Annotated in this window: 114 protein-coding genes, 4 tRNA genes, 2 pseudogenes and 1 riboswitch (1 of these 121 running past the window's edge); of the genes and pseudogenes, 70 read left to right on the forward strand and 50 right to left on the reverse strand. The window is 71.8% G+C overall.

Annotated elements, in window-relative coordinates; all coding sequences use genetic code 11:
- Positions 1-375 precede the first annotated feature (375 nt).
- Positions 376-1,656, forward strand: a complete 1,281-nt coding sequence (locus IFT88_RS05825; RefSeq protein WP_192119496.1) for an Nramp family divalent metal transporter — start codon at positions 376-378, stop codon at positions 1,654-1,656.
- 69 nt (positions 1,657-1,725) lie between these two features.
- Here IFT88_RS05825 and IFT88_RS05830 read toward each other — a convergent pair whose 3' ends face one another.
- A complete protein-coding gene (locus IFT88_RS05830; RefSeq protein ID WP_043596080.1) occupies positions 1,726-2,835 on the reverse strand; it encodes an alpha/beta fold hydrolase in 1,110 nt (369 codons plus the stop codon).
- 137 nt (positions 2,836-2,972) lie between these two features.
- Between IFT88_RS05830 and IFT88_RS05835 the strand changes: the two genes are divergently transcribed.
- A complete protein-coding gene (locus tag IFT88_RS05835) occupies positions 2,973-3,683 on the forward strand; it encodes an SRPBCC domain-containing protein (RefSeq protein WP_199859000.1) in 711 nt (236 codons plus the stop codon).
- 60 nt (positions 3,684-3,743) lie between these two features.
- On the opposite strand, the gene IFT88_RS05840 is transcribed toward IFT88_RS05835, so the two are convergent.
- Positions 3,744-4,280 (reverse strand): DUF1990 family protein, encoded by a 537-nt coding sequence (locus IFT88_RS05840; protein WP_192119499.1) that lies wholly within the window; start codon positions 4,278-4,280, stop codon positions 3,744-3,746.
- 48 nt (positions 4,281-4,328) lie between these two features.
- Between IFT88_RS05840 and IFT88_RS05845 the strand changes: the two genes are divergently transcribed.
- Positions 4,329-4,946 (forward strand): alpha/beta hydrolase, encoded by a 618-nt coding sequence (locus tag IFT88_RS05845; protein WP_199859001.1) that lies wholly within the window; start codon positions 4,329-4,331, stop codon positions 4,944-4,946.
- A 12-nt stretch (positions 4,947-4,958) separates the two neighbouring features.
- Here IFT88_RS05845 and IFT88_RS05850 read toward each other — a convergent pair whose 3' ends face one another.
- The 14 genes from IFT88_RS05850 to IFT88_RS05915 form a co-directional block, all read right to left on the reverse strand.
- Positions 4,959-6,260, reverse strand: a complete 1,302-nt coding sequence (locus tag IFT88_RS05850; RefSeq protein ID WP_192119501.1) for a hypothetical protein — start codon at positions 6,258-6,260, stop codon at positions 4,959-4,961.
- Complete coding sequence (locus IFT88_RS05855) at positions 6,257-6,988, reverse strand: ABC transporter ATP-binding protein (protein ID WP_192119503.1); 732 nt, start codon at positions 6,986-6,988, stop codon at positions 6,257-6,259. The genes IFT88_RS05850 and IFT88_RS05855 overlap by 4 nt, the downstream gene beginning before the upstream one ends.
- 83 nt (positions 6,989-7,071) lie before the next feature.
- Entirely contained in the window at positions 7,072-8,358 is a 1,287-nt protein-coding gene (locus IFT88_RS05860) for a M18 family aminopeptidase (RefSeq protein ID WP_192119505.1), read from the reverse strand.
- A 105-nt stretch (positions 8,359-8,463) separates the two neighbouring features.
- The gene (locus tag IFT88_RS05865; RefSeq protein WP_192119507.1) at positions 8,464-8,796 is read right to left on the reverse strand and encodes a hypothetical protein; all 333 of its coding nucleotides are present in this window, start codon (positions 8,794-8,796) and stop codon (positions 8,464-8,466) included.
- Positions 8,797-8,873: 77 nt separating this feature from the next.
- Positions 8,874-9,554, reverse strand: a complete 681-nt coding sequence (locus tag IFT88_RS05870) for a hypothetical protein (RefSeq protein ID WP_192119509.1) — start codon at positions 9,552-9,554, stop codon at positions 8,874-8,876.
- A 35-nt stretch (positions 9,555-9,589) separates the two neighbouring features.
- Positions 9,590-10,537: a DNA-3-methyladenine glycosylase 2 gene (locus tag IFT88_RS17605; protein ID WP_192119511.1), complete on the reverse strand. Its 948-nt coding sequence runs from the start codon at positions 10,535-10,537 to the stop codon at positions 9,590-9,592.
- Complete coding sequence (locus IFT88_RS05880) at positions 10,534-11,205, reverse strand: DNA-3-methyladenine glycosylase I (protein WP_342212112.1); 672 nt, start codon at positions 11,203-11,205, stop codon at positions 10,534-10,536. The genes IFT88_RS17605 and IFT88_RS05880 overlap by 4 nt, the downstream gene beginning before the upstream one ends.
- A 23-nt stretch (positions 11,206-11,228) precedes the next feature.
- Complete coding sequence (locus tag IFT88_RS05885) at positions 11,229-11,855, reverse strand: methylated-DNA--[protein]-cysteine S-methyltransferase (protein ID WP_192119513.1); 627 nt, start codon at positions 11,853-11,855, stop codon at positions 11,229-11,231.
- The gene (locus tag IFT88_RS05890; RefSeq protein ID WP_192119515.1) at positions 11,852-12,472 is read right to left on the reverse strand and encodes a sigma-70 family RNA polymerase sigma factor; all 621 of its coding nucleotides are present in this window, start codon (positions 12,470-12,472) and stop codon (positions 11,852-11,854) included. Before IFT88_RS05890 ends, IFT88_RS05885 begins: the two co-directional genes overlap by 4 nt.
- A gap of 1 nt (position 12,473) precedes the next feature.
- Positions 12,474-12,992, reverse strand: a complete 519-nt coding sequence (locus tag IFT88_RS05895; RefSeq protein ID WP_043596091.1) for a methylated-DNA--[protein]-cysteine S-methyltransferase — start codon at positions 12,990-12,992, stop codon at positions 12,474-12,476.
- 319 nt (positions 12,993-13,311) lie between these two features.
- Entirely contained in the window at positions 13,312-13,590 is a 279-nt protein-coding gene (locus tag IFT88_RS05900) for an acylphosphatase (RefSeq protein WP_043596093.1), read from the reverse strand.
- A 191-nt stretch (positions 13,591-13,781) separates the two neighbouring features.
- Positions 13,782-14,768 carry an aldo/keto reductase gene (locus IFT88_RS05905; protein ID WP_043593039.1) on the reverse strand — a complete coding sequence of 329 codons (987 nt, stop codon included), beginning with the start codon at positions 14,766-14,768 and terminating at the stop codon, positions 13,782-13,784.
- A 141-nt stretch (positions 14,769-14,909) separates the two neighbouring features.
- On the reverse strand, positions 14,910-16,925 hold the full coding sequence (locus IFT88_RS05910; protein WP_192119516.1) for a hypothetical protein: 2,016 nt from the start codon (positions 16,923-16,925) through the stop codon (positions 14,910-14,912).
- A gap of 194 nt (positions 16,926-17,119) precedes the next feature.
- Positions 17,120-17,257: a hypothetical protein gene (locus IFT88_RS05915; RefSeq protein WP_171007362.1), complete on the reverse strand. Its 138-nt coding sequence runs from the start codon at positions 17,255-17,257 to the stop codon at positions 17,120-17,122.
- A 223-nt stretch (positions 17,258-17,480) separates the two neighbouring features.
- Between IFT88_RS05915 and IFT88_RS05920 the strand changes: the two genes are divergently transcribed.
- Complete coding sequence (locus IFT88_RS05920; protein ID WP_192119518.1) at positions 17,481-18,896, forward strand: MFS transporter; 1,416 nt, start codon at positions 17,481-17,483, stop codon at positions 18,894-18,896.
- Positions 18,893-19,486, forward strand: a complete 594-nt coding sequence (locus tag IFT88_RS17610) for a thermonuclease family protein (RefSeq protein WP_043593034.1) — start codon at positions 18,893-18,895, stop codon at positions 19,484-19,486. The genes IFT88_RS05920 and IFT88_RS17610 overlap by 4 nt, the downstream gene beginning before the upstream one ends.
- On the opposite strand, the gene IFT88_RS05930 is transcribed toward IFT88_RS17610, so the two are convergent.
- A complete protein-coding gene (locus tag IFT88_RS05930) occupies positions 19,411-21,588 on the reverse strand; it encodes an MMPL family transporter (RefSeq protein ID WP_192119520.1) in 2,178 nt (725 codons plus the stop codon). The two genes, IFT88_RS17610 and IFT88_RS05930, sit on opposite strands and share 76 nt — an antisense overlap.
- An 88-nt stretch (positions 21,589-21,676) precedes the next feature.
- Between IFT88_RS05930 and IFT88_RS05935 the strand changes: the two genes are divergently transcribed.
- The 6 genes and pseudogenes from IFT88_RS05935 (at position 21,677) to ribH (ending at position 26,792) form a co-directional block, all read left to right on the forward strand.
- Entirely contained in the window at positions 21,677-22,192 is a 516-nt protein-coding gene (locus tag IFT88_RS05935; protein ID WP_192119523.1) for a MarR family winged helix-turn-helix transcriptional regulator, read from the forward strand.
- 85 nt (positions 22,193-22,277) lie between these two features.
- A complete protein-coding gene (locus tag IFT88_RS05940) occupies positions 22,278-23,702 on the forward strand; it encodes an L-serine ammonia-lyase (protein WP_192119524.1) in 1,425 nt (474 codons plus the stop codon).
- Positions 23,703-23,770: 68 nt separating this feature from the next.
- A complete protein-coding gene (locus IFT88_RS05945) occupies positions 23,771-24,463 on the forward strand; it encodes a pentapeptide repeat-containing protein (protein WP_192119526.1) in 693 nt (230 codons plus the stop codon).
- An 89-nt stretch (positions 24,464-24,552) separates the two neighbouring features.
- Positions 24,553-24,690: riboswitch (FMN riboswitch) on the forward strand.
- Between the two features lie 181 nt (positions 24,691-24,871).
- Positions 24,872-25,561: a riboflavin synthase gene (locus IFT88_RS05950; protein ID WP_192119528.1), complete on the forward strand. Its 690-nt coding sequence runs from the start codon at positions 24,872-24,874 to the stop codon at positions 25,559-25,561.
- 50 nt (positions 25,562-25,611) lie between these two features.
- Positions 25,612-26,283, forward strand: a pseudogene (ribB, locus tag IFT88_RS05955) (3,4-dihydroxy-2-butanone-4-phosphate synthase); the annotation flags it as partial.
- Positions 26,284-26,291: 8 nt separating this feature from the next.
- On the forward strand, positions 26,292-26,792 hold the full coding sequence (gene ribH / locus IFT88_RS05960) for a 6,7-dimethyl-8-ribityllumazine synthase (protein ID WP_192119530.1): 501 nt from the start codon (positions 26,292-26,294) through the stop codon (positions 26,790-26,792).
- 202 nt (positions 26,793-26,994) lie between these two features.
- Here ribH and IFT88_RS05965 read toward each other — a convergent pair whose 3' ends face one another.
- The 3 genes from IFT88_RS05965 to ald form a co-directional block, all read right to left on the reverse strand.
- Positions 26,995-27,792, reverse strand: coding sequence for a dienelactone hydrolase family protein (locus IFT88_RS05965; protein WP_043593025.1), 798 nt, complete (start codon positions 27,790-27,792; stop codon positions 26,995-26,997).
- 78 nt (positions 27,793-27,870) lie between these two features.
- On the reverse strand, positions 27,871-28,434 hold the full coding sequence (locus IFT88_RS05970) for a TetR family transcriptional regulator (RefSeq protein ID WP_192119532.1): 564 nt from the start codon (positions 28,432-28,434) through the stop codon (positions 27,871-27,873).
- Positions 28,435-28,551: 117 nt separating this feature from the next.
- On the reverse strand, positions 28,552-29,661 hold the full coding sequence (gene ald, locus IFT88_RS05975) for an alanine dehydrogenase (protein ID WP_043593022.1): 1,110 nt from the start codon (positions 29,659-29,661) through the stop codon (positions 28,552-28,554).
- A 169-nt stretch (positions 29,662-29,830) separates the two neighbouring features.
- On the opposite strand from ald, the gene IFT88_RS05980 reads away from it, so the two are divergent.
- A complete protein-coding gene (locus IFT88_RS05980; RefSeq protein ID WP_043593020.1) occupies positions 29,831-30,301 on the forward strand; it encodes an Lrp/AsnC family transcriptional regulator in 471 nt (156 codons plus the stop codon).
- A 46-nt stretch (positions 30,302-30,347) separates the two neighbouring features.
- On the opposite strand, the gene IFT88_RS05985 is transcribed toward IFT88_RS05980, so the two are convergent.
- On the reverse strand, positions 30,348-30,791 hold the full coding sequence (locus tag IFT88_RS05985; protein WP_192119534.1) for a GNAT family N-acetyltransferase: 444 nt from the start codon (positions 30,789-30,791) through the stop codon (positions 30,348-30,350).
- Positions 30,792-30,843: 52 nt separating this feature from the next.
- Positions 30,844-31,629 carry an NAD-dependent epimerase/dehydratase family protein gene (locus IFT88_RS05990; RefSeq protein ID WP_056225374.1) on the reverse strand — a complete coding sequence of 262 codons (786 nt, stop codon included), beginning with the start codon at positions 31,627-31,629 and terminating at the stop codon, positions 30,844-30,846.
- A 279-nt stretch (positions 31,630-31,908) separates the two neighbouring features.
- Here IFT88_RS05990 and IFT88_RS05995 point away from each other — a divergent pair, with 279 nt between their 5' ends.
- Together IFT88_RS05995 and IFT88_RS06000 are read left to right on the forward strand one after the other, a co-directional pair.
- Positions 31,909-32,358 carry a DoxX family protein gene (locus IFT88_RS05995; protein WP_192119536.1) on the forward strand — a complete coding sequence of 150 codons (450 nt, stop codon included), beginning with the start codon at positions 31,909-31,911 and terminating at the stop codon, positions 32,356-32,358.
- Positions 32,359-32,478: 120 nt separating this feature from the next.
- Complete coding sequence (locus tag IFT88_RS06000; RefSeq protein ID WP_192119538.1) at positions 32,479-33,411, forward strand: carbohydrate kinase family protein; 933 nt, start codon at positions 32,479-32,481, stop codon at positions 33,409-33,411.
- Between the two features lie 70 nt (positions 33,412-33,481).
- On the opposite strand, the gene IFT88_RS06005 is transcribed toward IFT88_RS06000, so the two are convergent.
- The 5 genes from IFT88_RS06005 to upp form a co-directional block, all read right to left on the reverse strand.
- The gene (locus IFT88_RS06005; RefSeq protein ID WP_192119540.1) at positions 33,482-34,858 is read right to left on the reverse strand and encodes a serine hydrolase; all 1,377 of its coding nucleotides are present in this window, start codon (positions 34,856-34,858) and stop codon (positions 33,482-33,484) included.
- Between the two features lie 80 nt (positions 34,859-34,938).
- Positions 34,939-36,312, reverse strand: coding sequence for a cryptochrome/photolyase family protein (locus IFT88_RS06010; protein ID WP_192119542.1), 1,374 nt, complete (start codon positions 36,310-36,312; stop codon positions 34,939-34,941).
- On the reverse strand, positions 36,309-36,761 hold the full coding sequence (locus IFT88_RS06015; RefSeq protein ID WP_192119543.1) for a MarR family winged helix-turn-helix transcriptional regulator: 453 nt from the start codon (positions 36,759-36,761) through the stop codon (positions 36,309-36,311). Before IFT88_RS06015 ends, IFT88_RS06010 begins: the two co-directional genes overlap by 4 nt.
- A gap of 333 nt (positions 36,762-37,094) precedes the next feature.
- Positions 37,095-37,862: a winged helix-turn-helix domain-containing protein gene (locus IFT88_RS06020; RefSeq protein WP_192119545.1), complete on the reverse strand. Its 768-nt coding sequence runs from the start codon at positions 37,860-37,862 to the stop codon at positions 37,095-37,097.
- A gap of 499 nt (positions 37,863-38,361) precedes the next feature.
- A complete protein-coding gene (gene upp / locus IFT88_RS06025) occupies positions 38,362-38,994 on the reverse strand; it encodes a uracil phosphoribosyltransferase (RefSeq protein ID WP_043593011.1) in 633 nt (210 codons plus the stop codon).
- 93 nt (positions 38,995-39,087) lie between these two features.
- On the opposite strand from upp, the gene IFT88_RS06030 reads away from it, so the two are divergent.
- The gene (locus IFT88_RS06030) at positions 39,088-39,519 is read left to right on the forward strand and encodes a nucleoside deaminase (RefSeq protein WP_043593089.1); all 432 of its coding nucleotides are present in this window, start codon (positions 39,088-39,090) and stop codon (positions 39,517-39,519) included.
- Positions 39,520-39,559: 40 nt separating this feature from the next.
- Here IFT88_RS06030 and IFT88_RS06035 read toward each other — a convergent pair whose 3' ends face one another.
- Entirely contained in the window at positions 39,560-40,522 is a 963-nt protein-coding gene (locus IFT88_RS06035; RefSeq protein WP_043593009.1) for a cation diffusion facilitator family transporter, read from the reverse strand.
- 47 nt (positions 40,523-40,569) lie between these two features.
- Here IFT88_RS06035 and proC point away from each other — a divergent pair, with 47 nt between their 5' ends.
- A complete protein-coding gene (proC, locus tag IFT88_RS06040) occupies positions 40,570-41,421 on the forward strand; it encodes a pyrroline-5-carboxylate reductase (protein WP_043593007.1) in 852 nt (283 codons plus the stop codon).
- Positions 41,422-41,427: 6 nt separating this feature from the next.
- On the opposite strand, the gene IFT88_RS06045 is transcribed toward proC, so the two are convergent.
- Both IFT88_RS06045 and IFT88_RS06050 read right to left on the reverse strand, forming a co-directional pair.
- The gene (locus IFT88_RS06045; RefSeq protein ID WP_043593005.1) at positions 41,428-42,099 is read right to left on the reverse strand and encodes a potassium channel family protein; all 672 of its coding nucleotides are present in this window, start codon (positions 42,097-42,099) and stop codon (positions 41,428-41,430) included.
- On the reverse strand, positions 42,092-43,549 hold the full coding sequence (locus IFT88_RS06050; protein WP_192119547.1) for a TrkH family potassium uptake protein: 1,458 nt from the start codon (positions 43,547-43,549) through the stop codon (positions 42,092-42,094). Before IFT88_RS06050 ends, IFT88_RS06045 begins: the two co-directional genes overlap by 8 nt.
- Positions 43,550-43,576: 27 nt before the next feature.
- Here IFT88_RS06050 and IFT88_RS06055 point away from each other — a divergent pair, with 27 nt between their 5' ends.
- From IFT88_RS06055 to IFT88_RS06080, 6 genes are all read left to right on the forward strand, one after another.
- A complete protein-coding gene (locus tag IFT88_RS06055) occupies positions 43,577-44,113 on the forward strand; it encodes an ArsR/SmtB family transcription factor (protein WP_192119549.1) in 537 nt (178 codons plus the stop codon).
- A gap of 114 nt (positions 44,114-44,227) precedes the next feature.
- The gene (locus IFT88_RS06060; protein WP_043593002.1) at positions 44,228-44,422 is read left to right on the forward strand and encodes a helix-turn-helix domain-containing protein; all 195 of its coding nucleotides are present in this window, start codon (positions 44,228-44,230) and stop codon (positions 44,420-44,422) included.
- Between the two features lie 107 nt (positions 44,423-44,529).
- Entirely contained in the window at positions 44,530-44,628 is a 99-nt protein-coding gene (locus IFT88_RS06065) for a 30S ribosomal protein bS22 (RefSeq protein WP_003792170.1), read from the forward strand.
- A 90-nt stretch (positions 44,629-44,718) separates the two neighbouring features.
- A complete protein-coding gene (locus tag IFT88_RS06070) occupies positions 44,719-44,985 on the forward strand; it encodes a glutaredoxin family protein (RefSeq protein ID WP_192119551.1) in 267 nt (88 codons plus the stop codon).
- An 88-nt stretch (positions 44,986-45,073) separates the two neighbouring features.
- Entirely contained in the window at positions 45,074-45,841 is a 768-nt protein-coding gene (locus tag IFT88_RS06075; protein ID WP_192119553.1) for a hypothetical protein, read from the forward strand.
- A gap of 77 nt (positions 45,842-45,918) precedes the next feature.
- Positions 45,919-46,266: a hypothetical protein gene (locus tag IFT88_RS06080; protein WP_192119555.1), complete on the forward strand. Its 348-nt coding sequence runs from the start codon at positions 45,919-45,921 to the stop codon at positions 46,264-46,266.
- A gap of 65 nt (positions 46,267-46,331) precedes the next feature.
- Here IFT88_RS06080 and aspS read toward each other — a convergent pair whose 3' ends face one another.
- The gene (gene aspS / locus IFT88_RS06085) at positions 46,332-47,666 is read right to left on the reverse strand and encodes an aspartate--tRNA(Asn) ligase (protein WP_342212081.1); all 1,335 of its coding nucleotides are present in this window, start codon (positions 47,664-47,666) and stop codon (positions 46,332-46,334) included.
- A gap of 120 nt (positions 47,667-47,786) precedes the next feature.
- Between aspS and IFT88_RS06090 the strand changes: the two genes are divergently transcribed.
- The 5 genes from IFT88_RS06090 to ccsB are packed head-to-tail and all read left to right on the forward strand — an operon-like array spanning position 47,787 to position 52,654.
- A complete protein-coding gene (locus IFT88_RS06090; protein WP_043592993.1) occupies positions 47,787-48,434 on the forward strand; it encodes a histidine phosphatase family protein in 648 nt (215 codons plus the stop codon).
- Positions 48,431-49,054 (forward strand): TlpA family protein disulfide reductase, encoded by a 624-nt coding sequence (locus IFT88_RS06095; protein ID WP_231567023.1) that lies wholly within the window; start codon positions 48,431-48,433, stop codon positions 49,052-49,054. The genes IFT88_RS06090 and IFT88_RS06095 overlap by 4 nt, the downstream gene beginning before the upstream one ends.
- On the forward strand, positions 49,055-49,819 hold the full coding sequence (locus tag IFT88_RS06100; protein ID WP_043592991.1) for a cytochrome c biogenesis CcdA family protein: 765 nt from the start codon (positions 49,055-49,057) through the stop codon (positions 49,817-49,819).
- Positions 49,803-51,641 (forward strand): cytochrome c biogenesis protein ResB, encoded by a 1,839-nt coding sequence (gene resB, locus IFT88_RS06105; protein ID WP_192119560.1) that lies wholly within the window; start codon positions 49,803-49,805, stop codon positions 51,639-51,641. Before IFT88_RS06100 ends, resB begins: the two co-directional genes overlap by 17 nt.
- Positions 51,641-52,654, forward strand: coding sequence for a c-type cytochrome biogenesis protein CcsB (gene ccsB, locus IFT88_RS06110; protein WP_043592990.1), 1,014 nt, complete (start codon positions 51,641-51,643; stop codon positions 52,652-52,654). The genes resB and ccsB overlap by 1 nt, the downstream gene beginning before the upstream one ends.
- Positions 52,655-52,699: 45 nt before the next feature.
- Here ccsB and IFT88_RS06115 read toward each other — a convergent pair whose 3' ends face one another.
- Positions 52,700-53,716 carry an o-succinylbenzoate synthase gene (locus IFT88_RS06115; RefSeq protein ID WP_192119562.1) on the reverse strand — a complete coding sequence of 339 codons (1,017 nt, stop codon included), beginning with the start codon at positions 53,714-53,716 and terminating at the stop codon, positions 52,700-52,702.
- A gap of 42 nt (positions 53,717-53,758) precedes the next feature.
- On the opposite strand from IFT88_RS06115, the gene IFT88_RS06120 reads away from it, so the two are divergent.
- The 4 genes from IFT88_RS06120 to IFT88_RS06135 all read left to right on the forward strand — a co-directional run bounded on the left by IFT88_RS06120 (position 53,759) and on the right by IFT88_RS06135 (position 57,413).
- Positions 53,759-54,193 carry a hypothetical protein gene (locus IFT88_RS06120; protein ID WP_192119563.1) on the forward strand — a complete coding sequence of 145 codons (435 nt, stop codon included), beginning with the start codon at positions 53,759-53,761 and terminating at the stop codon, positions 54,191-54,193.
- A 53-nt stretch (positions 54,194-54,246) separates the two neighbouring features.
- The gene (locus IFT88_RS06125; protein WP_043592984.1) at positions 54,247-55,155 is read left to right on the forward strand and encodes a 1,4-dihydroxy-2-naphthoyl-CoA synthase; all 909 of its coding nucleotides are present in this window, start codon (positions 54,247-54,249) and stop codon (positions 55,153-55,155) included.
- Between the two features lie 82 nt (positions 55,156-55,237).
- Positions 55,238-56,428 carry an AMP-binding protein gene (locus tag IFT88_RS06130; protein ID WP_192119565.1) on the forward strand — a complete coding sequence of 397 codons (1,191 nt, stop codon included), beginning with the start codon at positions 55,238-55,240 and terminating at the stop codon, positions 56,426-56,428.
- Positions 56,429-56,456: 28 nt separating this feature from the next.
- Positions 56,457-57,413: a 1,4-dihydroxy-2-naphthoate polyprenyltransferase gene (locus IFT88_RS06135; protein WP_137847617.1), complete on the forward strand. Its 957-nt coding sequence runs from the start codon at positions 56,457-56,459 to the stop codon at positions 57,411-57,413.
- Between the two features lie 46 nt (positions 57,414-57,459).
- On the opposite strand, the gene IFT88_RS06140 is transcribed toward IFT88_RS06135, so the two are convergent.
- Positions 57,460-57,753 (reverse strand): DUF4229 domain-containing protein, encoded by a 294-nt coding sequence (locus IFT88_RS06140; RefSeq protein WP_192119567.1) that lies wholly within the window; start codon positions 57,751-57,753, stop codon positions 57,460-57,462.
- A 175-nt stretch (positions 57,754-57,928) separates the two neighbouring features.
- Between IFT88_RS06140 and IFT88_RS06145 the strand changes: the two genes are divergently transcribed.
- Genes IFT88_RS06145 through IFT88_RS06155 form a run of 3 tightly spaced genes read left to right on the forward strand, consistent with a single transcriptional unit; the run spans position 57,929 to position 60,942 of the window.
- Positions 57,929-58,288, forward strand: coding sequence for a PLD nuclease N-terminal domain-containing protein (locus IFT88_RS06145; RefSeq protein WP_043592976.1), 360 nt, complete (start codon positions 57,929-57,931; stop codon positions 58,286-58,288).
- Positions 58,289-60,037 (forward strand): 2-succinyl-5-enolpyruvyl-6-hydroxy-3-cyclohexene-1-carboxylic-acid synthase, encoded by a 1,749-nt coding sequence (gene menD / locus IFT88_RS06150; RefSeq protein ID WP_192119569.1) that lies wholly within the window; start codon positions 58,289-58,291, stop codon positions 60,035-60,037. It abuts the gene before it with no gap.
- A 53-nt stretch (positions 60,038-60,090) separates the two neighbouring features.
- Positions 60,091-60,942, forward strand: coding sequence for a PPK2 family polyphosphate kinase (locus IFT88_RS06155; RefSeq protein ID WP_192119571.1), 852 nt, complete (start codon positions 60,091-60,093; stop codon positions 60,940-60,942).
- A gap of 29 nt (positions 60,943-60,971) precedes the next feature.
- Here the strand turns inward: IFT88_RS06155 and IFT88_RS06160 are convergent, their stop codons facing one another.
- The gene (locus IFT88_RS06160) at positions 60,972-62,381 is read right to left on the reverse strand and encodes an MFS transporter (RefSeq protein ID WP_192119573.1); all 1,410 of its coding nucleotides are present in this window, start codon (positions 62,379-62,381) and stop codon (positions 60,972-60,974) included.
- On the reverse strand, positions 62,378-63,610 hold the full coding sequence (locus tag IFT88_RS06165) for an isochorismate synthase (RefSeq protein WP_137847613.1): 1,233 nt from the start codon (positions 63,608-63,610) through the stop codon (positions 62,378-62,380). The genes IFT88_RS06160 and IFT88_RS06165 overlap by 4 nt, the downstream gene beginning before the upstream one ends.
- Positions 63,611-63,662: 52 nt before the next feature.
- Between IFT88_RS06165 and ubiE the strand changes: the two genes are divergently transcribed.
- The 5 genes from ubiE to cls all read left to right on the forward strand — a co-directional run bounded on the left by ubiE (position 63,663) and on the right by cls (position 69,107).
- Positions 63,663-64,403: a bifunctional demethylmenaquinone methyltransferase/2-methoxy-6-polyprenyl-1,4-benzoquinol methylase UbiE gene (gene ubiE, locus IFT88_RS06170; RefSeq protein ID WP_231567022.1), complete on the forward strand. Its 741-nt coding sequence runs from the start codon at positions 63,663-63,665 to the stop codon at positions 64,401-64,403.
- On the forward strand, positions 64,400-65,539 hold the full coding sequence (locus tag IFT88_RS06175; RefSeq protein WP_192119574.1) for a polyprenyl synthetase family protein: 1,140 nt from the start codon (positions 64,400-64,402) through the stop codon (positions 65,537-65,539). Before ubiE ends, IFT88_RS06175 begins: the two co-directional genes overlap by 4 nt.
- 91 nt (positions 65,540-65,630) lie before the next feature.
- Complete coding sequence (locus IFT88_RS06180) at positions 65,631-67,013, forward strand: FAD-dependent oxidoreductase (protein WP_192119576.1); 1,383 nt, start codon at positions 65,631-65,633, stop codon at positions 67,011-67,013.
- Between the two features lie 105 nt (positions 67,014-67,118).
- The gene (locus IFT88_RS06185) at positions 67,119-67,607 is read left to right on the forward strand and encodes a YajQ family cyclic di-GMP-binding protein (protein ID WP_043592964.1); all 489 of its coding nucleotides are present in this window, start codon (positions 67,119-67,121) and stop codon (positions 67,605-67,607) included.
- A gap of 33 nt (positions 67,608-67,640) precedes the next feature.
- The gene (cls, locus tag IFT88_RS06190; RefSeq protein WP_043592963.1) at positions 67,641-69,107 is read left to right on the forward strand and encodes a cardiolipin synthase; all 1,467 of its coding nucleotides are present in this window, start codon (positions 67,641-67,643) and stop codon (positions 69,105-69,107) included.
- A 333-nt stretch (positions 69,108-69,440) separates the two neighbouring features.
- Here cls and IFT88_RS06195 read toward each other — a convergent pair whose 3' ends face one another.
- Complete coding sequence (locus tag IFT88_RS06195) at positions 69,441-69,758, reverse strand: endonuclease domain-containing protein (protein WP_157489629.1); 318 nt, start codon at positions 69,756-69,758, stop codon at positions 69,441-69,443.
- A gap of 905 nt (positions 69,759-70,663) precedes the next feature.
- Here IFT88_RS06195 and IFT88_RS06200 point away from each other — a divergent pair.
- From IFT88_RS06200 to IFT88_RS17615, 3 genes are all read left to right on the forward strand, one after another.
- Positions 70,664-70,745 (forward strand) — tRNA-Tyr (locus IFT88_RS06200).
- A 76-nt stretch (positions 70,746-70,821) separates the two neighbouring features.
- Positions 70,822-71,634 (forward strand): inositol monophosphatase family protein, encoded by an 813-nt coding sequence (locus IFT88_RS06205; protein WP_043592959.1) that lies wholly within the window; start codon positions 70,822-70,824, stop codon positions 71,632-71,634.
- A gap of 272 nt (positions 71,635-71,906) precedes the next feature.
- A complete protein-coding gene (locus IFT88_RS17615; protein WP_192119578.1) occupies positions 71,907-73,067 on the forward strand; it encodes a peptidoglycan DD-metalloendopeptidase family protein in 1,161 nt (386 codons plus the stop codon).
- 79 nt (positions 73,068-73,146) lie between these two features.
- Here the strand turns inward: IFT88_RS17615 and IFT88_RS06215 are convergent, their stop codons facing one another.
- Positions 73,147-74,871: a glycoside hydrolase family 13 protein gene (locus IFT88_RS06215; RefSeq protein WP_192119580.1), complete on the reverse strand. Its 1,725-nt coding sequence runs from the start codon at positions 74,869-74,871 to the stop codon at positions 73,147-73,149.
- Positions 74,872-75,096: 225 nt separating this feature from the next.
- On the opposite strand from IFT88_RS06215, the gene IFT88_RS06220 reads away from it, so the two are divergent.
- Positions 75,097-75,945, forward strand: a complete 849-nt coding sequence (locus tag IFT88_RS06220) for an aldo/keto reductase (protein WP_342212082.1) — start codon at positions 75,097-75,099, stop codon at positions 75,943-75,945.
- Here IFT88_RS06220 and IFT88_RS06225 read toward each other — a convergent pair.
- On the reverse strand, positions 75,913-76,515 hold the full coding sequence (locus IFT88_RS06225; protein ID WP_192119582.1) for a 2'-5' RNA ligase family protein: 603 nt from the start codon (positions 76,513-76,515) through the stop codon (positions 75,913-75,915). The two genes, IFT88_RS06220 and IFT88_RS06225, sit on opposite strands and share 33 nt — an antisense overlap.
- Before the next feature lie 126 nt (positions 76,516-76,641).
- Between IFT88_RS06225 and IFT88_RS06230 the strand changes: the two genes are divergently transcribed.
- The 5 genes from IFT88_RS06230 (at position 76,642) to IFT88_RS06250 (ending at position 80,016) form a co-directional block, all read left to right on the forward strand.
- A tRNA-Thr gene (locus IFT88_RS06230) sits at positions 76,642-76,713 on the forward strand.
- 52 nt (positions 76,714-76,765) lie between these two features.
- Positions 76,766-76,839: transfer RNA gene (locus tag IFT88_RS06235), tRNA-Met, on the forward strand.
- 129 nt (positions 76,840-76,968) lie between these two features.
- On the forward strand, positions 76,969-78,087 hold the full coding sequence (locus IFT88_RS06240; RefSeq protein ID WP_056225444.1) for a type III polyketide synthase: 1,119 nt from the start codon (positions 76,969-76,971) through the stop codon (positions 78,085-78,087).
- Entirely contained in the window at positions 78,084-78,866 is a 783-nt protein-coding gene (locus IFT88_RS06245; RefSeq protein WP_342212084.1) for a class I SAM-dependent methyltransferase, read from the forward strand. Before IFT88_RS06240 ends, IFT88_RS06245 begins: the two co-directional genes overlap by 4 nt.
- Entirely contained in the window at positions 78,853-80,016 is a 1,164-nt protein-coding gene (locus tag IFT88_RS06250; RefSeq protein WP_192119584.1) for an FAD-dependent oxidoreductase, read from the forward strand. The genes IFT88_RS06245 and IFT88_RS06250 overlap by 14 nt, the downstream gene beginning before the upstream one ends.
- A 78-nt stretch (positions 80,017-80,094) precedes the next feature.
- On the opposite strand, the gene IFT88_RS06255 is transcribed toward IFT88_RS06250, so the two are convergent.
- The gene (locus IFT88_RS06255; RefSeq protein ID WP_192119586.1) at positions 80,095-80,997 is read right to left on the reverse strand and encodes a UbiA family prenyltransferase; all 903 of its coding nucleotides are present in this window, start codon (positions 80,995-80,997) and stop codon (positions 80,095-80,097) included.
- 297 nt (positions 80,998-81,294) lie between these two features.
- A pseudogene (locus tag IFT88_RS17070) lies at positions 81,295-81,513 on the reverse strand (DUF3072 domain-containing protein); the annotation flags it as partial.
- Positions 81,514-81,728: 215 nt separating this feature from the next.
- Between IFT88_RS17070 and IFT88_RS06265 the strand changes: the two are divergent.
- Genes IFT88_RS06265 through IFT88_RS06275 form a run of 3 tightly spaced genes read left to right on the forward strand, consistent with a single transcriptional unit; the run spans position 81,729 to position 83,703 of the window.
- Positions 81,729-82,187 carry an FAS1-like dehydratase domain-containing protein gene (locus tag IFT88_RS06265; protein ID WP_192119587.1) on the forward strand — a complete coding sequence of 153 codons (459 nt, stop codon included), beginning with the start codon at positions 81,729-81,731 and terminating at the stop codon, positions 82,185-82,187.
- Complete coding sequence (locus IFT88_RS06270; RefSeq protein ID WP_055971310.1) at positions 82,184-82,615, forward strand: MaoC/PaaZ C-terminal domain-containing protein; 432 nt, start codon at positions 82,184-82,186, stop codon at positions 82,613-82,615. Before IFT88_RS06265 ends, IFT88_RS06270 begins: the two co-directional genes overlap by 4 nt.
- Complete coding sequence (locus tag IFT88_RS06275; RefSeq protein WP_342212085.1) at positions 82,612-83,703, forward strand: UDP-N-acetylmuramate dehydrogenase; 1,092 nt, start codon at positions 82,612-82,614, stop codon at positions 83,701-83,703. The genes IFT88_RS06270 and IFT88_RS06275 overlap by 4 nt, the downstream gene beginning before the upstream one ends.
- A 22-nt stretch (positions 83,704-83,725) precedes the next feature.
- On the opposite strand, the gene IFT88_RS06280 is transcribed toward IFT88_RS06275, so the two are convergent.
- The 5 genes from IFT88_RS06280 to IFT88_RS06300 all read right to left on the reverse strand — a co-directional run bounded on the left by IFT88_RS06280 (position 83,726) and on the right by IFT88_RS06300 (position 88,754).
- Entirely contained in the window at positions 83,726-84,352 is a 627-nt protein-coding gene (locus IFT88_RS06280; RefSeq protein WP_342212113.1) for a response regulator transcription factor, read from the reverse strand.
- Positions 84,353-84,432: 80 nt separating this feature from the next.
- Positions 84,433-85,650: a sensor histidine kinase gene (locus tag IFT88_RS06285; protein ID WP_192119591.1), complete on the reverse strand. Its 1,218-nt coding sequence runs from the start codon at positions 85,648-85,650 to the stop codon at positions 84,433-84,435.
- Between the two features lie 74 nt (positions 85,651-85,724).
- Positions 85,725-86,534 carry an ABC transporter permease gene (locus IFT88_RS06290; protein ID WP_043592951.1) on the reverse strand — a complete coding sequence of 270 codons (810 nt, stop codon included), beginning with the start codon at positions 86,532-86,534 and terminating at the stop codon, positions 85,725-85,727.
- Positions 86,531-87,451, reverse strand: coding sequence for an ABC transporter ATP-binding protein (locus tag IFT88_RS06295; RefSeq protein ID WP_192119593.1), 921 nt, complete (start codon positions 87,449-87,451; stop codon positions 86,531-86,533). Before IFT88_RS06295 ends, IFT88_RS06290 begins: the two co-directional genes overlap by 4 nt.
- Positions 87,452-87,551: 100 nt before the next feature.
- Positions 87,552-88,754: a pyridoxal phosphate-dependent aminotransferase gene (locus tag IFT88_RS06300; protein ID WP_056225453.1), complete on the reverse strand. Its 1,203-nt coding sequence runs from the start codon at positions 88,752-88,754 to the stop codon at positions 87,552-87,554.
- A gap of 231 nt (positions 88,755-88,985) precedes the next feature.
- Between IFT88_RS06300 and IFT88_RS06305 the strand changes: the two genes are divergently transcribed.
- From IFT88_RS06305 to IFT88_RS06330, 6 genes are all read left to right on the forward strand, one after another.
- Positions 88,986-89,058 (forward strand) — tRNA-Trp (locus IFT88_RS06305).
- A gap of 84 nt (positions 89,059-89,142) precedes the next feature.
- The gene (secE, locus tag IFT88_RS06310; RefSeq protein WP_043592949.1) at positions 89,143-89,424 is read left to right on the forward strand and encodes a preprotein translocase subunit SecE; all 282 of its coding nucleotides are present in this window, start codon (positions 89,143-89,145) and stop codon (positions 89,422-89,424) included.
- Between the two features lie 95 nt (positions 89,425-89,519).
- Complete coding sequence (gene nusG / locus IFT88_RS06315; RefSeq protein ID WP_192119595.1) at positions 89,520-90,614, forward strand: transcription termination/antitermination protein NusG; 1,095 nt, start codon at positions 89,520-89,522, stop codon at positions 90,612-90,614.
- A gap of 109 nt (positions 90,615-90,723) precedes the next feature.
- Positions 90,724-91,155 (forward strand): 50S ribosomal protein L11, encoded by a 432-nt coding sequence (rplK, locus tag IFT88_RS06320; RefSeq protein ID WP_043592945.1) that lies wholly within the window; start codon positions 90,724-90,726, stop codon positions 91,153-91,155.
- A gap of 100 nt (positions 91,156-91,255) precedes the next feature.
- Positions 91,256-91,945, forward strand: a complete 690-nt coding sequence (gene rplA, locus IFT88_RS06325) for a 50S ribosomal protein L1 (protein WP_043592944.1) — start codon at positions 91,256-91,258, stop codon at positions 91,943-91,945.
- 124 nt (positions 91,946-92,069) lie between these two features.
- Positions 92,070-92,606 (forward strand): GNAT family N-acetyltransferase, encoded by a 537-nt coding sequence (locus IFT88_RS06330; RefSeq protein ID WP_192119597.1) that lies wholly within the window; start codon positions 92,070-92,072, stop codon positions 92,604-92,606.
- A 42-nt stretch (positions 92,607-92,648) separates the two neighbouring features.
- Here IFT88_RS06330 and IFT88_RS06335 read toward each other — a convergent pair whose 3' ends face one another.
- Positions 92,649-93,635: an NADP-dependent oxidoreductase gene (locus tag IFT88_RS06335; protein WP_446718823.1), complete on the reverse strand. Its 987-nt coding sequence runs from the start codon at positions 93,633-93,635 to the stop codon at positions 92,649-92,651.
- A gap of 129 nt (positions 93,636-93,764) precedes the next feature.
- Between IFT88_RS06335 and IFT88_RS06340 the strand changes: the two genes are divergently transcribed.
- Positions 93,765-94,406 carry a Pr6Pr family membrane protein gene (locus IFT88_RS06340; RefSeq protein WP_157485352.1) on the forward strand — a complete coding sequence of 214 codons (642 nt, stop codon included), beginning with the start codon at positions 93,765-93,767 and terminating at the stop codon, positions 94,404-94,406.
- Here IFT88_RS06340 and IFT88_RS06345 read toward each other — a convergent pair.
- Both IFT88_RS06345 and IFT88_RS06350 read right to left on the reverse strand, forming a co-directional pair.
- Positions 94,388-95,122 carry a YqaJ viral recombinase family protein gene (locus IFT88_RS06345; RefSeq protein ID WP_249408866.1) on the reverse strand — a complete coding sequence of 245 codons (735 nt, stop codon included), beginning with the start codon at positions 95,120-95,122 and terminating at the stop codon, positions 94,388-94,390. The genes IFT88_RS06340 and IFT88_RS06345 overlap by 19 nt on opposite strands.
- An 89-nt stretch (positions 95,123-95,211) precedes the next feature.
- Positions 95,212-96,402 carry an ROK family transcriptional regulator gene (locus IFT88_RS06350; RefSeq protein ID WP_043592938.1) on the reverse strand — a complete coding sequence of 397 codons (1,191 nt, stop codon included), beginning with the start codon at positions 96,400-96,402 and terminating at the stop codon, positions 95,212-95,214.
- Between the two features lie 217 nt (positions 96,403-96,619).
- On the opposite strand from IFT88_RS06350, the gene IFT88_RS06355 reads away from it, so the two are divergent.
- The 12 genes from IFT88_RS06355 (at position 96,620) to rplL (ending at position 108,831) form a co-directional block, all read left to right on the forward strand.
- Positions 96,620-97,363, forward strand: coding sequence for a sugar phosphate isomerase/epimerase family protein (locus tag IFT88_RS06355; protein ID WP_156155436.1), 744 nt, complete (start codon positions 96,620-96,622; stop codon positions 97,361-97,363).
- On the forward strand, positions 97,360-98,508 hold the full coding sequence (locus IFT88_RS06360) for a Gfo/Idh/MocA family protein (protein WP_043592936.1): 1,149 nt from the start codon (positions 97,360-97,362) through the stop codon (positions 98,506-98,508). Before IFT88_RS06355 ends, IFT88_RS06360 begins: the two co-directional genes overlap by 4 nt.
- 180 nt (positions 98,509-98,688) lie before the next feature.
- Positions 98,689-100,014 (forward strand): ABC transporter substrate-binding protein, encoded by a 1,326-nt coding sequence (locus tag IFT88_RS06365; protein WP_043592934.1) that lies wholly within the window; start codon positions 98,689-98,691, stop codon positions 100,012-100,014.
- 79 nt (positions 100,015-100,093) lie between these two features.
- The gene (locus IFT88_RS06370; RefSeq protein ID WP_082452235.1) at positions 100,094-101,089 is read left to right on the forward strand and encodes a carbohydrate ABC transporter permease; all 996 of its coding nucleotides are present in this window, start codon (positions 100,094-100,096) and stop codon (positions 101,087-101,089) included.
- A complete protein-coding gene (locus tag IFT88_RS06375; RefSeq protein ID WP_043592933.1) occupies positions 101,082-101,921 on the forward strand; it encodes a carbohydrate ABC transporter permease in 840 nt (279 codons plus the stop codon). Before IFT88_RS06370 ends, IFT88_RS06375 begins: the two co-directional genes overlap by 8 nt.
- The gene (locus IFT88_RS06380) at positions 101,918-103,090 is read left to right on the forward strand and encodes a Gfo/Idh/MocA family protein (RefSeq protein WP_342212086.1); all 1,173 of its coding nucleotides are present in this window, start codon (positions 101,918-101,920) and stop codon (positions 103,088-103,090) included. Before IFT88_RS06375 ends, IFT88_RS06380 begins: the two co-directional genes overlap by 4 nt.
- 77 nt (positions 103,091-103,167) lie before the next feature.
- The gene (locus IFT88_RS06385; RefSeq protein ID WP_043592931.1) at positions 103,168-104,181 is read left to right on the forward strand and encodes a sugar phosphate isomerase/epimerase family protein; all 1,014 of its coding nucleotides are present in this window, start codon (positions 103,168-103,170) and stop codon (positions 104,179-104,181) included.
- Positions 104,182-104,196: 15 nt separating this feature from the next.
- Positions 104,197-105,162: a TolB family protein gene (locus IFT88_RS06390; protein WP_043592929.1), complete on the forward strand. Its 966-nt coding sequence runs from the start codon at positions 104,197-104,199 to the stop codon at positions 105,160-105,162.
- 123 nt (positions 105,163-105,285) lie between these two features.
- Entirely contained in the window at positions 105,286-106,032 is a 747-nt protein-coding gene (locus tag IFT88_RS06395; RefSeq protein ID WP_192119599.1) for a response regulator, read from the forward strand.
- Complete coding sequence (locus tag IFT88_RS06400) at positions 106,029-107,636, forward strand: sensor histidine kinase (protein WP_342212087.1); 1,608 nt, start codon at positions 106,029-106,031, stop codon at positions 107,634-107,636. The genes IFT88_RS06395 and IFT88_RS06400 overlap by 4 nt, the downstream gene beginning before the upstream one ends.
- A gap of 246 nt (positions 107,637-107,882) precedes the next feature.
- Positions 107,883-108,398 carry a 50S ribosomal protein L10 gene (gene rplJ, locus IFT88_RS06405; RefSeq protein WP_043592926.1) on the forward strand — a complete coding sequence of 172 codons (516 nt, stop codon included), beginning with the start codon at positions 107,883-107,885 and terminating at the stop codon, positions 108,396-108,398.
- Positions 108,399-108,447: 49 nt separating this feature from the next.
- Positions 108,448-108,831, forward strand: a complete 384-nt coding sequence (rplL, locus tag IFT88_RS06410; protein ID WP_043592924.1) for a 50S ribosomal protein L7/L12 — start codon at positions 108,448-108,450, stop codon at positions 108,829-108,831.
- A gap of 129 nt (positions 108,832-108,960) precedes the next feature.
- On the opposite strand, the gene IFT88_RS06415 is transcribed toward rplL, so the two are convergent.
- Together IFT88_RS06415 and IFT88_RS17620 are read right to left on the reverse strand one after the other, a co-directional pair.
- Positions 108,961-110,403: an APC family permease gene (locus tag IFT88_RS06415; RefSeq protein WP_043592922.1), complete on the reverse strand. Its 1,443-nt coding sequence runs from the start codon at positions 110,401-110,403 to the stop codon at positions 108,961-108,963.
- Between the two features lie 78 nt (positions 110,404-110,481).
- Positions 110,482-111,572, reverse strand: partial view of a LuxR C-terminal-related transcriptional regulator gene (locus IFT88_RS17620; RefSeq protein ID WP_043592920.1) — the 3' portion only. It continues 505 nt past the right edge of the window; the window shows 1,091 of its 1,596 coding nt (coding positions 506-1,596); the start codon falls outside the window, past its right edge; its stop codon occupies positions 110,482-110,484.

Raw genomic sequence — 111,572 nt, forward strand, 5'->3', positions numbered from 1 at the left:
GCTCCAACGCCGTCCTCGAAGGCACCACCGTCCACATCAGCCCCGACGCCGCGTCGCTGCTGAACCAGACCTTCGGGACCGACGCCGTCCAGGACGAGATGCTCGTCGGCGTCGCGAAGATCACCGCCGCCACGGAGTAACAACGGCCGGCCGGCCGGCCGGCCGTCGCCGGCCCGGCTGACTTCAGCCGACCCCTGGACGGTGCGCCTCGGGGCTGATCCTGCACGGACCGGATCGAGCTCGAACCCCGTTCCGTGCGATGAACCACGATCCTTCGTGGTTCATCGCACGGAACGGGGTTCTTTGCGTAGCCGCATTGTTGAGGGCACGCAATACCAAGGTTTCGGTAGGCCGAAACCTTGCTAGGGTCGAGGCATGAGCTCGACCGACGCCCGCCGTGCCGACGCCGACCCGCCCCGTGACGGCCGCCCCCCGCGGGTCGTGCACGCCCGACCGCGCGGCACCCTGCTCGGCCCGGCGTTCGTCGCCGCGATCGCGTACGTCGACCCCGGCAACGTCGCCGCCAACCTGACGGCCGGGGCGGCGTACCAGTACACGCTGCTCTGGGTGCTCGTGCTGGCCAACGCCATCGCGGTGCTCGTCCAGTACCTGTCGGCGAAGCTCGGCATCGTCACGGGGCGCTCGTTGCCCGAGGTGATGGGCACGCGCCTCCGTCGTCGGCCCCTCCGGCTGGTTTACTGGGGTCAGGCCGAGCTGGTGGCGGCCGCGACCGACGTCGCCGAGATCATCGGTGGAGCCCTCGCGCTCCAGCTGCTCTTCGGGGTGCCGCTGGTCGTCGGGGGCTTGATCACCGGCCTCGTCTCGCTCGGCCTGCTGCTGCTCACGAGGTACCGCAGCGGGCGGGTCTTCCAGACCGTCGTCATCGCCCTGTTGGCCGTTCTCACGCTCGGCTTCTGCGCTGGTCTGCTCTTCGCCCCGCCGTCGGCCGGCGGCATGCTCGCCGGTCTCGTGCCCCGCTTCGAGGACAGCACGGCCGTGCTGCTCGCCGCGTCGATGCTCGGCGCGACGGTCATGCCGCACGCGGTCTACCTGCACTCCGCGCTCACTCGCGACCACCACGGCGTCGTGGCCGAGGGGGCCGACCGTGCCCGTGTGCTGAAAGCCACCCGGTGGGACGTCGTGCTGGCGTTGTTCGTCGCCGGCGGCGTCAACATCGCCATGCTCGTGCTCGCGGCCTCGACCCTGTCGGGTCAGGACGGCACCGACACGATCCCCGGGGCCCAGCGGGCCATCGCGGCGGCACTCGGGCCCGTGATCGGCGTCCTGTTCGCCGTAGGCCTCCTCGCGTCCGGTCTCGCGTCGACGTCGATCGGGGCGATGGCGGGCGCCGAGATCATGAAGGGCCTGCTGCACGTGCAGGTGCCGCTCATGGTGCGCCGGGTCGTCACGTTGATCCCGGCCCTCGTGCTGCTCGCGACGGGCATCAGCCCGACGTGGTTGCTCGTGCTCAGCCAGGTCGTGCTGAGCTTCGGCATCGCGTTCGCCCTCGTGCCCCTCGTCGTCGCGACGAGCGACCGGTCGCTCATGGGCACGGGCGTCAACGCCGTCGGGACGCGGATCGCCGGCTGGGTGGCCGTGGTCGTCGTCGTGGCCCTCAACCTCGTGCTGATCGGGCTGACCGTCTCGGGGGTGTGAGGGGCGGCGGCGAGGTGACCCGCGCCTCCTGCGTTCCCGACCCGCCCCGACCCGAGACGAGCTGCACCGTCAGCGGTCGGCGCCGCCGGTCGTGGGTTCGATGTGCGGGCCGTCGTCGGGGTCGGCGCCGGCCGCGGCCTTCTCGGCCTGGCGACGGTCGAACGCCGCCTGCATCGACTCGGCGTGGTCCGTCTTGGCCTTCGCGAGGGCCTCGTCGTCACCGCGCATGGTCGCCGCGGTCGAACGCAGGCGCGCCCCCACGGCCTTCACGAAGTCGGCCGGGCTGGGGCTGAAGTCGTCGCTCTCGTCGCCGTCCCCCGCGTCGACGTAGTGGTGCAGCTCGACGCCCTCGTCGTGTCGGATCGGCTGTTGGGCGTGCTCGACGCAGAGCTTGGCGACCTCTTCGGCGTGGGCGTGCATGACGGAGTGGGCGGCCCCGGGCATCTCCCACAGGCGGGACGAGGGGAGCAGTTCGCCGACGCGGCGCACCCACTCGCGCGGGGCGACGGCGTCGTGCTCACCCCGGATGACCAGGGTGTCGGCGGCGATCTGCGGCAGGTGCTGCTCGATCGGGTAGGTCATCATCTTCGGCAGGATGCGCGAGAACCAGCGCACCCCGCAGAGCACGTACGCGCTCAGGGCCAGGAACTTCACCCGGCCGGGCTCGTGCCAGGCGGCCCGGGCGAACCGCACCGCCTGCTCGAGCACGTGACGATGGGCCGGGTCGATCACCGGCCCGATCAGCACGACGGTCGACAGGTCGGGTCGGCGCGCGGCGAGGTCGACGACGATCTGCGTGCCCATCGAGTGCCCGACGACGACCGGGTCGTGGAGTCCCAGTTCGTCGATGGCGGTGCCGACGAGGTCGGCGTACTCGCGGATGCTCAGGGCGTGACCCGGGTGCGGCACCCCGGCGAAGCCCGGCAGGTCGAGAGCGTGCACGGGGCCGAACTCGTTGAGGTTCGGCGCGAGGCGCTCGAAGTAGTCGGACGAGACGCCGATGCCCGGCACGAGGACGAACGGACGGTCGCCGGTGTCGCCGATCGTGTTCACCCGCACGTAGAGGTCGCCCCGCTCGACGCGACGCACGGTGACGGTCGTGTCGACGTCCCCCGCTCGCGAGGCGTCGCGGGCGGCCGCACGGCGTGGCGAACCGGCGTGGCGACGTCGAGGGGTCATCGGATCAGTGTGGCACGGTGGGCTCGGAGCCCGGGACGCTGGCGCAGGCGGGGTCCCCGGTGGCAGGCTGACCCCGCCGGGTCCCACCCGCGGCCCACCGCCTCCGACCCACCCGCCTCGACGAGAGAAGAGTCATCGTGCCCGCTGCCGACATCGTCCGGACCGTCACCCTCGCCGCGCCTCCCGCCGTGGTCTTCGACGCCGTCACCACGGGCACCGGCGGGTGGCTCTGGCCCGGCGAGGTCGAACCCCGGGTGGGAGGCGCGGCCGGGCCGGGCGGGGTGGTCACGGCCTGGCGACCGGGTCGCCACTACGCCAACCGCATGGAGGGCGAGGGCGGCTGGTTCAACGAGCTCGACTTCGTCCTCGAGGCAGGCGACGACACCGAGGAGGCGACCCGGCTGACCTACCGGCACTCGAGCGTCTTCGACGAGGGGCAGGTGCCCGGCGTCGAGGAGCACACCGACTTCTACCTGCACACCCTCGCCGAGTACGTCGCGTGGTTCACGGGCCGGGAGGCCACGTTCACGAGCGTCGACGCCCCGGAGTCGTCGCGGGCGGCGGGATCGGCCGCCCGGGTGCTGCAGGCCCTCGACCTGGCCGACGACGTCGAGGTCGGTGACGCCGTCGTGGTCGACCTGCCCGGCGTCGGTCCGGTCGCCGCGGGACTCTCGTACCGCACGGCGTCGTTCGTGGGGCTGCGGACCGCGAGCGCGCTCGTCCGCGTCTTCGGGCGGGAGGCCTGGGGGGCCGGGGTGAGCGTCAGCGTCCACGACTTCGCCGACGGGGCCGACGCCGCCGCGACCGGGTCGGCCTGGCACAGGTGGCTCGACGACCTGTTCGCGTGAGCCGTGCCTCCTCGTCCCCACGGAGGGGTGACCGGGCCGTCCGGTGAGGGCGCGGTGCCGTCAGGCAGAGGCCACGACGACGTCGAGGGCACGGAGGTTGCGCCGCAGGATCAGCGAGAGGGCGAGTGCGGACGCCGGCCCGGCGGCCCGCATCCACCACGCGGCGGGGAGCCAGACGACGCGGATGTCGAGGGTGACGCGGTCGTCGTCGTGGTGGTGCACGCGGTAGCTCTCCCAGCCGCGCTGGGGGTGGCCGACCAGGGCGGCGTGTCCGAAGCCGATCTCGGTGGCGGACCGGACGACGGCGAACACCCGGCAGGCGACCGGTGGGTGCACGGGGCCGAGGGTCACGCCCCAGACGCTCGTCGCATCGACGGCCACGCGGACGGGCACCTCGAGGGGCACGAAGCCCGAGCCGCGGTGCACCTGCCAGTGCAGCACGGCGTCCCCTGCGGCCTCGAAGGCGGCCCGGCCGTGGCCGATCACCCGACTACGCGTCGTCACGTGGAATCCGGTCGGCGGGGGACCGTCGAGGGTGGGCTCGCCCTCGAAGGCGTAGCCGTCGCCGAACCGGGCGCGGGACGGGTGTGACGTCATGGGTCGACCCTGCCACGTCATGACGCTCGGCCGGGGCATGATCGGACCGTGACCGACGCGATCGCCCCGACGCCGACCCCGCCCACGGCCTACCTGATCCTGCACGGCTGGCAGAACCACCGCCCCGAGGGCCACTGGCAGCGGTGGCTCGCCGGCGAGCTCGAGGCCCGGGGGCACGTCGTGCGCTACCCGCAGCTGCCCGGCGCCGACGAACCCACGCCCGCCGCCTGGGACGCTGCGGTGCGACACGAGCTCGACGGCCTCCCCGGGGACCTGCCGCTGACGGTGCTGTGCCACAGCCTCTCGTGCCTGCTCTGGCTGAGGCTGCAGGCCGGCGACGCGCCTCCGCGGGCCGACCGGGTGGCGCTGGTCGCGCCTCCGTCGCCTGAGCTGATCGCCGGCCAGCCGATCCACGCGTTCGTGGCCGGCGATCTGTTCGACGGACGTCGGCTCTCGCCCGGCGGGTCCGCCGAGGCGGTCGTCGTCGCCGGGGACGACGACGAGTGGCTGCCGCTCGGCCCGGTCGACACCTGGGAGGCGCGGGTCGACGCCCCGGTCGTCGTCGTGCCCCGAGGCGGTCACCTCACCCCCGACTCGGGCTACGGAGAGTGGTCGGCCGTGCTGGCCTGGGCGCTCGGGGTGCCCGCAGCGGAGGCGTTCGGCTGATCCGCCGTGCGGTCACGAACGCCGACCGAGCGAACTGCCGATCAGCAGCGCGACGAGGGCGAGCCCGGAACAGCACAGCATGACCGGGTTCAGGGTCACGGCCGCCCATGTGCCGAGGTCGCCCTGGGCGGTGGACAAGAGCGGAGAGGCCGAGACCGTGACCACGGTGACGGCACCCAGGGTCCCCAAGGCCCAGAGGAGGACGGCCTCGGATGAGGCGATCGCCCGGAGGGTCGCCGGGGTGGCTCCGGCGGCCAGCAGTGCGCGTCCCGAGTCTCGGCGGATCGGGGCCGACAGGCTGAAGAGGAGTGCGCCCGCGACCGCTGCGAGGACGGCGGGTGCCGCGGCCAGACCGGTCACGGCCGGCCAGTTGATCGTCGCGTCCGACGAGGCGAGCGATCCGAACGCGCGAAGGGCCTCGTCGCCCGCCAGGAAGACGGCGGTGAGCCCGCCGGGGACGGCGACGCCGACCATCGGCACCGAGAGGCCTGCCCCGTCTCGGCGGACACCGTCCGCGACGGCCCGGAGGGCGAGCCGGAGGACGTTCCATCGAGTGCCGATCAGGGCCCGATCGAGCCCGGCGGTGACGAGGCGGCAGGCCGCGGGACCGATCGTCGACGCGGCGGCGGAGCCGAGGACGACGAGGAGGAGTGACCAGGGCACCAGCCCGGCCACGTCGTCGTCCCTGGTCGGAGTGGACGGCATCAGGGCCAGGAGCACCACGACGGCCGCGGCGGGGATCGCGCAACCGAGCACGCGGCCGAGCCTCGCCCGTCGCGGACGCGGCGGGAAGCGTCTCGTCGCGCCGACCAGCGCCGGAGTCAGCGACAGGGCGACGACGACCGGTGTGCCGACGGTGACCAGCGGACCCGTGGTGAGGGCGAGGGAACCCCAGGGGGTGGTCAACGGGTCGAGGGCCGTGGCGGTGACGATCACGATCGCGAGACCCCCGGTGGTGGCCGCGACGGTCACGACGGCCGTCTCGAGTGCGATGAGGGTGCGCCCCTGCCACGGCAGGACGCCCAAGGGCACCCAGGCGAGACGGGTCGGGTCGAACTGTGACTGGGTCAGCCGTGACACGGCGGCGAGGCACGTCGTGCCGGCGACGACGGCCATGAACGCCGCGGGAGTGGTCCACGAGCGGACGATGCCTCCGAGGGGGGCGGGCGCACCGCCGGCCGACTCGACACCGGTCAGGGCGAGGCCGGTGACGACGGTGGTGACCAGGACGACGGTGGCGAAGGCGAACCAGGTGCCCCGGTCGGTCACGAGCGTGCGCAGGGATGCCCGGACGAGACGAGCGAGGCCGATCATCTCTCGTTCTGAGCGTCGTGCACGGCTCGCATCCGCCGGCGGATGTCCGACGCCGTCGTCGGGCCCGGATGCGTGACGACCTGCCCCTCGGTGATCGCCGCGACGGCGTCGACGCCCGCGGCGAGCTCGAGATCGTGGGTGACCAGCACCGTGCCGCACCCCGCGGCCGCGAGAGCGCGGATGCCGTCGACGACGTCGGCGCGGCTCTCGGCGTCGAGGCTCGAGGTCGGTTCGTCCAACGTCGCGAACGGTGCTCGCTGGGCCAGCACCCGGGCGAAGGCGACTCTCTGCCGCTCGCCGCCGGACAGCTCGTCGGGTCGCCGGTCGGCCAGTCGGGTCAGGCCGAGGTTGGCGAGGGTCGATCGGGCGGTGGATCGCGACCTCGGGATGCGGCGGAGGTCGAGGGCGACCTGCACGTTGTCCAAGGCCGACAGCGACGGAACGAGGCCGCCGTCCTGCAGGACGATGCCGAACAGCTCACGCCGACGGCGAGCGAGCCGGGACGGGGACAGGGAGGTGAGTTCGAGGTCGTCGACGAAGACCCGGCCCGAGGAAGGGCGCTGGAGGCCCGTCAGGCACCGGAGCAGAGAGCTCTTGCCGCTGCCGGATGCTCCCACGAGTGCCGTCGTGGACGACCTGGCGATCTCGAGTGCAGGGGCGACCACCACCGGTCGGCGCCCGTACCGGATCTCGACGTCCGCCAGCCGCAGTCGATTCGCCTCGTGCATCGCACCAAACTACCGTGACATGTCAGACCGTCATGTCACGGCGAACCGCCTAGGGCGGGGCAGGGCGGTCGTCGGCGCCGGGCCTACGCGTCCGGCGCGAGGAAGGCCGCGGCGGCGCGCGACAGGTAGGCCGGGTCGTCGGCGCCGCACAACTCGCGGGCCGAGTGCATGCCGAGCAACGGGATGCCGACGTCGATCGTCCGGATGCCGAGTCGCGTCGCGGTGATCGGTCCGATGGTCGAGCCGCAGGGCACCGAGTTGTTCGAGACGAACTCCTGGAACGGCACACCCGCCTGCTCGCACGCCCGCGACCACTCGGCCGCCCCGAGCCCGTCGGTGGCGTAGCGCTGGTTCGCGTTGATCTTGAGCAGCGGCCCGCGGTTGACGACCGGCTGGTTGACCGGGTCGTGCCGCTCGGGGTAGTTCGGGTGCACCGCGTGCCCGGCGTCCGCGCTCAGGCACCACGACCCGGCGAGTGCCCGGCGGTGATCGGTCGTCGTCGCCCCGAGACCGGCCGAGACCCGGGCCAGGACGTCCTCGAGCAGCGGCCCGGCCGCACCCGACGGGGTGGCCGAACCGACCTCTTCGTGGTCGAACGCCGCGAACACGGCGACGTGGTCGAGTTCGACGCCCGAGGTCGCCGTCTCGATCAGTGCGACGAGACCGGCGTGGGTCGACGACAGGTTGTCCATGCGCCCGGCGGCGAAGAGCTCGCCCGACATCCCCAGGACCGCAGGAGGCGCGGTGTCGGCCACGACCACGTCGTAACCGGTCACGTCGGCTCCGGTCAGCCCGGCCAACGCGGCGAGGTGGCCGAGGACGTCGGCCTCGTCGAGCGGCCCCGCCCCGACCACGGGGTTCAGGTGGCGCTGGGGGTCGAGCTTGAGGCCGTCGGCGTTGACGCCTCGGTCGAGGTGGACGGCGAGCTGCGGGAAGCGCAGCAGCGGCCCGGTGCGCACCAGGTGCGTCTCGCCGCTGCGGGTGACCAGTCGGCCGGCGAACTCGAGGTCGCGGTCGAGCCACGAGTTGAACAGCGGACCGCCGTAGACCTCGACGCCGGCCTGCAGCCAGCCGCGGGTGCCGGTCGTCGGCTTGGGCTTCAGCTTGAAGCCGGGGGAGTCGGTGTGCGCTCCGACGACGCGGAAGGGCGTCGTGGCCGTCGCGGTGGCCGGCTCGATCCAGGCGATGACCGCGCCGTCGCGCACGACGTAGCGACGGCCCGGGCCCGAGGGCCACTCGGCGGTCTCGTCGAGGGCGGTGAACCCGGCGTCGTCGAGCCGGCGGGCGGCCTCGGCCGCGGCGTGGAAGGACGAGGGCGAGGCCTGGATGAAGCGGGCGAAGTCGTCGAGGTGGGGGCGCGTGTCAGTCATCCCCACCAGCATGCACCACCCCGTCGCCGCCGAGACCCCAGGATGTCGTTGAGACCCCCGCTCGCGCACGCGGGTCTCGGCGACTTCCTGGGGTCTCCCACCGTGTCAGCGGCCGCCGCTGCCGCCGCGGTTCGCGCCGATGTCGCCGCGGTGGGCGTTCGCCTCGGGGTCGGCCGAGTGCGGGTCCTCGTCGTCGACGGTCAGGGCGGCGTCCTGCTCGCCCGAGACGCCCCCGGGGCTGACGGCCACGTAGCCGTCCTCGCCCGAGTGGCTGCCGCCGAGCGGCTGCGTGACGTCGCCGTCCGGCGTCGCCTCGCCCGATGTGGCGGGCGCGCCCTGCGTGTCGGTCGGGCCCGTGCCGTGGGCGGCCCGGTGCGTCTCGATCGCGGCGGCCTCGACCGCCGCCTGGTCGTCGGGTCGGTCGTCGTCGGTGTTCATGCTGGCCGCTCTCGTCGTGGAGGAAATGTCGGGGAGTGGAACGGTAGACGCCCCCGATCCACGGTGTTCGGCGCCCGTCAATCGGGCACGGGAAGGGAGGTCGCGTGGAGGGCGAACCAGACGCCGGCGACGAGCAGGCCCACGGCGACGAGCGGGAGTCCGACGGTGCGGTTGCGGACGCCGTAGACGATCCAGCCGACGGTCGCCGCCGTGCTCACGAGGGCGAGGGCGGCAGCGACGACGGCCAGTGCCGGGGACGGAGAATCGCGCTGCCACGCGGACAGTCCTGCCGCAACGGCCGGGACGGGCGCACTGATCCACATGGGCAGGAGCGCCGCGTCCCCCAGCCCCTTCAGTGACGGCCCCGTGTCGACGTCCCGATAGCGGTACTCGTCGTAGAACCCGTCGACATGTGTGCCACCGAGGTGCGGTGGCATGATGGCCGCGAGATCGCGGGGCAGGTCGGTACCCGGTTCGAGTCGCAGATAGGTGCGGAGACGGTCGAGGGTCGTGATGCCGGTCAGCACGCGCCAGAACACCCGGCGTTCGTGGGCGGTCGTGTAGCCGTCGATCACGATGCCCCACCGGGCCGCCTGGTCGACATGGCCTTCCGCCCGGGCGAAGTCCGTCAGGGCCATCCGGACGACCAGATCCCGGGGCGCCTGCTCGGCCAGCGCTCGCAACAGGACCCGCGCCTCCTCGATCTCGTCCGCGGCGCGATGCGCGGTGACGATGTCGAGGGTGCCGTCGATGTCCACCGGACGAGTATCGACGATGGCGGCGGCCGGGCGCGTCACGGCGCGGTCGGCAGCACCGCGGCCCAGAGGTGGAACAGGGCGTAGGCGCGCCAGGGCGACCACGGTGCGCCGGCGACCTCGGCCTCCTTCGTCGTCAGGCCGCCCATCACGCGCCGCAGCACGAGGTCGCCCGCGGGCCAGGCGTCGCGGTCGCCGAGGGCTCGTACGGCCAGGTAGTCGACGGTCCACGGGCCGATGCCGGGCACGGCGAGCAGGCGTCGGCGGGCGTCGGCGTGGTCGACGTCGGGGGCGATGACGAGCCCGTCGGCGACGACCTCGGCCAGGGCGTGGATCGTCCTCGCCCGACTGTTCGTCACGCCGACCGCGGCCCGCAGCTCGTCGACGTCGGCGGCCGCCAGACGGTCGGCGCGGGGGAACCGCGTGAGGCCCGTCCCCGCGACCGGCTCGCCGTAGGCCGCCACGAGTCGCCCGGTGAAGGTGCGCGCCGCGGCGAGTGAGACCTGCTGCCCCAGCACAGTCATCACGGCCGTCTCGAACCCGTCGGGGTTGCCCGTCACGCGGATGCCCGGACGCGCCGCGACGAGCGGCCCGAGCACCCGGTCGTCGGCGAAGCCCCGCTCGACGTCGTCGAGGTCGGTGTCGAGGTCGAGCCACGTCCGCACGACGCGTCGTGCCTCGTCGATCGTCGCCTCCGTCGGCAGCACGCCGTCGGGCCCGGTCATCGCCACGTCGACCCGGGTCGACGCGAACGACAGGTCCAGCCGGTAGGAGGCGCGCGCGGCCCCCGAGCCCAGCTCGACCAGTCGCGCGTGCGTGGCCGCGGCGACGTCGGTGGCTTCGGCTCCCGGCACGCTGTGCGCGGCCAGCAACCCCACGGCGTGGGCGTGGTCCCAGGCGCCGACGGGTTCGACGACGAAGCGCGCGGCCGACCCGTCGCGTGCTGCCCCCTCGGGTGCCGCCGTCTCGGGCGGGACCTCCGTCACGATCGGGCCGCCCGGCCGCCGCCGGCCTCCACGGGCCGACCGTCGTCGCCCCACACCCCCGACGACCCGCGGCGGTGGCTGTCGACGAGGTGCGTGTCGACGATGCCCGCGGCCTCCATCAGCGCGTGCATTGTGGTCGGCCCCACGAAGGTGAAGCCCTTCGCCTTGAGCGCCTTCGAGAGGGCGAGCGACTCGCGCGACGTCGTCGGCACCTCGGCCATCGTGCGCGGCCGGGGCGTCTCGGCCGGCCGGAACGACCAGACGAAGTCGACCAGGCCGCCGTCGGCCCTCAGGTCGAGCGTCGCCCGCGCGTTGCGGATCGTCGCGTCCACCTTGAGCCGGTTGCGGACGATCCCCGCGTCGGCCATCAGCCGTGCCCGGTCCTCGTCGCCGAAGCGGGCGACGACCTCGGGGTCGAAGTCGGAGAACGCGCGCCGGAACGCGGGCCGCTTGCGCAGGATCGTCGCCCACGACAGCCCGGACTGGAACGCCTCGAGGCTCAGCCGTTCGAACAAGCCGCGCTCGTCGCGGACGGGCAGGCCCCACTCGGTGTCGTAGTAGTCGCGCAGCAGCGGGTCGGTCGACGCCCAGACCGGCCGCGCCAGCCCGTCGTCACCGACCACGACGCCCGCGCTCGCGACGCCTGTGTCGGCCGGGCTCGGCGGCACCGCTCCCGGGGTCACCCCGTCGCTCACGCGCGTGCCTCGAGGTCGATCAGGATCTGCTTGGCCGCCATGCCCCCACGGTAGTTGCCGGCGGTCCCGTCGCTCCGCACCACCCGGTGGCAGGGCACGACGACCGGCAGCGGGTTCGTGGCGCAGGCCGTGCCGACGGCCCGCACCGCCCGGGGGCTGCCCGAGGCGAGGGCGACCGCCGCGTAGCTCGCCGTCGCGCCGTAGCCGATGTCGGGCAGGTGCTCGAGCACCGTCCGCTGGAAGCCCTTCGACAGACGCCGGTCGAGCGGCAGGTCGAACGCGCGGCGCTCGCCGCGGAAGTACTCGTCGAGCTCGCGCGCGACGGCGTCGAGCCGCGACGGCGCCTCGACGATGCGCGGGCTCACGGTCGCGGCCAGGCGGTCGAGCACCGTGTCGTGCCCCTCGATCTCGAAGGCCACCCGCAGCACGCCCACGTCGGTCGCGCAGACGAGCAGCCGCCCGACGGGGGAGTCGAGGGTGCGGTACGCCACGTCGACCGCCCCGGCGTCGAGGGCGGCCTCGGCGAAGCGGGCGTGCAGGGCGGCGAGACGGTCGTCGGCCGGGTCGAGACCGGTCAACAGGAGGCGCGGGTCGGTCGACGCGTCGGCGGGGGAGGTGGTCATCGGGTGCCCTTCGGCTCGGGGGAGGCGGGCGGTGCGGGGGCGGGCGGGACGGAGGCGGCCGGTGTGGAGGCGGGCGGTGCGGGGGCGGGCGGGACGGAGGCGCGGCGGGCGCTCCGCCCCGAGGTGCCGGTCCGTCGGGGCGTCGCCGGTTCGGCCAGCAGCCGGCGCAGCGCCGCGATCCCGTCGGCGGACGCGCGCCGGGCCGCGTCCGCGCTGATGCCGGTCACCTCGGCGACCTCGCGATGCGAGAGCCCGACGAGGTGGTGGTAGACCACGGCACGCCGCTGGCCCGGCGGCAGGGTGCGCAACGCCCCGTCGAGCTCGTCCGCGCGCGCGACGTTCTCGTCGTGAGGAGGCGCGGGCGGCGGTTCGGGCACCGTCTCGACCGGGCGGGGGCGACGCTCCCGTGCCCGCAGCACGTCGATCGCCTTGCGATGCGCGATGGTCACCAGCCACGCCTCGAGGTTCGTCGACGCGGGGAGCGACGGATAGGCGACGAGGGCCGCCACGAACGTCTCGCTCCAGGCGTCGTCGGTGTCGTGCTCGTCGAGCACGGCCCGGCAGACGCGCCAGACCGTGCGACCGTGCCGGGCGACCACGCGCTCGAAGGGTTCCACGTCAGAACAGCCGACCGGAGTCGGGGCCCGACGGCTGGTCGGCCTCGAGCCCGAGCAGGAATCGTTTGCGGTCGAGCCCGCCGGCGTAGCCGACGAGGGCTCCGCCCGAGCCGACCACTCGGTGGCACGGCACGACGATGCTCAGCGGGTTGAGCCCGTTGGCGGCCCCGACCGCCCGGGCCAGGCCGACGCCGCCGAGCGCGATCGCGAGCTGCCCGTAGCTGCGCGTCTCGCCGAAGGGGATGTCGCGCAGGAGGGCCCACACCCGCACCTGGAAGTCGTTGCCGCGTGGTGCCAGCGGCAGGTCGAAGGAGCGGCGCTCGCCGGCGAAGTACCCACCGAGCTGGCGCTCGACCTCGACGAAGTCGCTCAGCCCGACGCCGTCCTGCGAGACCGGGCCGAAGCCGGTCGGATCGGGCAGGTGGCGGTGCTCGTCGAAGTAGAGGCCGACGAGGCCCGTCTCGGCCCCGACGACGGTCAGCGTGCCGACGGGGGTGTCGACGGTGGTGTGGACGCTCACGGTGCCTCCTGGCTCTCGGCGATGGTACTCACCCCGTAGACGCGGCAGCGTCACCGGATGTGAGGTCACCGGTCGAACCGATCGGGGTCACGGCGCCGTGGGACCGTCCGGGCTGGCGGGGCCGCCCGGACCGACCGAACCGGTCCGGGTGATCGGGACGGGGCGACGAGCAGGTACCCTTGAATGCCCGGTCCGGGCACTCCACACTGTCGGGTGTGTGTGAGCGTCCGGGCCGGGTTCTTCGTCCCCGCTCGCCCGGACCGCTCGTGACCGACGGTCGAGCTCATGACGCGTGCTCGAGCTCGTGACCGCCCCGCAGCTAGTGGCGCGTGCTGAACTCGCTCTCACCCACGGGGGCGAGCTCGCTCACGTCGACCCGGTCGACCCGGGCGCCCCGGGGCCCCTCGTCGAGCCACTCGAGCAGCAGCGCCACCCGGTCGGGCCGTCCCTCGACCTCGACCTCGACCGTCCCGTCGGGCAGGTTGCGGACGAAGCCGCCGACCTCGAGTCGGTCCGCCTCGCCCTCGGTCGAGAAACGGAAACCCACGCCCTGCACCGAGCCGTGCACGAGGGCCCGGCGTCTGATCACGTCGTCCATCGCTCGACCGTACCCGCGCCTCCTCGGCCTGGCCCTCGTTTCTCGCCCGGGGCAAGCCCGAACGTCCCACCCCGCCACGAAATGAAAATCCCGCCACGAGAAAACGTGGCGGGATGTTCATTTCGTGGCGGGGTGGCGGAGCCACGGCTCACGCCGGGCGACGGCCGAGCCGACGGTGTGGTGCCGGTGGCCTACTCGTCGACCGTCGACATGTCGGCGTAGCGGGCACCCTTCGGCGCGGCCACGTCGTCGAGCTGGTGCATCTGCTCGGCGTCGAGCACGACGTCGTCGGCCGCGACGTTCTCGTCGAGGTAGGCGCGGCGCTTCGTGCCCGGGATCGGCACGATGCCCTCGCCCTTGGCGAGCAGCCAGGCGAGCGCGACCTGACCGGGTGTGGCTCCGACGGCCCGGGCGACCTCGTCGACCTGCTGCACGATGCGGATGTTGGCCTGCAGGTTGTCGCCCGAGAAGCGGGGTGCGAAGCGGCGGAAGTCGTCCTCGGCGAGCTCGTCGACCGAGCGGATGGTGCCCGTGAGGAACCCACGACCGAGCGGCGAGTAGGGCACGAAGCCGATGCCGAGTTCGCGGACGGTCGGCAGGATCTCGGCCTCGGGCTCGCGACTCCACAGCGACCACTCGGTCTGCAGGGCGGTGATCGGGTGCGTCGCGTGGGCGCGGCGGATCGTCTCGGGTGCGGCCTCGGACAGCCCGAGGAACCTCACCTTGCCGGCCGTGACGAGTTCGCCCATGGCGCCCACGGTCTCCTCGATGGGCACCCGGGGGTCGACGCGGTGCTGGTAGTAGAGGTCGATGTGGTCGATGCCGAGGCGCTGCAGCGATCCGTCGACCGACCGGCGGACGTACTCGGGACGACCGTCGACCGTGCGTTCGGCGCGGGCCTCGGGGTCGGTGACGTTGCCGAACTTCGTCGCGACCACGGCCTGGTCGCGGCGGCCCTTGAGAGCGCGGCCGAGCAACTGCTCGTTCGTGTGGGGGCCGTACATGTCGGCGGTGTCGAGCAGGGTGACGCCGACGTCGAGCGCCCGGTGGATGACACGCACCGACTCGTCGTCGTCGGTGCTGTTGCCGGTGTAGAAGGCGGACATGCCCATGAGGCCGAGGCCGAGGCGGCCGACGTCGAGTCCGCCGTCGACCTGGCCGAGTGTGGTGTTCTTCATGGTCCCGAGCCAACTCCCTCGCCCCCGGCGACGGCACAGGCCCGGTGCGCGGCCCGGCGGAACCGCAGGAGGCGCGGTGCCCGTCGACCGGACACCGCGCCTCCTCGGTCTGCCGGGTTCAGGACCCGGCGCTCACGGCCGTCAGCGGCGCTCCACCCGGCGCCGGACGACGGCCGAGCCGGTGACGAGGGCGAGGCCCAGGGCCAGTGCGGCGGCGCCGAGGCCGAGGGGCAGACCGGGTTCGCTGCCCGTGTAGGCGAGAGGCCGGCCCGAGCCGCCGGTGCCCGATCCGCCGGTGCCGGACCCACCGGCCGCGGGCACGACGGGTGCCGGCGACACGGTGGGGTCGGGGCTCGGCGCGGGGTCGGGCACCGGAGTCACCACGGGAGGCGCGGCGAGGGTGATGGTCGGGACGGTCCCGTCGGCGAACGGTGCCGCGAAGGTGCCGACGACCTCGCCGTCCAGGACCACCGCGTAGTCCGTCCCGGGGACGAGCGCCTCGGCGCGGTAGAGGCCGGCCGCATCGGTGGTCGGGCTCGCCGCGGGCTCGGGCTCGGCGGCGTCGGCCTCGACCACCTGCAACGGGAGGCCCGCGGCCGGCGTGCCGTCGGAGTTCACGACGGTGCCCTCGACGGTGACCGTGTCGGGCGCGGCGATCTGCACCGGCGGGATGGTCCCGCTCGTCGCGGGTGCGGTGATCGTGACGGCCGAGTCGACGTCCTCGTTCAGGATCACCTCGTACTGCTCACCAGGGGTCAGGCCGCCGGCCGTGAACGAGCCGCCCGCGCCGGTCTCGACGCTCGCCACCGGCGTGGTCTCGCCGACCGGCACGATGTCGACGGTCGACCCGGTCGCGGGCGCCGACCCGTCGGGGTTCACGATGCTCGTCGTGACCTCGACGGTCGGGTCGAGCGTGATCGAGGCACCGGAGGCCGTGGTGACCGGACCCCGGGCGATGCCCGTGACCTCGTCGACCACGTTGTACTCGGCCGCCGGGTCGAGACCTTCGAAGGTGATCGAGCCGTCGGCGCCGGTCGTCCCGGACGCGACCGGGTCGATCTGGCCGGGCACGACGATGCTCACCGGACGGTCGGCCACGGGCGTGCCGTCGGCCTGCACGACCGTGACCGTGAGGGGTGCGGTGTCGGCCGGGGCCACGGCGCCCGTGAAAGCGAAGTCGAGTCCTGGCGAGTCGTCTCCGGCCACGGTGACGGGGCGGGCGGGCAGGTCGGTGGCACCGTCGGGCGTCGTGACGTCGACCTCGTAGGGCGTGCCCGAGACGAGACCGGGGACCGACCAGGTGCCGTCGGGGCCGACCGTCGTGGTGGTCCCGACGACCTCGCCGGTCGCCGGGTCGACCACCGTCACGACCGCTCCGGGGTAGGCCGTGCCGTCGTTCGTCACGGCGCCGCTCGCCGTGAACGTCTTGGTCACGAACCAGGTCTGGTAGACGGGGAATCCGGAACGCTGTTGGTACGTGAAGGTCAGCGTCGAGAGCGGCACGGTCGGGCTGAACCAGGCGGCGGCACCCTCGGTGTCGGCCGCGGTCGCGTTGCCGGTCAGGACGCCCGTGGTGGCGTTCCACGAGGGCACGTCACGCAACGCCGCGGCGTCGCACGACGGCGACGGTGCACCGGCGGTGCGGCAGTAGTTGTAGGTGCTCCGGAACCCGAGGGCGCTCGCGGGCACGGCTGCACCGGCGGCGTCGGTGGCCGACACGGTCACCTGGTCGGCGTCGACGTCGCCCAGCACGAACGACCAGTCGCTCGCGGGGGTGGCCCGGTCGAAGGTGTAGGTCGTGACCGAGGCGGCGGCCGTGGTCGGCGAGTCCTCGGCGGGACGGAGGTTGAGGTACGGGCGACCGCGGCTCGAGTCGTATTCGGCGCCGACCGGTGTGCCCGTCCCCTGCCAGGTGCTCGACCCGCTGGGGATCGTCGCCTGGCGGGAGGTCGACGTGAACGTCGCCTGCGGGAAGTCCCCGGGCAGCGTCATCGTGCCGGTGTAGGCACGGGCCGTCCCGTCCACGGTGAAGTCGGCCCAGCCGACCGTCCCCGGCCCGGCGGCGGAGGCGCTCGTCGCGCCTCCGAGTGCCAGGGCACCGGCCATGACGACCGTCACCGTCGCCGCCGCCCACGTCCTGATCCGTCTGTCGACCATGCTCGTCCCTCCGAGCCCACGCCTGATCGCGGGCCCCGAGGTCGAGGTTATTTCAGTTGTTGATCTCGTGTCACACCCGGATCGGCCCGAGGCGTCGTCGTGGGTGTCGCCGCGGGCCGGGAACGGCGAAGGGGCGCCGCCTCGCGACCGGTCACCCGGTACGGAGGTCGGCGCCCCCTCGGGGACGTCGTGCGTCAGCGCTTCTTGGCGTTGGAGACGATGTCCTCCGAGTGGCTACCCGTCGCTCCCTTGGCCTTCTTGTCGGCGCGCTTCTCCTTCAAGGAGCGCACGGCGACCTTCGCGGTGGTCTTCTTCGCTGATTTCTCTGCCATGGTGGTGCCTCCGTCGCGGACCGCGATGATCCGATCCGCCCGAGGCTACGGTGCCCGGGCCCCGGTGTCTGTAGCGGCGACCATGTTCACGGCTCCTACACTGCCCAGTGGCCCGATCCGCCTCGGCCAGGTGCCCGGGCCCGCCCCGCACCCACCCGACCCCGACCACCGCCCGACCCCGCACCCACCCGACCCCGACGACACGCAGAGACGACAGGCCCCGATGACCCCCGTCCCCACCTCGACCTCGACCTCGACCCCGGCCGTCCCGACGCGCAGCGAGCGTCTCGACGAGCTGCCGTTCACCTCGAAGCACCGTCGTCTGCTCGCCGGCTCGGGCATCGGCTGGGCCCTGGACGCGCTCGACGTCGGCCTGCTCTCGTTCGTCATCGCCCAGCTCATGACCGTCTGGAGCGACCAGGCCGGCCAACTGGCCTGGGTCGCCTCGGCCGGGTTCGCCGGCATGGCGATCGGCGCGGCCGTCGGTGGCTCGCTGGCCGACCGCCTGGGTCGCAAGACCGTCTTCGCCCTGACCCTGCTGCTGTACGGGCTCGCCACCGGCCTCTCGGCCCTGTCGTGGTCGGTCGGCGTGCTGCTCGTCCTGCGCTTCGTCGTCGGCCTCGGCCTGGGCTCCGAGCTGCCGGTCGCGTCGACCCTCGTCAGCGAGTTCTCGCCCCGGCGCATCCGCGGTCGCGTGGTCGTGCTGCTCGAGGCGTTCTGGGCCGTGGGCTCGATCGCGGCCGCCCTCGTCGGCTACCTCGTGATCCCGACGAGCGACGACGGCTGGCGCTGGGCGCTGCTGATCGGCGCGGCCCCCGCGCTCTACGCGGTGTTCGTGCGCCTGAAGATGCCGGAGTCGGTGCGTTTCCTCGAGTCGAGGGGGCGTCACGACGAGGCCGAGCGCACCGTCCGCGGCTTCGAGGAGGCCGCCGGCGTCCCCGCCCCGACCGTCTCCGCCCCGACCGTCTCCGCCCCGACCGTCCCCGCCCCGACCGTCGCCGCCGAGGAGGCGCGGGTCGTCGAGAAGCCTGCCCGCGCCTCCGTCGGTCGGTTGTTCGGTGCCGGCATGGCGCGCCGCACGGTCGCGATCTGGGTGGTCTGGTTCATGACGAACTTCTCGTACTACGGCGCCTTCGTCTGGCTGCCGTCGCTGCTCGTCGCGGCCGGTTTCCCGCTCGTGCGCTCGTTCGAGTACGTGCTGATCATCACGCTGGCCCAGCTGCCGGGCTACGCGGCCTCGGCCTGGCTGATCGAGAAGTGGGGGCGCCGGGGGACGCTCGCGACCTTCCTGCTCGGGTCGGCCGTCGCGGCCGTGTTCTTCGGCTTCGGCGCCGTCAGCGGCAGCGTCGCGCAGATCCTCGTCGCGGGCATGGCGCTGTCGTTCTTCAACCTCGGCGCGTGGGGAGCGCTCTACGCCGTGACGCCCGAGCTCTACCCGACCCCGCTGCGGGGCACGGGAGCGGGGTGGGCCGCCGGCGTCGGACGCATCGCCTCGATCGCCGCCCCGCTGTCGGTGCCGCCGCTGATCGCCCTCGGCGGCCCACCCACCCTCTTCGTCGTCTTCGGCGCGGTCTTCGTCGTGGGGGCCGTCGCCGCCACGATGCTGCCCGAGCTCCGCGGCACCCGGCTCGCCGAGTGAGCGCGCGTCGCCGGTCGCGGCGTCGCCTCACACCGCGTCGCCTGCTCGGCCTCGTCGTGGTGCTGGTGGCGGGGGCCGTCCTCGTGGCGTTCCCGCGCCTCCTCGGCGACGGGTCGGCGGGCGTCGACCCGGGAGGCACGGGTGCGGTTCCCGTGCCCACGAGCGTCCCGGCCGCGGCGGCCGAGGCCGTCGTCGAGCGCGTCGTCGACGGCGACACGGTGATCGTCACCGTCGCGGGGGAGCGCGAGCGCATCCGCCTGATCGGCGTCGACACCCCCGAGACCGTGAAACCCGACGCGCCGATCGACTGCTTCGGCCCCGAGGCCAGCGCTTTCACGACGGCCACCCTGCCCGAGGGAGCGACGGTCTGGCTCGAGGACGACGCCTCGCAGGGTGACTCCGACCGCTACGACCGGTTGCTGCGCTACGTCTGGTCGCCGGACGGCACGATGCTCAACGAGCGACTGGTCGCCGAGGGCTACGGGCGCGAGGACACCTACGACGACGCGTACCGCTACCGTGACCGGTTCGTCGCCGCCGAGGCGTCGGCCGAGGCCTCGCGGGTCGGGCTCTGGGCGGCCTGCGGCTGACGTGACGCGCGCCGGCTCGGCCACCAGAAGGCGTCACCGGTGAGGAAGACGAGCGCGGGCACGAGCACGGTGCGCACCACCAGGGTGTCGAGCAGCACGCCCAGGCAGACGATCACGCCGACCTGGGTCAGGGCGACGACCGGCAGCACGCCCAGCACGGCGAACACGGCGGCCAGCAGGATGCCCGCGCTCGTGATGACGGCACCGGTCGAGGCCAGGGCCCGCACCATGCCCTCGCGGGTGCCGTGCACGAGGCCCTCCTCGCGGGCCCGGGTGGTGAGGAAGATGTTGTAGTCCACCCCGAGCGCGACGAGGAACAGGAACGCGTAGAGCGTCACGGCCGTGTCGAGCGCGGGGAACCCCAGCACGTTCTGGAACAACCAGGTCGAGGCCCCCAGGCTCGCGAAGAACGTGGCCAGCACCGAGGCGATCAGCAGCACGGGGGCCACGAGCGAGCGCAGCAGCAGGGCCAGGACGGCGAACACGATCGCCAGGATGATCGGTGCGATCAGGTCGATGTCGGCCTGCGCCGCGACCTTCGTGTCGTAGGCGGTGGCGTCGCTGCCGCCGACGAGCGCGTCGGCGAGGCGGCCGCCGGCGTCGGCGTACCCGGACCGCAGGCGCTCGACGGTGTCGAAGGCGGCGTCGCTCTCGGGCTCGGCGGTGAGCTGCAGGTCGACGCGGGTCAGTCCGCCCTCGGTCTCGCCGGTCGTCGCCGCGTCGACGCCGTCCGTGCCGGACGCGAGCGCGGTGGCCTCGTCGGCGACCGTCGACGGGACGACCACGGTGGTGCGGCTGGTCAGCCCCGCCGAGAACGACTCGTCGATCACCCGTTGCGCGGTGACCGAATCGGGGTCGCCGAGCAGCTGGTCGGTCTGCGAGAGGCCGACGGCGTAGCCGCTCAGCCCGAGGCAGAGGACGCCGATGCCCGCGACGGACGCGACGGCCACGACGGCCGGACGGCGTCGGACGCCGCGCCCGAGACGGTCCCAGAAGCCGCGTCGCGGTGCCGCGTGGTGCGCCGCGCCTCCTGCGGTCCGGTCGTCCGTGCGGGTCGCGACGGTCGCGGCGGACGAGGAGGCGCGGGGCACGAAGGGCCAGAACAGTCCGCGACCGCAGACCACCAGTGCCGCGGGCAGCGCCACGAGGGCGAAGACGATCGCCACGACGACGCCGACCGCGCAGGCGAGACCGAGGGCCCGGTTGCCCGTGAGCGACGCGAGCAGCAGGGTCAGGAGGCTCAGCGCGACCGTGCCACCGCTCGCCGCGATGGCGGGGCCGGCGCTCGTCACGGCCGTGCGCATGGCGCGGTGACGGTCGGGCTGGCGGAGGAGCTCTTCGCGGTAGCGCGCGACGAGCAGCAGGGCGTAGTTGGTGCCCGCGCCGAAGACGAGGACCGAGAGGATGCCCGAGATCGAGGCGTCGAGCGGGATGCCCAGCGGTTCGGCGACGGCGGCCGCGACCCGGCCGGCCAGGGCGTCGGCGGCACCGACGACGGCCAGCGGCACGATCCAGAGCACCGGGCTGCGATAGGTGACGATCAGCAGGACGGCCACGACGATCACCGTGACCAGCAGGAGCCGGACGTCCGCCCCGGCGAAGGCGTTCGCGATGTCGTCCTGGAACCCGATCGGACCGGTGAGCAGGGCGTCCAGTCCGGCGGGCAGGTCGGTCGAGGCCGCGTCACGCAGGCTCGTGGCCGTGCCCGCGACGTCGGCGTCCGCCGTCGCGGCGTCGAGCGGGACGGCGACGATCGCCGCGGTGCCGTCGTCGCTGATCTGCGGCCTGACGGCCTGCGGGGTCGTCGAGAGCTCGGCGAGGGACGCGGCCCGGGCGTCGACCGCGGCGAGGTCGCCGGCGTCGAGTCGGTCGCCCCCGTGGCTGAAGACCAGGATGCCCACCGTCGTCTCGGCGCTCGGGAACGACGCGAGGATCTCGGTCACCTCGGCCGACTGGCTCGTGTCGGGCACGCCCGACGGTGGGGCGGTGTCGCCCTCGCTCGTCGGCAGGACGGCGAAGAGCAGGGCGACGGCGACGGCCGTCGCGGCGAGCACGGCCCAGGCGGTGCGGTGGCCGCTGACGATGCGGGCGAGGGTGCGCATGATGATCCTTCAGTAGCTGAATGTCTTAGTTGCTAAGAGTATTGCAGATCACAGGAGCATCGACCAGACTCGTCACGCAGGAGGTTCCATGCCCACCCCGACAGACCCGGCCCCCACGGCGCCGTCGACCCGTCCGCCGCGCTCGCCGCAGGCCGACGAGATCGTCACCCACATGCAACGGTTGACCACCGAGTCGCAGAAGGTCGCCCAGGCCTTCGCCACTCGGCACGGACTCGGCCACATCGACCTCGAGGCGCTGCTGCACGTCATGCAGGCCGAGCGCGACGGCGACCCCGTGACCGCCGGCGGGCTCGGCGAGCTGCTGGGCGTCACCTCGGGGGCGGCCACGGGGGTCATCGACCGCCTCGAGAAGGTCGGGCACGTGCAGCGGAGCCGGGACGACGCCGACCGACGCCGGGTGCTCGTCCGCTACTCCGATCGCGCCCGCGAGGTCGCGGGGGCGTTCTTCGGGCCGCTCGGCTCGATGAGCGACCGGGTCATGGCCGACTTCGACGAGGCCGAGCTCGAGACCGTCCGGCGGTTCCTCGAGGGCATGTCGGGCGCGATGGCCGAGCGGGCCCGCGAGGTGGGGCGTCCCGACTGAGGCGACCCGTGCCTCCTCGGTGCCCGGGGCCCTGCCGTCGGCGGCAGCGGGTAACGTCGTCGTGACCCCGGAAGGCAGGTGGCACGTGACCGATCACGTCTCGGCCCTCGATCTCTTCTCGATCGGCATCGGCCCGTCGAGCTCGCACACCGTCGGCCCCATGCGTGCCGCCCGCGAGTTCCTCCTCGGCGTCGAGGCCGACGGCCGGTTGGCCGACGTGGCCCGGGTCGAGGCCGTGCTCTACGGCTCGCTCGCCGCGACCGGCCTCGGCCACGGCACGCCCTCGGCCGTCCTCGCCGGTCTCGCGGGCATGCAGCCCGAGACCTGCGACCCCGCCGTCGTCTCGGGCATGCAGCAGGCGGTCGAGCAGGGCGGCGGCCTGCGGCTGCTCGGGCGCCACCAGATCGCCTTCGCCCCCAACGACCTGCGGATGGCTCCGCTGACGCGCATGCCGCGGCACCCCAACGCGATGAGCGTCGAGGCCCTGGACGTCGACGGCGTGACCCTCGCGCGCGAGGTCTACTTCTCGGTCGGTGGCGGCTTCGTCGTGCGCGACGGCGACGACGAGCGGGCCGTCCCCACCGCCGAGGCGCCGTTCGCGTTCGCCGACGCCGACGACCTGATGCACCTCTGCGACGCCGAGGGCGTGTCGATCGCCGAGCTCGCCTGGCGCAACGAGGTCGCGCTGCACGGCGAGGCCGACGCCGCCGCGGGCCTCGACGCCCGCTGGGCCGCGATGCGGGCCTGCGTCGACGCCGGTCTCGCGGCCACGGGCGTCCTGCCGGGCTGGATGAAGGTGCCGCGGCGCGCCCGCCAGTTCGCGACCATGCTGCGCCAGCAAGACGAGAGGGCGACCGCCTTCGCACTCGGCGGCTCCGCGATCGACCAGGGCCGCGCCTCCTCGCTGCTGGCCTCCGACCTGCCGGCCCAGTGGCTGCAGGCCTACGCGATGGCCGTCAACGAAGAGAACGCGGGCGGCGGCCGCGTGGTCACGGCACCGACCAACGGGGCTGCCGGCATCATCCCGGCCGTGGGCTACTACGCGATGCGCTTCCACGGTGCCACAGCGGACGAGCTGGCCCGCACCTACCTGCTGACGGCCGCGGCGATCGGTTCGCTCTACAAGCGCAACGCCTCGATCTCGGGGGCCGAGGCCGGCTGCCAGGGCGAGGTCGGCTCGGCCGCATCGATGGCCGCGGGGGCGTTGACCGCGCTCCTCGGCGGAACGCCCCGCCAAGTCGAGAACGCCGCCGAGATCGCGATGGAGCACCACCTCGGTCTCACCTGCGACCCCGTGGGCGGTTTCGTCCAGGTGCCCTGCATCGAGCGCAACGCCATCGCCGCGGGCACGGCCGTCGCCGCGACGCGCATGGCCCTGCTCGGCGACGGCAGCCACGTCGTCAGCCTCGACACCGTCATCGAGACCATGCGTCAGACCGGTCGCGACATGAAGGACAGCTACAAAGAGACCAGCCGCGCCGGGCTCGCCGTCAACGTCATCGAGTGCTGACCACGGGTGGCGGGCGGCCGACCCGAGGAGGCGCGGGTCGTGTCGGACGTCGCCGCTAGCCTCGTCGCATGACCCCGCCGCGCCGCCCCACGCCGTCCCGCCCCGCGACCCCGGGCGGCACCGACGCTCCGCGGCTCGATCCCGTCGATCCACAGGGACTCGTCGACCTCGGCACCGACCTGCTGGGACCGCGCGACAGCCGTGAGCTCGAGCGCTACGTCGACGCCGACCTGACCGACCGCGACCTCGAGGGGGCCGAGTTCACCGAGTGCGTCTTCGAGTCGCCCCGGCTCGGGTCGGCCCGACTGCGCGGTGCGCGCCTGGTCGAGTCGGTGCTGGCCGACTCGTTCGCCCCCGAGCTGGCCGCCGCGCGCAGCACCTGGCGTGACGTCCGCGTCGAGCGGCCCCGGTGGGGGTCGGCCGAGCTGTTCGACGCCGAGCTGCGGTCGGTGCGCCTGGTCGGCGGCAAGATCGACTTCCTCAACCTGCGCGGGGCACGGCTCACCGACGTCGTGATCGAGGGGTGCACGATCGGCGAACTCGACCTCGGGGGCGTGCAAGCCCTGCGGGTCGCGCTGGTCGACTGCCGCATCGGCACGCTCGACGTGACCCGCGCCTCCTTGTCGCACACCGACCTGCGCACGAGCGACTTCTCGCGCATCGACGGTTTCGAAGGGCTTCGCGGCGCGACCATCGACGAGCTGCAGCTGGCGACCTTCGCCCCGACGATGGCGGCTCACCTCGGGCTCGTGGTCGGCTGAGCCCGGGCCGCCCGTGTTGCGCCCGGCTACGCCCTGGCCGAACACGTCGGGGCGGCACGAGGCGGCGGTGCTATCGTCACCGACAGAGCAACGCGCTCCGGGGTCAGTGAAAATCTGAGCCGGCGGTCACAGTCCGCGACCCGTGTCGTCACCGAGAGGTGAGGGCCCGGTTGAACCGGTGGAACTCCGGTACCGACGGTCATAGTCCGGATGAGAGGTGGCGCGGGCCCGGTCGTCCGTCCGCGGACCCCTGGCCGATGCCGACCCCCGCGTCGCGCACCCCCGGAGAGCCCTCGGCACACAGCCAGGCAGACCGGAGGACGACATGACGACGCAGGCCACCACGCCCCGCGGGACCGACGCACGGACGCGTCGACCCATCGACGCGACGAGCACGGCGGTGCGCTGATGTTCACCGGTCTCGTCGAAGAACTCGGACGCGTCGCGCGCGTCGACGACCAGGGCGACAGCGTCCGCCTCACGGTCCACGGCCCGGCCGTGCTCACCGACGCCGCGCACGGCGACTCCATCTCGGTCAGCGGCGTCTGCCTCACGGTGGTCGCGCGGCAGGGCGACACGTTCACGGCCGACGTCATGCGTCAGACGCTGGCCATGAGCACGGTCGGGGCGTTCGGCCCCGGCACGCCGGTCAACCTCGAACGCGCCGCCCGCGTCGGCGACCGCCTCGGCGGCCACATCGTGCAGGGCCACGTCGACGGCACGGCCACGGTCGTCGAGATCGAGGACGGCGACGCCTGGCGTCGGGTCCGGTTCGACCTCGTCGACGACCTCGCGCCCCTGCTCGTCGACAAGGGCTCGGTCACGCTCGACGGCGTGAGCCTCACGGTCAGCGCGATCAGCGACCCCGGCGAGGCGCCTGGCTGGTTCGAGGTCAGCCTCATCCCCGAGACGCTCGCCGTGACGACCCTCGGCGGCAAGGCCGTCGGCGACCGGGTCAACGTCGAGACCGACGTGCTCGCCCGCCACGTGCGCCGCATGCTCCGGTTGGACGCGCTCGACGCCGATCGGCCCCGGGACGCGACCGCACCGGTCGACGCGGTGGACTCGTTCGACGCCGCCGCGACGGGGCGCCCGTGACCGTGTCGACACCTGCCGAGGAGGCGCGGGTCGACTCGCGCCTCGCACCGATCGAGCTCGCCCTCGGCCACCTGCGCCGGGGCCGACCCGTCGTGGTGGTCGACGACGAGTCCCGCGAGAACGAGGGCGACGTCGTCCTGGCCGCCGAGCTGGCCTCGCCCGAGTGGATCGCCTGGACGGTGCGGGTCTCGTCGGGCTTCGTCTGCGCACCGATGACGAACGAGATCGCCGACCGACTCGACCTGCCGCCGATGGTCGCCCGCAACGAGGACGCCCGGGGCACGGCCTACACGGTGAGCGTCGACGCGGCCGCGGGTGTCACGACGGGCATCAGCGCTTCCGACCGGGCGACGACCCTCCGCACGCTCGCGTCGCCGACGAGCGTGCGCGACGACCTCCACCGCCCCGGGCACGTCCTGCCGTTGCGGGCCCGCGACGGCGGAGTGCGTGAGCGCGACGGCCACACCGAGGCCTCCGTCGACCTGATGAAGGCCGCGGGACTGCGACCCGTGGCCGTGATCAGCGAGATCGTGGGCGACGACGGCGAGATGATGCGCCTGCGCGCCCTGCTCGAGTTCGGCGCCCGTGAGGGGGTCCCGGTCGTGACGATCGCCGATCTCGTCACCTGGTTGGGCGACCGCGACCTCGACGAACCCGTCCCGGCACCGGAGGCACCGACCACCGACGCCACCACCGACACCATCACCCGCACCACCGAAGGAGATCCCGCATGAGCGGAGAAGGCGCACCCACCGACCTCGACGTCGACGGCACGGGAATCCGTGTCACGATCGTGGCCGGCACCTGGCACGAGACGATCACCGACGGCCTGCTGGCCGGCGCACTGTCGACGGTCGAGCGCCTCGGCGCGACCGCGACGGTCGTCCGCGTGCCGGGCAGTTTCGAGCTGCCCGTCGTGGCCAAGGCCGCCCTCGAGGCGGGGGCCGACACGGTCGTCGCCCTCGGCGTGATCATCCGCGGCGGGACGCCGCACTTCGAGTACGTGTCCGACGCCGCGACCTCGGGCCTGCTGCGGGTGACCCTCGACACGGGCAAGCCCGTCGGGTTCGGCGTGCTCACCCTGGACGACGAGCAGCAGGGCCTCGACCGCGCCGGCCTGCCCGGCTCGAAAGAGGACAAGGGCGCCGAGGCGGCCCACGCCGCCGTCGCGACGGCCGTCCAGCTGCGCGACCTGGCCCGGGCCGGCACGGCCCGAGTCGCCGGCTTCTAGGACCTGCGCTCCGCTGGTCCCCCGACCCGCGCCTCCTCGGGTCGACGACCCGCGCCTCCTGCCGGGCCGTTCGCGACCTCTCCGGCCGCGTCGACCGTGCCGAACCCGACAGCCGGACGACGACACGCCGCTCACCTCGAGAGGGGAGCGGCGTGTCGGGCGGTCGATGTCGCGAAGTGCACACCCCGGGCGGGGCGACCGGTCAGGCGAAGACCTCGGACAGGAACGTCTCGAGCTGCTGCCACGAGCGACGGTCCGCGCGGGCGTCGTACTGCGCGCCGTGGTCGGGCGAGTCGGTGCCGGGCACGGCGAAGGCGTGCAGGACACCGCTGTAGCTCAGCACCTGCCAGTCGGGTGCCTCGGCGGCGCGCATCTCGTCCTCGAACGCGACGACCGCCTCGTCGGGCACCACCGGGTCGGCCGCGCCGGTCATCACGAGCAGCGGGGCCGTCACGGCACCCTTCTCGGCGGGCATGCCGGTACCGAGACCGCCGTGGAACGACACGACGCCGGCGACGTCGGCACCCGCGCGGGCCAGCTCGAGGGCTCCCGAGCCGCCGAAGCAGTAGCCCATCACGGCGATCCGGGACGGGTCGACGCCGGGCTCGGCCCGGAGGCGCTCGAGGTTCGCCAGCAGGCGCGACCGGAACAGTGCGACGTCGCCGTAGTACTTGCCCGCCTCGCCGGCGGCGTCCTGCGGCGACGGGCGCACGCCCTGCCCGTAGACGTCGCCGGCCAGCGCCACGTAGCCGAGCCGCGCGAGCATCTGCGCGCGCACCTTGACGTGGTCGACGACGCCGAACCAGTCGTGCAGCACGAGCACGCCGGGCACGAGCTCGGACGAGGAGGCGCGGGCCGGCGTCGCGAGGAACCCCTCGAGATCGACGTCGGTCGCCGCGTACACCGCGTCCGACGTCGTGACGCCGCCCGGGTCGGGCACGCTGTCGAGGACGCGCTGCAGGTCGGGGGAGAGGGCGGGAGTGGGTTCGGTCGTGGTCACACGGGGACGCTACTCCCGGCGGGTCGGACGGTGCCGACCGGTCGCGACCGGGTCTCGGCCCGGAACCCGGGCGGGGTCTCAGCCCGGGGCGACGATCCGGGCCACCGCCTGTCGCACGACGTCGCAACGCCTCTGTTGCGGGCCGGTGTGCAGGTTGGTGGCCTCGGGCGTGACGAACCACGCCAGCACGACGCCGAAGACCATGGTCAGCAACTCGTCGGCATCCCAGCTGGACGAGATGTCGCCGGCGTCCTGCGCCGCGCGCACCGAGTCGCGGCGCGCCTCGAGCTGGCCGTGGTCGAGCACGCCGGGGCTGGGCAGCGCGACACCCTCGATCTGACCCCAGAGCAGCAGCCGGGCGTCGTCGGGGTTCGAGGCCAGGTGGTCGTAGAGTGCACTCGCCCAGCCGGGCAGGTCGTGGGCGTCGAAGGGGACGACGGCGACCCAGCGCCCGATGCTCTCGCCGAGCGCGGCGTCGAAGAGGTCGCGCTTGGTCGAGAAGTGGGCGTAGAGGCGCTCTTTGCTCGCCTCGGCGTCCCGCGCGATCGTGTCGACGCGCGCCCCGGCGAGGCCGCGGGCGGCGAACTCGGTCCTCGCTGCCTCGAGCAGCCGTTCCCGTGGTGGGGTGGGTCGTCGTGCCATGCCCAGAGCATAGGGGGTCGATCCCACCGGACCACCTGGTTCGGATCGAGGCCTTCGCTTGCCGGACCGACCGCTTCGCTCTGCGTCCTGGCGGGCGCCGTCGGACCGTCGGACGGGTCAGAGGGTGCGGGCATCCGCCAGGTCGACGCCGGCCGCGGTCGCGACGCCGGCGTTGGTGATGCGCCCGGCGACCGCGTTGACTCCCCGGGCCAGCGACGCGTCGGCCGCGATGGCGTCACGCCACCCCCGGTCGGCGAGGGCCAGCGCGTAGGGCATCGTCGCGTTGGTCAGGGCCCGGGTCGAGGTCTGGGGGACGGCGCCGGGCATGTTGGCGACGCAGTAGTAGACGCTGTCGTGGACGGCGAAGGTCGGGTCGTCGTGCGTGGTCGCGTGCGAGCCCTCGAAGCAGCCGCCCTGGTCGATGGCGATGTCGACGAGCACCGACCCGGGACGCATCGACGCCACCATGTCGTCGGTGACGAGTTTCGGGGCCTGGGCACCGGGGATCAGCACCGAGCCGATCACCAGGTCGGCCGCCGCGACCTGGGCGCCGATCTCGTAGGCCGTCGAGGCGCGGGTCTGCACCCGGCCGCCGAACTGCACTTCGAGGGCACGGAGGCGCGGCAGCGACACGTCGATGACGGTCACGTCGGCGCCGAGGCCGAGGGCGTTCGCGGCGGCGTGCTCGCCGGCGACGCCACCGCCGATCACGACCACCTTCGCCTTCGGGGTGCCGGGGACGCCGCCGAGCAACACGCCCGTGCCGCCGATGGGCTTCATGAGGTGGTAGGCACCGACCATCGTGGACAGGCGGCCGGCGACCTCGCTCATCGGCGAGAGCAGCGGCAGGCTGCGGTCGTCCCGCTGGACCGTCTCGTAGGCGATCGCGGTCGTGCCGGAGGCGAGGACGGCCTCGGTGCACTCGGGCGACGCCGCGAGGTGCAGGTAGGTGAAGAGGGTCTGGTCGGCCCGCATCAACGGGTACTCGGCCGCGATCGGCTCCTTGACCTTCATCAGCAGGTCGGACTCGCCCCAGACGGTGGCCGCGTCGTCCACCACCGTCGCGCCCGCGGCGACGAACTCGGCGTCGGAGAACCCCGACCCCCGTCCGGCACCCGCCTGCACGACCACGTCGTGACCGCGGCGGGAGAACTCGTGCACGCCGGCCGGAGTCGCGGCGACGCGGTTCTCGTTGTTCTTGATCTCGGTGGGGATGCCGACGCGCATGGTTCGTCCTCTCGGGAGTGGCCTCGACGACGGGCGGCCGGTGCACGCCTCTGTTCGCCGAACTGAGGTCAGTGTGCTGTTTCGTGCCGATGCGTGCCAAGCTTTCCGCACGAGATTCTGTGCGGGGCCCTTATCGCCGCACGATCGACGACGAGAGGTGTGGCGAGGCATGGTTGCGACGAACGACGTTCGGCTCGACGAGATCGACCGGCAGCTCGTGCGCCTGCTGGTCGCGAACAGCCGCACCCCGAACGCCACCCTGGCCGCGCAGGTGGGGATCGCTCCGTCGACGTGTCTCGCGCGCCTCCGGTCGCTCGTCGAACGCGGCGTCGTCGCCGGTTTCGGTGCCGACATCGACCTGTCGGCACTCGGGCTCGACCTGCAGGCGCTGATCAGCGTGACGATCCTCGCCTCGGCCCGGCAGCGCATCGCCGCCTTCTCGTCCGAGATCCGGGCCCTGCCGCAGGTGGTGCAGCTGTTCTTCCTGGGTGGGTCCGAGGACTTCATCATCCATCTGGCCGTCCGTGACACGAACGACGTGCGCGAGTTCGTGCTCGACCACCTCTCGGCGCATCCGGCCGTCGCTTCGACCCGCACCAGTCTCGTCTTCGAGCACCACCACCCCGGCCCGACCGTCTGATCGACCGGTCGACGACGCGCCGACGCGCCGACAAGCCGAGCCGACCTCAGCGCGTGGCGGCGAGCGCCATCGGCAGGTGGGGGATGCCGTCCTCGAGGAACTCGTCACCGTCGACGACGAAGCCGAACCGTGCGTACCAGCCAGAGAGGTGGGCCTGGGCGTCGAGCCGGATCAGTCGCCCCTCGCACCCGTCGACGGCCGCCCGCATCAGGTCGGCTGCGAGCCCACGGCCACGGGCCGCCGCCGCCGTCGCGACCCGGCCGATCCGACGGTCGTCGCCGTCGTGCAGCACCCGGAGCGTCGCCAGGACCCGGGCGTCGGCGTCGGCGAACCAGAGGAGGCGCGCGGTCGGTTCGAGGTCGCGCCCGTCGAGCTCGGGGTAGGGGCACTCCTGTTCGACGACGAAGACGTCGACCCGGAGGCGGAGGATCTCGTAGAGGACGACGGGGTCGATCTCGGCGACGGACGACGAGTGCAAGGTGGGGTTCACGCAGCCACGCTACCGGCCTCGCGGTCGTGGCCGGATGCCGTCGCCGGGCCGGTCACCACGCCTCGCCCAGGGGCATGGTCGTGAAGGTGCCGCCGACGGGTGCGTCGGGCGGTTGCACCTGCCCGGCGAAACGGTCGGCGAACGCCTCGGCGTCGTCCTCGGGGTGGTACCCGATGGCCTCTCCCGCCGCCAGCGACACGACGCGACGGGTGTTGCGGCTGACGCCCCAGACGACGTGGTGACCGGACGGGGCCGTCGACAGGGTGGCCAGGATCAACCGGGTCGCGTCGGCCGGTGACAGCCACGTGCCGAGGCTGCGGACGTCGTGCGGCTCGACCTCGGCCGTCATGATGCGCGCCGACACCACGGTCGAGCCGAAGCGGTCGGCGTACAGGCTGCCGACGGCCTCGAGCAGCACCTTGCTGACGCCGTAGAACGAGTCGGGGCGTGGCGCGGGGACGTCGTGGTCGGCCGCACTCGAGCCGGGTTCGAACCCCACGGCGTGCACCGAACTGGCCGCGAGCAGGCGGGTCACGCCGGCGCGACGGGCGGCCTCGTGCACGACGTACGCGCTCTCGACGTTGAGGTCGCGGATCTCGTGCCACGTGCGCTCGCTGGCGTGGGACGCGAGGTGGACGACCAGGTCGGCCCCGCCGAGCGCCACCGTGAGGGACTCGAGGTCGGTCACGCCGACGTGTTCGAACGTCTCGTGCGCTCGGAGGTCGTCGGGCGGCGTGACCACGTCGAGCAGCCGCAGGTCGTGGCCGGCCTCGAGCAGCAGGGGGCGGACCCAGGTCGCGATGCGCCCCGAGCCCCCCGTGATCGCGATGGTCGCCATGTGTGCCGCCTCTCGTCGTGGGCCCTTCGGCCCGTCTCGTGGTCCGCCTCGATCCTGCCCGGGACCACCGACACCGTCCCCCGGGGCACGTCCGACGTCCGCCGAACGGCCCGCGCGAGGCGTCCCCGCGTCCTCCGGATGCCCCACCCGAGCCTGGCAGGGCTCTGACGAAGGCCTGGTAGGGCGCTCCACGGCCGCGGTCGGTGACGCGTCACCTCGTACCGTGACGGAGGGCCCGACGACGTGCCTCGATCCCGTCCCCGACCGAAAGGCACTTCCATGTCGTCAGCTCTCTCGTCCTTCGGACTCCTCCTGGTCCGCGTCGTCCTCGGGGTCGTCTTCGTCGCCCACGGGTGGCAGAAGCTCGCCGTCGACGGCCTCGCCGCGACGCAGGGGGCCTTCGGCGGCATGGGCATCCCGCTCGCCGAGGTCGCGGCCCCGGTCGCGGCCGTCACCGAGCTCGCGGCCGGTGTCGCGCTGGTCGTCGGCTTCGCCACGCGGGTCGCCGCCGCCCTCCTGGCGGTCACGGCGGTCGTCGCCCTGGTCGCCGTCCACCTGCCGAACGGCTTCTACTCGACGACCGGCGGCTTCGAGTACGTCCTCGTCCTCGCGGTCGCCTCGATCGCGATCGTGCTCACCGGGCCCGGCCGCTTCGCTCTCGACGCCCTGGTCGTCCGCGGCCGGCGTGCCCGTCGCGAGGTCCCGGTCGCACAGCCCGCCGTCGCCTGACCGACGACCCGGACCCGGCCCGTCGGCGAGGCCGGGACGGGTGAACGTGACGTGCTCTCGAGGGTGATTTGCGCCTCCTCGTCCCGTTCCGGCCCTCGATCCGTGGTCGGGTGGACGTCGATGACCGTCTCCGCCGACCGCTCCCGCCCCCCGGGCGCCCGACCCCGGACCGGGTCGCCCGTCCTCGTCTTCGGGGACGTCCTCGACGACATCATCGTCAGCCCCCGGACGGGCGGCGTCCCCGGAACGGAGACGGTGGCCACCATCAGGCACCGGGCCGGCGGATCGGCGGCGAACACGGCGGCATGGCTGGGGTCCTTGGGGGTCGACGTCTCGTTCGTCGGTCGGGTGGGCACGGCCGACCTGCAACGCCACTCGCAACTGCTCGCCAACGCGGGGGTCGTGACCCGTCTGGCCTACGACGCGCACGATCCGACGGGCACGGTCGTCATCACCGTCGACGGCTCGTCCCGCACCATGTTCACCGATCGGGGGGCGGGCGCCTCGCTGGGCCCCGACGACGTGCCGGACGACCTCGTCGCCGAGGCCGGTCTCGTGCACTTCACGGGCTACACGGTCACCCAGTCCCGCAGCCCCGTCGCCCTCCGACGCCTGGTGGGCCGGGCTCGGCAGGCCGGGGCGCTCGTCTCGGTCGCCCCGGGCAGCGCCTCGATCGTCCGCCGGTTCGGGGTGTCGGCTTTCCTCGCGGCCGTCCACGGGGCCGACCTGTTCTTCCCGTCGGACGAGACGGCTCGCGAGCTGACCGGGCTGGACGAGCCGATCGCCTCGGCGACGGCCCTGGCCGAACACGTCGGCGTGGTGGCCCTCGTCGCCGACGACGGGGGAGCCGTCGTGGTCTCGCGGGGGCAGCCACCGGTCGTGGTCGACGGGGTCGTCTCGCGCTGGGTCGACTCGGTGGGTCTCGTGGACGCGTTCTCGGCCGGGTTCATCGCCACGTGGGCGACCTCGCGCAGCCTGGGGGTCGCAGGACGCAGCGGTGCCCGCGCCGCCGCCCGGGCCGCCGGGGTGGCCGGAGGGCGGCCACCCGCCTGACGGCGTCGGACCCGACGAGCGCCCGACGAGCGCCCGACGAGCGCCCGACGAGCGCCCGAGGGCCCCTGGGTCAGCGCGGACTCTCGGCGCTCACCAGCACCGTCTGGACCCGGGGCGGGCGCTCGGGGGTCAGCCGGATCTCGAACCGGACGACGCCGCGGGCACCGCGCCGACGCCAGACCAGGTGCGACGGTGACGACGACTCGTCGGCCGCGAGCAGGTCACCGTCACCGGAGTCGTCCCAGCCCCCCACGGACTCGACGAGAGCGGCCCAGGAGGCGCGGCGCCGGTCGAACGGGAGGTCCAGTTCGACGTTCTCGCTGAACAACCCGTCGGGGACGGCCCCGCCGCGGACCACGGCCTCGACCGCGTCCCGGGCCGTCGACGTCTCGGCCCACGGGTGCACGACGACACGGGCGTCGGCGCGGTCGGCCATCATGCCGTCGAGTGCGAGCCCGATGGGTTCGGAGACCTTCGAGTAGGTCGCGTTCTCGAACCCGACGGCGCCGAGGCCGGTCGCGGTCTGCCAGCGCATGTGGGCCGAGAACCCGGGATAGCCCCCGCTGTGCGACACGACGGGGCCGTGGTCGGGATAGTGCTCGACGAACAGGCCGAACCCGTAGCCGCCGGGGTGCCCGGCCCGGGCGGGGACGAACCGTTGCACCTGCTGCATCTCGCGCCGGGAGGCGCGCGAGAGGATGCCGTCGACGTCGCCCTGACCCTCGGGGTCGAACGCCGAGCCGAGCCAGCGCGCCCAGCGCGTGAGGTCGGTCACGGTGCTGAACAACCCGCCGATCGGCGAGAACGCACCCGGGCCCGAGAACGGCAGGGCATCGCCCCCGTCGGAGGCGCGGCGGTGGCCGATCGCGACTCCGCCGGTGGCCGGGACGGTCGCCTCGAACCCGGTGCTCGTCAGACCGAGCGGCTCGAGGACGGTCGACTCGACGACCTCGCGGTAGGGCCTCCCGGCGACGGCCGCGATCGCCCGGCCCACGAGGGCGAAGCCGAGGTTGGAGTAGGCGAAGGTCGTGCCCGGCACGCTGTCGAAGCTCAGCCCGGCCCGCAGCAGGGCGTCGAGTTCGTCGTCCGTGAGGGACTCCTGTCGATCACCCCACGGATCGTCGGTGGGGAAGCCGGCCGACATGGTCAGGAGCATGCGCAAGGTCGGCACGGGGGAGTCGGCCGTCGGGAGGGCCACCTCGCCGAACGCCGGCACGACGTCGGTGATCGGTGCGTCGAGCGACACGAGCCCGGCGTCGCGCTGGGCGAGCAGGGCCGTCGCGGTGAAGCTCTTCGTGCACGAGGCGATGCGGTAAGCCGTGTCGACGCCGGGTGCGGTGCCGGGGGCGATCTCGCCGTACGAGCCGTCGTGCGTGACGCCCGAGCGGTCGAAGGTCGCCCAGACGGCGCTGGGCCCGCGACGCTCGGGAGCACGCGCGGCGAACACGGCGTCGATTCCTGTTAGTGGGCCGGTGCGGGCGGGGTGTGATGACGTCGTCACGGAGGTGGTCCTCTCGAGGGGCGGGGTCATTCGGTGCGGGTCGTGCGGCGCATCGCCTCGTAGGCGTCGAGCGCGGCCCGGCGCGAGGCCTTGAGGTCGACCATGGGCTCGGGGTACGAGTCGTCGTCGACCTCGGGAACCCAGCGGTGCACGTAGTCGCGGTGCTTGTCGAACTTGTCGGCCTGCAGCACGGGGTTGAACACCCGGAAGTAGGGGGCCGCGTCGGCGCCCGAGCCGGCCGTCCACTGCCAGTTGGCGGGGTTGTTCGCCTCGTCCGCGTCGACCAGGGTGTCCCAGAACCACTGCTCGCCGACTCGCCAGTCGGCCAGCAGGTTCTTGACGAGGAAGCTCGCCGTGACCATGCGCACCCGGTTGTGCATGTAGCCGGTGGTCCACAGTTCGCGCATGCCGGCGTCGACCAGCGGGATGCCGGTCGTGCCCTGCTGCCACGCCTCGAGTTCGCCCGGCTCGAGTTCGTGCCACGGGAACTCGTCGAACTCGGGCCGGTAGTTCTTCGTGGCCAGGTGCGGGTTCGCGAAGAGGACCGTGTGGTTGAACTCGCGCCAGACGAGTTCGCGCAGGAAGCCCGAGGCCTGCTCGCGGGCGTCGGGCGTGAGGTCGCCCCGCATGCGGTGCCAGACCTGGAACGGGCTGACCTCGCCGAACCGGAGGTGGGGCGAGAGGTGACTCGTCGCCTCTTGAGCAGGTTCGTCACGGAGGCCGTAGTCGGCCAGGTGTCCCGTGGCGAAGCGTTCGAGCGTGTCGAGGGCGGAGGCTTCGCCCGGGGTCCACGAGTCCCGGAGTCCCCCGGCCCAGTCGGGTGCCGTGGGCAGGAGGGACCACGAGTCGAGGTCGTCGCTGTCGGGCGCCGTGCGGGGCCCGTGCAGTTCGTCGGGGGCCGCCTCGGGGTGGCGCGGCTCGGGCCGGTCGAGGCATGCGCGCCAGAACGGCGTGAAGACCTTGAACGGTTGGCCCTGCCCGGTCTGGATCGTCCACGGTTCGAACAGGAGGTTCGCCTGGAAGCTGCGCACGTCGAGCCCGCGCTCGCGAAGGGACGACTTGAGGTCGGCGTCCGCGTCGCGGGCGGCGAGGCCGTACCGGCGGTTCCAGAAGACGGCACCGGCGCCCGTCTCGTCGACGAGGCGGGGCAGTTCGCGCGCCTGGGGGCCCCGGCGCAGGGTCAGTCGGCCGCCGATGGCCCGGAGCGACTCGGCGAGAGCGGCGAGGCTGTGGTGCAGCCACCAACGCGAGGCGCCGCCGAGCGGGCGGATGCCGTCGGTCTCGTCGTCGAGCAGGAAGAGGACGACGACCGGTTCGCCCTTCTCGACGGCGGCCACGAGGGCCGGGTTGTCGGCGAGGCGCAGGTCGTCGCGCAGCCAGACGATCGAGGGCGACGTCATGCGTCGGCCCCGACCGGCGAGCCGAGGCGCAGCTTGGTGCAGAGCTCGGCCAGGGAGGCCAGTTCGTCGTCGTCGAGCACCCCGCCCACCCGCCGGCGGATCGCCTCGGCGTGGCTGATCGCCGTGCGCCGGTACAGGTCGTAGCCCTCGTCCGTCATGGTCACGATGATGCCTCGTCCGTCGCCGGGGTCGGAGGTCTTCTCGACGATGCCCTTCGAGGCGAGTCGGTCGACGAGGCGGCTGATGCTCGGCTGCGTGAGCAACAGGTGGCGGGTCAGGTCGCGGATGCGAGCCCGACGATCGGGCTGGTTCGACAGGTTGAACAGCACGTCGTACTCGTTGAACGAGATCTCGCTGGTCGGAAAGCACTCGGTCAGTTCACGCATGACGCTGACCTGGGCCCGGAACAGGGCTTCCCAGGCCCCCACGGCCATCGATGTCTCGCTCATGTCGTACCTCACGTTCGTCGAGGACGAGTCTACGAAAGGGCACCGTCCTCGGGCCGACACGGGTGGACGCGAGACGCGCACACCGCAGGGTCGGGGCACACGACAGGTCGTCGGGGCACACGACAGAGGGCCGGTCGCCCGATGGCGACCGGCCCTCTTCCCTTGCACCAGGAGTGTCCTGCAATCACATTCCGCCTCGGTCGCCACAGCAAACGACGTCGGCGAGACACAATCTATAACGGATCGGTAACGGTGGTCCAGGGGTGAACCCGAGCAGTTCCTGGGAACTCCGACCGAGCCGGCACCGTGGCCGCCGTGTGATGCGAGCAGGGCTCAGAACACGTCGGGCGACGGCGTCGACGCGTGGCGGATCGAGACGTCCGCGTGGCGGTCGAAGCGGTAGCCGACACCGCGGACGGTGCGGACGATGTCCTCGAAGGCGCCGAGCTTCGACCGCAGTCGACGGACGTGCACGTCGATGGTGCGTTCGTTCGGCACCTCGTCGTCGCCGTCGGCCCACAGGCTCGAGATCAGTTCGGTTCGTTCGATGGTGCGGCCCTCGCGCAGGACGAGGTACTGCAGCAGCTCGAACTCCTTGTACGTCAGCGGGGCCACGTCGCCGTCCAGCAGCAGGCGCTTGCGCGAGATGTCGACGACGACGCCACCACGGGCGCCGGGCTCGTCGTCCTCGGCGACCTGCCGGCGCTTCGCCAGGGCGGCCGGGTCCTGCAGGGCCAGACGGACCACGTCGACGTCGCGGCCGCCGGCGCCCTCGGGAGCCAGTGCCACGGCGGCGTGCGTCTCGGCCGACGGGGCGATCCGACCGACGAGTTCTTTGATCTGAGAGACGACGTCGCCGAGCGAGGTGCCGTCGGCGGCGGCCTTCAGTTCGTCGAGTCCGACGTAGAGGACGAAGCCGCGGGCCTCGGTGCCTTCGGGTACGGCGCGGGGCCGGGGGGCCGCGGGAGCCGCGGCGACGGGCGCGGCGGTCGGGGCGGCCGAGCGGGAGGGCGCGATCTCGCGGAGGGACGTGGGGGCGGCGGAACGGGCGGGCGAGACGGTGCGGGTGGCGGTGACGGGGCGGTCGAGGATGAGGGACATGACAGGCGGGGTCCTTGCGTGACGGCGGCGGTCCCTCGGCCGACGGGTCGCCGGGAGACGGAGGGACTGCTCGATGTGTGTCGGTGCTCGATCCCGCCGGCGATGGTGCCGTACGTCACGAGCAGTCGGTGCGATGCACCGTTCGGGATGCGCGTCGAGGGTGGCGACGCGGAGCATCCTGGAGTCGGTGGCTCAGTGACCGGGTGGGGCCACGAGCTCAGCTGGCGGTGTCAGCAGCTTCGACTCGGCGAGGTGTGTGACCGGATCAGGCACACATTCGACACATGACAGCGTGCATCGGCATCATCATGCCGGTGCTCCCGAGGGCCTCACGAGAGGTCGGGGCGAGCACGCTGTTAGTCATGGGGTCGATCTTGTTACACCCCGTGTCCTGATGTCAAGCGACGTTCGCGTTCCGGCCGCGTGGGGGGTCCGGAAACGCCGAACCGCGCCTCCTGCGGTCGAGGAGGCGCGGCCCGGGTCGTCGGAGCGGCGCGCGTCAGGCGAGCCCGTACAGGCGGTCACCCGCATCGCCGAGGCCCGGCACGATGTAGCCCTGCTCGTTGAGCTTCTCGTCGACGGCGCCCAGCACGACGTGGACGTCGCGGCCCTCCATCGCCTTCTCGACGGCGGCGAGGCCCTCGGGCGCGGCCAGGATGCAGACCGCCGTGACGTCGACGGCGCCGCGGTCGAGCAGGTAGTCGATCGCCGCGATGAGCGAACCGCCGGTGGCGAGCATCGGGTCGAGCACGAAGCACTGACGGTTCGACAGGTCGTCGGGCAGACGCTCGGCGTAGGTCGTGGGCTGCAGGGTCTCTTCGTCGCGCACCATGCCGAGGAAGCCCACCTCGGCCGTGGGGACGAGCTTCGTCATGCCCTCGAGCATGCCGAGGCCGGCGCGCAGGATCGGCACGACGAGCGGCCGCGGCTGGCTGATCTCGAGGCCCGTGGTCGGGCCGACCGGGGTCTCGATGTCGACGGGGCTCGTGCGGACGTCGCGCGTGGCCTCGTAGGCCAGCAGCGTGACGAGCTCTTCGGTCAGCGCCCGGAAGGTGGGGGAGGGCGTGCTCTTGTCGCGGAGCACGGTCAGCTTGTGGGTGATCAGGGGGTGGTCCGCTACGTGCACTCGCATAGGCTCAACGGTAGCGGAGTCGACCGGTTCCGCGAGCCGTCCCGACCCCGCTGAGGCCCCGTGATCGCCGTCCCGCCCGAGTTCGACGACTGGATGTCCCTCGCCCTCGCCGAGGCCGACGCCTGCCGCGTCTCGGCCGACGTGCCGGTGGGTGCCGTCGTGGTCGACGCCGACGGCGTGGTGATCGCGACGGGCCGGAACGAACGCGAACTGCGCCAGGACCCGACGGCCCACGCCGAGGTGATCGCCCTCCGGGCCGCCGCAGAGCACACGGGCGACTGGCACCTCACGGGCACGACCCTCGTGGTCACCCTCGAACCGTGCCCCATGTGCGCCGGGGCCCTGCTCGCCGCGCGCGTGCCGCGGCTCGTCTACGGCGCCTGGGACGACAAGGCAGGAGGCGCGGGCAGCGTCTACGACATCGTCCGCGACCGCAGGCTCCCGCACCGCGCCGAGGTCTACGCCGGCGTGCGCGAGGCGGAGTGCCGGGCGCAGCTCGACGCGTTCTTCGCCGAGCGACGCTGAACCGCACCGGCGCCGGTGGGCGACCCGCGCCTCCTCGGGGTCAGTCGGCGGCGCGGATGACGATCGCGTCGGTCGGCGGGTCGACCTGGCCCGGCTTCACCCAGACGTCGGGTTCGACGTAGATGACGCGGGCGATCGGCACGGCTTCGCGGATGCGCGACTCGACGGCGTTGATGGCGCTGGCGACGTCGGCCAGCACGGTGCGTCCGGGCATCGCGACCTTCACGCCGACGAGGAGCTCGTCGGGGCCGAGGTAGAGCGTCTTCATGTGGATGATCGACTCGACCTCGGGGCCGCCGGTGACGGCTGCGCGGATCTTCGCGACGTCGTCGGCCGAGGCGCCCTCGCCGACGAGCAGGCTCTTCGTCTCGATGCCGAGGATGATCGCGACGGCGACGAGCAGCACGCCGATGGCGAGGGTGCCGATCGCGTCGAACACGCCGTCACCGGTGATCCAGGTCAACACGACGCCGACCATGGCGAACGAGAGGCCCAGCAGGGCGGCGGCGTCCTCGAGCAGCACGACCGGCAGTTCGGGGGCCTTGGCACGGCGCACGAACGACACCCAGCTCTGCTGCCCCTTGCTCGGTCGGGACTCGCGGATCGCCGTGCGCAGCGAGAAGCCCTCGAGGGCGAGCGAGATGGCGAGCACGAGCACCGGCAGCCAGGGCACCTCGAGCGGGTGCGGCTCGCGCAGCTTCTCGATGCCCTCGTAGAGCGAGAAGACCCCGCCGACGCTGAACAGGATGATCGACACGACGAAGGCGTAGACGTAACGCTCCCGTCCGTAGCCGAACGGGTGCTCGGCGTCGGCCGCCTTCTTGGACTTGCGGCCGCCCAGCAGCAGCAACACCTGGTTGCCCGAGTCGGCCAGCGAGTGGACGCCCTCGGCGAGCATCGACGACGATCCCGAGAAGGCCCAGGCGATGAACTTCGTCACCGCGATGCCCAGGTTCGCGCTGAGTGCGGCGATGATCGCCTTGTTGCCGCCGTGACTGCTCATCGGTTCCGATCCCCTCGTGTGGTCCTGGTCGATCCTAGGATGGCCGGATGGTCACCACCCTCCCCACCACAGCGATTCTCGGAGCCGGCTCGATGGGCGGCGCGATCCTGCAGGGCCTGCTGCGCCCCCAGGTGTCCGTCGACGGGGGCGTGCGGGTCACGAACCGCACCGAGGTCAAGGCCCGGGCGCTGCGGCACGGCGCCGTCACCTCGCTCGCGACCGAGACCGACCCGAGCGCCAACTCCTCGGCGGTCGTCGGTGCGCGGCTGGTCCTGATCGGCGTGAAGCCGCACATGGTGGTCGACCTCCTGCACGAGATCGGTCCGGTGCTCGACGCGGGTGCCCTCGTGGTGAGCCTCGCCGCGGGAGTCACGACCGCCACGATGGAGGCCGCCCTCCCCGAGTCGGTCTCGGTGCTGCGCTCCATGCCGAACACCCCGTCGCACGTCGGCCTCGGGGTGACCGGCCTCAGCGCGGGCTCGCGCTCCACCGACGCCGACCTCGACCTGGCCCGGTCGCTCTTCGCGGTGGTCGGTGACGTCGTCGTCGTCCCCGAGTCGCAGATCGACGCGCTCAGCACGATCTCGGGTTCGGGCCCCGCCTACGTCTTCTACCTGATCGAGCAACTGCAGGAGGCGGCGGTCGCCTTGGGCTTCACGCGTGCGCAGGCCGCCACCATGGTCCAGGGCACGTTCCGCGGCGCGAGCGAGCTCCTCGCGACGAGTGACGTCCTGCCGGCCGACGCCGCGCCGGCCGAGTTGCGTCGTCGGGTCACCAGCCCCGGCGGCACGACCGAGCGCGCCGTCGCCGAGCTCGCCGACGGTGGCCTGCTCGAGCTGTTCGAGCGGGCCACCCAGGCCGCCCTCGCCCGCAACCGCGAGATCGCCGAAGGCCGCTAGCCGCGGTCAGCCCTCGAGGGCGGCGAAACGTTCGATCGCACGGCTGTCGCCCGACACGATGATCAGGTCGTGGTTGCTGATGACCGTCTCGGGGGTGGCCTCGACGAACGCACCCCCGGGGCTCTTCACGCCGACGATCGTGATGCCGTACTTCTTGCGGATGTTCGACGCGGCCAGCGAGGCACCGCGGACGGGCTTCGGCGGGTACATCTTGACGATGGCGAAGGCGTCGTCGAACTCGATGTAGTCGAGCATGCGACCCGACACGAGGTGTGCGACGCGCTCGCCGGCCTCCCGCTCGGGGTAGATGACGTGGTTGGCACCGATGCGGGCGAGGATCTTGCCGTGCGACTGGCTGATCGCCTTCGCCCAGATCTGCGGCACCTTCAGGTCGACCAGGTTGGCCGTGATGAGCACGCTGGCCTCGATCGACGAGCCGACGGCGACGACCGCGATCGAGAAGTCCTGCGCACCGATCTGCTTGAGTGCGTCGATGCTGCGGGCGTCGGCCTGCACCGCGTGCGTCACGCGGTCGGCCCATTTCTGGACGAGCCCGGCGTCGGTGTCGACGGCCAGCACGTCACGGTCTTGCCGTTCGAGTTGTCCGGCGGTCGCGGCGCCGAACCGCCCGAGGCCGATGACGAGCACCGGGGCGTCGTGCTTGATCTTGTCAACCAACGATCGGTCGCTCCTCGGCTCGGGTGAACAGCTGGCGTCGCTGGCTGGCGGCCAGGGCGACGGAGAGTGTCACTGTACCAACGCGGCCCATCCACATCGTGACCGCCAGGATGTACTTGGCCGAGTCCGGGAGGCGGTCGGTCAGACCGGTGCTGAGCCCCGAGGTGGCGAACGCCGAGATGGACTCGAACAGCACGTGGTCGAGGGGCTCCTTCGTGATGTGCATGATCAGGATGCTCGACACGGCGACGATCGTCGCACCCCAGAGGACGACGCTGACGGCCAGGCGCAGGACGTCGCTCGGGATGCGGCGGCCGAAGGCTTCCATCGACCGCTGACCACGCGCCTCGGCGAAGGCCGCCAGGAAGAGCACCGCGAGCGTCGTCACCTTGATGCCTCCGGCGGTCGATGCCGACCCGCCGCCGATGAACATGAGCATGTCGGTGACGAGCAGGGACGACCCGTTCAGGTCGGAGATCTGAATCGTCGAGAAGCCGCCCGACCTCGTCATCATGCTGAGGAAGAGCGACTGGAACACCGTCGGGCCGGCCTCGATGCCGCCGAACGTCTTCGGGTTGTCGAACTCGAGGACGATGTAGAGGACCATGCCGAACACGATGAGGATCGCCGTCGTCAGCAGGGTCAACTTGACGTGGACCGACCAGCGCCGGGGGTTGCGCGGGTTGCGGGCCAGGGCGTAGATCACCGGGAACCCGATGCTGCCGAGGAACACCCCCACCATGATCAGGCTCAGGAACCAGTAGTCGTTCTCGAACGCGGCGAGTCCCTCGGCGTTCGGCGTGAACCCGGTGTTCGTGAAGGCCATGGCCGAGTAGTAGAAGCTGTCGAGCACGGCGTCGCCGACGGGGATGCCGTCGATGAGCATGCGGGGGATCATCAGCACCGCGATGACCAGCTGGATCACGAACGAGCTGAGCGCCACCGTCGTGAGCAGGCCACCGATCTCGCCGAGCCGCACCGCCTGACCCTCGGGAACGGGGCCGGCGTGCACCCGCAGCGGGTTCTGGTCGCCGGCCGCCATCAGTCGAGCGCGCAGGCCGAGTTTCCGTGAGACGACGAGACCCATGATCGAGGCCAGTGTGAGCACGCCGATCGCCCCGATCTGCACGCCGACGAAGATGACGACGTGGCCGAACAGGGACCAGTGGGTGGCCATGTCCACCGTCGCGAGGCCGGTCACGCAGATGACCGAGACGGCCGTGAAGACGGAGTCGGCCAACGGGGTGATCGTCCGGTCGGCCGACGAGATCGGCAGCGAGAACAGCAAGGTGAAGACGACGATCAGACCGGTGAAGATCAGGATGGCGAAGCGCGCGGGCGACTTGCGACCGATGTCGTCGATCGCGTCGCTGAGTGTGCGCCAGGGCGAGCGGCCGGGGTCCGAGGGGCGGCGTCGACCGGCGACGGGGGCGCGAGTCACGACGGTCATGCTATCCCGGGTCACTACGCTGGTCGCATGCCGGACATCTTCGCCGTGATCGCCGACGCCACCCGCCGAGACCTCCTCAAGGTGCTGCTCGACGCCTCGCTGTCGACCGACTCCGCCAATGCCGACATCAGCGTGGGCGAGATGGTCACCTCGCTCGGCGTCAGCCAGCCGACGGTCTCGAAGCATCTGCGGGTGCTGCGCGAGGCGGGTCTCGTGCGGGTCCGTGAAGAAGGGCAGCACCGCTACTACTCGCTCGAGCCGGGGCCGCTCGAGGTCGTCGAGGACTGGTTGATCCCGTTCGTCAGCGCGGACTCGTTGACCTCCGAGGTGCTGGCCAGCACGCCCTTCGCGGCCTGGGCCGGAGCCACCGTCCCCGCCCCGCTCCGGCGGGCGGCCGAGAACCTGCCCGATGCCGAGGACGTCGGGAGCACGCTGGGTCGCTACGCGGCCGGAGCCCAGCACCGCGCCTCCTCGGCCCTGCACGACGCGCAGAGCGCGCTCGGTGCCCTGGACGAGCGCGTCATCGACCCCGTCCGCAAGCGGTGGGGACGCACCGGACAGTAGCGACCCGGGCACCTTTACACCGAGTCACACGCGCCCCTAGAGTTGCCCCCAGGCACACGGGGAACACCCGTCTGCTCCACAGCCCCGCCCCGGGGCCCGAGTCGAGGCAGGGTCATGTCGCAGGATCTGTCGGATGTGCGGTTCCTCACGGTCGCCGAGGTGGCCGACATGATGCGCGTGTCGAAGATGACGGTCTACCGCATGGTCCACTCGGGCGAGCTGCCGGCGATCCGCTTCGGGCGGTCCTTCCGCGTGCCGGAATCGGCCGTCGCGGCCGTGTTGCGAATCGGCATCGCCGACGTCGGGTAGGCCCACTTCGACTTTCTCGGGCCGTCCTAGTAGACTGACCCGAGGCATTTTTCCGCGGTTCTGTTTCGGACCCGGTCGGTCCAATCCAGAAATCAGTGAGGTCCTCTATGGGTTCTGTCATCAAGAAGCGTCGCAAGCGCATGGCGAAGAAGAAGCACCGCAAGCTGCTTCGCAAGACTCGTCACCAGCGTCGCAACAAGAAGTAGTCGCTCGACACGAAGGCCTCCGCCGACCACCGGTCGCCGGGGGCCTTCGTCGTGCCCGGGCGCCAGCCGGCCCTCGCTACCCTTGGGGGCATGGCCGAACCGCGAATCACCCTCCTGACCAAGCCGGGCTGCCACCTGTGCGACGACGCCCGTTCCGCAGTGCACGGCGTGCTGGCCGAAGCCGAGTTCGTCGATGCCGGCATGGTCGTCGACGAGAAGAACATCCTCGACGACGCCGAACTCACCGCCGAGTATGCCGAAGAGATCCCGGTCGTCCTGATCGACGGTCGCGTGCACACCATCTGGCGAGTCGAGCCCGAGCGGCTCCGGACGGCGCTCCGCGCGGCTTTCGCATGACCAATTCCTCCAATATTTATTCTTCCAATTAATCGTTTCAGATGGCACGCTCTTCCTGAGTGCAGAGTTGCACAGATTGGAAGAGGACATGATCGGGAAGAACAGGGTGACCGCACCATCGATTGCTGTAGTGCTCATGCTCGTGACGATGTCGATTGCTGGAACAGGGAGTGGGGCATTCGCTGCTGACCAGCCCGACGACGCAGAGGCCGTCATGGCCGTTCAGAGCCAGGGGCACACGGTTTCTTTCGTGTCGGGCGAAACCCCGCGAGGGCCGTCGTCCTCGCCCCGAACGCGTCAAGGTCTGGGCAATGCGGAGGCAGGCGCGGACGGGCAGTACATTCGCGTACTCACTGAGCAGGAGCTAGTCGACTTTGGTTTCTCGGTCCTGATCGACGGGCGTCCGGCTCGTCTCGAACTCGACGAACGGGGAGGCGTGCGGATCTTGGACGACAACGGATCTGCCATCAACTCGCTCGCGCCACCCGTGGCCGTCGACGCGGACGGACGAGATCTTCGCTCGTCCTACGAGATAGCCGGCAACACTGTTCGGCAGCGCTTGGACGATGTTCCCGCGACGTTCCCCGTGACGATCATGGCGCGACTCGAGTGCAACTTTCAATTCTGTACCGTCATGTACAGCCGGAACGAGACGCGCCAGCTCACCAATTCAGGTCTTGTGACAGCACTCATCGCCGCAGCGTGTGGGCCTGTCGGATGGGCCTGCGGAATCGCGACGGCGGCGATGGTGCAGACTGCCAATTCGGCGGTAGCCCAGGGGCGGTGCGTGGGTATCAGGCGCACGTCGTTGCCAAGCCTGGTCACGTGGCCCGTCATCGAGAATTGCCGTCAATGAAACAGCGAGGAAGTGACCGTGTCGTTCCTCGTCGGTCAATGACGGTCAGCTATGCCCCTTCGACTCGTGGAGGGCTGTTGATCGCCATCGTCATGATGGCCGGCGGGCTTGAGTTGCACTTCACGGGCGTGCTGAGGCGGTTCGATCAAACGGTGGTGCTGCTGGTGTTCTTGGTGCTCATCGGCGGCTTGCCGCGAGTAGTCGCCAGTGGCAGCGGGTGGTGGCGGACGCGAGCAAAGGAAGTCCCGGCGGCGGTTGTCTACGGTCTGGGCCTTCTCGTGACGATCACAGCCGTCTCATTGACTGAATCGATGTCGTCGCCCGTGCCGGCCGTCGCGGCTCTGGTGGTGCTGGGTGTCCTGACCTTCGTCTCTTGTTCGAGGGCCGTCGCCGTCGGTCCTGTTCGCCGTACAAGTCAGGGCTGACTAAAAGTTGGCGGTCCGGTCTCATTCGAGACCGGACCGCCAATCAACCGATCCGTGGCGAGGAGCTACGGCTGGAGGCGCGTGGGGCCGCGGAAGAGGAAGGTCACCTCGCGCAGGTTGGCCTGGTGCAGCATGAGCATCAGCACGCGGGCGAGGCCCATGCCGAAGCCACCGTGCGACGGGGCGCCGTAGCGGAAGAAGTCGAGGTAGCTCGAGAGCTCTTCGGGCTTCATGCCCTTCTCGCGGATCTGCTGCTCGAGCACCTCGACGCGGTGCTCGCGCTGTGCGCCCGTGGTGATCTCGGTCCCGCGGTAGATCAGGTCGTAGCTCTTGGTGAGCTGCGGGTCGTCGTCATGACGCATGTGATAGAACGGGCGGATCGAGGCGTCGTAGTCCGTCAGGAACACGAAGTCGTGCCCGAACTCCTCCGCGACGTACTCGGCGATCCGGCGTTCGCCCTCGGGGTCCATGTCGGCGTCGGCGCGGGGCACCTCGTAGCCGCGCTCGGCCACGATGCGCTTGGCCTCGGCCAGGGGGATGCGCGGGAACGGCACGGCGGGCACCACGACGTCGACGTCGAAGAGCTCCTTGATCTCGGCGCCGTGCTTGTCGGCCACGGCCTGGAAGGCGAAGGTCAGCAGCTGCTCCTGCATCTGCATGACGTCCTCGTGGCTCTCGACGTAGCTGATCTCGGCGTCGACCCCCGTGAACTCGGTCGCGTGACGCGACGTGAACGACGGGTCGGCGCGGAACACCGGGGCGATCTCGAAGATCTTGCCGAAGCCGGCCGACTGGGCCATCTGCTTGAAGAACTGCGGGCTCTGCGCCAGGTAGGCGACACCGTCGAAGTAGTCGACCTTGAACAGCTCGGCGTTCGACTCGCTCGGTGTCGCCATGAGCTTCGGGGTGTGGATCTCGACGTAGTCACGCTCGATCCACCAGGTGCGCAGGGCGTGCTCGAAGGTCGTCTGCACGCGGAAGATCAGGGCGTTGCGCGGCACGCGCAGGTCGAGGAAGCGCCAGTCGAGGCGCTTGTCGATGCTGCTGTCGGCCGCGATCGGGGTCTCGGGGTCGGCCAGCGAGTCGACGACCAGTGTCTCGACCTTGACCTCGATGCCGCCGAGTTTCACGCGCTCGTCGTGCTTGAGTTCGCCCGTGACGGTGACGAAGCTGCCCTGCGACAGCGACGAGATGGCGTCGGCGACGTCGTCGGTCTCGCCCGCGGCCTCGAGCACGTCGGCGGCCGTGCGGGGGCGGACCAGCTGGAGGGCGCCGGTCTCGTCGCGGAGGACGACGAACTGCACCTTCTTCTGGTCGCGCACCGTCTCGACCCAGCCGGTCACGGTCACGGGTCCGTCGGGCAACGCGGACAGGTCTTTGATGAGGGTGCGTTCGATCACGAGGCCCGAGTTTACAGTCACCGCCTCTCGCGGCCCGCCGCACCGCTCGTCCGTGCCGCGGCGAGCTTGGTGCTTCCCGTGTGGGAGGTGTGCAGGCGGTCCCGACCTAGACTCGTCCGCATGCCCGCGCAGCAGATCCATCTCGTCCGGCACGGTGAGGTGCACAATCCCGAGCACGTGCTCTACGGCCGCCTCGACGGGTTCGGCCTGAGCGATCTCGGCCACCGGATGGCGGCTGCCTCGGCCGAGGCCTTCCACGAGCAGGGGGTTCCGGTCCGTGCCGTCTTCGCCTCACCGTTGCAGCGCACCCGCGAGAGTGCGGCGCCGTGGTCGTCGGCCTTCGGGCTCGAGACGCAGGTCGACGAGCGATTGATCGAACCGACCAACAAGTACCAGGGTCGGCGGAGCGACTTCAGCATCGCCAAGCAGCTCAAGGTGCCGGCCGAGTGGCCGTGGATCGTCAACCCCCTGAAGCCCAGCTGGGGCGAGGCCTACGTGAGCATCGCCGCCCGCATGCTCTCGGCGATCGACGAGGCCTGGTCGAGCGTCGACGACGGAGACGTCGTGCTCGTCAGCCACCAGCTGCCCATCTGGATGGTCCACCGCAGCGTCACCGGTGCCCGCCTGTTCCACGATCCGCGCCGCCGCCGCTGCACGCTCTCGAGCATCACCACGCTCGAGCGTCGCGAGGGGGGCTTCGTCGAGGTCGGCTACCAGGAACCCGCTGCACACTTGAACCAGTCCGCCGTCGACCTGGGAGCAGTGTGAGCCAGACCATCCGCCCGACCCGAGCCCGTCTCATGGCCCGCGGCCTCGCCCTGGCCGGCGTGGTCGCCCTCGTCGCCACGGGGTGCTCGACCGCCGACGACCTCGCGACGCAGTACGGCAACGGCACGACCGAGAACTACATCTCGGGCAACGGCACCGTCACCGAGATCGCGCCCGAGGACCGCACCGACCCGGTCGCGTTCACGGCCGAGACCGACGCCGGCGAGACCGTCTCGCGGTCCGACCACGACGGCGAGGTCGTCGTCCTCAACTTCTGGTACGCCGCGTGCCCGCCCTGCCGTCTCGAAGCCCCCGAGCTCGAGAAGCTCAACAAGTCGTACGCCGACAAGGGCGTCGAGTTCCTCGGCGTCAACGTGCGCGACCAGGCCGACACCTCCCTGGCATTCGCGCGGACCTTCGACGTCACCTATCCGTCGGTCGTCGACGCCAACGACGGGGCCGTCCAGCTCGCCCTCGCGGGCACGATCGCACCCAACGCCGTGCCGACCACGATCGTCCTCGACAAGCAGGGCCGCATCGCCGCGCGCATCCTGGGCGGTCTCGACGGGCCGAGCATCCTCGACACCCTGATCTCCGACACCCTCGCCGAGACGTCCTAGGTGTACCAGGGCAATCCCTTCTTCGACGCGGTCGTGGGCGGTCAGCTCGCCGTCGGCCTGCCGGTCGCCCTGCTGGCGGGGCTCATCTCGTTCCTGTCGCCCTGCGTGCTGCCGCTCGTGCCGGGGTACCTCGGTTACGTCGGCGGCCTGACCACCGGGGCGACCGAGGCAGGGGCCAAGCGGCGCGACCGCCGCCGGCTCGTGTTCGGCGTCGTCCTGTTCATCCTCGGCTTCTCGGTCGTCTTCGTCGGCACCTCGCTCGCCTTCGCCTCGGCCGGGTTCTGGCTGATCCAGTGGCGCGAGGTCGTCACGCGGGTCATGGGCGTCGTGGTGATCCTGCTCGGCCTCGTCTTCATCGGACAGTTCACGTTCCTGCAGCGCACCCTGAAGCCCGGGTTCCTCCCGAAGACGGGCCTCGCCGGAGCACCGCTGCTCGGCATCGTCTTCGGCATCGGGTGGACGCCGTGCATCGGCCCGACCCTGGCCGCCGTGCAGGTGCTCGCCCTGGGCTCGGGCTCGGCCTGGCAAGGTGTCCTGCTCGGGGCCTTCTACTGCATCGGCCTCGGGGTGCCTTTCCTGCTCGTCGCGCTCGGCTTCGGCTGGGCCTCACGGTCCATCTCGTTCGTCAAGCGGCACATCCGCGTCGTCAACATCGTCGGAGGGTCACTGCTCGTGCTCATCGGTCTGCTCATGGTCACGGGCCTCTGGTCCAGCCTCATGTCGCACGTCGGGGCGGTGATCGCGACCTATGGCACGATCGTCTGACCGCGACGGGGGCGACGCGACCCGCGCCTCCTCGGCCACCGCCGGCGCCGACACCGGGGTGACCGACGCCGGGCTGACCGACGCCGACGCGACCGACGTCGGCGGCGACCCGTTGCGCCCGAGCGACCACATCGACTCGGTGCGCCCGGGGCCTTCCGACGGTGCGGGCATCACGCAGCCCAAGCTCGGGCCCCTGGGCTACCTGCGTTTCTTCTGGCGGCAGCTGACCAGCATGAAGACGGCGCTCTTCCTGCTGATGCTGCTCGCCGTCGCGGCGATCCCCGGCTCGCTCGTGCCGCAGCGCACCTCCGACCCCAACGGCGTCGTCCAGTACCGCACCGACCACCCCGACCTGTTCCCCGTGCTCGACAAGCTCGGCGTCTTCGACACCTATTCGTCGCCCTGGTTCTCCGCCGTCTACCTGCTGCTCTTCATCTCGTTGATCGGCTGCATCATCCCGCGCACGCGGCACCACTTCGAGGCGCTGCGGGCCCGCCCGCCGAAGACCCCCGCGCGGCTGTCGCGCCTGGCCGGCTACCGGTCGATCACCCTCGAGACCGCAGGAGGCGCGGGTGACGACGCGATCACGGCCGCCCGTGCCGTCGACGCGGCCCGTGCCCAGCTGAAGCGCTCCGGCTACCGCACACAGGTCTTCGGCGACTCCGTCAGTGCCGAGCGCGGCTACCTGCGCGAGACCGGCAACCTGGTCTTCCACTCGGCACTCGTCGGAGTGCTGCTCACCGTCGGGGTCGGCGGCGGTTTCGGCTACTCGGGCCAGCGTGTGGTCGTCGAGGGGCAGACCTTCTCGAACGTGCTCGGCTCGTACGACTCCTTCAACCCGGGACGCTGGTTCGACGAGACGCAGCTCTCGCCGTTCTCGATCGCGCTCGACGAGTTCTCGACCGAGTACGCGCCCGACACGGCCGGCGGTGCCGGCATGGCCACCGACTTCACGGCCGACGTCACCGCCCAGGCGCGGGGCGGCGACGCCGAGAAGACGCAGATCAAGGTCAACTCGCCCCTGTCGATCGGCGGTTCGAACGTCTACCTGCTGGGCAACGGTTACGCGGTCGACGTGACGGTGCGCGACGGCGAGGGCAACGTCGCGTTCCGCGACACGGTGCCGTTCCTGCCGCAGGACACGAACCTGACCTCGCTCGGCGTCATCAAGGTGCCCGACGCCCTGCCCGACCAGCTCGGCATGATCGGGTTCTTCTACCCCACGGCGGCGGACAACGGCACGGGGGCCCTGACGTCCACCGACCCGGACACGACGAACCCCGTGCTCAGCCTGAACGTCTACTCGGGCGACCTCGGACTCGACGCGGGCGTGCCGACGTCGGTCTACACGCTCGACACCGACGGTCTGACCCCGTTGGCGGGCACCGACGACGACGCGCAGGAGAAGGCCGTCCAGCTGACCCCGGGCGAGACGGCGACGATCCCCGACGGTCTGGGCACGATCACCTTCGACGGCGTCAAACGGTTCGCCTCGTTCGACATCCACCACGACCCGTCACAGGTCTGGGTGCTGCTCTTCGCCGGGCTCTCGTTCGCCGGTCTGCTGACCGCGCTGTTCGTGCCGCGCCGCCGGGTCTGGGTCAAGGCGACCGAGACCGACGGGGGCGTCCGGCTCGAGTACGCCGGGCTCGCCCGCGGCGAGGACCCCACGCTCGGACGTGCCGTCGGCGACATCGCCAAGGCGCACCTCGGCGGTCTGGGCGTCCCGGCCGACGTGGCCCGCGAGGTGGCCGACGACCCGGCCCGTCACGACGTCGAGAAACCCGGCCCCGACGCGGGCGGACGCGGACGTAAGATCTGATGGTGACCGCCGACCTCGCCTACTATTCGCTCGTCGCCGTGTACTCGGCGATGGCCATCTACACGATCTCGTTCGTGGCCTTCGCCCTCGACCTGGCGAAGCGGTCCGGTGACGCCCAGCAGGCGGCGGCCCGTGCCGCCAAGGCCGAAGCCCTCGCGACGGCGTCCGTCTCTCGTTCGGCAGCGGGTGGCAGCACGGTCGTCCTCGACCGGCCGTCACGCGGTGCGGGCGGGGCGGCCTCCGCCTCCACCGGTGCGCCCGCCAAGGCGTCGAGCTTCGAGCGCGTCGCCATCGCGATGATGCTGCTCGGGTTCGTCGTGCACGTCGCCTCGGTCGTGCTGCGCGGCCTCGCCGCCGGTCGCGTGCCGTGGGCCAACATGTTCGAGTTCTCCCTCACCGGCACCGCGATCATCGTCGGCGTCTACCTGGCCGTGCAGCTGGTGGTCAACCTGCGGTTCCTCGGCGCGTACGTCATGGGCCTCAACCTGGTGCTGCTCGCGATCGGCACCGTCAACTACTACGTGGCGGTCTCGCCTCTGCCGCCGGCGCTCCAGTCGGCGTGGCTGGTGATCCACGTCTTCGTGGCCATCCTCGGCACCGCGTTCTTCGCCATCGCCGCCGGGCTCTCGGCCGCCCAGCTCGTGCAGACGAAGCGTGAGCAGTCCAAGCTCGCCGGTCTGCGTTTCCTCGACACCCTCCCGGGTGCCGAGCGCCTCGAAGACCTGGCCTACCGCATCGCCCTGGTCGGCTTCGTCCTCTGGACCTTCACCCTCATCGCCGGTGCCATCTGGGCCGAGCGGGCCTGGGGTCGCTACTGGGGCTGGGACACCAAAGAGGTCTGGACCTTCATCATCTGGGTGCTCTACGCCGGGTACATCCACGCGCGGGCGACGCGTGGGTGGCGTGGGGCCCGCTCGTCGTGGTTGTCGATCATCGGCTTCGCCGCCGTCATGTTCAACTTCTCGGTCGTCAACGTCTTCTTCAAGGGTCTGCACGCCTACTCGGGTCTCTGATCGACCGGCGCCTCGGCGTCGCCCGATGAGCCGCGTGAACCGACGTCAGTCGGCGAGCACCGCGTAGGAGGCGCGAAGCCGGTCCAGCCACATCCCCCGTCGGTCGTCGTCCACCGCGTGACGGCGGAGCAGGTCGACGTCGACGTCGACACGGCGCACGTCGACCTCCCCGTCGGCGGGTAGCAGGGGATCGCGCGTCACGTCGGCCCCGAGCAGGGCGGCCGTGCCGAGACCGCAGTCGTGGCGGAGGTCCGGCACGGCGGCGGCGAGGTGCGCGCCCATGCTGAGCCCGACCGACGTGTCGAGGGCGCTCGAGACGACGACGGGCAGCCCGGCCGCGGCGACGGTCCGGAGCGCGGCGGTGACGCCACCGAGCGGTTGAGCCTTGATCACGAGCAGGTCCGCGGCACCGGCCCGGGCGACGGCCAACGGGTCGTCGGCCTTCCGGACGCTCTCGTCGGCCGCGACGGGGACGCCCAGCCCCGAGACGCGGCGTCGCAGCTCGGCGAGCTCGGGCACCGTGGCGCACGGCTGTTCCGCGTATTCCAGGGCGTACGGTGCCAGGCCGACCAGCGCCTCCTCGGCCGACTCGACCGACCAGCCCCCGTTGGCGTCGACGCGGACGCGACCCTCGGGGCCGACCCACTCGCGGGCCGCGGCGACGCGGGCGATGTCGTCCGCGAGGGTCTGTCCGCGTTCGGCGACCTTGACCTTGACCGTCCGGCAGCCCCGGTAGCGGGCGAGCACGTCGGGCACCCGGTCGGCGGCGACCGCCGGCAGGGTGGCGTTGACCGCCACCCGTCGGACACCCACGTCGGGGAGTCGGCCCCAGCCGAAGTCGATCGTGGCCGCGAGCCAGGCTGCCGACTCGGCCGGCCCGTACTCGAGGAAGGGGCTGAACTCGGTCCAGCCCGACGGGCCTTCGACCAGCAGGGCCTCGCGCTCGTCGAGCCCGCGGAACCGCGTGCGGAGGGGGAGGCGGACGACGTGGGCACCCTCGACCAGTTCGGCCAGGGGAGGCAGCGGGGGAGTGGTGGACGGTGCGCGGTCGACGGTCGGCATCCGTTCAGTGTCGCACCGGCGACCCCGGTAAGGTCGTGCGTCATGGTCGACCGCGAACCCGTACCCGCCCGAGAACCGGAGTGGTCGGACGACGAGCTCCCCACCCGTGGGCGTGACGGCGGCGGCTCCGCCTCGTCGCAGTCGGACGGGCTCCAGGTCTTCGACGGCCCCGGTCACGACGTGGTCGACCGGCCTCCGCGCAGCCGACGGCTGGGCGTCGTCACGTTCGTCCTGGCGGTCGTGCTGCTCGCCCTGGACGGGCTGGCCCTGGGCCTCCTCGCCGCGGACGCCGTGAGCCCCGCCGCCGTCCTCGCCCTCGTCACCCTGCTGGCCTCGATCGTCGTCGGGGTCGTCGGGCTGATGGCCGTCGTCATGCGCCGCGGCCGCTGGTGGGGTGTGGCCGCGGTGGTCCTCAGTTCGCTGTCGAACCCGTTCGTGCTCGTCTGGCTGATCGGTCGGTTCGTCTCGACGGTCTGACCGCGGGCCACCGCGGTCGGGGCGACGTCGGACCCCGTCGGTAGGCTGGCGACATGGCTTCCGAGGTGTCCGACCTATTCGATCCGACCGAGTGGCGCAGCGTCGAGGGCTTCGACGCCCTGACCGACGTCACCTACCACCACAGCGTCGACGGCCGCGTGGCCCGCGTGGCCTTCGACCGTCCCGAGGTGCGCAACGCGTTCCGGCCGCACACGGTCGACGAGCTCTACCGGGTGCTCGACGACGCCCGCATGAACAGCCGCATCGGGGTCGTCCTGCTCACCGGCAACGGTCCCAGCGCGAAGGACGGCGGCTGGGCGTTCTGCAGCGGCGGGGACCAGCGCATCCGTGGTCGTGACGGCTACAAGGCCGAGGGTGACCAGGCGAACGTGCCCGACCCGGCGTCGGCCGGTCGACTGCACATCCTCGAGGTGCAGCGTCTGATCCGGTTCATGCCCAAGGTCGTCATCGCCGTGGTGCCCGGGTGGGCGGCGGGTGGCGGCCACTCGCTGCACGTCGTCTGCGACCTGACGATCGCCAGTCGCGAGCACGGCAGGTTCAAGCAGACCGACGCCGACGTGGGCTCGTTCGACGCGGGGTACGGCAGCGCCTACTTCGCCAAGCAGATCGGGCAGAAGTTCGCACGCGAGGTGTTCTTCCTCGCCGAAGAGTACAGCGCCGATCGCGCCTACCAGATGGGGGCCGTGAACCGCGTCGTGCCGCACGCCGACCTCGAACGCGAGGCGCTCGAGATGGCCCGGACCATCCTGACGAAGTCCCCGACCGCCATCCGCATGCTCAAGTTCGCCTTCAACGCGACCGACGACGGCATCGTCGGTCAGCAGGTCTTCGCGGGCGAGGCGACCCGTCTGGCCTACGGCACCGACGAGGCCGTCGAGGGGCGCGACTCGTTCCTCGAGAAGCGTGCGCCCGACTGGTCGCCCTTCCCCTGGCAGTACTGATGTCCGCGTCCGCGGTGGCGAGCCCGTCAGGGCCGGGCGACCGTTCGCGTCGCCTCCGACGGTCCTTTCAGAGGTGCGGCGCGTGACCCGCCCCCTGCTCCCCGTCGACGCGCGTGACCCCGGTGCCGTGCTCGACGCGCTCCGGGTCGCGCTCGAAGGTGGTCCCGCCGTAGCGCCCCGGACCGACGACCGAGTGCCCGTGGACCTGCCCGGGGTCGTGCCGCAGGCGGTGTCGCTGGTCGTCGAGACCAGCGGCTCGAGCGGACGCCCCAAGCGCGTGGCGCTGTCCTCCGACGCCGTGCTCGCCGGTGCCGCCGCGGCCGACGGCGCCCTGGCCGGGCCGGGGCAGTGGGTGCTCGCCCTGCCGGCGCACTACGTCGCGGGCCTGAACGTGCTGGTCCGTTCGCTCGCCGCCGGGACCGAGCCGGCCCTGCTCGCGCCGGGGCACTTCGACATCGGTGCCTTCGTCGCCGCCGCCGAGCGGCTCGATCACGCCGTGCGGTACTCGTCCCTCGTGCCGGCCCAACTCTCGACGGCGCTCGACGCCGCCGAGGCCGATCGTGCCGTGGCGGACGTGCTGCGCCGCTTCGACGCCCTGCTGGTGGGTGGCCAGGCGACCCCCGCAGCCCTCGTGGAGCGGGCTCGCCGGCTGGGCGTCACCGTCGTGCGCACCTACGGGTCGAGCGAGACCAGCGGCGGGTGCGTGTACGACGGCGTGCCCGTGGGCCGCACCCGTGTCGAGGTCGTCGACGGCCAGGTCGAGCTGAGCGGGCCGTCGCTGGCCGAGGGGTACCTCGACGATCCCGAGCGCACGGCCGCGGCCTTCGTCACGCGCGACGGCCTGCGGTGGTATCGCACGGGCGACGCGGGCACGGTGTCGCCCGACGGGGTGCTGACCGTCAGCGGCCGGCTCGACGACGTGATCGTCTCGGGCGGTGAGAAGGTCTCGCTCGGCGTCGTCGAGCGGGTCGTGCGCGAGCAGCCGGGGCTCGCCGACGCCGTGGTCGTCCGCGCGGCGCACGCCCGGTGGGGCGAGGTGCCCGTCGTGGTCGCCGACGCCGCGCCTCCCGTGCTGACTGCGGCCGACGACCCGGCGGACGACGACCCGGCAGCCGACGACCTCGCGGCCTTGCGGTCCGCGGTGGCGGCCGTCGCCGGTCGTGCCGCGGCACCCGACCGCATCGTCCGGGTCGACACGGTGCCCCTGCTCGTGAGCGGCAAGCCGGACCGGGTGGCCCTGACCCGCCTGGTCGCCGATCTCGCGGCAAGCTGATAGCCGGCTGCGAACTAGACTCGACCCCGTGGCGAAGACGAAGACCCCGACCCCCAAGCGCAGCGGCCGCCCCGGTGGCCGACCCGGCGGGCGGCCCGGCAAGCAGCCGGCCCGTCGAGTGACCGCCGGCGACTGGATCGGCGGTGCGCGCCTGCGCACCCTGCCGCTGGGCATCGCCCCGGTCGCCCTCGGCACCGGCGTCGCTCGGGCGAACGGCGGCTGGGACCTCACCCTGGCGCTGCTCTGCCTCGCCGTCGCGGTGTTCCTGCAGGTCGGCGTCAACTACTCGAACGACTACTCGGACGGCATCCGCGGCACCGACGACTTCCGGGTCGGGCCCTCACGCCTGACCGGTTCGGGCAGCGTCCGCCCGAAGACCGTGCTGAAGGTGGCGCTCGCGTTCTTCGCCCTCGCGGCCGTCGCCGGTGTCGTCGTCGTCGTCATCACCCAGATCTGGTGGCTGCTCGCCGTCGGTGCCGCCGCGGTCGTCGCCGCGTGGTTCTACACGGGCGGCAAACGTCCCTACGGCTACAACGCCCTGGGTGAGCTCTTCGTCTTCGTGTTCTTCGGGCTCGTCGCGACCGTGGGCACGACGTTCGTGCAGCTGCGAGAGTTCCCGTTCGACGCCTGGGTGGCCGGGGTCGCCGCCGGGCTGTTCGCCTGCGCGGTCCTGATGATCAACAACGTGCGCGACATCCCGCAAGACACCGCCGCCGGCAAGCGCACCCTCGCGGTCGTCGTCGGCGACCCGGTGGCCCGGGCGCTCTACGCGCTCTTCCTGCTGCTGCCGTTCTTCATCCTCGTGTATTTCGCCTTCCTGTACCTGCACGCGCCCTACGTCTACTTCACGCTCGTCGTCGCGGTGCCCGCCGCGGTCATCGGCGTCACGGGCAAGACCCCGCGCGAGCTCATCCTCGCCCTGCAGCTGTCGTCGTTGACGGCACTGGTCTGGGCCCTGGCCCTGTCGGCCGCCCTCTTCTTCTAGGGGTCTGCTCTTCCAGGATCTGCCCCGGGCGTTCGGCCCGAGAGGATCAGGCCTCACCGTCGATGCGGCGCGCGCGATCGCCGTCGCCCGCGTCCTCGGCGATCGCCTCGTCCTCGGCGACCGAGTCGTCGTCGAGCTTCGCCGGGCGCGACCGGCGGTCGGCGAGGTCGAGGGCGACCTTGCGGCGCAGGGGTGCGAAGAACAGGTACGAGACGCAGAACCCGACGACCGCCGCGATCAGCGTGGCCCAGAAGGGGTCGAACCTCAGCACCAGCAGGAGGCCCAGCACGACGGCGAACAGGCCGAGGCGGACGATCGAGTACTTGAGCCAGGGTTTCACGACGAGGAGTCTACGGTCCGCGAGGTGTGCGCCCGCCGCGCGGCGGGTGGCCCGCGCGGGCACGGACCGCCGGCCGAGGAGGCGCGGTGCAGCACCCCGGGAGCCGTACGTCACAGCTCCGCAACGGCCGACCGACCATCAGGCGTTGCACCGGATCGAGAACTAGGCTCGGTCCATGGTCAGGCTCTTCATCGTGGGCATCGTCGCCGCGGCGGCATTCGTCATCTTCGCGCTCATCGACTGCCTGTTCGCCGACGCCTCACGGTTCCGGGCACTCAACAAGCCGCTCTGGGCCGTCATCATCGTCCTCCTCCCCGTCATCGGGGCCGTGCTGTGGTTCGTGCTCGGGCGGGCGCGCAAGAGCGGCCGCCCCGCCACGACGCGCACCGTGGCACCCGACGACGACCCCGAGTTCTCCGGGACGTCCTGGCGCACCACGAGCGACCTCGACCGCGAGACGACCGACGAGCGCATCCGTCGACTCGAACAAGAGCTGCTCGACCTCGACAACGACGACAAGACCGGCAAGCAGTAAGTGACCAGCCCGTCGACCGAGTACGCCCTGTCGCTGCTCGCGTCCCTCGCCGATGCCGGGGTCCGTGACGTGGTGCTCAGCCCCGGCTCCCGCAGCCAGGCCCTGGCCCTCGCCGCCGCCGAGTTCGAGACGGCCGGTCGGCTGACGGTCCACGTCCGCATCGACGAGCGCTCGGGTGGGTTCCTCGCACTCGGCCTCGCCGCCGAGACGGGCGTCCCGAGCGTCGTGATCACCACGTCGGGCACCGCCGTGGCGAATCTCCACCCTGCCGTGCTCGAGGCACACCACTCGGGTGTGCCGCTGATCGTGCTGAGCGCCGACCGTCCCCTCGAGATGCGCGGGATCGGCGCGAACCAGACCACGGTGCAACCGGGTCTCTTCGCGAGCGCCGTCGGCTGGGTGCGCGACGTCGAGGCACCGCGCTCCGGTCCGATCGACCACGAAGCCGTCCGCACCCTCGCCCGAGAGGCCGTCGCCGAGGCCCTCGGCGGCGACTCCCACGGCGCCCTCGGGCGGTCACGCGGCCCGGTCCAGCTGAACGTCGCGTTCCGCGAGCCCCTGTCGTCCGGCGAGCAGTCGTTGCCCGCCGCCCGCCCCGAGCCGATCGAGCTCGCGCCCACCGCGGCACCGACCGCCCTCGAGGTCGACACCGACCCCGCGACCCTGGTCGTCGCCGGTCACGCCGCCGGGCCCGAGGCCGAGGCCGTCGCCAGGGCACTGGGCGCCCCGCTCGTGGCCGAGGTCTCGAGCGGGGCGCGCTTCGGGCCGCACCTGGTCTCGTCGTACCGTGCCCTGCTCGACGACGCCGACTTCGGCGGTCGCGTCCGTCGGGTGGTGGTCTTCGGACACCCCACCCTCAGCCGTCAGATCCCCTCGCTGCTCACCCGCGACGGGGTCGAGGTCGTCGTCGTCCGTGCGGCGGGGGCCGAGGCCTACGACCCGAGTCGCTCGGCCCGCGTGGTCGAGGCCGTCGAGGTGACCCGCGCCTCCTCGGGGTCCGGTCCGACCGACGACGCCGTCCACCGTGCGTGGGTGGGGCGCTGGGTCCACACCGGTCGTCGGCTGCTCGAGGCCGAGGCCGAGGCCGCCCGGCAGGACCCCGACCAGACCGACGCCACCACGGTCGAGGGAGCGTCCGATCGGAGCGAAGCGGCCGAGCAGGCCGAGTTCCTGCGTCGCGAGGTCCAGCTGCTGCGGCGGCCGGTCACGCGTCGAGCCCTGGCCGAGGCCCTCTGGCGCGTCAGTTGGCCGCACGACCGACTCGTGCTGGGGGCGTCGAGGTTGATCCGCGAGCTCGACCAGGTCGTGCCGGGCAAGAAGATCCCTGTGCACGCCAACCGGGGGCTCGCGGGCATCGACGGCACGATCGCGACCGCCACGGGCATCGCTCTCGCCAGCCAGCGCGACGACCCCGCAGCCGGCACCACCCGGGTGCTCGTCGGCGACCTGACCTTGTTGCACGACGTCGGCTCGATGCTCCTCGGCCTCGGTGAGACCAGGCCCCGGCTGCAGGTGGTCGTCGGCAACGACGGGGGCGGCACGATCTTCGACGGGCTCGAGGTCGCGGCCACGGCGTCACCCGAGGCGATGACCCGTGTGCAGTTCACCCCGCACGAGGTCGACCTCGCGGCTCTCGCCCTCGCCTACGGCTGGCGGCACGTCGAGGCGGCCACGCGGGCAGAGCTCGACCAGGCTCTCGTCGCCCGGTACGACGGCCCGGTGGTGATCGAGGTCCCCCTCTCTCGCTGACCGTCCACCCCACGACGGGGCGGATCGGGTCGCTCGGCCGTAGGGTCGGGGGCATGGCCAAGACGTGGACGACCCCTCCCTCCCAGTCCCTCCGAGCCGGTGAGGGCTTCGTGCTCGCCGACGTCGACACCTCGTCCACCCCGGGTTTCGCGGGTGACAAGGCGTATGCGCAGCAGGCGCTCGAGTCGGGCCGCGAGACCCTGGGCGAGCTGCAGGAGAAGCTCTTCGCACAGAGCCGCAGCGGGGGCAGCACCGGCAACGTGCTGCTCGTCCTGCAGGCGATGGACACGGCGGGCAAGGGCGGCATCGTCCGACACGTCGTCGGGGCCGTCGACCCCCAGGGCGTCGCCCACCACGCGTTCAAGGCACCGACCCCCGACGAGCTCGCGCACGACTTCCTCTGGCGGGTGCGGCGCGAGCTGCCCGGCCCCGGCATGATCGGGGTGTTCGACCGGTCGCACTACGAGGACGTGCTGATCGGCAAGGTCCGTCGCCTGGCCCCGCCCGAAGACGTCGAGCAGCGGTACGCCGACATCGTCGCGTTCGAGGACGAGCTCGTCGCGAACGGCACCACCCTGGTCAAGGTGATGCTGCACATCTCGTCCGACGAGCAGAAGGAACGCCTCGCCGACCGGCTCGACCGACCCGACAAGCACTGGAAGTACAACCCCGGCGACCTGGAAGAGCGTCTCGTCTGGAGCGACTACCAGGACGCCTACGAGACGGCGATCCGTCGCACCTCGACCGAGACCGCCCCGTGGTTCGTCGTCCCGGCCGACCGCAAGTGGTACGCCCGGATCGCCGTGCAGAAGCTGCTGACCGACGCCCTCGCGTCGCGCGGGCTCGACTGGCCCGTCGCGCAGTTCGACGTCGAGCTCGAGAAGACCAAGCTCGCCACCTCGTAGCCGGCGCACCGGCCGACGAGGTCAGGAGGCTAGGAGGCGCGGGTCCGCAACGCGTCGCCCGTCCCCGTGGGCAGCCGCAGCCCCTCGATCAGGCTGAGCAGGGCCAGCACGGCCAGGACGATCAACGCGGCCTGGAACCCGGACGCCGCGGGTGCCGGGCCGTCGGCCGACGCCACGAGGTCGGCCACGCGGACGGCGAGGGCCGTCGCGGCGACGCCGAGCCCCACGGCGAGCTGGCTCGTGATGGACGCGATGGCGTTCGCCGGGCCGATCATCTCGGCGGGGACGTCGGCGAACTGCAGGGTGTTGTAGGCCGTGAAGCCGACGGACCGGAAGACGCCGCTGAGCAGCAGGACCCCCGCCACGACGACCGGCGAGGTGTCGGGGCCGACCAGTGCGGCCGCGACGAAGGTCGCCGCGAGGGCCACTGTCGCGACGACGATGATCGGGACGACGCGGAACCGCTTCAGCAGTGGCGTCGTGAACGGTTTGACGGCCAGGTTGCCGACGAACACCCACATCAGCATGAGGCCCGCCTCGACCGGCGACCAGCCGAAACCGTCCTGCAGCAGCAGCGGGACGACGAAGGGGATGCCGTTCACGACGGCCCGGTAGAGCGATCCGCTGAGGTTCGTCACGCGGAACGACCCGATGCGGAAGGCCGTGAGGTCGAGCAACGGGTGCGCCGCCCGACGGAACCACCGCACGGCCACGAGGCCGAGCACCACCGCCAGCACGGCCAGCAGCACGCCGGGTACGAGCGTCGTGGGCTCGCCGAGCAGCTCGAACGCGAGCACCAGCGCCACGATCGATCCCGCCACGAGCACCAGACCGACCAGGTCGAGCGGCTGGCGGTCACCGACCTCGGGAGAGGGGACGACCCTCCAGGCGACCACGAGCAGCGCGAGGCCGACCGGGACGTTGACCAGGAACACCCACTGCCACCCGAGGTGCTCGGTGAGCAGTCCTCCGAGCAGCGGCGCCACGACGGGTGCCACGAGCGCGGGCCAGGTGAGGTAGGCGATCGCTCGGATCAGCTCGGACTTCTCGGTGCTGCGCAGGACGATCAGACGACCGATGGGCACCATCATGCTTCCCGCGAAGCCCTGCACGACCCGGGAGGCCGTGAGGGCGACCAGGTCGGTGCTCGCGGCACAGGCGACCGAGGCGAGGACGAAGAGCACGACGGCCGTGAGGAACACGCGGCGTGCGCCCCAGCGTTCGGCGAGCCAGGCGCCCAGCGGGATGAACGCCGCCACGGCGACGAGGTAGCCGGTCACGGCGAGTCCGAGCTGCGCGGGCTGGACGCCGAAGTCGGTCGCGATCGTGGCGGTCGCCGTCGAGAGGATGGTGGCGTCGAGGTTCTCCATGAAGAACGCGGCCGCCACGACGAGGGCGACCGGACGCGACCACGTCGTCGCGGGGGCGGGCGCGGTCATCGGCTGAAGGCGTCGACCACGGGGCGGAACTTCATCGCCGTCTCGGCGACCTCGCGCTCGGGCACGGACTCGGCGACGACGCCGGCCCCCGCGAACGCCCGCACCGAGCCGTCCCGATCGACCTGGGCGCAGCGCAGCGCGATCGCCCACTCGCCGTCGCCGTCGGCACCGACCCAGCCGACCGGGCCCGCGTAGCGACCACGGTCGAACGGTTCGAGCTCTCGGATCAGGGCCAGCGCCTCCTGCGTCGGGGTGCCGGCGACGGCCGCCGTCGGGTGCAGCGAGGCGATCAGGTCGAGCGAGCTCGAGCCGTCGGTGAGGCGGCCGCGGACGTCGCTCGCGAGGTGCCAGAGATTCGGGAGGCGCAGGGTGAAGGGCTGCTCGCCGGTCACGACGTCGCGGGCGTGCGGCCCGAGCGAGAGCAGCAGGCTGCGCAGGGCGAAGGCGTGCTCGTCGAGGTCCTTCGGGGACGTCGCCAGCGAGAGGGCGGCCTGCTCGTCGGTCGTCGAGTCGACGCCGCGCGCCGCGCTGCCGGCGAGCACCCGGGCCGACACCTCGCCCCGTTCGGACTTGACGAGCGTCTCGGGGCTGGCCCCGATCAACCCGTCGACGGCGAAGGCGTAGCAGTCGGGGTAGGCGGTCAACAGGGTGGCGGCGACGAGGCGCAGGTCGGCCTCGGGTGGCAACGTGCCGACGAGGTCACGGGCCAGGACGACCTTGCTGACGCGGCCGTCGCCGATGGCGTCGACGGCCCGGGCCACGGCCTCTGCGTATCCGTCGGCATCGAGTGCGCCGTCGACCAGCGAGAGACGGACGGAGGCGCCGACCGGCTTCCCGGGGGGCAGCTCGGCGCCGTCCACCCGCGTGATCCAGGCGACCCCGTCGCGCCGTCCGATGACGATGCTCGGGACGATCAGCACGCTCTTCTCGGCGGACTCGTCGTCGAACGCGAACGAGCCGAACGCGACCAATCCGGTGCCGGGCACGCCGACCTCGTCGTGCACCGTGGCGGCGGCCGCGACCGCACGCCAGGCGTCGGCGGCCTCGGTCATGCGGTGGGGCCCGGAGAACTCGAGGCGGAGGGCCTCGCCGACGCCCGCCATGCCCGCCCCGCCTCGGACGAAGACCAGCGGACGTGACCGGTCGACGACGTCGAGCAACGGGCTGACGTGGTCGATGCGCGTGGTGCGGACGGCGAGTGACGGAACGCGGGACGCGGGGGACTTCACTCGTCGACCCTACTCGGGACACCCCCAGTGCTTGACGGTAGGATCCACCATCGTGACCAAGGCCGACATGAACAAGCAACCCGACGAGGTCGCCTCGATGTTCGACGGCGTCGCGCGCCACTACGACCGCACGAACGACGTGCTCTCGGCGGGCAACGCCGTCCTGTGGCGCATCGCCACCGTCAAGGCGATCGGCGCCGGTCCGGCCGACAAGGTCCTCGACATCGCAGCGGGCACGGGCACCAGCTCGGCGGCCATCGCTCAGCGAGGTGCCGAGGTCGTCGCGCTCGACTTCTCGAAGGGCATGGTCGAGGTCGGTCGCGAACGCCACCCCGAGCTCGAGTTCGTCGAGGGAAACGCCGAGTCGCTGCCCTTCGACGACGACACGTTCGACGCCGTCACCATCTCGTTCGGGCTGCGCAACGTCAACCGGCCCAAGGTCGCGCTCGCCGAGATGAACCGCGTGCTCAAGCCCGGTGGCCGGCTCGTCGTCTGCGAGTTCTCCACGCCGCCGTTCGGTCTGCTGCGCGCCGCGTACCGGGCCTACCTCAAGTACGGCATGCCCCTCGTGGCCAAGTTCACCAGCAGCAACGGGCCGGCCTACTCGTACCTGGCCGAGTCCATCGAGCAGTGGCCGGAGCAGCAGGTCCTCAGTCAGTGGATCCGCGGCGCCGGGTTCACCCGGGTCGCCCACCGCGACCTCAGCTTCGGCATCGTCGCCCTGCACCGCGGTCGCAAGCCGGCGTCGGGTGCCGCGCGCTCCTCCTCGCGGTCGAAGCGGGCCACGTCGTGAACGCCGGCGCCCCTCCGGCACAGCGCAACTCGTTGGGCCGTTCGCTCGGCCTCGGTGAGAAGCTGTTCGCCACGCCGACCGAGCGTCGTTTCGTGGCCGCGGTCGACGACGGCCTCGAGCTCGTCGAAGAGGGGTTGCTGCGCGAGATCGCCTTCGCCGACGACATCGCCGACGCCACGACGCGGTACCTCCTCGCCGCCGGCGGCAAGCGCGTCCGGCCGACGCTGACGCTGCTCATCGCCCAGCTGGGCGACGGCGCGACGCCCGGCATCGTCGCCTCGGCGCAGGCCACCGAGATCACCCACCTCGCCTCGCTGTACCACGACGACGTCATGGACGAGGCGCAGATGCGTCGGGGGGTCCCGAGCGCCCAGACCGTGTGGGGCAACAACGTGGCGATCCTCGCCGGCGACCTGCTGTTCGCCCGGGCCAGCACGATCGTGTCGGGGCTCGGCCAAGAGGCCATCCTGCTGCAGGCCGAGACCTTCGAACGGCTCTGCCTCGGTCAGCTGCACGAGACGGTCGGCCCGCGCGAGGGAGACGACCCGATCGCCCACTACATCGACGTGCTCGCCGACAAGACGGGGTCGCTCATCTCGACGGCCGCCCGCGCCGGCGTCATGTTCAGCGGTGCACCGCGCGAATACCTCGCACCCGTCGCCGAGTTCGGTGAGAAGATCGGCATCGCCTTCCAACTGATCGACGACGTCATCGACCTGTCCGACCAGCCCACCGAGACCGGCAAGAAGGCCGGCACCGACCTGCGGGCCGGCGTCGTCACGCTTCCGGTGCTGTACCTGCGGCAGTCGGCGCAGACCGACCTCGAGGCGTCGTCCCTGTTGTCCGAGATCGACCGGATCGTCGACGCCACGCGTGCGGCGGCGCACCGGTCGAGTGTCGAACCGACCACCGAGGGCGGCTCGTCGGCGCCGCTCGCCGACGCGACGGCCCACCTCGACGACGAGTTCGCCGACCTGGTCCGACGGGTCCGCGAGCACGAGGTCACCGAACGCACCCGGGTCGAGGCCCACCGCTGGGCCCGAGAGGCCCTCGACGCCCTGGCGCCGCTGCCCGACGGGCCCGTCAAGAAGGCGCTCACCCGCTTCGCCGACCGCGTGGTCGAGCGGTCCGCCTGACCGGCACCGCGCCTCCTCGTCCGTCTCGTCCTCGAGCACCATCGTCCAACCGGCCGGCCTCGCCGAGCCACCCCAGATCTAGGGAGAACCCGTGACCACCTTGCGACTGGCCATCGTCGGCGCCGGACCGGCCGGCATCTACGCCGCCGACATCCTCGCGAAGGCCGAGAAGGCCTTCGACGTCTCGATCGACCTCTTCGAGCAGCTGCCGGCGCCCTACGGTCTCGTGCGCTACGGCGTGGCGCCCGACCACCCCCGCATCAAGGGCATCGTCAACGCCCTGCGCGACGTGCTCGACAGTGGTGACATCCGGGTCTTCGGCAACGTCCGCTACGGCGTCGACATCGGGCTCGACGACCTGCGCAAGCACTACAACGCCGTCATCTTCTCGACCGGTGCCATCAAGGACGCCGACCTCGACATCCCCGGCATCGACCTCGAGGGCAGCTACGGCGCGGCCGACTTCGTCAGCTGGTTCGACGGCCACCCGGACTTCCCCCGCACCTGGCCGCTCGACGCGACGTCGGTCGCCGTCGTCGGTGTCGGCAACGTCGCCCTCGACGTCTCGCGCATCCTGGCGAAGCACGCCGACGACCTGCTGCCCACCGAGATTCCCGACAACGTCTACGCGGGTCTCAAGCAGTCCTCGATCACCGACGTCCACGTCTTCGGTCGCCGGGGTCCCGCGCAGGTCAAGTTCACGCCGCTCGAACTGCGCGAACTCGGCGAGGTGCGCGACGTCGACATGATCGTGTACGACGAGGACTTCGACCACGACGAGGCGTCGAAGACGGCCATCGCGACCAACAAGCAGGTCTTCGTCATCGACAAGGTGCTGAACCAGTGGCGGCAGCGCGAGGTCGGCACGGCGTCGCGTCGCCTGCACCTGCACTTCTACGCCAAGCCGGTCGAGGTCGTCGGCGACGCCGACGGTCGTGTCGCGGCCTTCCGGTACGAGCGCACCCGGCCGGACGGCCAGGGTGGCGTCGAGGGAACGGGCGAACTCCGCGACGTGCCGATCCAGGCCATCTACCGCGCGGTCGGCTACTTCGGCTCGCCGCTCGACGGCATCCCGTTCGACGAGCGCCGTGGCGTGATCCCGAACCACGAGGGCCAGGTGATGGACGACGAGAACCAGATCGTCCCCGGCGTCTACGCCACCGGGTGGATCAAGCGGGGCCCCGTCGGCCTCATCGGTCACACGAAGTCCGACGCGATGGAGACCGTCAAGCACCTCATCAACGACCAGGCCAGCTGGTGGCAACCGGTCGACCCGTCCGACGAGGCCGTCCCGGCCCTGCTCGAGCAGCGCGGGGTCGAGTACACCGACCTCGAGGGCTGGCACCGGCTCGACGAGCACGAGATCGCCCTCGGCGGGGCCCACGAGCACGAGCGGGCCCGGGTCAAGGTCGTGGGGCGCGATGAGATGGTGCGCGTCTCGCGCGCCGTCGAAACGGAGTCGACGCCGGCCTGACCTCCCCGCTCGCCCGCACCGCGCCTCCTCGGCTCCCCTCCACGGCGGAACCGAGGAGGCGCGCGGTCGTCACCGAGCTCGTCGGTCGTCGGTAGGGTGGTCCCCATGGCAGACAGTTCCTTCGACGTGGTCAGCAAGGTCGACAAGATGGAGGCCGACAACGCCCTCCACCAGGCCCAGAAAGAGATCGAGCAGCGCTACGACTTCAAGGGCGTCGGTGCTTCGGTCGACTGGAGCGGTGAGAAGCTGCTGCTCAAGGCGGCCACCGAAGAACGCGTCAAGGCCGTGCTCGACGTGCTCGAGTCGAAGTTCATCAAGCGCAGCATCAGCCTCAAGCACCTCGACGTCGGCGAGCCCTTCGCCAGCGGCAAGGAGTACCGCATCGAGGCGTCCCTCAAGCAGGGCATCGAGCAGGACGCGGCGAAGAAGATCGGCAAGATCATCCGCGACGAGGCACCCAAGAGCGTCAAGAGCCAGATCCAGGGCGACGAACTGCGCGTTCAGTCCAAGAGTCGCGACGACCTGCAGGCGACCATGGCGCTGTTGAAGAAGGCCGACCTCGACGTCGACCTGCAGTTCGTCAACTTCCGCTAGTCACCCGCGGCTCACGGTTCAGAGGCCCCGTCCATGGTCGAACCCGCCTGGGTGGCGCCGACGATCGCCGTGCTCGGCATCGTGCTCGACATCGCGATCCGTGTGTTCGCCATCGTCTACGTCCCGATCAACCGGCGGCCCCAGACGGCCACCGCATGGTTGCTCGCCATCTTCCTGATCCCCTACGTCGGGTTCGTCCTCTTCTTGTTGATCGGCAGCACCAAGCTGCCCGCGCGTCGTCGTGAGAAGCAGAGCGAGATCAACAAGTACATCATCGAGACGACCGAGGGCATGGAGCGCGTCAAGCGCGACCACCCGTGGCCGGCCTGGCTCGACTCCGTGGTCGAACTCAACCGAACGCTCGGTGCGATGCCGCTGGTCGGCGGCAACACCGGTGAGATGCACACCGACTACGACGAGTCCATGGCGGCCATGGTCGAGGCGGTCGACGGCGCGCACCGCTACGTCCACGCCGAGTTCTACATCACGAGCCTCGACCGCACGACCGAGCCGTTCTTCCTGGCACTCGAGAACGCCCGTCGACGGGGCGTCACCGTCCGTGTGCTGATGGACCACATCGCCAGCCGGGGATACCCCGGGTACCGCAAGGCCCGACGGCGACTGGACGCGATGGGCGTGCAGTGGCGGCTCATGCTGCCCGTGCTGCCGCTGCGGGGCAAGTACCAGCGGCCCGATCTGCGCAACCACCGCAAGCTACTCGTGATCGACGGTCGGGTGGCCTTCACGGGTTCGCAGAACATGGTCGACAGGAGCTACCAGAAACGCAAGAACAAGCGCCGCGGCCTCGAGTGGAAGGACTTCATGGTCCGCTTCGAGGGCCCCATCGTCGCCGGCATCAACGCTCTGTTCGTCACCGACTGGTACAGCGAGACCGACGAGTTGCTGCTGCGCGAGGCCGACCCCGTGCACACGGCCGACCGGCTCGAGACGATCGACTGCCAGGTGGTGCCGAGCGGGCCGGGTTTCGACGGCGAGAACAACCTGCGGCTGTTCAATTCGCTGCTCTACAGCGCGCAGGAGCGCATCATCATCACGAGCCCCTACTTCGTGCCCGACGAGTCGATGCTCTACGCCGTCACGACGGCGGCCCAGCGGGGGCTCGACGTGCAGCTCTTCGTCAGCGAGATCGGCGACCAACCGGTGGTGTACCACGCGCAACGTTCCTACTACGAGGCCCTGCTGCGGTCGGGGGTTCGCATCTTCCTCTACCGCTCGCCGACCGTCTTGCACGCGAAGCACTTCTCGATCGACGACGAGGTCGCGGTCATCGGCTCCAGCAACATGGACATGCGGTCCTTCAGCCTCAACCTCGAGATCTCGGTCATGGTGCGCGGACGCGAGTTCGTCGACCGGCTGCGCGAGGTCGAGCAGACCTACCGCGACGCGAGCCGCGAACTGTTCCTCGACGACTGGCTGGTGCGCCCCTTCCGCTCGAAGGTCCTCGACAACGTCGCACGCCTCACCTCCGCCGTCCAGTAGCCGCACGCCCCCCCCCGCACGCCCCCCTCTGCCCGTGTGCAAATCGCGACAGTTGCGCGTCGACACGCCGGCAGGTCGTGGTCCGGTGCGGTGCGAGGCTGAGACATGTCGGGTTTGGCTCGGCGCGCCGAGTAGGTGAGGTCGGGTTTGGCCCGCCCCGGTGGGCCGGCGGGGTCGGGTTCGGACTGACTCGGTGCGGCCGGGGTCGGGTTCGACCTGCCTCGGTGGGGGCGGGGTGGGGCTCGGCCCGCACGGAGGGTGGCGCCGCAGCTGCGCCCGTCGCGTCGACGACGGGGGACGCGCCGACGGCCGAGACGAGAGAGGTCGACCGGGCTAACGCCCCAGGGTCATTCGGACGGCCTGGCGAACCGAAGGCCAATCGAACAGCACCTGCGGGTACGTGACCTCGAGGACGACGAAGCCGAGGCCGGTGATGTGGACGATCCGTTCACGGTCCCGGTTGTAGTGAGCAGGCGAGGAATGGTGTTCTTTGCTCACGCATTCGAGCACGAACCAACCGTCGATCAACAGATCGACGCGGGTGTGATCGTCGACCCACACCTGAGGCTCGGCATGGATGCCGTCACGAGCGAGAAGGAGGCGCGCCATGGACTCGGTCCCGGACTCGGCCCTTGGGTCGATCATGGTCACGAGGCCTTGAGCCGAGCGTCGCGTCGCCACGAGGCGTGAGACCTCGTCGAGGTCGGGTCGCTGCATCGGGGCCAGCCGGAGGGCGGAGTCGACCATGGCTGCCGCGTGCTCAGCTGGTTCGTGGAGCAGGACCTGGGCCGCCGCCCTGCTCGGGGATGCCAGGAGCCGTTCCGTCCGGCGATCGAACCGGGACAGGTCGCGGAGGACGAGCACGTCGTCGCGGTCACGATCGAGTCGCGAGCCGGCATCGTCCGGGTCCCTGAGGTCGCGGGCGTTGTGGTCGACGGAAACGACCAATCGTGGTCCAGGGGGGACCCATGCGCCTCGGTGCGTGAGCGACGAGGCTCCCGCCAACGCGCCTCCTACCCGTGCAGCCCGGATGACGTCGACGGGTAGGTCGACGAGCCCGTACAGCCCGTGCCGGATGCGAAGGATCTCGCCGGCGCGCCAGGAGGACTCCACCTGGCGTCGGGTCAGTCCGGTCGCGAGCAGTTCCCGCCGATGGGCCAGGGAGCCCAGGCGCCGTACGGTGGCCGCGACGAGGGGAGTCATGTGAGCAGCTTCGTCGTGACGGCAGAGCCGGAATGCTGCGCGACGGTCGATGTGGAGGACGAGAACGTCGAGACCGCTGTGGGGGAGACGAAAAAGTGTCCGCGCCCTGGCGGGGGGTGCGGGCCGAACCCGACCTCCCGAGCCGCTCACGGGGTGCCGAACCCGACCATCCGGCTCCCGAATGGCCTGTCGCACCACCGAGCAGCGGCGGGTCGGCGGCTCGTCGTCGCGATTTGCACACCGGGGTGCGGCGGCGGGGTGGGGCGCTGCGGGGCGGTGGTCGTGAGGGGGCTCGGGAGGCTGTATATTTGTCTGGCGCCTCCGGTCGGTGATCACACGGGCTGGGCGTGCATGGCAAGTTACCCAAGCGGCCAAAGGGATCTGACTGTAAATCAGCCGGCGTAGCCTTCGGGGGTTCGAATCCCTCACTTGCCACGGTTGCCCCTCAAGAACGGACTCGCTCGTCGAGTCCGTTCTTGCGTTTCCGGGCGCTGCACCCCCAGGAGGATCCGTGTCCGTCACCCCGACCCCCGCCGAGTTGCTCGAGATCGCCGTCGTCGTCGCGCGTGAGGCCGCCGCGCTGGCGGCCCGTCGCCGATCCGAGGGGGTCGAGGTCGCCGAGACCAAGAGCAGTGCCGTCGACGTCGTGACGCACACCGACCGTGAGGTCGAGACGTACGTCCGGGGTCGTCTGGCCGAGCTGCGTCCCGGCGACGGCTTCTTCGGCGAAGAAGGCGAACCCGACGACTCGACCACGGGTCTCACCTGGGTCGTCGACCCCATCGACGGCACCGTCAACTTCCTCTACGGCATCCCGCAGTGGGCCGTCAGCATCGCCGTCGTCGAGGGTGGTCCCGATCCGCTCGCCTGGCGCGCCCTCGCGGCGGTCGTCGCCAACCCGATGTCGGGCGAGACCTTCACGGCGTCGGCCGGCGGCGGTGCGTGGCTGGACGGGCGTCGTCTCGGGGTCGCCGCGCCGGTTTCCCTCGAACAGGCCCTGCTGGCGACCGGGTTCTCGTACGACGCCGCCCGCCGTGTCGAACACGCGGAGGCGCTGGTCCGGGTGGTCGGACGCGTCCGTGACCTGAGGCGCCTGGGGGCTGCCTCGCTCGACCTCTGCGCCGTCGCGGCGGGACGGGTGGACGCCTACGTCGAGCGAGGACTCAAGCCGTGGGACCACGCGGCGGGTGCGCTCGTGGCCGTCGAGGCAGGCGCCGTCGTCCGAGGTGAGGTCGGTGAGGCACCCAGCGAATCGATGACCTTCGTCGCGGCTCCCAGCATCGCCCACGACCTCGCGACCCTCGTCGTCGAGGCCGGCATCTGACGGGGACGACCCCGTCCCGCCACCGTCGTGTCGCATTGTCATTCCGAGTGTCAACTCGACATGTCGACGTCGACACCCGAACGCGGGTAGCCATTCGTTCATCGACCGGCTACCCTGGTGAGGTCGTTACTGATCCGTGATCACAGCGTGACGCACATCTCGACGGCCTCTCACGGGCCCGGGTCGAGACGGCGCCGCGATCGCCAGTGACGGCCGTGAAGACGACGGTGCACCCACCGTCCGATCCCGATCATCCCGAGGACCCATCACACGTGACGAAGTACCAGCAGATCGCCGAGCCCGACGGCGACGGAACCCCGTCGCGTCGCGCCACCGACGACCTCACGGGCACCGGTTCGCCGAGCGTCGCTCCGACCGTCCCCGTCGTGGCCGACGCCCCCGTCCACCTCACCCGTCGTGAAGCCCGCGAGGCCGAGCGTCGCGCCGCCCAGGTCTCCGCGACGACGGTCCCGGCAGTGGCGACGGCCCCCGCCGCGTCGACTCCTCCGGTCGGCGTGGTCGATCCGGCGCTCGCTGCCGAGGCGCCGACGCCGACGTCCCCGACCGCCCCCACCGCGGCCACCGAGTCCGTCTCGCCGCGACGGGCCGCGCGGCTCGCCGCCGAGTCCGGCACCCGTCCCGCCGCAGCCGCACGCACCAAGGCGGCCCGCGCACAGCGTCCTGCGGCTCGACGCGAGGCGCCGGTCCGCGCACCCCGCACCGCCGGGGCGACGTTCCGTCGCAACACCAAGCGGGTCACCGTCGTCGGAGCGATGCTCTTCGCCGGGTCGATGCTCGTCGCCACCTCGGTTCCCGCCAACGCGTTCTTCGTCGACACCCCCACGCAGACGGCTGCCAAGAAGGCCGCCGACTCGCAGAGCTACACGGCGGCGGCACCCTCGGCGGACGGCGCGGCCGGCGTCTCGCGCGACGGCTACTCGGTCACCGAGATGAAGGCCGTTTCCGAGTACGCCTCGACGAGTGCCAGCACGTTCTCCAACGACGTCGACGGCACGGTGCAGTGGCCGTTCCAGACGGGCGTGCCGATCAGCAGCGGCTTCGGCGCCCGCCAGGTCGCCAACTGCGGCTTCTGCTCGACGTTCCACCAGGGTCTCGACTTCGTCCCCGGAGCCGGTTCGCCGATCCAGTCGATCGCCGACGGCGTCGTCAGCAAGGTCGACGGTCCCTCCGGTGCCCTGGGCAACAACGTCTGGATCGACCACGTCGTCAACGGCCAGAAGGTCACCAGCGTCTACGCGCACATGCAGACCGGTTCGGTCGAGGTCCGCGAGGGCGAGACCGTCACCGTCGGCACCATCATCGGCAAGGTCGGCAGCACGGGCAACAGCACCGGGGCCCACCTGCACTTCGAGATCGTGATCGGCGGCGTGCCCGTCGACCCGTATCCCTGGCTCCAGGCCAACACGAACTGAGCCACAGGCCTCCGCGACCGCGGTGCGCACGAGAAGAGCCCCACCTGATGCCAGGTGGGGCTCTTCCGCTGTCGCGTGCCTACGACGTGGTCGCGAGCCACACCGTCGCGTTGGGCGGCAGGGCCGGCCCCTCGACGACCATGGTGGCCAGCAGCACCTCGGCCACCGGCAACTCGACGGGGACGTCGCCCATGTTGGTCACGACGGTGACGCCCTGGCTGCGGAACGAAACCACGTCGGGTCCGAAGCCGTCGAGCCAGGTCAGCGTGCCCGCACCGAGCTCGTGGTCGGCCCGGAGGCGCAGTGCCCGCGTGTAGAGCTCGAGCGTCGACCCGGCGACGCCCCGCTGCTCGTCGCGGGCGTAGGTCGACCAGTCGGCGGGCTGGGGCAACCAGGAGGCGCCTGTCGCGTTGAACCCGAAGGCCGGCTCGGTCGCGGACCAGGGCAGCGGCACGCGGCAGCCGTCCCGGCCATAGCGTTCCCCCTCGGTGCGGAACCACGTGGGGTCCTGCCGGGATTCGTCGGGCAGGTCGATCGCCTCGGGCAGGCCGAGCTCTTCGCCCTGATAGACGTAGGCGCTGCCGGGGAGGGCCAGCATGAGCGCCGACGCGGCTCGGGCCCTGGCCAGTCCGAGCTCGGGGACGGGAAGCCCCTCGCTCCTCGGGCCGATGCCGTATCCCTGGGGGTTCTCGGCCGTGAGGGCGAGTCGGCTGGCGTGCCGGACGACGTCGTGGTTGCTCAGCACCCAGGTGCTCGGGGCCCCGACGCTCGAGAAGGTCTGGATCGACGCGTCGACGACCTGACGGACGGCCGGGGCTGACCACCCGGTCTCGAGGTAGGCGAAGTTGAACGCCTGGTGCATCTCGTCGGGGCGTACCCAGTCGGCCAGTCGCGAGAGCGGTTCGACCCAGGCCTCGGCGACGAGCACCCGGTCACCCGGGTACTCGGCGAGGACGCTGTGCCACTCGCGGTAGATCTCGTGGACGCCCTCCTGGCCCCAGTAGGGCGGGGGAGCGGACTCGCCCTGGCCGCCGCCCATGCTGCCGGACTCGGCGGGGGGCGTGTAGTCGGGCAGGCCCTCGGCCTTGACCATGCCGTGTGCGACGTCGACCCGGAACCCGTCGACTCCGCGGTCGAGCCAGAAGCGCAGCACGTCGACGAACTCGTCGCGCACGCGGCGGTTCGTCCAGTCGAGGTCGGGTTGCGACGAGTCGAACAGGTGGAGGTACCACTGGCCCGGTCGGCCGTCTGCCTCGGTCACGCGGGACCATGCCGGGCCGCCGAAGACCGACTGCCAGTTGTTCGGCGGCAGGTCGCCGTCGGGGCCGCGGCCGTCACGGAACAGGTAGCGACCGCGAGCGGCCGAACCGGCTGGCGAGGCGAGGGCCTCGCGGAACCACACGTGGTCGCTCGAGGTGTGGTTCGGCACGACGTCGACGATGACCCGCAGGCCCAGCTCGGTGGCCCGGGCGCGGAGGGCGTCGAAGTCGTCCAAGGTGCCGAACAGCGGGTCGACGTCGCGGTAGTCGGCCACGTCGTAGCCCGCGTCGCGCTGGGGCGAGGTGTAGAAGGGCGACAGCCAGACGGCGTCGACGCCGAGCTCGCCGAGGGCGTCGAGGCGCGACGTGATGCCGGGGAGGTCGCCGACGCCGTCGCCGTCGCCGTCGGCGAACGACCTCGGGTAGACCTGGTAGATGACGGCGGTGCGCCACCATTCGTGGCCCTGGTCGTCGGTCGTCGCGGTGCCCTCGAGGGGGGAGGTCGGGGTCAGCGTGTCGGTCTCGGCCGGATCTCGTGTGGACATGCGGCCACGATACGGCAGGCCTCGGACGCGGCATCGGCTACGGTCGTCGTCAGAACACCCCGGAGGGGGACCTCCGGGACGAACACCCGCGACACGATTGGCACGATCCTGAACCCTGCGACCGATCTCGTCACGGCCGACCTGCCCGCCGGCACCCGGCCGTTCCCGCTCGCGCTCGGAACCAACGTCTTCGGCTGGACGGTCGGCGCCCCCACCGCCCTCGAGGTGCTCGACCTCTTCGCCGACGACGGCGGCCGCGTCGTCGACACGGCCGACGTCTACTCGGCGTGGCTGCCGGGAAACTCCGGAGGCGAGTCCGAGGCGATCATCGGTCGTTGGCTCGCCCGGCCGGGCAACCGCGACCGGGTCGTGCTGAGCACCAAGTGCGGGCAGCACCCCGACGCCCCCGGCCTGTCGCGCGCCAGCATCCGCACGGCGGTCGAGGCGTCGCTGCGCCGCCTGCGCACCGACCACGTCGACTTCTACTTCACGCACTTCGACGACGACGAGACGCCGCTGGACGAGACCGTGGGTGCGCTGAGCGAGCTCGTCGACGAGGGCAAGATCCTCTGCGCCGGGGCGTCCAACTACACCGGCGCGCGCCTCCGTCAGGCCCTCGCGATCGCCGATCGCGACGGGCTGCACCCGTTCCGGTTGGTCCAGGTCGCGTACAACCTGGTGCGTCGCGGGGAGTACGAGAGCGACGTCGCGGCGATCGTCGACCACTACGACCTCGCCGTGCTGCCGCATTCGTCGCTGGCCAGCGGGTTCCTGACGGGCAAGTACCGTCACGAGGCCGGTCGCGGGGACTCTCCCCGGGGCGGCCGCGCCCTCAGCTACGTCACGCCGCAGAACCAGGGCACCCTCGAGGTCGTCGTCGAGATCGCCGAGCGGCTCGACGTCGAACCGGGTGCCGTCGCCGTGGCCTGGCTGGCCTCACGCGACAACGTCATCGGTGCACTCGGCAGCGCCCGCACCCCTCGGCAGCTCGAGGGCCTGCTCGACGCCGCCCGGGTCGAGCTGACCGAGGGTGATCTGGCGTCACTCGAGGCCGTCTCGCGTCCGCTCGCCTGATCTCCGAGGTCGACGCCCGGCACCGTCCCCCTCGTCCGCGGTGACGGGGCCCAGGGCGATGATCGCCCCCGTGCTCGGGTCCCAGCGTCGCAGCTGCGACAGCACGACCGGCCGGGTCGACGGGGTGTCGGCGTCGGCGAGGGCGTCGACGGCCCGGGCCACCTGGTCGGGAGTCAGGCGCGACGCGAGCGTGACGTGGGGCGTCCACCGACCGGGGACGGTGTGCGGGACGTCCCCCGCGCCTCCCAGGCTCTCGTGCACCCGGGCGTGGAGGTCCAGCAGCTCGCCGGTCACGACCACCGGCCGCACCAGCACGAGCCCGCGCGGAGGCGCGCCGAAGAGCAGCAGCCCGCCGAGTTCGGCCGGCAGCGGCAGCGCCGCCGACAGGGCCAGGAGGCGCGGGTCGGCTGTCGGGTCGAGGCCGGGTCGTGCCACCAGCGTGACGTGCGGCGCGTTCGACGTCCCGGCGTGGTCGCCCTGCGACGGAAGCCCCGCCGCGGACAACACGCGCCATTCGCCACGGACGGCCTCGTCGGAGGTCGGGTCGAGCAGGAGTTCGAGGCTGTGCACCCGTCGATCCTGCCCCGGACGCGCCTCGCGGGGCCGGGTCGGCACGTGGCGTCAGCACCCCGTTCGCTCTGCTACCCTTGTCTGGTGCCAATCGGCAGCGGCCCCGGTCGCTTGCCTGGTGGTCACGCCCCGATAGCTCAGTGGTAGAGCACTTCCATGGTAAGGAAGGGGTCGTCAGTTCAATCCTGACTCGGGGCTCTGGCTGTCTCGGTCCCGTCCCGGTGTGATGCCGGCAGGGCCCGCAGCTTGCGGCGGGGTAGCTCAGTTGGTTAGAGCACACGGCTCATAATCGTGGTGTCGCGGGTTCAAGTCCCGCCCTCGCTACCGCAGGCCCGGATCTCTCACGAGTTCGGGCCTTCGTCGTCCGTACCCTCGGTGGTCGTCCGCCGATCGTCCTCGTCCATCGCGACGCGACCGGTGCGCTGTGCCCAGGTGCCGGGCCTACGATGAGGCATGGCCGTGAGCATCCGCAGCATCGGCACCGCGGTGCCCCCGACCATCATCCGACAAGACGACGTGCGCGAGATCTTCGCGACCCAGCCCGGCCTCGGCCGTCTCGGGCAGCGCATCGTCGGGGCCGCGTTCGGCGCCTCGGCCATCGAGACCCGGCACACCGTCGTCGACGAGCTCGACCGGCGACCGCGCGAGGGCGAGCCGACGTTCTACGACGCCGCGTCGAACGAGATCCTCCGACCCGGCACGGGCGCGCGCAACCAGGTCTACGTGGACCGGTCGCCCGAGCTCTTCCTCGACGCCGCTCGTGCCGCCCTCGCGGGGGCACCGGACCTGGGCCCCGACGACGTCACCCACGTGATCAGCGTGTCGTGCACCGGCTTCTTCGCCCCCGGGCCCGACTACCTGCTCGTGCGGGGCCTCGGACTGTCGCCGTCGACCCGTCGCCACCACCTGGGCTTCATGGGCTGCTACGGCGCCTTCCCGGCCCTCGCCGCGGCACGGGACTTCTGCCTCGCCGACCCGGAGGCGGTCGTGCTCGTCGTCTGCGCCGAGCTCTGCACGCTGCACCTGCGCAGTTCCGACGACCCTGACTCGATCGTGGCCTCGTCCGTGTTCGCCGACGGCGCGGCCGCCGCGGTGGTGACCGCGCGCCCGGCGCCGTCGGGTTCCGTCGTGCTCGACCTCGACGTGCTCGAGACCGTGCTCACCCCGGTCGGCGAGACCGACATGGCGTGGACCATCGGCGACCTGGGCTTCGACATGGTGCTCAGCAGCTACGTGCCGCAGATCATCGAGCTGCACATCGACTCGGCCCTGGCACCGCTCTTCGAGGCCGGCGGCGTCGGCGTCGGCGACGTCGACCTCTGGGCCGTCCACCCGGGCGGGCGCAGCATCCTCGACCGCGTGCAACAGCAGCTCGGGCTCACCGACGCCCACCTGGCGCCCTCACGCGATGTGCTGCGCGACTACGGCAACATGTCGAGCGCGACCGTCCTGTTCATCCTCGCCGAGCTCCTGGGCGGGCCCGCCGCGCCGTCGCAGCGCGTGGGCGCCATGGCGTTCGGCCCCGGGCTGACCGTCGAGACCGCGCTGATGACACGACGCGCGGTCTCGTGAGCGCGATCCGCACCTCCTCGGCTGCGTCGATCGCGGTGCGGCCGCCCTGGTGGCCCGACCTGTCGCAACGCGGGGTCGACCTCGTCGAGCTGATGGACGACCCGGGATGCGACCTCGGGCTGCTCGACGCCACCTACCGAGCGTTCCCCGTCGTCAACGGTCTCGTCGCGGGATGGCGTCGGGTGTACCTCCGCCGCCTGCGCCCCGTGTTGTCCGCCGAGAAGGTGACGCGTCTGCTCGACCTCGGGTCCGGCGGTGGTGACCTGGCCCGAGCCCTCTCCGACTGGGCCCGCCGGGACGGCCTCGCGCTCGAGGTCGTGGCCGTCGACCCCGACGACCGGGCCCACGCCTTCGCGGTGTCGCGCCCCGTCCCGCCCGGTGTCGAGTTCCGGCGGGCGTCGAGCACCGAGCTCGTCGCGGCGGGCGAGACCTTCGACGTGGTCGTGTCGAACCACGTCCTGCACCACCTCGACGACGAGGCCCGGGCGGCCGTGCTCGACGACAGTTCCCGCCTGGCCACGCGTCTCGTGCTGCACGCCGACATCGAGCGGGCCCGCGGGGCGTACCTCGCCTACCGGGCCGCGACCTGGCCGTGGCGGACCCGGTCGTTCGTCCACGTCGACGGGCTCCTGTCGATCCGCCGGAGCTTCACCGCCGACGAGCTGGTCGACGTGGCTCCCCGGGGGTGGCGCGTCGTCCGGCAGTGGCCCTTCCGTCTGTTGCTCGTCCGTGAGATCGGCACCGACGGCGCCGGAGGTGCCGGCCGTGCGGACGCATGACGTCCTGATCGTCGGTGGCGGACCCGTCGGGGTGATGCTCGCCGTCGCGCTGGCCGATCGCGGCCTCGACGCCGTCGTCTGGGAGGCGCGGGTCGACGACCCGGCGCACTCTCGCGCCCTCGGCGTGCACCCGCCCTCGATCGACCTGTTCGACCGGCTCGGCCTCGCGGACGACCTGCTCGCCGACGCCGTCCGCATCCGGCGGGGGATCGCCCGGAGCGGGACCCGGACGATGGGCGTCGTGCCGTTCGACCGGGCGTCGTCCCGCTGGCCGTTCGTCGCCGCCGTGCCGCAGGACCGCACCGAGTCCGTGTTGCGGACGGGGCTCGCCAGGCGGCGGGAGGACGCCCTGCGCAGGGGTGTGCGGTTCGTCGGACTCGAGCAACGCGACGAGGACGTGGTCGTCCAGGGGGTCGGCGACGAGGGCCCGGTGGTCGTCGCCGCCCGGTTCGTCGTCGGGGCGGACGGCACGCGCAGCGCCGTCCGTGCCGCCCTGGGCGTCGACACCAGGGCCCGAGACCTGCCCGACCGCTACGTGATGGGCGATTTCGCCGACACGACCGGCCACGGCTCCGACGCGGTGATCCACCTGGAGCGCACCGGAGTGGTCGAGTCGTTCCCGTTGCCCGCGGGGCGGCGACGGTTCGTGGTGCACACCGGGTCGGAGCGCAGGCCGACCGCCCCGGTGACCGCGGACGTCGTCGCGCGACTGGTGTCGGATCGCACCGGATCGCCTGTCGACGCGACGACCTCGACCATGACGAGCGCGTTCGGCGTCCGACGACGGCTGGCCACCCGGACGGTCGTCGGCCGGGTCGTGCTGATCGGCGACGCCGCCCACGAGATCAGCCCCATCGGCGGCCAGGGCATGAACCTCGGCTGGCTCGACGGGCACGCGCTCGAGACGGAGATCGCCGTGGCGGTCAAGCGGAGGGGTGGCCGGGTGCTCGACCCGACGACGTTCGCCCGCTTCGAGGCAGGCCGCGCCCGCGCCGCCGTCCGGGCCGCCCGACAGGCCGAGTGGAACACCGCCCTCGGTCGGCCCGTCGGTGGGGGCACGGCTCGAGCCCGCGACCTGGCGCTCAGGGCCGTGCTGCGGGCTCCGAGTCGGCACGTCCTCGCGTCGGTCTACGCGATGCGCTGGGCCTGAACCGTCCGACCCGGCCGTCTCGACCCGACCGGACCCGCCCCGACGCCACCCGACCCGGCCCGCCGCGACGCGGGGGCCTCAGGCGACGATCGTGCCGCCGCTGAGGGCGAGCTGCACCACGAGCAGCACGGCCGCGACCATGATCAGCCGGAAGAGGGTCCGGTCGACGCGTCCCGAGACGACGAGGCGCACGCCGACGGCGGCGATGCCGAGGGTCGCGACGGTGCCGACGACCGCGGCCGCGAGGCCCGGCGTCGACGAACCCCCGCCCAGCTGGCCCGAGAGCAGCAGGACGGCCGCGACGGCCAGGGCCGCGAACGCGGTGATTCCCGACACCGTGCGTCCGAGGCGGTGCGGCAGCCCCACGATGCCGGTGCGCGCGTCGTCGTCGAGGTCGGGCAGCACGTTGGTGAAGTGGATCGCCACGCCGAACACGGCTCCGACCGCCAGGGCCCAGGCGGCGGGCGGCGCGGGCGGGGCGGCGGCGAGGGTCGCGACGGCCGGCAGCAGGCCGAAGCTGACGACGAACGGCACCACCGAGATCGGCGTGCGTTTGAGCCCGAGGTCGTACGCCCACCCCGAGGCGACGAGCACGAGGTGCGCCGTGCCGGCGGCCGGCCCCAACGCGTACGACGGCACGAGCATCAGGACTCCGCAGACCACCGCGGCGGTGCGGACGGCCGACACGCTCACGCGGCCCTGGGCGACCGGCTTGTCGGTGCGCCCCACGGCGCGGTCGCGTCCGGCGTCGAGCCAGTCGTTGGCGAAGCCGATCGAGGCCTGTCCGAGCAGCACCGCGAGGGCGAGCACCACGAGCCGACCGAGGGGCAGCCCCGAGGAGGCGCCGAGCACGACCGCGAGGAGGGTCACCACGACCGTCGGTCCCGGGTGCGTGGACCCCAGCAGGGCGACGGTCCTCGAGGCCGGTCCCTCGCGGCGTCCGGAGCCGGCGAGGGGGACCGTGGGCTCGGGGGAGGTCATCCGCTCACCCTAGACGGGCGAGGGCCGTCGGCCCCGGCCCCGGCCGCGGTCGGCCACGGGCGGAAGGCCGGGAACGTGAAGAGGTGCACCCGAGTCGGGGGAGGACTCGGATGCACCTCGTCGCACCCTCGGCGCTCGAGGTGCAGGTGGATCAGTACCGGCACGCGCCGAAAGAGGGTGCCCACGTCGAGTTACCATCCCAGACGTGACTGGAGTGTACGACCGCGCCGGGTGGATCGGAAGGGGCCCGGAGCCGTCTTTCGCGGATCGGCTCGGGCCCCGTCGGGTCGTGGGGCGTCAGGCCCCCCGGCCGGTCTTCTGCTGGAGGCGGTCGATGTGCTCGCTGGCCTCGGCCTTGGTCATGTCGGCGGGCAACTCTTCACCGGCCTCGCGGGCGAGGGTGTCGAGGTAGCTCTTCTGCGGGCCCGTGATGGGCTCGTCGCCGGTCACCCAGTCGTCGGGGTCCTTGGAGGCCGTGCTGCCGGCGTCGGGGCGGGCGCCGCCGAGGGTCTCGCCGTGTGCGGGGCTCGAGTTCTCTTCGCGGGCCGTGGCGGCCTGGTCGGTCTGCTCGGTGCTCGTCGTGTCGGTGGTCGTCGTCTCGTCGGACTCGGCCGCTGCCGGGTCGACGGGGGTGATGTCGGGGTCGATGTTCGCGTCGCTCATGACGTGACCGTACGCCGTGCCCCCGACACCGGGCCGGGCGTCGTACCCCGCTGGTTAGACTCGACGGCGTGTCCGTGAACCCTGATCTGCAAGGGCGGGTCTTCCCGCCGGCCCCGCCCTACCTCGTGGGCCGCGAGAAGGTGCGCGAGTTCGCCCGCGCCACCGGCTCGACGAGCCCCCTGTCGCTCGACGTCGAGGCGGCCCGCGCGGCCGGCCACGGCGACCTCGTCGCCCCGCCGACCTTCGCCGTCGTCGTGCAAGAGGCCACCCTCGCCCAGTTGCTCGCCGAACCCGACGCGGGCATCGACTTCTCCCGCGTCGTCCACGGCGAGCAGCGCTTCTCGCTCTCCCGTCCGATCGTCGCGGGGGACGAGCTCACGGCGACCCTGACCGTCACGAGCGTCAAGACGCTGGGCGGCAACGCGATGGTCACGGCGTCCTCCGACATGCGCGACGTCGACGGGCGACACGTGGTCACCGCGGTGTCGACGCTCGTCGTCCGCGCCGACGACGAGGCAGCCGCATGAGCGCCCTCGAGGTCGGCCAGGTCGTGGCCGAGAAGACCTACCCGCTGACGCGCGACTCGCTGGTGCGGTACGCCGGGGCGTCGGGCGACTTCAACCCGATCCACTACCGCGACGACGTGGCGGCCGAGGTCGGTCTGCCCGGCGTCCTGGCCCACGGCATGCTCACGATGGGCACCGCCGTCCAGCCGGTCGTCGAATGGCTCGAGGGCGCGGGCGACGACGCCGGCGTGCTCGGCTGGGTCTCCGACTACCAGGTGCGCTTCACGCGTCCCGTCGTGGTCGACCCGACCGCCGGGGCCGAGATCGTCGTCGTCGCGAAGGTGGGCAAGCTCGACGACGAGGCCGGCACGGCGCGCATCGACCTGACCGTCTCCTCCGGCGGCCAGACGGTGCTGGGCAAGGCCCAGGTCGTGGTGACGCTGGCGTGACGACCTTCGCCGAGCTCACGACGATGCAGGTGGGCGGCGAGCCCGCCCGCCTGGTCGAGGCGACGACGACCGACGAACTGCTGGCGGCCGTCCGCGAGGCGTCGCTCGGCGACGACCCCTGGTTCGTCCTGGGTGGCGGCTCGAACACGGTCGCCTCCGACGAGCCGTTCGACGGCACGGTCGTCCGCGTGGCCACGCGCGGCGTCGAGCGCGTCGACTCCGACGACGACCGCGTCCACCTGCGCGTCGCCGCCGGCGAGCCCTGGGACGACCTCGTCGCGTACACGGTCGAGCAGGGCTGGTCGGGGCTCGAGGCGCTGAGCGGCATCCCCGGCTCGACCGGCGCCTCGCCGATCCAGAACATCGGTGCCTACGGTCAAGAGGTCGCTTCGACGCTGGTCGCCGTCGACTTCCTCGACGACGACTCCGGCGAGTTCGTCCGCATCCCCGCGGCCAATCTCGACCTCGGCTATCGCACGAGCGTCTTCAAACAGGGTCGCCGGGGCGTCGTCACGGCGGTCGAGTTCGCCCTGACGGACCACGGAGGCGCGAGCGAGCAGGTGGCGTACCCGCAGCTCGCGAAGGCCCTCGACGTCGAACTCGGGGCCCGGGTCTCGGTGGCCGACGTGCGGTCGAGCGTGCTGGCCCTGCGGGCCGCCAAGGGCATGGTGCTCGACCCCGACGACCGTGACACCGCGTCCAGCGGCTCGTTCTTCACGAACCCGATCGTGTCGCGGGCCGATGCGTCGACCCTGCCCGCCGACGCACCGCGGTGGCCGACCGGCCCCGAACCCGAGCGTCGGGTCGTGCCGCTCGGCGAGGAGCCGGCCGCCCCCGCACCCCGGGCGCCCGCCGAGGTCAAGCTCAGCGCGGCCTGGCTGATCGAGCACGCCGGCATCGCCAAGGGCTTCCGGCTGCCCGGTTCCCGAGCCGCCGTCTCGTCCAAGCACACCCTGGCCCTGACCAACCGTGGTGGCGCCACGGGCGACGAGGTCGCCGAGCTCGCCCGCTACGTGCAGCAGCGCGTGCAGTCCGAGTTCGGCGTGCTGCTGCACCCCGAGCCCGTCCTCCTCGGCCTCTCGCTCTAGCAGCGCCGTCGCGCGCGGCGCGTCAGCCGCGTGGCAGGTGGCCGAGCTCGAGGGCCAGCGTGACGGCGCGCGTCCGGTCGTTGACGCTGAGCTTCTCGAACACGTGCAGCAGGTGCGTCTTGACCGTCGCCTCGCCGACGAAGAGCCGACGTCCGATCTCGCGGTTCGAGCACCCCTCGGAGACGAGGGCGAGCACCTCGGTCTCGCGGGGACTCAGCGGGCTCACGCGCGGCGCGGGCTCTCCGCCGGTGCGCGCCCGGCCGACGAGTCGGGCCGCCATCGTAGGAGCGAGGGCCACCTGCCCCGCGGCCACGGCCCGGAGACCCGCCAACAGCTCGTCCTCGGGTGAGGCCTTGAGCAGGTAGCCGCTCGCCCCCACCTCGATCGCCCGCAGGATGCTGTCGTCGGACTCGTAGGTGGTGAGCACGACGACGCGGGTGGAGGGGCGTCGCGCCAGGACGGCCTCGGTCGCCTCGACCCCGTCGAGTCCCGGCATGCGGAGGTCCATCACGATGAGGTCGGGCTCGAGCGACTCGGCCAGGGCGACGGCCTCGTGGCCGTCGCTCGCCTGTCCGACCACGACGAAGTCGTCCGTCGTGGCGAGGAGCGCGGCGATGCCCTGCCGCACGATCGGGTGGTCGTCGGCCACGAGGGTGCGGTGGACGGGCGACCCCGCCGGCGGGGTCCTGTCGACCTCCGGCGTCGCGTCGTCGTCCGCGTGCCCGTCGGTCACGAGGCCGTCACCGCCGCCCGGGGCACCTGCGCGGTGACGATCGTGCCGTCGGCACCGGACGAGACGTCGAGCCGGCCGCCCGAGAGGTGGAGCCGCTCGCGGAGACCGTCGAGGCCGAACCCGGTCGAGGCGACCGCCGTGTCGAACCCGGTGCCGTCGTCGGCCACGACCAGCACGGCCGTCCCGTCCGTGGCCGTGAGCATGACCCGAGCGGCCGTCGAGGCACTGTGCTTGCGGACGTTGGCCAGCGCCTCCTGGGTGCACCGCACCAGCACGACCTGCAGGTCGCGGGGCAGCTCGACCTCGGCGGCGTCGACCGTCACGTCGATGCCGCTCTCGCGCTCGAAGCGCTGGCCGAGGCGGCGCAGGGCCGCCGCGACGTCGGTGCCGGCCGGGCCGGCGGACGCGGTCGCCGCGACGAGGGTGCGGGCCTCCGTGAGGGCCTCGCGGGCGGCGGTCTCGATCACGTCGAGCCGTTCGCGGGTCGTCACCAGGTCGCCGGCCGCGAGGGCGCCCCGTGTCTGTTGGGCGAGCATGACGACCCCGGTCAGGCTCTGGGCGATCGTGTCGTGGATCTCGCGGGCGAGCCGTTCGCGTTCGGCGCTCGTGCCGGCGTCGCGGTGGCGGGCGGCGAGTTCGGCCTGGGCCTCGCGCAGCTCGTCGAGCAGGCGGCCGCGTTCGGCCCCGACACGGGCGATCGTGGTGATCCAGAGCCCGAGCGCGATGCTGAACACGAGCGAGAGGCCCTCGCTGGTGGCGGCCGTCGCGAGGGACTCGGCCGACCACCCCAGGCTGACGACGAACCCGACCGAGATGGCGACGCACAGGCAGACGTTGGCGACGATCGCGGACCGGGTGCCGGGCAGCAGCGTCCAGATCAGCGGCATGAGGAAGGCCTGGACGACCGCGAGCTCGGGGGTGGCGGCGACGGCGAGGCCACCCACGGCCACGACGGCGGCGACCGCGGCGACGGTCGGGAGCGACAGGAGGTCGTCGTCGCGACGGACCGCGGGTCGGGCCAGGGCGAACCAGACGAGCGTCAGCAGGCCGACGGCGACGAAGGACGCCGTCACCCGTCCGCTCGACGAGGTCGTGGCGAGCACGACCATCACGATCACGGTGACCGCGAGGCCGGCGTCCCACCAGCGCATCGAGATCGCGGTGCCCGACCGGGCGGATGCCCTGGTCTCGGCCCGCTCGCCGGTGTCGTCCATGTCGCTCACGCTAGCGGCAGGCCGCGCTCGTCGGGACCGACTCCGGTCGGCGGGGATCGGTGCCGGTCCCCGGGTCACGTGTCCTTCCTGATCCACCGGAAGGTCAGCAGTGAGGCGACGGCACCGGCGACGAGCCAGACCGCCAGCCAGAGGGCGACACCGGGCAGGTCCCACGAGCCGCCGGCCTCGCCGGCCGAGAACGTGTCGGGCAGGAACACGCTGCGCATGCCCTGGGCCAACCACTTCAACGGGAAGACCGAGGCCACCGACTGCAGCCAGTCGGGCAGCTGGGTGAACGGCAGGTAGACGCCCGAGATGAACTGCAGCACCAGCGTGATCGGGACGATCACGGCCGTGGCGCTCTTGCCGCTGCGGGGCACGCGGGAGAGGGCGATGCCGACCAGTGCCGAGGTCGCGATGCCGAGCAGGTAGACCCAGGCGAGCGTCAGCCACGACCCGGCGTCGGTCGGCAACGGCACGCCGAACACCACGCGCGCGACCAGCACGAGCAGCGCCACCTGCAGCAGGCTCGTGACGAGCACCTGGCCGAACTTGCCCACGAAGTACGACCCGACCGGCAGGGGAGTCCCCGAGAGTCGTTTCAGGGTGCCGTCGCCGCGCTCGAGGGCGATGTCCACGGCGAGGTTCTGCACGCCCGACAGCAGGATGCCGGCCGCGATCATGCCCGGCAGGTAGAAGGCGGCGGCCCCCACCTCGGAGCCGTCCGGCCGGGTGCCGAACGAACCCGACGCGCTGAACGCCGTCGAGAAGATCGCGAGCATCACCACCGGGAACAGGAACGTGAAGAAGACGGTGTCGCCGGCCCGGAAGTACCCCCGGACCTCGTACCGGGTGCGGCTCAGGCCGAGCGCGAGGGTCCTCACGAGATCACCTCGGACGAGGAGGCGCGGTGCCCGTTCCCGGCGACCGTCGCGTCCGGGGTCCCGTCCGCTGCCCGCTCGGCGGTCGCGACCAGTCCCAGGTACACGTCCTCCAACGACGGCCGGATCACCTCGAGCGAGCGGGGTTCACCTCCGCGGGCGTGCAGGTCGGCGACCAGGGCGCCCGGTTCGGTGGTGCGGACGTCGTGCCGTCCGTGTTCGTCGACCCAGGTGACGTGAGGCGTGCGCGCCTCCTCGTCCCCGAGCTCGTCGGGTCGCCCTTGGGCGACGAGCCGGCCCTGGGCGATCACCGCGACGCGGTCGCTCAACTGAGCGGCCTCGTCGAGGTAGTGCGTGGTGAGGACGATGCTCGTGCCGTCGTCCGACAGCGACCGGATCAGCTGCCAGAACTGTCGCCGGGCCTCGGGGTCGAAACCCGTCGTCGGCTCGTCGAGGAAGAGCAGTTCGGGACCACCCACGACGCCCAGCGCCACGTCGACGCGGCGCCGCTGCCCGCCGGACAACGACCGGATGCGGGCGCCCGCCTTCGCCTCGAGGCCGACCGCCGCGATGACCTCGTCGACGTCGCGCGGGTTCGGGTAGAAGCCCGCGAAGTGCGCGATCTGCTCGCGCACCGTGGCCGTCCCCTGTTCGCCGGACGTCTGCAGCACGATGCCGAGGCGTGCCTTCCAGTCGAGACCGCCGTGTCGCGGGTCGGCACCCAGCACCGACACCTCGCCGCCGGACCGGTCGCGGTAGCCCTCGAGGATCTCGATGGTGGTGGACTTGCCGGCGCCGTTGGGGCCGAGCAGGCCGAGGGTCTCGCCCGCGGCGACCTCGAACGAGAGGCCGTGCAGTGCCGTGGCGGTGCCGTAGGTCTTGGTGAGGTCGTGCACGCGCACGACGGGTTCGGGGGTCATGTGACCAGCGTGCGCCGTGGCGACGCCGGGCACCAGGCCCGACCGGTCGAGGCCGGGTCCACCGATCGGTGGACCCGGCCTCGGGGTGGCGCGGGTGGGGTCAGGCGAACAGGCGCTGCAGGCGACGGACGCCCTCGAGCAGTTCGTCGTCGCCGAGCGCGTACGACAGGCGGAGGTAGCCGCTGGGGCCGAAGGCCTCGCCGGGCACGGTGGCGACGTCGGCCTGTTCGAGGATGAGGTCGGCCAGCTCGAGCGACGTCGTGGGCGTCACCCCGCCCCACTCGCGACCGAGCAGGCCCTGCACGTCGGGGTAGACGTAGAAGGCGCCCTCGGGAGTCGGGGTGACGACGCCGTCGATCCGGTTGAGCTCGCGCACGATCGTGCCGCGACGGGCGTCGAAGGAGACGCGCATGGCCTCGACCTCGTCCTGGGAACCGGTGAGCGCCGCCAGGGCCGCGCGCTGCGACACGTTCGAGACGTTCGAGGTGAGGTGTGACTGGAGGTTCGCGGCCCCCTTGATCACGTCGGTGGGGCCGATCATCCAGCCGACGCGCCACCCGGTCATGGCGTAGGTCTTGGCGACGCCGTTGACGAGGATCGCCTGGTCGGCCAGTTCGGGCACGGCCTCGGTGATCGAGGTGGCCGTCACGCCGTCGTAGGTGAGGTTCTGGTAGATCTCGTCGGTGATCACCCAGACGCCGGCCTCGAGGGCCCATCGACCGATCGCCTCGACCTCGTCGCGCGAGTAGACCGCACCGGTCGGGTTCGACGGCGAGCAGAACAGCAACACCTTGGTGCGCTCGGTGCGGGCTGCCTCGAGTTGGTCGACCGTGACCTTGTAGCCCTGGTCGGCACCGGCGAAGACCTCGACGGTCACGCCGCCGGCCAGCGCGATGGCCTCGGGGTAGGTCGTCCAGTAGGGCGCGGGCAGGAGGGCCTCGTCACCGTCGTCGAGCAGCGCCTGGAAAGCCTGGTAGACGGCCTGTTTGCCACCGTTCGTGACGATCACCTGCGAGGTCGACACCGTCGTGCCGCTGTCGCGCCGGGTCTTCTCGACGATCGCCTCGCGCAGTTCGAGCAGGCCGGCCGCCGCCGAGTAGCGGTGGTTGCGCGGGTCGCGGGCGGCGACGACGGCCGCCTCGACGATGTGGTCGGGCGTCGGGAAGTTGGGCTCGCCCGGGCCGTAGCTGATGATCGGTCGGCCCTGGGCCAGCAGGGACTTGGCCTTCGCGTCGACGGCCAACGTGGCCGATTCGGCGATCGACGAGATACGGGACGAGAGACGGCGCACGGTCGGGGTCACGCGGGCCAGCCTAGCGGGGTGCCATCGGGCCGGACAGGGCCGTCCGGACCGGGGCTCGGGGTGCGGTTCGGCCCGGCTTTGCACGCGCCCCCCGCTTCGCCTACACTTGACGAGGCGATCGAATGCGCCAAGCTTCAGCGCGCCTCTGCAGTCCGGTTCACCAACAGCCGGCTACGAGAGGCAGGGCCTCCGGGTCCGGCCGAGAGGTCATCTGAACGGCGTCGATCCCATAGGGCGGTGGCTCAATTGGTAGAGCAGCGGTCTCCAAAACCGCAGGTTGCAGGTTCGAGTCCTGTCCGCCCTGCAGCCCGGCTGTGTTCTTCATGACACGGTGATCACACACAGATACGGACACAGGCCCTCGGGCCGAGCTCGGAAGGTCGGAACAGTGGCGAGAAAAGACGTTGACGTCCCCAGTGAAGACGTCGTCGAGAAGGCGAAGAGCGACGGTGCGACGCGCCGCAGCCCCTTCGCCCGCATCGCGTTGTTCATCCGCCAGGTGATCGCCGAGCTCAAGAAGGTCGTCACCCCGACCCGCAAAGAGCTGCTCAGCTACACCGGTGTCGTGCTGGTCTTCGTGGTCATCATGATGGCCCTGGTGTCCCTGCTCGACCTGGTGTTCGGCACCGGCGTCGGCTACGTCTTCGGCAACGGCCCCACCGGCAGCTGACACGCCACCCTCCGGCCGACTCCCCGAGCACCACGTGAGCGGGTCCCGTGCCCTCGAGCACGTGCACCCGACAACCCCGATCGAAAGAAGAACCCTTGCCTGACAACGAGCGCGACGACATCGACCTCGCCACCGCTGCCGAGCAGTCCTCCGAGGTCGAAGAGGCCCAAGAGGGCGGCACCCTGGCCGCCGACGAGGACGCCGTCGAGCCCGCCGAGTCCGAGGCCCTCTCGGTCGTCGACGAGGGCGACGCCGGTTCGACCGACACGAGCGACCTCGACGGACTCCTCGACACGCTGGCCGAGACGCGCGACCCCGAGGCCGACGCCGTCGTCGACGACGCCCTCGACATCGACGACGCCTTCGAGGCCGAGGCCGCCGTCGAGGCGACCGACGACGAGGCCGACTCCGAGGCCGAGCAGGCCGCCGACGAGGGTGACGCCCCCGCGGCGAACGCCGTCATCGCCGAGGCCGAGCAGTCCGTCCAGGACGCCGACGCCGAGATCGCGCACGACGACGTCGACGTCGACGTGTCCGCCACCGAGGTCGAGGACGACGAGCCCGCCGAGGTCGACCCCTACGAGGCCTTCCGCTACGAGCTGCGTGGCAAGCCCGGCAAGTGGTACGTCATCCACTCGTACGCCGGCTTCGAGCGTCGCGTGAAGCAGAACATCGAGAACCGCATGGTCTCGATGACCATGGAGGACTACATCTACCAGGTAGAGGTCCCGATGGAAGACGTGGTCGAGATCAAGAACGGCCAGCGCAAGCTCGTCACCCGCGTCCGCATCCCCGGCTACGTGCTCGTGCGTCTCGACCTCAACGAGGACAGCTGGTCCGTCGTCCGGCACACCCCTGGCGTCACCGGATTCGTGGGCAACGCCCACAACCCGACGCCGCTGCGTTTCGAAGAGGCCTTCAACATGCTGAAGAGCCTCGTCCAGGTCGACACGACCCCGGCCCCCGCCAAGGGCGGCGTCAAGGGCGGCAAGCAGGCCCAGCGGGTCATCCCCGCCGAGGTCGACTTCGAGATCGGCGAGACGATCACGATCAAAGAGGGGTCCTTCGCCGGACTTCCCGGTACGATCAACGAGATCAAGCCCGAGAGCGGCAAGCTCACCGTGCTGGTCTCGCTGTTCGAGCGCGAGACGCCGGTCGAGCTCAGCTTCGACCAGGTCACGAAGCTCTGACGGGCACACACCCCCCAAGTTTTCAGATCACCGGAGTCCGCGCCGCGGGCCACCGGGAGAGCAGGTCGCGACCGCGATCTGCTCGAACCCCACAAGAAGGAAAAGAACAATGGCACCGAAAAAGAAGGTCACGGGTCTGATCAAGCTTCAGATCAACGCCGGCGCCGCGAACCCCGCCCCGCCCATCGGCCCGGCCCTGGGTCAGCACGGCGTGAACATCATGGAGTTCTGCAAGGCGTACAACGCGGCGACCGAGTCGCAGCGCGGCAACGTCGTACCCGTCGAGATCACGGTCTACGAAGACCGCTCGTTCACGTTCATCCTGAAGACCCCGCCCGCCGCCGAGCTCATCAAGAAGGCTGCCGGCGTCGCCAAGGGTTCGGGTACCCCGCACACCACCAAGGTCGGCAAGCTGACCATGGACCAGGTGCGCGAGATCGCGACGACCAAGCAGGCCGACCTCAACGCCAACGACATCGACGCCGCGGCGAAGATCATCGCCGGCACCGCCCGTTCCATGGGCATCACGGTCGACGCCTAAGCAGCACCCCTTCGTGCAGGCGACCCGCCTGCACGACCCTGACATCAGTGGGAGAGCCGGCCAGGCTCGCAACCACGTCCCCAGTACGAAGAGGTCCAACATGGCTCAGAAGTCCAAGGCGTACCGCGCCGCTGCCGAGAAGATCGAGGCAGGCAAGTTCTACAGCACCAGCGAGGCCGTCGCCGTCGCTCGTGAGACCGGTTCGAAGAAGTTCGACTCGACCGTCGAGGTCGCGTTGAAGCTCGGCGTCGACCCCCGCAAGGCCGACCAGATGGTGCGCGGCACCGTCATCCTGCCGCACGGCACGGGCAAGACCGCCCGCGTCATCGTCTTCGCGACGGGTGCGGCCGCCGAGGCCGCCATCGCGGCAGGCGCCGACGAGGTCGGTGGCGACGAGCTCATCGAGAAGGTCGCCGGCGGCTACACGTCGTTCGACTCGGCCGTCTCGACCCCCGAGCTCATGGGCAAGGTCGGTCGTCTCGGCAAGGTGCTCGGCCCCCGTGGCCTCATGCCCAACCCGAAGACCGGCACCGTGACCCCCAACGTCGCGCAGGCCGTCAACGACATCAAGGGCGGAAAGATCGAGTTCCGTGTCGACAAGCACAGCAACGTGCACTTCGTCATCGGCAAGGCCGGCTTCTCGGAAGAGCAGCTGAACACCAACCTCGACGCCGCCCTCGAAGAGGTCGTCCGTCTGAAGCCGTCCTCGTCCAAGGGCCGCTACATCACCAAGGGCACGCTGTCGACGACCTTCGGTCCCGGCATCCCCCTCGACATCAACGTCTTCTAGGTCCACCCGACCTCGAAGACCTCGCGTCGCCCGAAGGCCGCCCCACTCTCGAGTGGGGCGGCCTTCGTCGTCGTCATCCGGCCGGTGGTCGGGTGAGGAGGCGCGGGTGGGGCACCATGGGCAGATGACCGTCACCGTGCGCCCCGCCCTCCCGACCGACGCCGCCCTGCTCGCCGAGGTCGCCGCGGTGACCTTCCCGCTCGCCTGCCCGCCCGGGTCGGACCTCGCCGACATCGCCCGGGTCGTCACCACGGTGCTGTCGGAGGAGGCCTTCACGAGGTACCTCGCCGACGACACCCGCATCGTCCTGTTGGCCGTGGACCCCACGGCCCAAGGCGCCCTCGGCTACAGCATGATGGTCGCGGGCGATCCGGACGACGCCGACGTCGCGGCGACCGTCTCGTCCCGCCCGACCGTCGAGCTGAGCAAGTTCTACGTCATGCCGCAGGGTCACGGCACGGGGGCGGCCTCGACCCTGATGGCCGCGACCCTCGAGGCAGCCCGCGCGACCGGCGCCTCCTCGGTGTGGCTCGGCGTCAACCAGCAGAACGAGCGCGCGCTGCGCTTCTACGCCAAGCACGGACTCGTGCGGGTCGGGACGAAGACCTTCGCCCTCGGCGACGACCTGCAGCAGGACTTCGTCCTCGAGCGTCGGATCTAGGCCCGTCCACGCCGGGCCTCGGCGTCCCCTCCAGGAGCCGGGTCAGGCGGCCTCGGTGTCGTCGGCGACACGCAGCACGAGCTTGCCGCGGGTGTGCGAGCGCTCGAGGCGCGTGTGGGCGTCACGGGCGTCGACCAGGTCGTAGACCTCGTCGACGTAGACCCGCACGTCACCCGAGTCGAGCAGTCGTGAGATGACCGCCAGCGTGGCTCCGTCGGGGGAGACGGCGAACCCGGTCGACCGGATGCCGGCCTGGGCGGCCTTCTCGGCGAAGGCGGGGCCCGAGGAGAGCGGCGCGTGGACGGCGAGTCCTCCGGGGCGGAGCAGCCTCAGCGATCGATCGGCCTCGACGTCGTCGTCGACCAGGTTGATCACGACGTCGACCTGGCGGACGCTGCGGTCGACGTCGGCCGCGCCGTAGTCGACGACCTCGGCGGCGCCGAGCTCGCGCAGCCAGGCCGAGTTGGCCTGCGAGCCGGTCGCGACGACGTGTGCGCCGAAGTACGAGGCGAACTGCACCGCGAAGTGCCCCACCCCGCCCGCGCCGGCGTTGATGAGGAGGCGCTGGCCCTCGTGGGCCTTGGCGACGTCGACGACCATCCCCCAGGCCGTGAGCGCCGCGAGGGGCACCGCGGCGGCTTCGAGGTGCGACAGGGTGGTGGGCTTCCGGGCCACCGACAGCGACGGGACGCTGATGTACTCGGCGTAGCTGCCACCGGAGCGCGGGCACGGGGCCATGCCGTAGACGGCGTCACCCGGACTCAACGGATGCGCCGCATAGGGCGTCTCGACGACGACGCCGCTGAAGTCGTGGCCCAGCACGGCCGGGAACGCCGGGATGGCGTCGCTGTCGCCGCGACCGGCCCGGGTCTCCAGGTCGAAGCGGTTGACGCCGGCGGCGACGACGCGCACGAGCACCTCGGCGTTGACCCGTCGCGGGTAGGGCACGTCGGCGGCGACGAGCTGCTCGGGCCCGCCGGTCCGCTCGATCACCATCGCCCGCATCGTCGTCTGCATCGTCGTGTCCATCGGCGGCCCCTGTCGGCTCGTGTGCGCCGTGGCTCCGGCGCGGTGGTCAGGTCAGTCAACGGGACGGATGAGTCACCCGTGTTTCGCGGGTGTCACCGAGAGGGAAACGATGATGGGTACGGTGTGGGCATGAGAGCATCGGTCGCCGTCCTGCGCGTCGCGGCTGCGGTCGCGGTCCTCGTCGCCGTCGTGGCCCAGTGGGAGAACAGCCTGCGCGACCCGGGGTACCGATTCGTGGACTTCTTCGGGTACTTCACCATCCAGAGCAACCTCATCGTGCTGCTGGCCCTGGCGATCGGCGCGTTCACGGTGCTGCGCCGGACGACGCCGCCCCGGTGGACGGTCGCGGTGCGGGCGGCGGCGACCACGTACATCGCGCTGACCGGGCTGGTCTTCAACCTGCTGCTGGCGGGACTGCCCTCGAACGACCCGTACACCGTGGGGTGGGCGAGCAACGTGTTCCACCGGGTGATCCCGCTCTACGTCGTGCTCGACTGGGTGCTCTTCGCCGACCGCGACCGCCAGCCCTGGCGGCGGTTGTGGCAGTTCCTGGCCTTCCCCTTGATCTGGGTGGTCGTCGTCCTGGCCCGGGGCGCCGACTTCGTGCCGTACCCCTTCCTCGACGTGGCGACCCTCGGCGGGGGCGTCGTGGCGCTCTGGTGCGTGGGCATCGCCGTCGCGGTCGCCCTGATCGGGGCGCTCGTCGTGGCGGCGTCGCGCCTGCGCCTCGTCGACCCGGATCGGCGCGTGACTCAGCGCAACGGATCGTAGGGCGGGGGATCGTAGGCCTCGTAGGCGTCGGGCGGTGGGGGCGCCGACGCTCGGCCGCCCGGCGCGAACGGGTCGACCGGCGCCTGTCGTGCGAGGGTGTCGAGCACCTGGTCGGCGAGGGCCACGAGACGGTGGATCTCGTCCTCGTCGCGCTCGACCCAGCGGCACTGCGGGTCGCCGTGCACGGGAACGAAGTCGGTGTGCTGCTCCCACACCACGAGGGTGCGCTCGGCACCCAGCACGTACTGCTGCCACGCGACCTGACGCAGGTACGAGCGGGGGATCGACGACCACGCTTTCTTCGTCGTCTTGATCTCGCAGAGCTCGACGGTCCCGTCGGTGCGGACGGTCACGCCGTCGGGAGTGGCCAGGTGGCGGCGCTGACCGGCGGCGTGGAAGAGCTTCTGGCTGGACTCGATGCCGTGCCGCTGCAGCACCCACCGGGCGATCTCGGGCTCCCGCGCCCGCCCGTGGTCGGTGTAGGCGTTGCCGCCGAAGCCGTTGCCGTAGAGCTTGTCGAGCACGACGGCCTGCACGGCTCGCGGGCTCGAGAGCCGGGCGACGTCGGTGGCCGTGATGCCCTGGCTGCGAGCCCGCAGCCACGCGATGCGGTCCGACGAGTCGGCCAGCACGCGCGTCAGATGCGCAGGAGGCGCGGCGGGGGTCGCCGGCTCGTCGTCGTCCCACAGGGCGAGCATGGGTTGGACGACGGTCATGGTGACCATTGTCCCTCGCGACGGGCGTGGGGACGACACCCGCGCCTCCTCGTGTCGCGGACCAGGAGGCGCGCGCCGCGTGCGGGAGGTCAGACGGCGGCGGCGAGTTCGTCGATGGCGGCGGGGGAGAGGGCGTGGTGGATGGCGAGCATGCTCGCCCCCATGAGCCCCGCCCGGTCGCCCGCCCGGGACGGCACGATGCTCAGGTGCTCGGTCGCGAGCGGCATCGAGCGCTGGTAGACGACCTCGCGCACGCCCGCCAGCAGGTGCTCGCCGGCCTGCGCCATCGAGCCGCCGATCGCGATGACCGAGGGGTTGATCATGTTGACGCAGGCGGTCAGCACCTCGCCGAGGTCGCGACCCGCCTGCCGCACGGCCTGCACCGCGTCGACGTTGCCGGCCCGGACGAGTTCGACGACCTGGCGGCCCCCCTCGCAGTCGTGGCCGAGGGCTCGCAGCGAGCGGGCGAGGGCCGGGCCCGAGGCGACGGCCTCGAGACAGCCGACGTTGCCGCAGTGGCAGACGACGCCGGCCCCCCGCGGGATCTGCACGTGGCCGATGTCGCCCGCGATGCCCTGGGCACCGCGCTGCAGGCGACCACCGGAGATGATGCCCGAGCCGATGCCGGTGGCGACCTTGACGAACAGGAAGTGGTCGGTGCCCGGCCACGCGTGGCTGCGCTCGCCGAGGGCCATGATGTTGACGTCGTTGTCGACGAGGACGGGCACGTCGAGGTGGCGTCTGACCCACCCCGGCACGTCGAAGCCGTCCCAACCGGGCATGATCGGCGGGTTGACCGGTCGTCCCGTGCTGAACTGCACGGGGCCGGGCAGGCCGATGCCCACGCCGATCAGGTCGTCGCGGGTGCGACCGAGCCGGTCGAGGAGGGCATCGGCCCCGGTGACCATGCCGCCGAGGGTCGTCTCGGGCCCGTCGGCGATGTCGATCAGGCGACGGTCGCTGGTCAGTTCGACGCCCATCAGGTCGGTCAGGGCGAGGTTGACGTGGCCCGCTCCGAAGTCGGCGGCCAGGACGACGCGGGCCGAGGGGACGAGGGCCACGCGCGAGGGCGGGCGGCCGCCGGTCGAGACGGCGTCGGCGTAGGGGCCGACGAGACCGAGCTCGGCGAGGACGTCGAGTCGCAGACCGATGGTCGACCGGGCGAGGCCGGTCATCGCCGCGAGTTCGGCCCGGGTGCGCGGTGCGCCGTCGCGGAGCAGCTGGAAGATCTCGCTGGCTCCCGTGCTGCCGAGGGCGGACGACCGCGTCGTGTCGGACATGGCAGCAGTAAACCACAGGCCTCGACGACGGCCGAGAGAACCTCGCCGAAAAAACGTCGACTTTTGCTTGCGGGTCGACAGAAGCGGTCCTATGGTGAGTCTCGGTCGACGCCGACCGCCACTCTTCCGGGGGTGACCGGTCGACGGCTCGACCGCTGAGAGTCCCCGACGGTGCCCGTCGCCGTCGCACATCCACTCGGAAGAGGAGACACCCCTGGTGACCACCGCAAGCCCGATCTCGGTCCAGCTCTACACGGTCAGAGACGCCATCGCCGCCGACCTGCCCGGCACCCTGAAGCGCATCGCCGACCTCGGCTACACCCAGGTCGAGCCCTACGCGTTCGTCGACCGCGTCGACGAGTACGCCGAGGCCCTCCCGGCCGCCGGGCTCACCGCGCCCAGTGCCCACGTCGGCCTGATCGGCAAGGACCTCGAGCCCATCTTCGCCGCCGCCACCCGTCTCGGGGTCGGCACGATCATCGACCCGCACATCGACGAGACCCGCTGGGTCACCCGCGAGGACGTCGAGGCGATCGCGAAGGAGCTCGGCGAGATCGCCGACGCGGCCGCGGCCCACGACCTCACCATCGGCTACCACAACCACGCCTTCGAGCTGGAGAACCTGATCGACGGCACCCCCGCCCTCGAGGTGTTCGCCGCGGCCCTGCCCGCGAACGTCGTGCTCGAGATCGACACCTACTGGGTCGAGGTCGGCGGCGTCGACGCCGCCGAGCTGCTCGCCCGCCTGGGTGACAAGGTCCGGTTCCTCCACGTGAAGGACGGTCCGAAGAACAAGAACGACGTCGAGCAGGTCGCCGTCGGTCGCGGCTCCATGCCCGTCCGCGACATCCTGCAGGCGGCCCGCCAGGCCACGCCCGTCGTCGAGCTCGACGACCACGCCGGGGACGTGTTCACCGCCCTCGCCGACAGCCTCGAGTTCCTGCAGGGGGTCCGCGCATGAGCGACGTGACCACCGCCTCGCGCCCCGCCGTCGCCTCCGACGGCAAGACCGGCCCGGTCGGCGTCGGGGTCATCGGCGCCGGCGTGATCAGCGACCAGTACCTCGGCAACCTCACGCAGTTCCCCGACCTGAAGGTCCTCTTCGTCGCCGACATCGACCAGGACCGCGCCGCGGCCCAGGCCGAGAAGTGGGGCGTCCCCGCCAGCGGCACGGTCGACGAGCTGCTCGCCCTCGACGACGTCGAGATCGTCGTGAACCTGACGATCCCGGCGGCCCACGTGGACGTGGCCCTGCAGGCCGTCGCCGCCGGCAAGCACGTCTGGGGCGAGAAGCCCTACGCGCTCGACCGCGAGAGCGGCGCCCGGCTGCTCGCAGCCGCCAAGGAGGCCGGCGTCCGCGTGGCCGTCGCCCCCGACACGTTCCTCGGCGCCGGTCTGCAGACCGGCCTCCGGGTCGTGAAGCGCGGTGACATCGGCACGCCCCTGACCGGTCTCGCGCTGTTCCAGGTCCCCGGGCCCGAGTCGTGGCACCCGAGCCCCGAGTTCCTCTTCGCGTACGGTGCCGGTCCGATGTTCGACGTCGGCCCGTACTACCTGACCACGCTCGTGCAGGTGTTCGGACCCGTGGCGAAGGTCACGGCCACGGCGTCGAAGGCGCGCGACAGCCGCGTCATCGGCTCGGGGCCCAAGGCCGGGACGGTCTTCCCCGTCGAGGTGCCCACGCACGTCAGCGCCCTGCTGCAGTTCGAGAGCGGTGCCAGCGCGCAGGCCGTCTTCAGCTTCGACTCGAAGCTGGCGCGTGCCGGCTTCGTCGAGATCGCCGGCACCGAGGGCACGGCCGTGTTCCCCGACCCGAACGAGTTCGAGGGCGACACGACCGTCCACACCGGCACCGACGAGCCGGCGGTCGTCGCGGCCACGGGCTCGACGTTCACCCGCGGCACCGGCGTCGCCGAACTCGCCCAGGCGATCCGCGAGGGACGCCGTGAGCGCGTGCCCGGCGAGCTCGCCTTCCACGTCCTCGACGTCATGGTCTCGCTCGCCGAGTCCGCCGAACGCGACGAGAGCGTCCGCGTCGATTCGACCCTCGAGCCGACGCCCGAGCTGCCCGAGAACTGGGACCCCTCCGTCCCGACCCTGGGCTGACCCGGTGCGGTGCCGGCGCCTCCTCGACGCCGGCACCGCGCCTCCTGACCCGTCCACCCCCGAGCGCACCACCCGCACCACCCGCACCACCGGAGTCACCACAGCACCACGAACCCCCTGCACCACCCCTTCCCTCACTCGATGAAGAGAAATCTCGAAGAAGAGACACCAGGAGAAGTCATGCAAACGAAGTTCCGTTGGCTCGCCGCACTCGCGGTCGGAGCCCTCTCGGTCGGATCGATGACCGCCTGCAGCGCCTCGGGCGGCAGCGGCGACTCCGACACGATCACCTACTGGGCCAGCAACCAGGCTCCGACGGTCGAGAAGGATGCCGAGATCCTGCAGGAGAGCATCGACCGCTACACGGAGGAGACCGGCGTCAAGGTCGACCTCGAGGTCATCCCGTGGTCCGACCTCTACAACCGCATCCTCACCGCCGTCTCGAGCGGTGAGGGCCCCGACGTCCTCAACATCGGCAACACCTGGGCGGTGTCGCTGCAGTCCAGCGGCGCGTTCGTGCCGTGGGAGGGCGACGCCCTCGAGGCGATCGGCGGCAAGGACCGCTTCGTCCAGTCGAGCTTCGCGACCGGCGGTGCCGAGGGCCAGGCCCCGACGTCCGTGCCGATCTACGGCCTGTCGTACTCGCTGTACTACAACACCGCCATGTTCGAGGCCGCCGGCATCACCACGCCGCCCGCCACCTGGGACGAGTTCGTCGAGGACGCCAAGAAGCTGACGGTCGACACCGATGGCGACGGCACGATCGACCAGTGGGGCGTCACCATGGCCGGGTCGAGCATCTCGAACAACGCCCACCAGGCGTTCGTCCGGGGACTGCAGAACGGCGGCTCGCTCTACGACGACGAGGGCAACCCCGACTTCGGCAACGACGGCGTCGTCACCGGCGTCAAGCAGTGGGTCGACCTGATGGCCGTCGACAAGGTGGTCTCGCCCTCGGATGCCGAGAGCGTGAACGGTTCGGACATGGCCGCGACCTTCGCCGACGGTGGAGCCGCGATGTTCTTCGACCAGGCCCCGGACGCCAACCTCGCCGCACGGGACTTCACCGGGTACGCGGTGGCACCGGTGCCCATGGAGTCGGCCGACGCCACCGGACTGTTGGGCACCCAGAGCCACGTCGCCGGGATCAACGTCAGCGTGTTCGAGAACTCGGACAACAAGGAGGCGGCGATCGACTTCGTCAAGCACCTCACGAGTGACGACGAGCAGGTGTACCTGAACAAGTCGTTCAGCTCGCTGCCCGTCGTGACCGGTGCCTACGACGACCCGGCGTTCCAGTCCGACACGATCAAGCTGAAGCAGGAGATCCTCGAGGACCACGCCCAGCCCATGCCCCTCTACCCCTCCGAGGGACAGATGGAGACCTTGGTCGGCACCGCGATCAAGAACCTCCTCGCCACCGCAGCCCAGGGCGGTTCCGTCAGCGAGTCCGACGTCAAGTCGGCCCTCGAGGACGCGAACAGCCAGATGAGCTCGGGTCAGTAGCCCGTCCCACCGCCCGTGACGGGGGCGGCCGGTCCCGTCGACCGACCGCCCCCGCCGCCCAGGCCCCGAGAGGACCCTCATGACCGTCAACGTCCTGCCCCCCGCCACCGCCGAGAAGGACCTCCCGCCCGATCCGCACCAGCAGGCCCCGCTCGAGCCCGCCAAGCGCAAGAAGCACCGCTCGCCGCTCGCCTACTTCCTGGTGGCGCCGGCCGCCCTGGCCGAGCTGCTCGTCCACATCGTCCCCATGGTGCTCGGCATCTGGATCGCGTTCATCACGCTCAACCAGCTCAGCATCGCGAACTGGGTCAACGCACCCTTCGTCGGCCTGCAGAACTTCGTCACCGCCCTCGACCCGTCCTCGCCCATCGCCGGGCAGCTCTACGGAGCCCTGGGCCGCACGCTGATGTTCACCGTCATCGTGGTGGCCATCGCCTGGAGCATGGGCATGCTGGGTGCCGTGCTGCTGACCAGCTCGTTCAAGGGCCGCGGCATCCTGCGCACGCTCTTCCTCGTGCCCTACGCCCTGCCGTCGTACGTCGGCACCATCGCCTGGGCCTTCATGTTCAACCAGCGCGACGGGGCCATCAACCGCTTCCTGGTGGACGACCTGGGCATCCTGCAGGACCGCCCGTTCTGGCTGCTCGGCGGCAACTCGTTCTGGGCGATCGTCATCGTGACGGCCTGGCAGTTCTGGCCGTTCGCCTTCCTGATGCTGCTCGCCGCACTGCAGAACATCCCGGGGGACGTCTACGAGGCCGCGAGCCTCGACGGCGCGAGCCTCTGGAAGCAGTTCACGTTGATCACCCTGCCCATGGTCAAGCCGGCCAACGCCGTGCTGCTGCTGATCATGAGCCTGTGGATCTTCAACCAGTTCAACGTGCCCTACGTGCTCTTCGGCCCGGCATCGCCCGAGCAGGCGACGCTCATCTCGCCGTTGATCTACCAGCAGTCGTTCAACAACTGGAACTTCGGCCTCGGCGGTGCCATGAGCGTGATGCTCCTGGTCGTGCTGCTGATCGCGTCCGCGTTCTACATCCGCATGGTTCTGCCGAAGGGACAACACGATGATTGAGACCCGTGGGTTCAAGGTCTTCCGCTTCTTCGGGCTGGCCTTCCTGTCGCTCGTGGTGGTGGTGCCGCTCTACGTGGTGCTGACCACCTCGATCAAGCCGCTCGCCGACGTGCAGGGCCTGTTCACCTGGATCCCCAGCCGGGTGACCCTCGAGCCGTACGTGCAGATCTGGCAGACGGTGCCGTTGGCGTCGTACTTCAAGAACAGCCTGATCGTCACGATCTCGGCGACGGTGCTCTCGGTGGCCATGGCCGTGCTCGCGGCGTACTCGCTGGCCCGCCTGCGGTTCAAGGGGCAGCGCAGCTTCAGCCTGGTCGTGCTGTCGACGCAGATGTTCCCGGGCATCCTGTTCCTGCTGCCGCTGTTCCTGATCTTCGTGCAGATCCAGCGCACGGTCGGCGTGCAGCTGACCGGCAGCTACCTCGGCCTGATCATCACGTACATGACCTTCTCGCTGCCGTTCTCGATCTGGATGCTGACGGGGTACTTCGCCTCGATCCCGAAAGAGCTCGAGGAGGCGTCGATGATCGACGGCACGGGTCGCCTCGGCGCCCTGTTCCGCGTCATCATCCCGGTGGCCAAACCGGGCATCATTGCCGTCGCGGTCTACGCCTTCATCACGGCCTGGGGCGAGGTGCTCTTCGCCTCGGTGCTCACGAGCAAGGACACGCGCACGCTCTCGATCGGCCTCCGTGCCTACGCCTCGCAGCAGGACGTCTACTGGAACCAGCTCATGGCCGCCTCGGTCGTCGTCTCGCTGCCCGTGCTCATAGGCTTCATGCTCGTGCAGAAACACTTGATCACCGGTCTGTCGTCGGGGGCCGTGAAGTGACCGACCCGGCCGTGGCCACGGCGGTGGGGCCGGTGGGCGTCACCGCCGGCCCGGCCGGGCGGGCCGAGCCGAGCCGAGGAGGCGCGGTGCCGGTCGAACCGCTCCGCGTCGGCATCGTGGGCGGCGGCTTCATGGCCCGCGTGCACGCCGGAGCCGCGCGGTCCGCCGGCGCCCGAGTGGTCGCCCTGGCCTCGTCGAGCCCCGCCAGCGCGGCCCGGGCCGCGACGTCGCTCGGCGTCGACACGGCGCACGAGAGCGTCGACGACCTCGTGACCGACCCGGACGTGGACGTCGTGCACGTCTGCTCGCCCAACGCCACGCACGCACCGGTCGCGCTGGCGGCGCTCGCCGCCGGCAAGCACGTCGTCTGCGAGAAGCCGCTCGCGACCTCGGGCGCCGAGGCCGAGGCCCTGGTCGAGGCCGCCCGGGCCGGGCGGCTCGTCGGCGCCGTGCCCTTCGTCTACCGCTACCACCCGATGGTGCGCGAGGCCCGGGCCCGGGTCGCCGCGGGCGAGGTCGGCCGCGTGCTGAGCGTCCGGGGGTCGTACCTGCAGGACTGGTTGCTCGACAGCGACGACGTCGACTGGCGGGTCGACTCGGCGGCCGGCGGCCCCTCGAGGGCCTTCGCCGACATCGGCAGCCACCTGGTCGACCTGCTCGAGTTCGTCCTGGGCGACCGGTTGGCGCGGTTGACCTCGACGACCAACACGGCCCACGCCCACCGTGGCGGCTCGTCGGTCGACACCGAGGACGAGGCGGCCGTCGTGTTCGAGACGACCCGGGGGGCGATCGGCACCCTCTTCGTCTCGCAGGTCGCGCCGGGTCGCAAGAACCGCCTCCTGCTCGATCTGTCGGGCACCGCCGAGAGCCTCGAGTTCTCACAAGAGGAGCCCGAGACGCTGTGGGTCGGCCGCCGGTCGGGCACGCAGCTCGTGGCGCGGGACGCCGCCGTGCTCACGCCCGACGCCGCCCGCCTGTCGACCGTCCCCGCCGGGCACCCGATGGGCTACGTCGACGCGTTCGCCGGGTTCGTGCGCGACGCCCACGACGCCGTCCGAGGCGGAACCCCCGAGGGGCTGCCCACCTTCGTCGACGGCCTGCGCGCCGTGCGGGTGACCGAGGCGGTCCTCGCCTCCGCCGCGTCGCGCCGCTGGGTCGACGTGCCCTGATCCGTCGTCCGTCCGCACCGTTCCGTCCCACCGTCCCGTCGTCCGTCCGCAGCCCCGTCGCACCCGAGAAGGAACCCATGGCCGAGAGCTCCCGCCCCGTCACCCTGTTCACCGGTCAGTGGGCCGACCTGCCCTTCGAGGAGGTCGCGGCGCTCGCGGCCGGCTGGGGTTACGACGGTCTCGAGATCGCGGCGTCGGGCGACCACCTCGACCTCGAGCGGGCCGACCAGGACGACGCGTACCTGCGGTCGCGGCTCGACGTGCTCGAGCGGCACGGGCTGGGGGTCTGGGCCATCTCGAACCACCTGACCGGCCAGGCGGTCTGCGACGACCCGATCGACTTCCGGCACCAGGCGATCGTCCGGCCGTCCACCTGGGGCGACGGCGACCCCGAGGGCGTCCGTCAGCGTGCGGCCGAGGACATGAAACGCGCGGCACGGGTGGCCCGCAAGATGGGCGTCGACACCGTGGTCGGCTTCACCGGCTCGAAGATCTGGCCGTACGTCGCGATGTTCCCGCCGGTTCCCGCCGCCGTGATCGACGCCGGCTACCAGGACTTCGCCGACCGCTGGAACCCCATCCTCGACGTGTTCGACGCCGAGGGAGTCCGGTTCGCCCACGAGGTGCACCCGAGCGAGATCGCCTACGACCACTGGACGAGCGTCCGGGCGCTCGAGGCCATTGAGCACCGTTCGGCCTTCGGGTTCAACTGGGACCCCTCGCACATGCTCTGGCAGGGGGTCGACACGGTGTCGTTCATCACCGACTTCGCCGACCGGATCTTCCACGTCGACTGCAAGGACACCCGCATCAAGCCCCCCACGGGGCGGTCGGGCGTGCTCGGCTCGCACCTGCCCTGGGGCGACCCCCGCCGCGGCTGGGACTTCGTCTCGACCGGCCACGGCGACATGGACTGGGAGGACGCCTTCCGCGCCCTCGACGCCATCGGTTACGACGGCCCGATCTCGATCGAGTGGGAGGACGCCGGCATGGACCGGCTGCACGGCGCCCCCGAGGCGTTGGCCTACATCCGGTCGCTCCTCTGGAAGCGGCCGAGCGCCTCCTTCGACGCCGCCTTCTCGAACCAGTGACGGCAGACTGATCCCGTGCCCAGAACCCTGCTGCCCGGCCAACGGAGCCGCCTGCTCGTCGTCGACCCCGCGACCGGCGACGTCGAGGTCGTCCTCGAGAGCACCCGCGTGCTCGTCGAGGCCCCGAACTGGAGCCCCGACGGTCGCTGGCTCGTCGTCAACGGCGACGGCCTGCTCTGGCGGGTGCCCGCCGACGCCCGTGGGGTCGACGAGACGGCGCTCGAGCCGGTGCCGATGGGTGACGTGCCCGAGATCAACAACGACCACGTGATCGTGCCCGACCAGGGGGCCGTGATCGTGAGCGCCCGCGACGGCCACCTGTACGAGGTGCCGTGGGACGGGGTCACCCCGGGGGGCACCGCCCGCCGCGTGACGCGCGACCATCCCGCGGGGCGCAACCACAAGAACTACCTGCACGGCGTCTCGCCCGACGGCGCGACGCTCAGCGTCATCGTCGGCGCCTTGCCGGCCCCGGTCGACGACCCGGACGACGAGGAGGCGCGGGCCGGCTGGCGCACGGACGTCGCCCTGGTCTCGCTCGCCGACGGCGCGACCACGCCGGTGACCGACGACGAGCACCCCGACGACGGGGCCGAGTTCTCGCCGGACGGCGCCTGGCTGTGGGCGAACTCGGAACGCGCCTCCGCGGGGGTCGCCGGCCACGCGCAGCTGTTCCGGAGCAGCCTCGACGGCGCGGACGTCGTGCAGGTGACCGACGACGAGCGGGTGAACTGGTTCCCGCACGTCTCGCCCGACGCCTCGACGCTGCTCTGGGTGTCGTTCGAGCCCGGCACCCTCGGCCACCCCGAGAACCGCGACGTGGTGCTGCGCACCCTGCCCCTCGGTCCCGACGGCCTGCCCGTGCCGGGCCGGACGCCGAACGACGTGCTCGCCCTCTTCGGCGGACAGGGCACCGTCAACGTGCCCTGCTGGGCCCCCGACTCGACCCGCTTCGCCTGCGCCGACTACCCGCTGGCCTGAGGCCTGTCCTCGGCCTGGCCGTCCCGAACCGATGGACTCGCTGTGGGCCACCTGTGGACGATGCGCAGCCTGCTCATCGACTGATCACAGTCGGTTCATAGGAATCGCTCGATACTTGGAGAGGTGACCACAACGACCCCCGCCACCGCCTCGGCCCCCCGCCTCACCCGTGCCGACGGAACGCCCCTCCGAGTCCTCGTCGTCGACGACGAGAACAGTCTCACCGACCTGCTCTCGATGGCCCTCCGCTACGAGGGGTGGGACGTCAAGGCGGCCTCCGACGGTCAGGCGGCCCTCGCCACGGCGCGCGAGTTCAAGCCCGACGCGATCGTGCTCGACTGGATGCTGCCCGACATCGACGGCATCCAGGTGCTGGGGCGACTGCGGTCGAGCGGTGACGACACCCCGATCCTGTTCCTCACCGCGAAGGACAGCGTCGAGGACCGCGTGTCGGGTCTCACCGCCGGGGGCGACGACTACGTCACCAAGCCGTTCTCCCTCGAAGAGGTCGTCGCCCGCCTGCGTGGCCTGATCCGCCGGTCGGCCTCGGCCATCAGCGAGGCGGGTGACTCGCGCATCCTCGTGGGCGACCTCGTGCTCGACGAGGAGAGCTACGAGGTGACGCGGGCCGGTCGCGAGATCGAGCTGACCGCGACCGAGTTCGAACTGCTGCGCTTCCTGATGCGCAACCCGCGCCGCGTGCTGAGCAAGGCGCAGATCCTCGACCGGGTCTGGAGCTACGACTTCGGCGGCAAGTCCAGCGTCGTCGAGATCTACATCTCGTACCTGCGCAAGAAGATCGACGTCGGTGAAGAGCCGATGATCCACACCGTGCGTGGCGTGGGTTACGTGATCAAGCCCACGTCGTGAGCGATGCCCTCCCCGCCCGGGTGGGCTCGCGCCTCCGCCGTGTCGTGGGCCGGGCGCCCGGCCTCGCCGGGCCGCTCACGCTGCGCAACCGCCTGATCCTCAGCATCGTCGCACTCGTGGTGCTGCTGACCATCGTGATCGGCTCGGTCAGCGTGTTCGTGCTGCAGGCGTCGCTGATGCGTCAGCTCGACGACGAACTCGACGGGGCGACCGGTCGCTCGGTGCCCATGGTGAACGCCCAGGGCTCGACGAGCCGGCCGTACCTGACGCCCGACGGCGACGACCTCTCGGGGCCGCGGCAGTCGCCCGGCACCTTCACGGCCGTCGTCGTGAACGGGTCGGTCGTGGCGGCGTACCGGGTCGAGCAGTCGGGTCAGGTCGTCCGGCCGCGCCTGACCGACGACCTGACCTCGGTCGTGACGACGGTCGCCGGCTCGACGACACCCGAGACCGTCTCGCTCGGGGCGGCACTGGGCTCGTACCGGGTGGAGTCCCTCGCGGTCGGCTACCAGACGACGACCACGTCGGGCTCGGTCGCCACGACGCCGGCCTACCTCGTCGTGGGTCTGCCGACGAGCAGCGTCGACCGCACCATCACGGTCATGGTGATCACCATCCTCGCCGTGACCCTCATCGGCCTCGCGATTGCCATCGCCGTGGCCTACGGGGTGGTGCGCAGCGCCCTCCGACCGCTCGAGCGCATGTCCGACACGGCGCTGCGGGTCGCCGAGCTGCCGCTGGACCGCGGCGAGGTCGCGCTGGCCGAACGCGTCGACGAGGCCGACGCCGACACCCGCACCGAGGTCGGCCGCGTCGGCGCCTCGCTGAACCGCATGCTGGGCCACGTGGCGGGGGCCCTCGAGGCCCGTCAGCAGAGCGAGAACAAGGTGCGGCAGTTCGTCGCCGACGCCTCGCACGAGCTGCGGACCCCGCTCGCGTCGGTCCGCGGCTACGCCGAGCTGACCCGCCGCATGAACACCGGACTGCCCGACGACGTGGTGTACGCCATGGGCCGCATCGAGTCGGAGTCGTTGCGCATGACCTCGCTCGTCGAGGACCTCCTGCTGCTAGCCCGCCTCGACGAGGGTCGCGACCTCGTCACGGGCGACGTCGACCTGACCAGGGTCGTGCTCGACACGGTCAACGACGCCCACGTGGCCGGACCCACGCACGACGTCGACGTGTACGTGCCCGACGAGTCGGTGACCGTGTCGGGCGACGCCATGCGCCTGCACCAGATCGTCGCGAACCTGTTGACCAACGTGCGCACCCACACGCCCGACGGCACGCACGTGCACGTCTCGCTGACGGTCGACGAGGCGTCCGGTCAGGCGGTCGTCTCGGTCGCCGACGACGGACCGGGCATCGACCCGGCCGTGCTGCCGGTGCTGTTCGAACGGTTCGCGCGGGCCGACAGCTCGCGGTCGCGGAAGGCCGGCTCGACGGGCCTCGGCCTCGCGATCGTCCAGGCCGTCGTGCACTCCCACGGGGGGACCGTCGACGTCGCCAGTTCGGACGACGGGGCGACCTTCACCGTCCGCCTGCCGCTCGCGACGTCCGTCGTCGCCCCCGAGCGGGACGCCGAGGAGGCGCGACTTGCGTGAGCGCGCCTCCTGCGTCTATCCTTGGCGAAGCCCAAGACCGCCGGTTGTAGTCGTCTGCTCGCAGACGGGTGCCGAAGGTTCTCGAGAGAGAGCGACCAGCGCAGGTGTGTGAAGTCGTTCCTCTTCTCGAAGAGATCCAGCTCCGTGCGCTTGCGCCGGAGCTTTTTTCATTGGTGCGGCACCGGTCTCGGTGCGGCCGAGTCGAGCGCCCGGGGGCTGCCGGCACACCCACGTTTTAGGAGAGCCATGGCGAACAAGGAAGCATCGGTCGCCGAGCTCACGGACAACTTCCGTGACTCGACCGCCGTCCTGCTCACCGAGTACCGCGGTCTCACTGTTGCCGAGCTGAAAGAGCTCCGCAAGTCCATCAGTGCAGACGCGACGTACGCCGTGGTGAAGAACACGCTCAGCAAGATCGCGGCCAACAACGCCGGAATCAGCTCGTTCGACGACGAACTCGTCGGACCGTCTGCGATCGCCTTCGTGCACGGTGACCCTGTCGCCGTCGCCAAGAGCCTGCGTGACTTCGCCAAGGCACACCCCGCTCTGATCGTGAAGAACGGTTACTTCGACGGTAACCCGCTCACGGCAGACGAGGTCAAGCAGCTCGCCGATCTCGAGTCCCGAGAGGTGCTGCTGGGCAAACTGGCCGGCGCCTTCAAGGCTTCGCTGTTCGGTGCTGCCTACCTGTTCCAGGCACCGCTGTCCCAGGCCGTTCGCACGGTCGAGGCGCTGCGTGCCAAGCAGGAAGCCGACAGCTAAAAAGCTGTCGTACCAACCCACACTTTAGAAAACCCATAAGGAGAACACCATGGCGAAGCTCACGCAGGACGAACTGATCGAGGCCTTCAAGGAGCTCACGCTCATCGAGCTCAGCGACTTCGTGAAGAAGTTCGAAGAGGTCTTCGAGGTCACCGCTGCTGCCCCCGTGGCCGCTGCCGGTGCCGCCGGCCCCGCCGCCGCCGCTGAAGAGGTCGAAGAGCAGACCGCCTTCGACGTCGTGCTCGAGGCTGCCGGCGACAAGAAGATCCAGGTCATCAAAGAGGTCCGCGCTCTCACGAGCCTCGGTCTCGGCGAGGCCAAGGCCGTCGTCGACGGTGCCCCCAGCACCGTCCTCGAGGGCGCCTCGAAGGAAGCCGCCGACAAGGCCAAGGCTCAGCTCGAGGCCGCCGGCGCGACGATCACCCTCAAGTAGTCGGCGGGCCCCCGCGGCCCTCTGCGCTTGAGCGGCACGTCTGCTCAGCACCACACGGAAGGCGCCACCCCTCGGGGTGGCGCCTTTCGTCGTCGCCGGTGGTGCGCGCCGACCACACGGAGGGCCGGGTCAGGAGGCGCGGGCCAGGACCGAGTGTCGCCGACCGTACCCGAGGTACACCGCGGTGCCCACGGCCATCCAGACGGCGAAGGCCGCCCAGGTGACCCAGCCGAGCGTCACCATCAGCAGCACGCAGAAGGCGCAGCCGAGGATCGGGGTCACCGGGTACAGCGGCACCTTGTAGGTCCGGTCGAGTTCGGGCCGGTTGCGGCGAAGCCAGATGACCGACACGTTGACCAGGGCGAAGGCGAAGAGCGTGCCGATGCTCGTCGCGTCGGCGAGGGCGCCCAGGGGGATCACCGCGGCGGCCACGGCCACCGCTCCGCCGACGATCAGGGTGCCGGCGACGGGGGTCTGCGTCCGCGCCGAGACACGACCGAGGACGCGGGGGACGAGCCCGTCGCGGGCCATCGAGACGAAGATGCGCGTCTGGCCGTAGAGCACCGTCAGCACGACGCTCGCGATCGCCGCCACGGCGGTGACGGCGAAGAGGAAGGCGACCCACGGCTGGCCCGTGATGTCGGCGACGATGGTGACGAGGGTCGCCTCGCCGTCGGTGAAGGTCGTCCAGGGACGCGCGCCGATCGCGGCGACGGCCACGAGGATGTACAGCACCGTGATGATCAGGATCGAGGCGATGATGGCGCGGGGCAGGTCTCGCTTCGCGTCGCGGGCCTCCTCGCCCGCCGTGGACGCCGCGTCGAAGCCGATGTACGAGAAGAACAGCCGGGAGGCGGCGGCCGAGACGCCGGCCGCTCCCATCGGTGCCAACGGCTCGAAGTTGCCGGCGCTGAAGGCCGTGAAGGCGACGGCGACGAAGAACACGAGGAGCGCCACCTTGACGACGACGAGCAGCGTGTTGACCCAGGCGCTCTCGCGGGCGCCCGGCACCAGCACGAGGGTGGCGAGCAGGACGAGCACCGCCGCGGGCAGGTTCAGCACGCCACCGGCACCCGGGGGCTCGGCGATCGCGGCCGGCAGGGCCAGCCCGAACACGTCGAGGGCCTCGTTGACGTACTGGCCCGCGCCGACGGCGACGGCCGCGACCGAGACGGCGTACTCGAGGACGAGACACCACCCGCAGACCCAGGCGATGCCCTCGCCGAGCGTCGCGTACGCGTACGAGTAGCTCGAGCCCGACACGGGCACGCTGCCCGCCATCTCGGCGTAGGACAGGGCCGACAGCAGGGCCGCGACGCCCGCGAGGACGAACGAGATCCAGACCGCGGGACCGGCCAGCGGGACGGCCGTGCCGAGCACGACCAGGATGCCCGTGCCGAGGGTCGCACCGATGCTGATCGCCGTGAGGTGCCAGACGCCCAGGGTGCGGCGCAGGCGGGGTCCGCCGTCGGCGGTGGCCTCGCTCTCGGCGACGTACGCCTCGAGGGGTTTGCGCGCCCTCAGCTGGGCGACGAGGGAGGGGCGGGACGTGACGCGGGACTCGTGGGGCACCGCGAGAGGCTACCGTACGGCGGGCGCCGTGCCTCCTCGGGACGCCGTGCCTCCTCGGGACGCCGTGCCTCCCGGGGACTACTCGTCGAGGTCGAGGCCGAGCTGCTTGACACGGGTCATCGCCTCGCGCCGGGACGAGGCCTGGAGCTTGCGGTAGATGCTGCGGACGTGGCTCTTCACCGTGTTCACCGAGATGAACAGCTGGCTGCCGATCTGGCCCAGGGTCTGGCCGGTGGCCAGGTGCTGGACGATGACGAGCTCACGGTCGCTCAGTGGCTCGGCGAGCTGCGGCACGACGTCCGCCGAGGTGCCCCGCAGGCGGTCGAGCACCCCGACGATGGTGGGCGGCTGACGGCGCCCGACCGCGCGCTGCACGAGGTGCTCGAGGACGTCCTCGGGCAGCGTGGCGAAGAGCCAGATCGACCCGTTGTGGCCGGCGCTCAACAGGGCCCGGTCGAAAGCGATGTCGCTGTGCGGGCCGTCGCCGAGTGCGAGGTGCGCAGCGGCCTGGATCGCGTGCACCTGGCCCATCGTGCGCTCGCTGTGCAGGTCCCCGATGGCGAGGCACTGCTCGAGCGCCTCGAGGGCGTCCTCGGGCTCGCCGGCGGCGAGGTGCACGAGGGCGAGCACGCGGGCGGGACAGCGGATGTGGTGGTGCGACGAGGTCACCGACGAGGCCAGACGACGGGCCTCGTGGGGCTGGCCGAGCAGGCGCATGGTCTCGGCCCGCATCACGGTCGCCGACTCGGTCAGGGCGCTGTGCCCGGTGAAGCCGTCGATGGTGCGGGCGATCCTGGCCAGCAGGTCGAGCACCTCGATGTGCCGGCTCTCGGCCAGCAGCACGTGCGCCTCGGCGAACAGGCCGAGCGCCTCCCAGTCGCTGCCGCGTGACGCCTGGCGGACGTCGGCGAGCAGGCTCTCGTGGCCCCCGACGGCCTCACCGCGTTCGAGGGCGAGGTGGACGCGCGTGATCTGGGTCAGTGCGCCGAACGAGCTGCCCAACAGGTCGGTGCCGTCGGCGAGCTCGCGGGCGAGGTCGACGTGGCGGTCGGCGAGGTCGAAGTCGCCGATCAACATCGCGACGAAGGCGAGGGCCGAGAGGCACTCCACGCGCTCGGCGGTGCTGAGGTGGTCCTCGCCGAGACCGTTCGCGAGGCTCAGGGCGAAGC

The organism is Frigoribacterium sp. CFBP 8751 (assembly GCF_014841545.1).
Taxonomy (GTDB): Bacteria; Actinomycetota; Actinomycetes; order Actinomycetales; family Microbacteriaceae; genus Frigoribacterium.

What these genes read in the sequence shown, in the direction of transcription:
- IFT88_RS05850 (WP_192119501.1), bottom strand. Translation starts at nt 6,260, where the DNA reads ATGATCGGCCTCGCTCGTCTCGTCCGGGCATCCCTGCGCACGCTCGTG.
- IFT88_RS06000 (WP_192119538.1), top strand. Translation starts at nt 32,479, where the DNA reads ATGACCGTCTCCGCCGACCGCTCCCGCCCCCCGGGCGCCCGACCCCGG.
- IFT88_RS06295 (WP_192119593.1), bottom strand. Translation starts at nt 87,451, where the DNA reads ATGACCCCCGAACCCGTCGTGCGCGTGCACGACCTCACCAAGACCTAC.
- IFT88_RS06330 (WP_192119597.1), top strand. Translation starts at nt 92,070, where the DNA reads ATGACCGTCACCGTGCGCCCCGCCCTCCCGACCGACGCCGCCCTGCTC.
- IFT88_RS06185 (WP_043592964.1), top strand. Translation starts at nt 67,119, where the DNA reads ATGGCAGACAGTTCCTTCGACGTGGTCAGCAAGGTCGACAAGATGGAG.
- IFT88_RS05920 (WP_192119518.1), top strand. Translation starts at nt 17,481, where the DNA reads ATGACCCCCGTCCCCACCTCGACCTCGACCTCGACCCCGGCCGTCCCG.
- IFT88_RS06345 (WP_249408866.1), bottom strand. Translation starts at nt 95,122, where the DNA reads ATGACCGTCGTCCAACCCATGCTCGCCCTGTGGGACGACGACGAGCCG.
- IFT88_RS06055 (WP_192119549.1), top strand. Translation starts at nt 43,577, where the DNA reads ATGCCGGACATCTTCGCCGTGATCGCCGACGCCACCCGCCGAGACCTC.
- IFT88_RS05840 (WP_192119499.1), bottom strand. Translation starts at nt 4,280, where the DNA reads ATGACGTCACACCCGTCCCGCGCCCGGTTCGGCGACGGCTACGCCTTC.
- IFT88_RS05990 (WP_056225374.1), bottom strand. Translation starts at nt 31,629, where the DNA reads ATGGCGACCATCGCGATCACGGGGGGCTCGGGGCGCATCGCGACCTGG.
- IFT88_RS06115 (WP_192119562.1), bottom strand. Translation starts at nt 53,716, where the DNA reads ATGCCGACCGTCGACCGCGCACCGTCCACCACTCCCCCGCTGCCTCCC.
- IFT88_RS05900 (WP_043596093.1), bottom strand. Translation starts at nt 13,590, where the DNA reads ATGGACGACGTGATCAGACGCCGGGCCCTCGTGCACGGCTCGGTGCAG.
- IFT88_RS05950 (WP_192119528.1), top strand. Translation starts at nt 24,872, where the DNA reads ATGTTCACCGGTCTCGTCGAAGAACTCGGACGCGTCGCGCGCGTCGAC.
- IFT88_RS06350 (WP_043592938.1), bottom strand. Translation starts at nt 96,402, where the DNA reads ATGTCCGACACGACGCGGTCGTCCGCCCTCGGCAGCACGGGAGCCAGC.
- IFT88_RS05915 (WP_171007362.1), bottom strand. Translation starts at nt 17,257, where the DNA reads ATGGCAGAGAAATCAGCGAAGAAGACCACCGCGAAGGTCGCCGTGCGC.
- IFT88_RS06035 (WP_043593009.1), bottom strand. Translation starts at nt 40,522, where the DNA reads ATGAGCAGTCACGGCGGCAACAAGGCGATCATCGCCGCACTCAGCGCG.
- rplK (WP_043592945.1), top strand. Translation starts at nt 90,724, where the DNA reads ATGGCACCGAAAAAGAAGGTCACGGGTCTGATCAAGCTTCAGATCAAC.
- IFT88_RS06050 (WP_192119547.1), bottom strand. Translation starts at nt 43,549, where the DNA reads ATGACCGTCGTGACTCGCGCCCCCGTCGCCGGTCGACGCCGCCCCTCG.
- rplJ (WP_043592926.1), top strand. Translation starts at nt 107,883, where the DNA reads ATGGCGAACAAGGAAGCATCGGTCGCCGAGCTCACGGACAACTTCCGT.
- IFT88_RS05980 (WP_043593020.1), top strand. Translation starts at nt 29,831, where the DNA reads ATGGTTGCGACGAACGACGTTCGGCTCGACGAGATCGACCGGCAGCTC.
- rplA (WP_043592944.1), top strand. Translation starts at nt 91,256, where the DNA reads ATGGCTCAGAAGTCCAAGGCGTACCGCGCCGCTGCCGAGAAGATCGAG.
- IFT88_RS06020 (WP_192119545.1), bottom strand. Translation starts at nt 37,862, where the DNA reads ATGTCCCTCATCCTCGACCGCCCCGTCACCGCCACCCGCACCGTCTCG.
- IFT88_RS06065 (WP_003792170.1), top strand. Translation starts at nt 44,530, where the DNA reads ATGGGTTCTGTCATCAAGAAGCGTCGCAAGCGCATGGCGAAGAAGAAG.
- IFT88_RS06215 (WP_192119580.1), bottom strand. Translation starts at nt 74,871, where the DNA reads ATGTCCACACGAGATCCGGCCGAGACCGACACGCTGACCCCGACCTCC.
- IFT88_RS05830 (WP_043596080.1), bottom strand. Translation starts at nt 2,835, where the DNA reads ATGACCCCTCGACGTCGCCACGCCGGTTCGCCACGCCGTGCGGCCGCC.
- IFT88_RS06070 (WP_192119551.1), top strand. Translation starts at nt 44,719, where the DNA reads ATGGCCGAACCGCGAATCACCCTCCTGACCAAGCCGGGCTGCCACCTG.
- upp (WP_043593011.1), bottom strand. Translation starts at nt 38,994, where the DNA reads ATGCGAGTGCACGTAGCGGACCACCCCCTGATCACCCACAAGCTGACC.
- rplL (WP_043592924.1), top strand. Translation starts at nt 108,448, where the DNA reads ATGGCGAAGCTCACGCAGGACGAACTGATCGAGGCCTTCAAGGAGCTC.
- IFT88_RS06365 (WP_043592934.1), top strand. Translation starts at nt 98,689, where the DNA reads ATGCAAACGAAGTTCCGTTGGCTCGCCGCACTCGCGGTCGGAGCCCTC.
- IFT88_RS06370 (WP_082452235.1), top strand. Translation starts at nt 100,094, where the DNA reads ATGACCGTCAACGTCCTGCCCCCCGCCACCGCCGAGAAGGACCTCCCG.
- IFT88_RS05860 (WP_192119505.1), bottom strand. Translation starts at nt 8,358, where the DNA reads ATGACTGACACGCGCCCCCACCTCGACGACTTCGCCCGCTTCATCCAG.
- IFT88_RS05935 (WP_192119523.1), top strand. Translation starts at nt 21,677, where the DNA reads ATGCCCACCCCGACAGACCCGGCCCCCACGGCGCCGTCGACCCGTCCG.
- ccsB (WP_043592990.1), top strand. Translation starts at nt 51,641, where the DNA reads ATGGTGACCGCCGACCTCGCCTACTATTCGCTCGTCGCCGTGTACTCG.
- IFT88_RS05905 (WP_043593039.1), bottom strand. Translation starts at nt 14,768, where the DNA reads ATGAAGAACACCACACTCGGCCAGGTCGACGGCGGACTCGACGTCGGC.
- IFT88_RS06030 (WP_043593089.1), top strand. Translation starts at nt 39,088, where the DNA reads ATGTCCCTCGCCCTCGCCGAGGCCGACGCCTGCCGCGTCTCGGCCGAC.
- IFT88_RS06385 (WP_043592931.1), top strand. Translation starts at nt 103,168, where the DNA reads ATGGCCGAGAGCTCCCGCCCCGTCACCCTGTTCACCGGTCAGTGGGCC.
- IFT88_RS06375 (WP_043592933.1), top strand. Translation starts at nt 101,082, where the DNA reads ATGATTGAGACCCGTGGGTTCAAGGTCTTCCGCTTCTTCGGGCTGGCC.
- IFT88_RS06125 (WP_043592984.1), top strand. Translation starts at nt 54,247, where the DNA reads ATGGCTTCCGAGGTGTCCGACCTATTCGATCCGACCGAGTGGCGCAGC.
- IFT88_RS06240 (WP_056225444.1), top strand. Translation starts at nt 76,969, where the DNA reads ATGGCCGTGAGCATCCGCAGCATCGGCACCGCGGTGCCCCCGACCATC.
- IFT88_RS05855 (WP_192119503.1), bottom strand. Translation starts at nt 6,988, where the DNA reads ATGCACGAGGCGAATCGACTGCGGCTGGCGGACGTCGAGATCCGGTAC.
- IFT88_RS05865 (WP_192119507.1), bottom strand. Translation starts at nt 8,796, where the DNA reads ATGAACACCGACGACGACCGACCCGACGACCAGGCGGCGGTCGAGGCC.
- IFT88_RS05825 (WP_192119496.1), top strand. Translation starts at nt 376, where the DNA reads ATGAGCTCGACCGACGCCCGCCGTGCCGACGCCGACCCGCCCCGTGAC.
- IFT88_RS06285 (WP_192119591.1), bottom strand. Translation starts at nt 85,650, where the DNA reads ATGGACGACACCGGCGAGCGGGCCGAGACCAGGGCATCCGCCCGGTCG.
- IFT88_RS05970 (WP_192119532.1), bottom strand. Translation starts at nt 28,434, where the DNA reads ATGGCACGACGACCCACCCCACCACGGGAACGGCTGCTCGAGGCAGCG.
- IFT88_RS06335 (WP_446718823.1), bottom strand. Translation starts at nt 93,635, where the DNA reads ATGGACACGACGATGCAGACGACGATGCGGGCGATGGTGATCGAGCGG.
- IFT88_RS05910 (WP_192119516.1), bottom strand. Translation starts at nt 16,925, where the DNA reads ATGGTCGACAGACGGATCAGGACGTGGGCGGCGGCGACGGTGACGGTC.
- IFT88_RS06145 (WP_043592976.1), top strand. Translation starts at nt 57,929, where the DNA reads ATGGTCAGGCTCTTCATCGTGGGCATCGTCGCCGCGGCGGCATTCGTC.
- IFT88_RS05930 (WP_192119520.1), bottom strand. Translation starts at nt 21,588, where the DNA reads ATGCGCACCCTCGCCCGCATCGTCAGCGGCCACCGCACCGCCTGGGCC.
- IFT88_RS06155 (WP_192119571.1), top strand. Translation starts at nt 60,091, where the DNA reads ATGGCCAAGACGTGGACGACCCCTCCCTCCCAGTCCCTCCGAGCCGGT.
- ribH (WP_192119530.1), top strand. Translation starts at nt 26,292, where the DNA reads ATGAGCGGAGAAGGCGCACCCACCGACCTCGACGTCGACGGCACGGGA.
- IFT88_RS05945 (WP_192119526.1), top strand. Translation starts at nt 23,771, where the DNA reads ATGACCCCGCCGCGCCGCCCCACGCCGTCCCGCCCCGCGACCCCGGGC.
- IFT88_RS06060 (WP_043593002.1), top strand. Translation starts at nt 44,228, where the DNA reads ATGTCGCAGGATCTGTCGGATGTGCGGTTCCTCACGGTCGCCGAGGTG.
- ald (WP_043593022.1), bottom strand. Translation starts at nt 29,661, where the DNA reads ATGCGCGTCGGCATCCCCACCGAGATCAAGAACAACGAGAACCGCGTC.
- IFT88_RS06015 (WP_192119543.1), bottom strand. Translation starts at nt 36,761, where the DNA reads ATGAGCGAGACATCGATGGCCGTGGGGGCCTGGGAAGCCCTGTTCCGG.
- IFT88_RS06255 (WP_192119586.1), bottom strand. Translation starts at nt 80,997, where the DNA reads ATGACCTCCCCCGAGCCCACGGTCCCCCTCGCCGGCTCCGGACGCCGC.
- IFT88_RS06270 (WP_055971310.1), top strand. Translation starts at nt 82,184, where the DNA reads ATGAGCGCCCTCGAGGTCGGCCAGGTCGTGGCCGAGAAGACCTACCCG.
- IFT88_RS06340 (WP_157485352.1), top strand. Translation starts at nt 93,765, where the DNA reads ATGAGAGCATCGGTCGCCGTCCTGCGCGTCGCGGCTGCGGTCGCGGTC.
- proC (WP_043593007.1), top strand. Translation starts at nt 40,570, where the DNA reads ATGGTCACCACCCTCCCCACCACAGCGATTCTCGGAGCCGGCTCGATG.
- IFT88_RS06160 (WP_192119573.1), bottom strand. Translation starts at nt 62,381, where the DNA reads ATGACCGCGCCCGCCCCCGCGACGACGTGGTCGCGTCCGGTCGCCCTC.
- IFT88_RS06090 (WP_043592993.1), top strand. Translation starts at nt 47,787, where the DNA reads ATGCCCGCGCAGCAGATCCATCTCGTCCGGCACGGTGAGGTGCACAAT.
- IFT88_RS05885 (WP_192119513.1), bottom strand. Translation starts at nt 11,855, where the DNA reads ATGACCACCTCCCCCGCCGACGCGTCGACCGACCCGCGCCTCCTGTTG.
- IFT88_RS06360 (WP_043592936.1), top strand. Translation starts at nt 97,360, where the DNA reads ATGAGCGACGTGACCACCGCCTCGCGCCCCGCCGTCGCCTCCGACGGC.
- cls (WP_043592963.1), top strand. Translation starts at nt 67,641, where the DNA reads ATGGTCGAACCCGCCTGGGTGGCGCCGACGATCGCCGTGCTCGGCATC.
- IFT88_RS06010 (WP_192119542.1), bottom strand. Translation starts at nt 36,312, where the DNA reads ATGACGTCGCCCTCGATCGTCTGGCTGCGCGACGACCTGCGCCTCGCC.
- resB (WP_192119560.1), top strand. Translation starts at nt 49,803, where the DNA reads ATGGCACGATCGTCTGACCGCGACGGGGGCGACGCGACCCGCGCCTCC.
- IFT88_RS05995 (WP_192119536.1), top strand. Translation starts at nt 31,909, where the DNA reads ATGTCGTCAGCTCTCTCGTCCTTCGGACTCCTCCTGGTCCGCGTCGTC.
- IFT88_RS06120 (WP_192119563.1), top strand. Translation starts at nt 53,759, where the DNA reads ATGGTCGACCGCGAACCCGTACCCGCCCGAGAACCGGAGTGGTCGGAC.
- IFT88_RS06075 (WP_192119553.1), top strand. Translation starts at nt 45,074, where the DNA reads ATGATCGGGAAGAACAGGGTGACCGCACCATCGATTGCTGTAGTGCTC.